Annotated in this window: 119 protein-coding genes, 1 tRNA gene and 1 pseudogene (2 of these 121 only partly in view); 54 read left to right on the plus strand and 67 right to left on the minus strand. The window is 68.5% G+C overall.

What is annotated here, in order from left to right; all coding sequences use genetic code 11:
* On the minus strand, window positions 1-717 hold the 5' end (the start) of the coding sequence (locus QC180_RS22375) for an alpha/beta hydrolase (RefSeq protein ID WP_278264748.1). The gene continues 1,080 nt to the left of window position 1, outside the view; only the first 717 of its 1,797 coding nucleotides appear in the window; its start codon is at window positions 715-717; its stop codon lies beyond the left edge, outside the window.
* A 23-nt stretch (window positions 718-740) separates the two neighbouring features.
* Entirely contained in the window at window positions 741-3,053 is a 2,313-nt protein-coding gene (purL, locus tag QC180_RS22380; protein ID WP_278264749.1) for a phosphoribosylformylglycinamidine synthase subunit PurL, read from the minus strand.
* 164 nt (window positions 3,054-3,217) lie between these two features.
* On the opposite strand from purL, the gene QC180_RS22385 reads away from it, so the two are divergent.
* Window positions 3,218-4,504 (plus strand): glycosyltransferase 87 family protein, encoded by a 1,287-nt coding sequence (locus QC180_RS22385; RefSeq protein ID WP_278264750.1) that lies wholly within the window; start codon window positions 3,218-3,220, stop codon window positions 4,502-4,504.
* Here the strand turns inward: QC180_RS22385 and QC180_RS22390 are convergent, their stop codons facing one another.
* On the minus strand, window positions 4,505-5,797 hold the full coding sequence (locus QC180_RS22390) for a M18 family aminopeptidase (RefSeq protein WP_278264751.1): 1,293 nt from the start codon (window positions 5,795-5,797) through the stop codon (window positions 4,505-4,507).
* Between the two features lie 17 nt (window positions 5,798-5,814).
* The gene (locus tag QC180_RS22395; RefSeq protein WP_278264752.1) at window positions 5,815-6,237 is read right to left on the minus strand and encodes a MarR family winged helix-turn-helix transcriptional regulator; all 423 of its coding nucleotides are present in this window, start codon (window positions 6,235-6,237) and stop codon (window positions 5,815-5,817) included.
* Between the two features lie 68 nt (window positions 6,238-6,305).
* On the opposite strand from QC180_RS22395, the gene QC180_RS22400 reads away from it, so the two are divergent.
* Window positions 6,306-7,382 carry a substrate-binding domain-containing protein gene (locus QC180_RS22400; protein ID WP_278264753.1) on the plus strand — a complete coding sequence of 359 codons (1,077 nt, stop codon included), beginning with the start codon at window positions 6,306-6,308 and terminating at the stop codon, window positions 7,380-7,382.
* Window positions 7,383-7,552: 170 nt separating this feature from the next.
* Here the strand turns inward: QC180_RS22400 and purQ are convergent, their stop codons facing one another.
* Both purQ and purS read right to left on the minus strand, forming a co-directional pair.
* A complete protein-coding gene (gene purQ / locus QC180_RS22405) occupies window positions 7,553-8,230 on the minus strand; it encodes a phosphoribosylformylglycinamidine synthase subunit PurQ (RefSeq protein ID WP_278264754.1) in 678 nt (225 codons plus the stop codon).
* Window positions 8,227-8,463 (minus strand): phosphoribosylformylglycinamidine synthase subunit PurS, encoded by a 237-nt coding sequence (gene purS, locus QC180_RS22410; protein ID WP_022565847.1) that lies wholly within the window; start codon window positions 8,461-8,463, stop codon window positions 8,227-8,229. The genes purQ and purS overlap by 4 nt, the downstream gene beginning before the upstream one ends.
* Before the next feature lie 100 nt (window positions 8,464-8,563).
* Between purS and QC180_RS22415 the strand changes: the two genes are divergently transcribed.
* Window positions 8,564-9,208 (plus strand): MBL fold metallo-hydrolase, encoded by a 645-nt coding sequence (locus QC180_RS22415; protein ID WP_278264755.1) that lies wholly within the window; start codon window positions 8,564-8,566, stop codon window positions 9,206-9,208.
* 3 nt (window positions 9,209-9,211) lie between these two features.
* Here the strand turns inward: QC180_RS22415 and QC180_RS22420 are convergent, their stop codons facing one another.
* From QC180_RS22420 to gadC, 3 genes are read right to left on the minus strand one after another with little or no spacing between them, the layout of a single operon-like run.
* Window positions 9,212-10,555: a dipeptidase gene (locus QC180_RS22420; protein ID WP_278264756.1), complete on the minus strand. Its 1,344-nt coding sequence runs from the start codon at window positions 10,553-10,555 to the stop codon at window positions 9,212-9,214.
* Window positions 10,556-10,565: 10 nt separating this feature from the next.
* Window positions 10,566-11,003, minus strand: a complete 438-nt coding sequence (locus tag QC180_RS22425; RefSeq protein ID WP_278264757.1) for a hypothetical protein — start codon at window positions 11,001-11,003, stop codon at window positions 10,566-10,568.
* Entirely contained in the window at window positions 11,000-12,424 is a 1,425-nt protein-coding gene (gadC, locus tag QC180_RS22430) for a glutamate/gamma-aminobutyrate antiporter GadC (RefSeq protein ID WP_278264758.1), read from the minus strand. Before gadC ends, QC180_RS22425 begins: the two co-directional genes overlap by 4 nt.
* 170 nt (window positions 12,425-12,594) lie before the next feature.
* On the opposite strand from gadC, the gene gad reads away from it, so the two are divergent.
* Window positions 12,595-13,971: a glutamate decarboxylase gene (gene gad / locus QC180_RS22435; RefSeq protein ID WP_278264759.1), complete on the plus strand. Its 1,377-nt coding sequence runs from the start codon at window positions 12,595-12,597 to the stop codon at window positions 13,969-13,971.
* A gap of 46 nt (window positions 13,972-14,017) precedes the next feature.
* Here the strand turns inward: gad and QC180_RS22440 are convergent, their stop codons facing one another.
* Complete coding sequence (locus QC180_RS22440) at window positions 14,018-14,719, minus strand: DUF2334 domain-containing protein (RefSeq protein ID WP_278264760.1); 702 nt, start codon at window positions 14,717-14,719, stop codon at window positions 14,018-14,020.
* A 64-nt stretch (window positions 14,720-14,783) separates the two neighbouring features.
* Window positions 14,784-15,431: a nitroreductase family protein gene (locus tag QC180_RS22445; RefSeq protein ID WP_278264761.1), complete on the minus strand. Its 648-nt coding sequence runs from the start codon at window positions 15,429-15,431 to the stop codon at window positions 14,784-14,786.
* 140 nt (window positions 15,432-15,571) lie between these two features.
* Here QC180_RS22445 and QC180_RS22450 point away from each other — a divergent pair, with 140 nt between their 5' ends.
* Window positions 15,572-16,015, plus strand: a complete 444-nt coding sequence (locus QC180_RS22450) for a MarR family winged helix-turn-helix transcriptional regulator (protein ID WP_278264762.1) — start codon at window positions 15,572-15,574, stop codon at window positions 16,013-16,015.
* A 20-nt stretch (window positions 16,016-16,035) separates the two neighbouring features.
* Here QC180_RS22450 and QC180_RS22455 read toward each other — a convergent pair whose 3' ends face one another.
* The gene (locus tag QC180_RS22455) at window positions 16,036-17,028 is read right to left on the minus strand and encodes an Lrp/AsnC family transcriptional regulator (protein WP_278264763.1); all 993 of its coding nucleotides are present in this window, start codon (window positions 17,026-17,028) and stop codon (window positions 16,036-16,038) included.
* 112 nt (window positions 17,029-17,140) lie between these two features.
* Between QC180_RS22455 and QC180_RS22460 the strand changes: the two genes are divergently transcribed.
* On the plus strand, window positions 17,141-17,521 hold the full coding sequence (locus QC180_RS22460) for a VOC family protein (protein ID WP_278264764.1): 381 nt from the start codon (window positions 17,141-17,143) through the stop codon (window positions 17,519-17,521).
* A 9-nt stretch (window positions 17,522-17,530) separates the two neighbouring features.
* Here the strand turns inward: QC180_RS22460 and QC180_RS22465 are convergent, their stop codons facing one another.
* The 7 genes from QC180_RS22465 to QC180_RS22495 all read right to left on the minus strand — a co-directional run bounded on the left by QC180_RS22465 (window position 17,531) and on the right by QC180_RS22495 (window position 25,940).
* The gene (locus QC180_RS22465) at window positions 17,531-19,681 is read right to left on the minus strand and encodes a S9 family peptidase (RefSeq protein ID WP_278264765.1); all 2,151 of its coding nucleotides are present in this window, start codon (window positions 19,679-19,681) and stop codon (window positions 17,531-17,533) included.
* Between the two features lie 67 nt (window positions 19,682-19,748).
* Complete coding sequence (locus QC180_RS22470) at window positions 19,749-20,834, minus strand: Gfo/Idh/MocA family protein (protein ID WP_278264766.1); 1,086 nt, start codon at window positions 20,832-20,834, stop codon at window positions 19,749-19,751.
* A 102-nt stretch (window positions 20,835-20,936) separates the two neighbouring features.
* Complete coding sequence (locus QC180_RS22475; RefSeq protein WP_278264767.1) at window positions 20,937-21,869, minus strand: alpha/beta hydrolase; 933 nt, start codon at window positions 21,867-21,869, stop codon at window positions 20,937-20,939.
* A gap of 164 nt (window positions 21,870-22,033) precedes the next feature.
* Window positions 22,034-22,456: an HIT family protein gene (locus QC180_RS22480; RefSeq protein ID WP_278264768.1), complete on the minus strand. Its 423-nt coding sequence runs from the start codon at window positions 22,454-22,456 to the stop codon at window positions 22,034-22,036.
* Window positions 22,457-22,540: 84 nt separating this feature from the next.
* Window positions 22,541-23,962: an adenylosuccinate lyase gene (gene purB, locus QC180_RS22485; RefSeq protein ID WP_278264769.1), complete on the minus strand. Its 1,422-nt coding sequence runs from the start codon at window positions 23,960-23,962 to the stop codon at window positions 22,541-22,543.
* A gap of 6 nt (window positions 23,963-23,968) precedes the next feature.
* On the minus strand, window positions 23,969-24,622 hold the full coding sequence (locus QC180_RS22490; RefSeq protein ID WP_278264770.1) for a TetR/AcrR family transcriptional regulator: 654 nt from the start codon (window positions 24,620-24,622) through the stop codon (window positions 23,969-23,971).
* Between the two features lie 157 nt (window positions 24,623-24,779).
* Window positions 24,780-25,940, minus strand: a complete 1,161-nt coding sequence (locus tag QC180_RS22495) for a pyridoxal phosphate-dependent aminotransferase (protein WP_278264771.1) — start codon at window positions 25,938-25,940, stop codon at window positions 24,780-24,782.
* Between the two features lie 175 nt (window positions 25,941-26,115).
* Between QC180_RS22495 and QC180_RS22500 the strand changes: the two genes are divergently transcribed.
* Window positions 26,116-27,234 (plus strand): M23 family metallopeptidase, encoded by a 1,119-nt coding sequence (locus QC180_RS22500; RefSeq protein WP_278264772.1) that lies wholly within the window; start codon window positions 26,116-26,118, stop codon window positions 27,232-27,234.
* 17 nt (window positions 27,235-27,251) lie between these two features.
* Here the strand turns inward: QC180_RS22500 and purD are convergent, their stop codons facing one another.
* Window positions 27,252-28,526 carry a phosphoribosylamine--glycine ligase gene (purD, locus tag QC180_RS22505; RefSeq protein WP_278264773.1) on the minus strand — a complete coding sequence of 425 codons (1,275 nt, stop codon included), beginning with the start codon at window positions 28,524-28,526 and terminating at the stop codon, window positions 27,252-27,254.
* 60 nt (window positions 28,527-28,586) lie between these two features.
* Here purD and QC180_RS22510 point away from each other — a divergent pair, with 60 nt between their 5' ends.
* On the plus strand, window positions 28,587-28,964 hold the full coding sequence (locus QC180_RS22510) for a PH domain-containing protein (protein WP_278264774.1): 378 nt from the start codon (window positions 28,587-28,589) through the stop codon (window positions 28,962-28,964).
* Between the two features lie 2 nt (window positions 28,965-28,966).
* On the opposite strand, the gene QC180_RS22515 is transcribed toward QC180_RS22510, so the two are convergent.
* Window positions 28,967-29,392 carry a hypothetical protein gene (locus QC180_RS22515; RefSeq protein WP_278264775.1) on the minus strand — a complete coding sequence of 142 codons (426 nt, stop codon included), beginning with the start codon at window positions 29,390-29,392 and terminating at the stop codon, window positions 28,967-28,969.
* A 42-nt stretch (window positions 29,393-29,434) separates the two neighbouring features.
* On the opposite strand from QC180_RS22515, the gene QC180_RS22520 reads away from it, so the two are divergent.
* The 8 genes from QC180_RS22520 to QC180_RS22550 all read left to right on the plus strand — a co-directional run bounded on the left by QC180_RS22520 (window position 29,435) and on the right by QC180_RS22550 (window position 34,558).
* A complete protein-coding gene (locus tag QC180_RS22520) occupies window positions 29,435-29,860 on the plus strand; it encodes an HIT family protein (RefSeq protein ID WP_278264776.1) in 426 nt (141 codons plus the stop codon).
* A gap of 82 nt (window positions 29,861-29,942) precedes the next feature.
* Complete coding sequence (locus QC180_RS22525; RefSeq protein WP_278264777.1) at window positions 29,943-30,467, plus strand: DUF3558 domain-containing protein; 525 nt, start codon at window positions 29,943-29,945, stop codon at window positions 30,465-30,467.
* A gap of 31 nt (window positions 30,468-30,498) precedes the next feature.
* On the plus strand, window positions 30,499-30,888 hold the full coding sequence (locus QC180_RS22530; RefSeq protein ID WP_278264778.1) for a hypothetical protein: 390 nt from the start codon (window positions 30,499-30,501) through the stop codon (window positions 30,886-30,888).
* Between the two features lie 314 nt (window positions 30,889-31,202).
* On the plus strand, window positions 31,203-32,252 hold the full coding sequence (locus tag QC180_RS22535) for a hypothetical protein (protein ID WP_278264779.1): 1,050 nt from the start codon (window positions 31,203-31,205) through the stop codon (window positions 32,250-32,252).
* On the plus strand, window positions 32,249-33,007 hold the full coding sequence (locus tag QC180_RS22540; RefSeq protein WP_278264780.1) for an ESX secretion-associated protein EspG: 759 nt from the start codon (window positions 32,249-32,251) through the stop codon (window positions 33,005-33,007). Before QC180_RS22535 ends, QC180_RS22540 begins: the two co-directional genes overlap by 4 nt.
* Before the next feature lie 217 nt (window positions 33,008-33,224).
* Window positions 33,225-33,650, plus strand: coding sequence for a hypothetical protein (locus tag QC180_RS22545; protein ID WP_278264781.1), 426 nt, complete (start codon window positions 33,225-33,227; stop codon window positions 33,648-33,650).
* Window positions 33,651-33,688: 38 nt separating this feature from the next.
* Complete coding sequence (locus QC180_RS30390) at window positions 33,689-34,222, plus strand: polymorphic toxin type 37 domain-containing protein (protein WP_474646513.1); 534 nt, start codon at window positions 33,689-33,691, stop codon at window positions 34,220-34,222.
* 21 nt (window positions 34,223-34,243) lie between these two features.
* Window positions 34,244-34,558 (plus strand): hypothetical protein, encoded by a 315-nt coding sequence (locus QC180_RS22550; protein ID WP_278264782.1) that lies wholly within the window; start codon window positions 34,244-34,246, stop codon window positions 34,556-34,558.
* A 353-nt stretch (window positions 34,559-34,911) separates the two neighbouring features.
* Here the strand turns inward: QC180_RS22550 and QC180_RS22555 are convergent, their stop codons facing one another.
* The 3 genes from QC180_RS22555 to acpM all read right to left on the minus strand — a co-directional run bounded on the left by QC180_RS22555 (window position 34,912) and on the right by acpM (window position 37,386).
* Window positions 34,912-36,171: an ATP-binding protein gene (locus QC180_RS22555; protein WP_278264783.1), complete on the minus strand. Its 1,260-nt coding sequence runs from the start codon at window positions 36,169-36,171 to the stop codon at window positions 34,912-34,914.
* A gap of 469 nt (window positions 36,172-36,640) precedes the next feature.
* Complete coding sequence (locus QC180_RS22560) at window positions 36,641-37,084, minus strand: SRPBCC family protein (protein WP_278264784.1); 444 nt, start codon at window positions 37,082-37,084, stop codon at window positions 36,641-36,643.
* Complete coding sequence (gene acpM, locus QC180_RS22565) at window positions 37,081-37,386, minus strand: meromycolate extension acyl carrier protein AcpM (protein WP_278264785.1); 306 nt, start codon at window positions 37,384-37,386, stop codon at window positions 37,081-37,083. Before acpM ends, QC180_RS22560 begins: the two co-directional genes overlap by 4 nt.
* On the opposite strand from acpM, the gene QC180_RS22570 reads away from it, so the two are divergent.
* Together QC180_RS22570 and QC180_RS22575 are read left to right on the plus strand one after the other, a co-directional pair.
* A complete protein-coding gene (locus QC180_RS22570) occupies window positions 37,385-37,702 on the plus strand; it encodes a MerR family transcriptional regulator (RefSeq protein ID WP_278264786.1) in 318 nt (105 codons plus the stop codon). The two genes, acpM and QC180_RS22570, sit on opposite strands and share 2 nt — an antisense overlap.
* A gap of 19 nt (window positions 37,703-37,721) precedes the next feature.
* Window positions 37,722-38,048: a hypothetical protein gene (locus QC180_RS22575; protein ID WP_278264787.1), complete on the plus strand. Its 327-nt coding sequence runs from the start codon at window positions 37,722-37,724 to the stop codon at window positions 38,046-38,048.
* Here QC180_RS22575 and QC180_RS22580 read toward each other — a convergent pair.
* Window positions 38,023-38,490: a DUF4383 domain-containing protein gene (locus QC180_RS22580; RefSeq protein WP_278264788.1), complete on the minus strand. Its 468-nt coding sequence runs from the start codon at window positions 38,488-38,490 to the stop codon at window positions 38,023-38,025. The two genes, QC180_RS22575 and QC180_RS22580, sit on opposite strands and share 26 nt — an antisense overlap.
* Before the next feature lie 96 nt (window positions 38,491-38,586).
* Between QC180_RS22580 and QC180_RS22585 the strand changes: the two genes are divergently transcribed.
* Window positions 38,587-39,168 carry a TetR/AcrR family transcriptional regulator gene (locus QC180_RS22585; RefSeq protein ID WP_278264789.1) on the plus strand — a complete coding sequence of 194 codons (582 nt, stop codon included), beginning with the start codon at window positions 38,587-38,589 and terminating at the stop codon, window positions 39,166-39,168.
* On the opposite strand, the gene QC180_RS22590 is transcribed toward QC180_RS22585, so the two are convergent.
* From QC180_RS22590 to QC180_RS22620, 7 genes are all read right to left on the minus strand, one after another.
* Entirely contained in the window at window positions 39,157-39,744 is a 588-nt protein-coding gene (locus tag QC180_RS22590) for a GNAT family N-acetyltransferase (RefSeq protein ID WP_278264790.1), read from the minus strand. The two genes, QC180_RS22585 and QC180_RS22590, sit on opposite strands and share 12 nt — an antisense overlap.
* 40 nt (window positions 39,745-39,784) lie before the next feature.
* Window positions 39,785-40,225 carry an HIT domain-containing protein gene (locus QC180_RS22595; protein WP_278264791.1) on the minus strand — a complete coding sequence of 147 codons (441 nt, stop codon included), beginning with the start codon at window positions 40,223-40,225 and terminating at the stop codon, window positions 39,785-39,787.
* A gap of 74 nt (window positions 40,226-40,299) precedes the next feature.
* The gene (locus QC180_RS22600; protein WP_278264792.1) at window positions 40,300-40,722 is read right to left on the minus strand and encodes a MerR family transcriptional regulator; all 423 of its coding nucleotides are present in this window, start codon (window positions 40,720-40,722) and stop codon (window positions 40,300-40,302) included.
* Window positions 40,719-41,045, minus strand: a complete 327-nt coding sequence (locus QC180_RS22605) for a hypothetical protein (protein WP_278264793.1) — start codon at window positions 41,043-41,045, stop codon at window positions 40,719-40,721. The genes QC180_RS22600 and QC180_RS22605 overlap by 4 nt, the downstream gene beginning before the upstream one ends.
* Before the next feature lie 95 nt (window positions 41,046-41,140).
* A tRNA-Thr gene (locus QC180_RS22610) sits at window positions 41,141-41,212 on the minus strand.
* A 130-nt stretch (window positions 41,213-41,342) separates the two neighbouring features.
* Window positions 41,343-41,579 (minus strand): MbtH family protein, encoded by a 237-nt coding sequence (locus QC180_RS22615; RefSeq protein ID WP_022565839.1) that lies wholly within the window; start codon window positions 41,577-41,579, stop codon window positions 41,343-41,345.
* Window positions 41,580-41,719: 140 nt separating this feature from the next.
* Window positions 41,720-42,553, minus strand: coding sequence for an alpha/beta fold hydrolase (locus tag QC180_RS22620; RefSeq protein ID WP_278264794.1), 834 nt, complete (start codon window positions 42,551-42,553; stop codon window positions 41,720-41,722).
* A 172-nt stretch (window positions 42,554-42,725) separates the two neighbouring features.
* Between QC180_RS22620 and QC180_RS22625 the strand changes: the two genes are divergently transcribed.
* The 4 genes from QC180_RS22625 to QC180_RS22640 all read left to right on the plus strand — a co-directional run bounded on the left by QC180_RS22625 (window position 42,726) and on the right by QC180_RS22640 (window position 46,701).
* On the plus strand, window positions 42,726-42,884 hold the full coding sequence (locus QC180_RS22625) for a hypothetical protein (RefSeq protein WP_278264795.1): 159 nt from the start codon (window positions 42,726-42,728) through the stop codon (window positions 42,882-42,884).
* A 71-nt stretch (window positions 42,885-42,955) separates the two neighbouring features.
* Window positions 42,956-44,488: an alpha,alpha-trehalose-phosphate synthase (UDP-forming) gene (locus QC180_RS22630; protein ID WP_474646517.1), complete on the plus strand. Its 1,533-nt coding sequence runs from the start codon at window positions 42,956-42,958 to the stop codon at window positions 44,486-44,488.
* A 66-nt stretch (window positions 44,489-44,554) separates the two neighbouring features.
* The gene (locus tag QC180_RS22635; protein WP_278264796.1) at window positions 44,555-45,262 is read left to right on the plus strand and encodes a response regulator transcription factor; all 708 of its coding nucleotides are present in this window, start codon (window positions 44,555-44,557) and stop codon (window positions 45,260-45,262) included.
* Window positions 45,263-45,318: 56 nt separating this feature from the next.
* A complete protein-coding gene (locus QC180_RS22640; protein ID WP_278264873.1) occupies window positions 45,319-46,701 on the plus strand; it encodes a sensor histidine kinase in 1,383 nt (460 codons plus the stop codon).
* A gap of 42 nt (window positions 46,702-46,743) precedes the next feature.
* On the opposite strand, the gene QC180_RS22645 is transcribed toward QC180_RS22640, so the two are convergent.
* The 13 genes from QC180_RS22645 to QC180_RS22705 all read right to left on the minus strand — a co-directional run bounded on the left by QC180_RS22645 (window position 46,744) and on the right by QC180_RS22705 (window position 59,598).
* Entirely contained in the window at window positions 46,744-47,229 is a 486-nt protein-coding gene (locus tag QC180_RS22645) for a h domain protein (RefSeq protein ID WP_278264797.1), read from the minus strand.
* Window positions 47,226-48,044, minus strand: a complete 819-nt coding sequence (locus tag QC180_RS22650) for a hypothetical protein (protein ID WP_278264798.1) — start codon at window positions 48,042-48,044, stop codon at window positions 47,226-47,228. The genes QC180_RS22645 and QC180_RS22650 overlap by 4 nt, the downstream gene beginning before the upstream one ends.
* Window positions 48,041-49,444: an MCE family protein gene (locus QC180_RS22655; protein WP_278264799.1), complete on the minus strand. Its 1,404-nt coding sequence runs from the start codon at window positions 49,442-49,444 to the stop codon at window positions 48,041-48,043. The genes QC180_RS22650 and QC180_RS22655 overlap by 4 nt, the downstream gene beginning before the upstream one ends.
* Window positions 49,441-50,661: an MCE family protein gene (locus QC180_RS22660; protein ID WP_278264800.1), complete on the minus strand. Its 1,221-nt coding sequence runs from the start codon at window positions 50,659-50,661 to the stop codon at window positions 49,441-49,443. Before QC180_RS22660 ends, QC180_RS22655 begins: the two co-directional genes overlap by 4 nt.
* Window positions 50,658-51,920, minus strand: coding sequence for an MCE family protein (locus tag QC180_RS22665; protein ID WP_278264801.1), 1,263 nt, complete (start codon window positions 51,918-51,920; stop codon window positions 50,658-50,660). Before QC180_RS22665 ends, QC180_RS22660 begins: the two co-directional genes overlap by 4 nt.
* Entirely contained in the window at window positions 51,917-52,984 is a 1,068-nt protein-coding gene (locus QC180_RS22670; protein ID WP_278264802.1) for an MCE family protein, read from the minus strand. The genes QC180_RS22665 and QC180_RS22670 overlap by 4 nt, the downstream gene beginning before the upstream one ends.
* Window positions 52,977-54,005: an MCE family protein gene (locus QC180_RS22675; RefSeq protein WP_278264803.1), complete on the minus strand. Its 1,029-nt coding sequence runs from the start codon at window positions 54,003-54,005 to the stop codon at window positions 52,977-52,979. The genes QC180_RS22670 and QC180_RS22675 overlap by 8 nt, the downstream gene beginning before the upstream one ends.
* Window positions 54,002-55,201: an MCE family protein gene (locus QC180_RS22680; RefSeq protein WP_278264804.1), complete on the minus strand. Its 1,200-nt coding sequence runs from the start codon at window positions 55,199-55,201 to the stop codon at window positions 54,002-54,004. Before QC180_RS22680 ends, QC180_RS22675 begins: the two co-directional genes overlap by 4 nt.
* Window positions 55,202-55,205: 4 nt before the next feature.
* Window positions 55,206-56,057, minus strand: coding sequence for an MlaE family ABC transporter permease (locus QC180_RS22685; RefSeq protein ID WP_278264805.1), 852 nt, complete (start codon window positions 56,055-56,057; stop codon window positions 55,206-55,208).
* A gap of 6 nt (window positions 56,058-56,063) precedes the next feature.
* The gene (locus QC180_RS22690; RefSeq protein WP_278264806.1) at window positions 56,064-56,828 is read right to left on the minus strand and encodes an MlaE family ABC transporter permease; all 765 of its coding nucleotides are present in this window, start codon (window positions 56,826-56,828) and stop codon (window positions 56,064-56,066) included.
* A gap of 324 nt (window positions 56,829-57,152) precedes the next feature.
* The gene (locus QC180_RS22695; protein WP_278264807.1) at window positions 57,153-58,088 is read right to left on the minus strand and encodes a 3-oxoacyl-ACP reductase; all 936 of its coding nucleotides are present in this window, start codon (window positions 58,086-58,088) and stop codon (window positions 57,153-57,155) included.
* Between the two features lie 40 nt (window positions 58,089-58,128).
* Window positions 58,129-59,256, minus strand: coding sequence for an RNA-guided endonuclease InsQ/TnpB family protein (locus QC180_RS22700; RefSeq protein WP_474646518.1), 1,128 nt, complete (start codon window positions 59,254-59,256; stop codon window positions 58,129-58,131).
* 153 nt (window positions 59,257-59,409) lie between these two features.
* Window positions 59,410-59,598, minus strand: coding sequence for a ferredoxin (locus QC180_RS22705; protein ID WP_019044780.1), 189 nt, complete (start codon window positions 59,596-59,598; stop codon window positions 59,410-59,412).
* A gap of 188 nt (window positions 59,599-59,786) precedes the next feature.
* On the opposite strand from QC180_RS22705, the gene QC180_RS22710 reads away from it, so the two are divergent.
* Together QC180_RS22710 and QC180_RS22715 are read left to right on the plus strand one after the other, a co-directional pair.
* Window positions 59,787-60,980 carry an acyl-CoA dehydrogenase family protein gene (locus tag QC180_RS22710; protein ID WP_278264809.1) on the plus strand — a complete coding sequence of 398 codons (1,194 nt, stop codon included), beginning with the start codon at window positions 59,787-59,789 and terminating at the stop codon, window positions 60,978-60,980.
* A gap of 22 nt (window positions 60,981-61,002) precedes the next feature.
* Entirely contained in the window at window positions 61,003-62,097 is a 1,095-nt protein-coding gene (locus QC180_RS22715) for an acyl-CoA dehydrogenase family protein (RefSeq protein WP_278264810.1), read from the plus strand.
* Between the two features lie 31 nt (window positions 62,098-62,128).
* On the opposite strand, the gene QC180_RS22720 is transcribed toward QC180_RS22715, so the two are convergent.
* From QC180_RS22720 to QC180_RS22730, 3 genes are read right to left on the minus strand one after another with little or no spacing between them, the layout of a single operon-like run.
* On the minus strand, window positions 62,129-62,497 hold the full coding sequence (locus tag QC180_RS22720; RefSeq protein ID WP_474646514.1) for a type II toxin-antitoxin system death-on-curing family toxin: 369 nt from the start codon (window positions 62,495-62,497) through the stop codon (window positions 62,129-62,131).
* Entirely contained in the window at window positions 62,497-62,694 is a 198-nt protein-coding gene (locus tag QC180_RS22725) for an antitoxin Phd (protein ID WP_278264811.1), read from the minus strand. The genes QC180_RS22720 and QC180_RS22725 overlap by 1 nt, the downstream gene beginning before the upstream one ends.
* 45 nt (window positions 62,695-62,739) lie before the next feature.
* Window positions 62,740-63,321, minus strand: a complete 582-nt coding sequence (locus QC180_RS22730; RefSeq protein ID WP_278264812.1) for a TetR/AcrR family transcriptional regulator — start codon at window positions 63,319-63,321, stop codon at window positions 62,740-62,742.
* A 100-nt stretch (window positions 63,322-63,421) separates the two neighbouring features.
* Between QC180_RS22730 and QC180_RS22735 the strand changes: the two genes are divergently transcribed.
* A complete protein-coding gene (locus QC180_RS22735) occupies window positions 63,422-64,597 on the plus strand; it encodes an FAD-dependent oxidoreductase (RefSeq protein ID WP_278264813.1) in 1,176 nt (391 codons plus the stop codon).
* Window positions 64,598-64,676: 79 nt separating this feature from the next.
* Here the strand turns inward: QC180_RS22735 and QC180_RS22740 are convergent, their stop codons facing one another.
* Window positions 64,677-66,320 (minus strand): acyl-CoA synthetase, encoded by a 1,644-nt coding sequence (locus tag QC180_RS22740; protein ID WP_278264814.1) that lies wholly within the window; start codon window positions 66,318-66,320, stop codon window positions 64,677-64,679.
* A gap of 84 nt (window positions 66,321-66,404) precedes the next feature.
* Between QC180_RS22740 and QC180_RS22745 the strand changes: the two genes are divergently transcribed.
* A complete protein-coding gene (locus QC180_RS22745) occupies window positions 66,405-67,187 on the plus strand; it encodes a crotonase/enoyl-CoA hydratase family protein (protein WP_278264815.1) in 783 nt (260 codons plus the stop codon).
* 54 nt (window positions 67,188-67,241) lie between these two features.
* Here QC180_RS22745 and QC180_RS22750 read toward each other — a convergent pair whose 3' ends face one another.
* Complete coding sequence (locus QC180_RS22750; protein WP_278264816.1) at window positions 67,242-67,655, minus strand: VOC family protein; 414 nt, start codon at window positions 67,653-67,655, stop codon at window positions 67,242-67,244.
* A 153-nt stretch (window positions 67,656-67,808) separates the two neighbouring features.
* Here QC180_RS22750 and QC180_RS22755 point away from each other — a divergent pair, with 153 nt between their 5' ends.
* A complete protein-coding gene (locus QC180_RS22755) occupies window positions 67,809-68,807 on the plus strand; it encodes a sigma-70 family RNA polymerase sigma factor (RefSeq protein WP_278264817.1) in 999 nt (332 codons plus the stop codon).
* A gap of 7 nt (window positions 68,808-68,814) precedes the next feature.
* Here the strand turns inward: QC180_RS22755 and QC180_RS22760 are convergent, their stop codons facing one another.
* A complete protein-coding gene (locus QC180_RS22760) occupies window positions 68,815-70,350 on the minus strand; it encodes an acyl-CoA synthetase (RefSeq protein ID WP_278264818.1) in 1,536 nt (511 codons plus the stop codon).
* A gap of 22 nt (window positions 70,351-70,372) precedes the next feature.
* Window positions 70,373-71,410, minus strand: a complete 1,038-nt coding sequence (locus QC180_RS22765) for an LLM class F420-dependent oxidoreductase (protein WP_278264819.1) — start codon at window positions 71,408-71,410, stop codon at window positions 70,373-70,375.
* A gap of 59 nt (window positions 71,411-71,469) precedes the next feature.
* Here QC180_RS22765 and QC180_RS22770 point away from each other — a divergent pair, with 59 nt between their 5' ends.
* The 5 genes from QC180_RS22770 to QC180_RS22790 are packed head-to-tail and all read left to right on the plus strand — an operon-like array spanning window position 71,470 to window position 76,022.
* Window positions 71,470-72,522: a Zn-ribbon domain-containing OB-fold protein gene (locus QC180_RS22770; protein ID WP_278264820.1), complete on the plus strand. Its 1,053-nt coding sequence runs from the start codon at window positions 71,470-71,472 to the stop codon at window positions 72,520-72,522.
* An 8-nt stretch (window positions 72,523-72,530) separates the two neighbouring features.
* Window positions 72,531-73,550: a thiolase domain-containing protein gene (locus QC180_RS22775; protein ID WP_278264821.1), complete on the plus strand. Its 1,020-nt coding sequence runs from the start codon at window positions 72,531-72,533 to the stop codon at window positions 73,548-73,550.
* Complete coding sequence (locus QC180_RS22780; protein WP_278264822.1) at window positions 73,547-74,716, plus strand: thiolase domain-containing protein; 1,170 nt, start codon at window positions 73,547-73,549, stop codon at window positions 74,714-74,716. Before QC180_RS22775 ends, QC180_RS22780 begins: the two co-directional genes overlap by 4 nt.
* Window positions 74,713-75,603: a TIGR03619 family F420-dependent LLM class oxidoreductase gene (locus QC180_RS22785; RefSeq protein WP_278264823.1), complete on the plus strand. Its 891-nt coding sequence runs from the start codon at window positions 74,713-74,715 to the stop codon at window positions 75,601-75,603. Before QC180_RS22780 ends, QC180_RS22785 begins: the two co-directional genes overlap by 4 nt.
* Entirely contained in the window at window positions 75,600-76,022 is a 423-nt protein-coding gene (locus QC180_RS22790) for a nuclear transport factor 2 family protein (RefSeq protein ID WP_278264824.1), read from the plus strand. Before QC180_RS22785 ends, QC180_RS22790 begins: the two co-directional genes overlap by 4 nt.
* Before the next feature lie 63 nt (window positions 76,023-76,085).
* Here QC180_RS22790 and QC180_RS22795 read toward each other — a convergent pair whose 3' ends face one another.
* The gene (locus tag QC180_RS22795) at window positions 76,086-77,366 is read right to left on the minus strand and encodes a cytochrome P450 (protein WP_278264825.1); all 1,281 of its coding nucleotides are present in this window, start codon (window positions 77,364-77,366) and stop codon (window positions 76,086-76,088) included.
* A gap of 132 nt (window positions 77,367-77,498) precedes the next feature.
* On the opposite strand from QC180_RS22795, the gene QC180_RS22800 reads away from it, so the two are divergent.
* Window positions 77,499-78,662: a steroid 3-ketoacyl-CoA thiolase gene (locus tag QC180_RS22800; RefSeq protein WP_278264826.1), complete on the plus strand. Its 1,164-nt coding sequence runs from the start codon at window positions 77,499-77,501 to the stop codon at window positions 78,660-78,662.
* 364 nt (window positions 78,663-79,026) lie between these two features.
* The gene (locus QC180_RS22805; RefSeq protein WP_019044759.1) at window positions 79,027-79,443 is read left to right on the plus strand and encodes a helix-turn-helix domain-containing protein; all 417 of its coding nucleotides are present in this window, start codon (window positions 79,027-79,029) and stop codon (window positions 79,441-79,443) included.
* 153 nt (window positions 79,444-79,596) lie between these two features.
* Here QC180_RS22805 and QC180_RS22810 read toward each other — a convergent pair whose 3' ends face one another.
* From QC180_RS22810 to QC180_RS22830, 5 genes are all read right to left on the minus strand, one after another.
* Window positions 79,597-80,631, minus strand: a complete 1,035-nt coding sequence (locus QC180_RS22810; protein WP_278264827.1) for a hypothetical protein — start codon at window positions 80,629-80,631, stop codon at window positions 79,597-79,599.
* On the minus strand, window positions 80,628-81,143 hold the full coding sequence (locus tag QC180_RS22815) for a M78 family metallopeptidase domain-containing protein (protein WP_278264828.1): 516 nt from the start codon (window positions 81,141-81,143) through the stop codon (window positions 80,628-80,630). The genes QC180_RS22810 and QC180_RS22815 overlap by 4 nt, the downstream gene beginning before the upstream one ends.
* Before the next feature lie 11 nt (window positions 81,144-81,154).
* Window positions 81,155-82,489 carry a hypothetical protein gene (locus QC180_RS22820; protein ID WP_278264829.1) on the minus strand — a complete coding sequence of 445 codons (1,335 nt, stop codon included), beginning with the start codon at window positions 82,487-82,489 and terminating at the stop codon, window positions 81,155-81,157.
* Window positions 82,490-82,704: 215 nt separating this feature from the next.
* A complete protein-coding gene (locus QC180_RS22825; protein WP_278264830.1) occupies window positions 82,705-83,616 on the minus strand; it encodes an SDR family oxidoreductase in 912 nt (303 codons plus the stop codon).
* 28 nt (window positions 83,617-83,644) lie between these two features.
* A complete protein-coding gene (locus tag QC180_RS22830; protein WP_278264831.1) occupies window positions 83,645-84,409 on the minus strand; it encodes an SDR family oxidoreductase in 765 nt (254 codons plus the stop codon).
* 71 nt (window positions 84,410-84,480) lie between these two features.
* Here QC180_RS22830 and QC180_RS22835 point away from each other — a divergent pair, with 71 nt between their 5' ends.
* The 4 genes from QC180_RS22835 to QC180_RS22850 are packed head-to-tail and all read left to right on the plus strand — an operon-like array spanning window position 84,481 to window position 87,951.
* Window positions 84,481-85,245 carry an enoyl-CoA hydratase family protein gene (locus QC180_RS22835; protein ID WP_278264832.1) on the plus strand — a complete coding sequence of 255 codons (765 nt, stop codon included), beginning with the start codon at window positions 84,481-84,483 and terminating at the stop codon, window positions 85,243-85,245.
* A gap of 5 nt (window positions 85,246-85,250) precedes the next feature.
* Window positions 85,251-86,129, plus strand: a complete 879-nt coding sequence (locus QC180_RS22840; RefSeq protein ID WP_278264833.1) for a CoA transferase subunit A — start codon at window positions 85,251-85,253, stop codon at window positions 86,127-86,129.
* The gene (locus tag QC180_RS22845; protein WP_278264834.1) at window positions 86,126-86,872 is read left to right on the plus strand and encodes a CoA-transferase subunit beta; all 747 of its coding nucleotides are present in this window, start codon (window positions 86,126-86,128) and stop codon (window positions 86,870-86,872) included. Before QC180_RS22840 ends, QC180_RS22845 begins: the two co-directional genes overlap by 4 nt.
* Entirely contained in the window at window positions 86,869-87,951 is a 1,083-nt protein-coding gene (locus tag QC180_RS22850) for an NAD(P)H-dependent flavin oxidoreductase (RefSeq protein WP_278264835.1), read from the plus strand. The genes QC180_RS22845 and QC180_RS22850 overlap by 4 nt, the downstream gene beginning before the upstream one ends.
* Window positions 87,952-88,239: 288 nt before the next feature.
* On the opposite strand, the gene QC180_RS22855 is transcribed toward QC180_RS22850, so the two are convergent.
* The 5 genes from QC180_RS22855 to QC180_RS22875 form a co-directional block, all read right to left on the minus strand.
* Window positions 88,240-90,201, minus strand: a complete 1,962-nt coding sequence (locus QC180_RS22855; RefSeq protein ID WP_278264836.1) for a molybdopterin-containing oxidoreductase family protein — start codon at window positions 90,199-90,201, stop codon at window positions 88,240-88,242.
* Window positions 90,202-90,259: 58 nt separating this feature from the next.
* Complete coding sequence (locus tag QC180_RS22860; protein WP_474646515.1) at window positions 90,260-91,450, minus strand: acetyl-CoA C-acetyltransferase; 1,191 nt, start codon at window positions 91,448-91,450, stop codon at window positions 90,260-90,262.
* 10 nt (window positions 91,451-91,460) lie between these two features.
* Window positions 91,461-92,081, minus strand: coding sequence for a TetR/AcrR family transcriptional regulator (locus tag QC180_RS22865; RefSeq protein ID WP_278264837.1), 621 nt, complete (start codon window positions 92,079-92,081; stop codon window positions 91,461-91,463).
* Window positions 92,082-92,142: 61 nt separating this feature from the next.
* Window positions 92,143-92,940 carry an SDR family oxidoreductase gene (locus QC180_RS22870; RefSeq protein ID WP_278264838.1) on the minus strand — a complete coding sequence of 266 codons (798 nt, stop codon included), beginning with the start codon at window positions 92,938-92,940 and terminating at the stop codon, window positions 92,143-92,145.
* Window positions 92,937-94,124, minus strand: coding sequence for an acyl-CoA dehydrogenase family protein (locus tag QC180_RS22875; RefSeq protein ID WP_278264839.1), 1,188 nt, complete (start codon window positions 94,122-94,124; stop codon window positions 92,937-92,939). Before QC180_RS22875 ends, QC180_RS22870 begins: the two co-directional genes overlap by 4 nt.
* Window positions 94,125-94,203: 79 nt before the next feature.
* Here QC180_RS22875 and QC180_RS22880 point away from each other — a divergent pair, with 79 nt between their 5' ends.
* From QC180_RS22880 to QC180_RS22920, 9 genes and pseudogenes are all read left to right on the plus strand, one after another.
* Window positions 94,204-95,766: a FadD3 family acyl-CoA ligase gene (locus QC180_RS22880; RefSeq protein WP_278264840.1), complete on the plus strand. Its 1,563-nt coding sequence runs from the start codon at window positions 94,204-94,206 to the stop codon at window positions 95,764-95,766.
* Window positions 95,763-96,611: an enoyl-CoA hydratase gene (locus QC180_RS22885; RefSeq protein WP_278264841.1), complete on the plus strand. Its 849-nt coding sequence runs from the start codon at window positions 95,763-95,765 to the stop codon at window positions 96,609-96,611. The genes QC180_RS22880 and QC180_RS22885 overlap by 4 nt, the downstream gene beginning before the upstream one ends.
* Window positions 96,608-97,750, plus strand: coding sequence for an acyl-CoA dehydrogenase family protein (locus QC180_RS22890; protein ID WP_278264842.1), 1,143 nt, complete (start codon window positions 96,608-96,610; stop codon window positions 97,748-97,750). The genes QC180_RS22885 and QC180_RS22890 overlap by 4 nt, the downstream gene beginning before the upstream one ends.
* A gap of 49 nt (window positions 97,751-97,799) precedes the next feature.
* Window positions 97,800-98,837, plus strand: a complete 1,038-nt coding sequence (locus QC180_RS22895) for an acyl-CoA dehydrogenase family protein (protein WP_278264843.1) — start codon at window positions 97,800-97,802, stop codon at window positions 98,835-98,837.
* A gap of 16 nt (window positions 98,838-98,853) precedes the next feature.
* Entirely contained in the window at window positions 98,854-99,903 is a 1,050-nt protein-coding gene (locus QC180_RS22900) for an acyl-CoA dehydrogenase family protein (protein ID WP_278264844.1), read from the plus strand.
* 117 nt (window positions 99,904-100,020) lie between these two features.
* Window positions 100,021-100,473, plus strand: coding sequence for a MarR family winged helix-turn-helix transcriptional regulator (locus QC180_RS22905; protein ID WP_278264845.1), 453 nt, complete (start codon window positions 100,021-100,023; stop codon window positions 100,471-100,473).
* 17 nt (window positions 100,474-100,490) lie between these two features.
* Window positions 100,491-101,744, plus strand: a complete 1,254-nt coding sequence (locus QC180_RS22910) for an MFS transporter (protein ID WP_278264846.1) — start codon at window positions 100,491-100,493, stop codon at window positions 101,742-101,744.
* Between the two features lie 87 nt (window positions 101,745-101,831).
* Window positions 101,832-101,954: pseudogene (locus QC180_RS22915) on the plus strand (DUF427 domain-containing protein); the annotation flags it as partial.
* Between the two features lie 55 nt (window positions 101,955-102,009).
* The gene (locus tag QC180_RS22920) at window positions 102,010-102,576 is read left to right on the plus strand and encodes a DUF427 domain-containing protein (protein ID WP_278264847.1); all 567 of its coding nucleotides are present in this window, start codon (window positions 102,010-102,012) and stop codon (window positions 102,574-102,576) included.
* On the opposite strand, the gene QC180_RS22925 is transcribed toward QC180_RS22920, so the two are convergent.
* Window positions 102,577-102,909: a hypothetical protein gene (locus QC180_RS22925; RefSeq protein ID WP_278264848.1), complete on the minus strand. Its 333-nt coding sequence runs from the start codon at window positions 102,907-102,909 to the stop codon at window positions 102,577-102,579.
* 2 nt (window positions 102,910-102,911) lie between these two features.
* The gene (locus QC180_RS22930; RefSeq protein WP_278264849.1) at window positions 102,912-104,093 is read right to left on the minus strand and encodes a 3-ketosteroid-9-alpha-monooxygenase, oxygenase component; all 1,182 of its coding nucleotides are present in this window, start codon (window positions 104,091-104,093) and stop codon (window positions 102,912-102,914) included.
* 195 nt (window positions 104,094-104,288) lie between these two features.
* Here QC180_RS22930 and hsaA point away from each other — a divergent pair, with 195 nt between their 5' ends.
* From hsaA to hsaB, 4 genes are read left to right on the plus strand one after another with little or no spacing between them, the layout of a single operon-like run.
* On the plus strand, window positions 104,289-105,452 hold the full coding sequence (hsaA, locus tag QC180_RS22935; RefSeq protein ID WP_278264850.1) for a 3-hydroxy-9,10-secoandrosta-1,3,5(10)-triene-9,17-dione monooxygenase oxygenase subunit: 1,164 nt from the start codon (window positions 104,289-104,291) through the stop codon (window positions 105,450-105,452).
* 3 nt (window positions 105,453-105,455) lie between these two features.
* On the plus strand, window positions 105,456-106,325 hold the full coding sequence (hsaD, locus tag QC180_RS22940; protein WP_278264851.1) for a 4,5:9,10-diseco-3-hydroxy-5,9,17-trioxoandrosta-1(10),2-diene-4-oate hydrolase: 870 nt from the start codon (window positions 105,456-105,458) through the stop codon (window positions 106,323-106,325).
* Entirely contained in the window at window positions 106,322-107,227 is a 906-nt protein-coding gene (gene hsaC / locus QC180_RS22945) for an iron-dependent extradiol dioxygenase HsaC (RefSeq protein WP_278264852.1), read from the plus strand. The genes hsaD and hsaC overlap by 4 nt, the downstream gene beginning before the upstream one ends.
* A complete protein-coding gene (gene hsaB, locus QC180_RS22950; protein WP_278264853.1) occupies window positions 107,224-107,799 on the plus strand; it encodes a 3-hydroxy-9,10-secoandrosta-1,3,5(10)-triene-9,17-dione monooxygenase reductase subunit in 576 nt (191 codons plus the stop codon). Before hsaC ends, hsaB begins: the two co-directional genes overlap by 4 nt.
* Window positions 107,800-107,853: 54 nt before the next feature.
* Here hsaB and QC180_RS22955 read toward each other — a convergent pair whose 3' ends face one another.
* Window positions 107,854-109,056, minus strand: coding sequence for a saccharopine dehydrogenase family protein (locus QC180_RS22955; RefSeq protein ID WP_278264854.1), 1,203 nt, complete (start codon window positions 109,054-109,056; stop codon window positions 107,854-107,856).
* A gap of 31 nt (window positions 109,057-109,087) precedes the next feature.
* Between QC180_RS22955 and QC180_RS22960 the strand changes: the two genes are divergently transcribed.
* Both QC180_RS22960 and QC180_RS22965 read left to right on the plus strand, forming a co-directional pair.
* Window positions 109,088-109,687: a TetR/AcrR family transcriptional regulator gene (locus tag QC180_RS22960; protein ID WP_278264855.1), complete on the plus strand. Its 600-nt coding sequence runs from the start codon at window positions 109,088-109,090 to the stop codon at window positions 109,685-109,687.
* A 109-nt stretch (window positions 109,688-109,796) separates the two neighbouring features.
* A complete protein-coding gene (locus QC180_RS22965) occupies window positions 109,797-110,465 on the plus strand; it encodes a YdeI/OmpD-associated family protein (RefSeq protein WP_278264856.1) in 669 nt (222 codons plus the stop codon).
* On the opposite strand, the gene QC180_RS22970 is transcribed toward QC180_RS22965, so the two are convergent.
* On the minus strand, window positions 110,432-110,787 hold the 3' end of the coding sequence (locus QC180_RS22970; RefSeq protein ID WP_278264857.1) for a GNAT family N-acetyltransferase. It continues 487 nt past the right edge of the window; 356 of the gene's 843 nt are visible here — the last part of the coding sequence; the start codon falls outside the window, past its right edge — the gene reads right to left on this strand; it ends in the stop codon at window positions 110,432-110,434. The two genes, QC180_RS22965 and QC180_RS22970, sit on opposite strands and share 34 nt — an antisense overlap.

The raw sequence follows: 110,787 nt of genomic DNA on the forward strand, positions 1-110,787 counted from the left end.
GTTGCGGGCGCCGAACGCCGAATTGGCCACGGTGAAAAAGGCTTTGGCCAGCACGCCGTTGAACAGCAGCACCGCGGCGACGCCGACGATGAGGATGCCGAGCGGGCGGGCGAAGGAGGCGGGGATGCGCACCCACTGGTTGAGCCCGCGGCTCACCGCGCGGACCAGGCGCACGACACCGCGCGAGATCCAGATCAAGAGTCCGACCACCACCGCGCCCAGCAGCGTGGTGCGCAGGTAACCGGCCAGCGATTCCGAGACCGGTTCCATGCCCATGAGATCGGTGATCTCGCGTTGCCAGCGCGCCGATTGCAGCGTGATCAGGATCGCGAACACCAGGCAGACGAGCACGATCGCGGTCTTCACCGCGAGCCCGGTCCAGCTCGGCCGTTTCGCCCAGGCCGCCCTGGCGTTGTCGGGCCAGGGGATTCGGGGTTGCACCCAGCGGCGCCAGGCCCAGGCCAGCGCGCAGCCGAGGCCGTAGCCGATGGTGGCGTTGATGCCGCTGACCAGGCCCTGGAAGAACCAGCCGCGCGGCAGCAGCGAGGGCGTCATCGACCAGCCGTAGAACATGGTGGCCACGACCAGGCCGGTGTAGTTCGGATGGAAGAACCGCTCCACCAGGTGGATCACGCGCAGCTTGCCGGACTCAGGTCGCGTCGGGGCGGGTGCGACGGCCGCCGGAGCGGGAGCCGAGCTCGCATCATCGATGGTCAAGCTCGGCTCCTCAGCTCTTCGACTTACGTGTGCGCTCCGAACAGCTTAGGCAGCGTGCCCTCGAACGCCTCGCGCAATTCGGCGAGTGTCACCGAGAACTGGCCCTGCACCTCGACCGAATCCGAGCCCTGGTCCACCACGCCGATGCGCACCCACGGCAGCTGCCGCGCGTCGCACATCTTGGTGAACCGGGTCTCCTCCGAGCGCGGCACCGCGACGAGCACGCGCCCGGCCGACTCGGAGAACAGCTGCACGAACGGGTCGGTGCCCTCGGGAAGCACGATGCGGCAACCGGTCTCGCCCGCCAGTGCGGCCTCGACGACGGTCTGCGCGAGACCACCCTCGGACAGGTCGTGCGCGGCGGAGATCATGCCGTCGCGCGAACCCGATGTGAGCACCTCCGAGAGCAGCTGCTCGCGGGCGAAGTCGACCTTGGGCGGCACGCCACCGAGGTGATCGTGCACGACCTGCGACCAGATCGAGCCGTCGAGCTCGTCGTGGGTCTCGCCGAGCAGGATCAGCGACTCACCCGGTTCGAGGCCGAGGCCGGTGGGGATGCGACGGTGGACGTCGTCGATCACACCGAGCACGCCGACCACCGGGGTGGGCAGGATGGCGTCCTTGCCGGTCTGGTTGTAGAAGCTGACGTTGCCGCCGGTCACCGGAATGCCCAGCGCCGCACAGCCGTCCGCCAGACCGCGCACGGCCTGCTGGAACTGCCACATCACGCCCGGGTCCTCCGGCGAACCGAAGTTCAGGCAGTTGGTGACGGCCTTCGGGGTGGCGCCGGTGGTGGCGACATTGCGGAAGGCCTCGGCCAGCGCCAGCTGCGCGCCGGTGTAGGGGTCGAGCTTGGTGTAGCGGCCCGAGGCGTCGGTGGCCAGGGCGATGCCGCGGCCGGACTCCTCGTCGATGCGCACGACACCGGCGTCGGCGTGCTCGGCCAGCACGGTGTTGCCACGCACGTAGCGGTCGTACTGCTCGGTGATCCACTTGCGGCTGCACAGCTGCGGGCTGGCGATCATCGTCAGCAGGGTTTCGCGCAGCTCGTCGGCCGTCTCGGGCCGGGTGAGGTCGGCGGTGGTGTCGGCGATCAGCGCGTCCTGGGTGTCGGGACGCTGGACCGGGCGCTCGTAGACCGGGCCCTCGTGGGCGACGGTGCGCGGCGGCACGTCCACCACGGTCTCACCGTGCCAGGAGATGACGAGGTGGTCGCCGTCGGTGACCTCACCGATGACGGTGGCCAGCACGTCGTGGCGCTTGCAGACAGCCATGAAGGCGTCCACGTTCTCGGGGGTGACCACCGCGCACATGCGTTCCTGCGATTCGCTCGACAGGATCTCGGCGGGGGTCATGTGCTTGGCGCGCAGCGGGACCTTGGTCAGGTCGATGTGCATGCCGCCGTCTCCGGCCGCGGCCAGTTCGGACGTGGCGCAGGACAGTCCGGCACCGCCGAGGTCCTGGATGCCGACGACCAGTCCGGCCTTGTACAGGTCCAGGCAGCACTCGATGAGCACCTTCTCGGTGAACGGGTCACCGACCTGCACGGCGGGCAGCTTCTTGCGGCCGGTGCCGCCGCCACCAGGCGCAGTGTGATTGTCCTCGCCGGAGAAGGTGTCCGAGGCGAGCACCGACACGCCACCGATGCCGTCGAGGCCGGTGCGCGCGCCGAACAGGATGATCTTGTTGCCCGCGCCGGAGGCGAAGGCCAGGTGCAGGTCTTCCACGCGCATCGCGCCCGCGCACAGCGCGTTCACGAGCGGGTTGCCCTGGTAGGAGGCGTCGAAGACGGTCTCGCCGCCGACATTCGGCAGGCCGAGGGAGTTGCCGTAGCCGCCCACACCGCGGACCACGCCGTCGACCACGCGCCGGGTGTCGGCCGCGTCGGCCGCGCCGAAGCGCAGCTGGTCCATCACCGCGATCGGGCGCGCGCCCATCGCCATGATGTCGCGCACGATGCCGCCGACGCCGGTGGCCGCGCCCTGGTACGGCTCGACGTAGGACGGGTGGTTGTGGCTCTCGACCTTGAACGTGACGGCCCAGCCGTCACCGATGTCGACCACACCGGCGTTCTCGCCGATCCCGGCCAGCATGGAGGCTTTCATCTCGTCGGTGGTCGTCTGGCCGAAGTAGCGCAGATGAACCTTGGACGACTTGTACGAGCAGTGCTCGCTCCACATCACCGAGTACATCGCCAGTTCGGCGTCGGTGGGCCGACGGCCCAGAATCTCCTTGATGCGGGCGTACTCGTCGTCTTTGAGACCGAGTTCCTTGTACGGCTGCGGAGCATCCGGGGTGGCTGCGGCGGTGGCGACGGTGTCGACCTGCAGTGTCACGGGAGACCAGGGTCCTTTCGGCCGGGGGGAACTTACCTGCAGAGTCTAATCGGCCCCGGCCGGGCTCCCGCGCCGCCCCGTACCTGCCGCTGCCGAAGGGCCCGACGGATTCGAGCTGATCACACCCGCGCTTCGACCAGGCGCTGACCCGTTAGTCTGACGCCGTGAACGAAAGTCCGGGGGTTGCCGAGCAGGTCGAGCCGCCTGTTCCCGCGCGCGGGGCGGAATCGAGCGCCACTTCTTCCGGTCAGGACCGTCCGCCCGAGCCGCTGGATCCGGACCGTCAGCGTCGCTGGCTGGCCGCGGCCGTGGGGCTTTTCGTCTTCTCCGCGGCCGTCGCGCTGCTGGCGCACTGGTGGCACGGCTTCATCGATCTGCAGGTCTACCGCAACGGCGCGCGCGTGTGGCTCGACGGCGGCGATCTCTACGGCCCGATGCCCCCGGTCTACGGCCTCGGCCTGCCCTTCACCTACCCGCCGCTGGCGGCCATGTTCTTCGTGCCGCTGGCGTTGATGCCGCTGGTGGTGGCCGAGATCGTGGTGCTGGTGACCTCGCTGGTGAGCCTGGGCATCGCGCTGTGGCTGGCGCTGGTGCGGGTGCGTCCCGAACTCGACCGGATCTCGGTGCTGACCGTGGTGATCGCCGGTCTCGGGCTGGCGCAGTTCCTCGAACCGGTGCGTCAGACCTTCAACTTCGGTCAGATCAACCTGGTGCTGATGGCCGTGGTCGCCGTCGACGCGCTGATCCGCAAGCCGTTCTGGCCGCGCGGCATGCTCATCGGCGTCGCCGTGTCGATCAAGCTCATCCCCGCCGGATACCTGCTCTACTTCCTGCTGCGCCGCGACTGGAAGGCCGCGGCCACCCTGGTGGTCTCGGCGGCGGGCGCGGTGGGCATCGGGTTCCTGCTGTTCCCCAACGACTCGGTGCAGTACTGGTTCCACACCGTCACCGACACCGGCCGCATCGGCACCCCGTACTTCGCGGGCAACCAGTCGATCAAGGGCACGCTGTTCCGGCTCGGCCTCGACGAGACGGTGACCACCGGGCTGTGGATCGCGCTGTCGGTGCTGACCGTCGGCCTGGCCGCGATCTGGATGGTGCGGCTCATCGAGGCGGGCTCGGAGGTGTCGGCGCTGCTGGTGAACGCGGCCGCGATCCTGCTGGTCTCGCCGGTGTCGTGGTCGCACCACTGGGTGTGGGCGGCGCCCGCGCTGGTCGTGGCGGTGGATCAGGCCACCCGCCGCCGTTCGCGCGGCTTCACCGCCGTGGTCGCCCTGTTCACGCTGATGTTCATCGTCGGCCCGCAGTGGGTGCTACCGCATTCCGAGGACAAGGAACTGGCCTGGAGCTGGTGGCAGCAGATCATCGGCAGCAGCTATGTGTGGGCCACCTTCGCGGTGATCGTCTACGCGGTGTGCACCTACCGACCGGCCAAGCCCGCCGTCGCCTGATCAGTCCAGTTCGACCGGGGTCAGGAAGGCTGCCAGCGCGGCGGCGTAGGCGGGCACGTCGGCGGCGGCCATGAGTTCGCGGCAGGAGTGCATGGCGAGCTGGGGGGCGCCGATGTCGACGGTGGAGATGCCCGTGCGCGCCGCCGTCATCGGGCCGATGGTCGACCCGCACGGCAGATCCGCCCGGTGCACATACCGCTGCAACGGCACCCCGGCCTGCGCGCAGGCCAGCGCGAACGCACCCGCGCCCGCCGCGTCGGTGGCATAGCGCAGGTTCTGGTTGACCTTGAGCACCGGCCCGCCGCCGACCTCGATACGGTGCGCGGGCTCGTGCCGCTCCGGGTAGTTGGGGTGGGTGGCGTGCGCCATGTCACCGGAGGCCACGATCGAACCGGCCAGGGCGGCGAGGTAATCCGCGCGGCCACCACCGCGGGAGAGCACGATCCGTTCCAGCACCGCGGGCAGCAGATCCGACTGGGCGCCCCGATCGGACTGGCTGCCGACCTCCTCGTGGTCGAACATCACCAGCACCGCAGTGGCGCCGCCCGGTTCGTCGACGGCGGCGAGGAACGCCTGCAATCCGGCGTAGCAGGTGCCCTGGTTGTCCAGCCGGGGCGCGCTGACCAGGTCGTGCTCGCGGCCGACCAGGGTGCTGGGCGCCAGATCGTGGGTCATCAGTTCCCAGCCGAGCACATCGGCACCGGCCACCCCGGCCCGCTCGGCGACGAAGTCGAGGAAGGCGGTGTTCGCCTCGCCGATCCCCCAGATGGCGTTGACGTGGCGCTGCGGGTCCAGGGTGACCCCGCGCCGGTCCTCGGACAGGTGGATGGCCAGCTGCGGCACCCGCAGGATGGGCTCGTCGATGCGCACCAGCAGATCGCGCATCCGGTCACCCTCGCGCACGCTCAGTCGTCCCGAGATGCCGAGTTCGCGATCGAGCCACGAGTTCAGCCAGGCCCCGCCGTAGGGCTCGAGCCCGACCAGCTGCCAGCCCGCCGACGCCAGGTCCGGATGCTGCTTGACCCGCAGATTCGGGCTGTCGGTGTGCGCGCCGACCACCCGGAACGGGTCGGTGGGCGCGGCGTCGAAATCGGCCCAGGCGATCAGCGAACCCCCGCGCACCACATAGTGTTTGCCGCCCGCCGATTCCCAGGGCTGGGCCTCCGGCAGCGGCGTGAAGCCGTTCGCGTCCAGCTCGGCGGCCACCGTCGCGCACACGTGGAACGGCGAGGGCGAGGCATCGATGAAGGCACACAGTCCGCTGGCAGTGGCCGCTGTCAGAGATACAGGCATGCGCCCGATACTAGGGGCTAACGCTCGGCGATGACCCCGAGCGCGGTGACCAGATCGCCGTAGCGGCGGGCACCGAGGCGGGCGCGCAGTTCCTCTTCGGCGGCCTGTTCCTCGGCCCGGATCTTGGCGACCAGTTTGGCGCCGAGGCTGCTCAGGCCGATGAGGATGCGCCTGCGGTCGTCGGTGGCGGCGACGCGGAAGATGAGCCCGCGTTCGGCGAGGTTGTCGGCGTGCCGGGTCGCCGAGGACGGCGCCAGGCGCGCCTGGGTGGCCAGTTCCGACATGGTGATGCCCTCGTCGGTGGACAGCTGCGACAGGATCGCCCAGTGGTCGGCCGAGAGATTGTCGGCGGTGAGCGCGGATTCCAGCCGCCGCACCCAGTTCCGCTCGGCGCGACGCAGCGCGGCATGCAATGTGGAATACCCACTTATGATGGACACCGAATGCTTTCCCACCTGCCGAAATATCCGTCGAACGACGCCGTTCGCACCAGTGGATAGAGTACCGAATGCCCACGTTCCACGAGAGCCGGGAGGAGACGATCGAGATACTCTCGATCGTTCCGACTCAGGGGCCGGGTGGCATCATCGCCCCCTCGTGTACCGCCGCGATCTCCCTCGCGGTCGACGAGATCAACAGCGGCGCGGGCATTCTCGGCCGGGAGATCCGGCTCACCACCATCGACGGCGGCCGCCCGCCCTACGAGGTCGCCACCGAGGTGGAGGCGTTCCTGGCCACCGGGATGGTCGGCGCGATCACCGGCTGGCACACCTCGGCCGTGCGCCGCGCGGTCGCCCAGGCCACGGCCGGGCGGGTGCCCTACCTCTACGCGACCGATCACGAGGGCCTGCCCGACGAACGCCCCGGCGTGCTGCTGGTGGGCGAGCATCCCGATCATCAGACCGTGCCCGCCGCCGCCTGGATGGCCAGGGAACTCGGGGTGCGGCGCTGGGCGGTGATCGGCAACGACTACATCTGGCCCCGCCAGACCGCGCACGCGCTGCGCCGCGCCCTGCCCTCCCCCGCCGACATCGTGCTCGAGCGCTACGTGCCCCTGGGCACCACCGATTTCCACGCCTTCCTCGACGAACCGGCGCTGCTGTTCGCCGACGCGGTCCTGGTCCTGATGGTCGGCGCCGACACGGCCCGCTTCAACCGGCAGTTCACCGCCACCGGCCTGCCCGCCGTGATGCCGCGCCTGAGCCCCGCCGTGGACGAGAACGTGCTGCTCAGCGCGGGCCCGAAGGCCAATGACAACCTCTACGTGGCCTCGGGCTTCTTCCTCGACGACCACTCCGCCCACGGCCGCGACCGCCGCGCCCGCTACCGCAGGCACCAGGGCTCCTTCGCCCCCGCCCTGACCACCTTCAGCAATTCCGCCTACGAAGCGGTGCACCTGCTCGGCGCCCTCGCCGACACGGTCGGCACCCTGGATGTGGACACCCTGCGGTCCCGGTTGGCCGACGGCATCACCCTCGACGGCCCGACCACCCGGCACGGCTTCACGGGCAATCAGGCTGTCGGCCCCGCATACCTCGCCAAGGCCGACGGTGTCGACTTCGACATCATCGACAGACTGCCATGACCACCACCCCGCCCCGACCTCGAGGAGGGGCAGGCCGCGAAGCGGCCGTCGCGGCCGTCCCGCCGGTCAGGCGCCGTTGCGTACGCGACGAAGGAGCAAGCAACGGCGCCTGACCGGCGGGACCCAAGGGGCCGCGACCTCGAGCGCGCCAGCGCTCCAAAAAACACAGCTCAAGCGTTGATCAGGGAATCCAGGACCGAGTAGAACATCCCCAGGCCGTCGTCACTCGGACCGGTGAGGGCCTCGGTGGCGTGCTCGGGGTGCGGCATCAGGCCGACGACCCGGCCGTTGGCCGAGGAGATGCCCGCGATCCCGCGCTGCGAACCGTTCGGGTTCTCGCCCGCGTAGCGGAACACCACGCGACCCTCGCCCTCGAGCTCGTCGAGCACGGCCTGCGAGGCCTGGTAGCGACCCTCGCCCGACTTCAGCGGGATGAGGATCTGCGCGCCCTGCTCGTAGCGCGAGGTCCAGGCGGTGTTGTTCGCCTCGACCTGCAGCCACTCGTCGCGGCAGATGAAGTGCAGGCCCTCGTTGCGGGTGAGCGCGCCCGGCAGCAGCCCGGCCTCGCACAGCACCTGGAAGCCGTTGCAGATGCCCAGCACCGGCAGGCCCTGACCGGCCGCGCGCACGACCTCGCCCATCACCGGCGCGAACCGGGCGATGGCGCCGCAGCGCAGGTAGTCGCCGTAGGAGAAGCCGCCGGGCACGATCACCGCGTCGACACCCTTGATGTCGGCGTCGGCGTGCCACAGGCTCACCGCCTCGCCACCGGCCAGGCGCACCGCGCGGGCCGCGTCGACATCGTCGAGCGTGCCAGGAAAGGTAATGACGCCGATACGCGCGCTCACGAGACCCGAACGACCTTCCAGTCCTCGATCACCGTGTTGGCCAGCAGCGCCTCGGCGATCTGCTCGAGCTCGGCGTCGGAGACACTCTCGTCCACCTCGAGCTCGAATCGCTTGCCCTGCCGCACATCCGAGATTCCGGCGAATCCCAGACGCGGGAGCGCGCCGACCACGGCCTGTCCCTGGGGGTCCAGGATCTCGGCCTTCGGCATGACCTCGACCACGACTCGTGCCACGCGTTGCTCCTCATGTGGTGTGGGGGTTTACTCCAGAAATCCTAGTTGACCCGGCCGTCGTGCCCGCGTTCCGGGGTCTGGGCGGCTTAGCATCGGCTGTATGCGCATCGCCCACTTCGGTCATTCCTGCATCCTCGTGGAACTGCACGGTGTGAAAGTGCTGTTCGATCCCGGCACCTTCGCGCACGGTTTCGAGGGCATCACCGGACTGGACGCGATCGCGGTGACCCACCAGCATCCCGACCACATCGACCCGCACCGCATCGAAGCCCTGATCGAGGCCAACCCCACCGCCCGCCTGCTCTCGGACCCGCAGACCGCCCAGCAGCGCGGCGAGGGCTGGGAGCCGGTCTCGGCGGGCCAGGTGCTCGAGTTCGGCGAGCTGCAGATCACCGGCGGTGGCGGACGTCACGCGGTGATCCACCCCGACATCCCCGTGATCGACAACACCGTCTTCCAGCTCGGCACCGCCGCCGACCCGGCCCAGCTCGTGCACCCCGGCGATTCGCTGTGGGTGCCGCCGGTGCCGGTCGGCGTGCTCGCCATCCCGGCCGTCGCCCCGTGGATGCGGATCTGGGACACCGTCGACTACCTGCGCGCGGTGAATCCCCGTACCGCCGTCCCCATCCATCACGGCATCATCGACCAGAGCGCCCACGGCATCTACTTCGGCCGACTCAGCGAGATGGCCCCGGCGGGCACCGAGTTCCGCGCCATCGCCCCGGAGGACCAGGCCCAGTTCTGAGCCTCAGCGATAGGTGCTCAGGAACAGGGCCTCGGCCAGGGCCATGTGCTCGATCTCGCTCGGGTCGACGCTCTCGTTGGGCGCGTGGATCAGGCACCTGGGCTCTTCCACACCGATCAGCATGATCTCGGCCTTCGGATAGGTGTCGGCGAAGACATTGCACAGCGGGATCGAGCCGCCCTGCCCCTCGGTGGTGACCGCGCGACCGTAGGCGGTGGCCATCGCCTGTTCCAGCGCGGCGCGGGCGGGGCCCTGTTCCGCGGCGACGAACGGCTCCCCGAGCGCCTCGAGTTCGATGTCGAGCTGGGCGTTCCACGGCAGATGCGCGCGCAGGTGCTTTTCCAGCAGGTCGTAGGCGTGGCGGGGTTCGGTGCCGGGCGGGATGCGCAGGTTCAGCCGGGCCCGCGTGCTCGGCTGGATGGCCGCCGAGGACCCGACGACGGCGGGCACGTCCATGCCCAGCACGGTCAGCGCGGGCCGAGCCCACACCATCTCCGAGACCGAGCCGCTGCCCAGCAGGTCCACACCGTCGAGAACGCCCGCGTCGGAACGGAAATCGGCCTCCGGGTACTGCGCGCCGGTCCACCGCTGATCGTTGGTGAGCCCGTCGATGGTGGTGTTGCCGTGTTCGTCGCGCAGCGAGGACAGCAGCCGGATCATCGCGGCCAGCGCGTCCGGCGCGGGACCGCCGAACATGCCCGAATGCATCGGCCCCGCCAGGGTTTTCACGGTGATGACGACATTGACATTGCCGCGCAGGGTCTGGGTGAACGTCGGCACCCCCACTGCGAAATTGCCGCAGTCGGCGACCAGGATGGCGTCGGCGGCGAGCAGCTCGGGATTGGCGACGACGAACTTCTCCAGCCCGCCGGTCCCCTGCTCCTCGGACCCCTCGGCCACCACCTTGACGCCGATCGGGAAGTCGGGGCCGATGGCGCGCAGGGCCGTCAGATGGGTGACGATATTGCCCTTGCAGTCGGCCGCGCCGCGGCCGTACCAGCGGCCGTCCTTCTCCGTCAGCGTCCAGACCGGGGTGTGCCAGGCGTCGTCACCGAGCGGCGGTTGCACGTCGTAGTGGCAGTACAGCAGCACCGTCGGGGTGCCCGCCGGGCCCGGCCGGTGCCCGATCACGGCCTTGCTGCCGTCGGGCGTCTCGTGCAGACCGATGTCGGTGAGGCCCGCCGCCTCGAACGCGTCGGCCACCCACTGGGCCGTCCGCTCGCAGCCCTCCGCCGGGAACTGGCGCGGATCGGCGACGGACTTGAACGAAACCAGCTGGGCGAGATCGTCTTTCGCCTGGGCCATCAGCCCGGATATCTTGCTGCGCAGCTCTGCGTCGGTGGTCATCGATCACGCCTCACTTGGTGGTGTCGTCCAGTTTCAGGGTGTCCAGATGAGAAAGGTAGTCCGGCAGGCGATCCGGGCAGTAGACGGCGATGGTGAGCGCGACGGCCTGAGCGGTGTCGTTGGGACCGATCACCGGACGCTGCCCCGGGCCCGCCGCGCCGTTGGTGATCGAGGCCTGGTATTTCGCCTTGATCAGCGGCGAACTCGGGTCCTGGCAGACCGAGCCGCCGTCCTCACCGAGCGCGTCCGCGATCACTCGCGTCTCCGGAGCGGGCAGACCCGCCGCCACCAGATTGTTGTGCAGCTGTTCGGCTTTGGCGGTGGCCTGGGTGCTCTCCCGGATGCCGCGGAAGGTGAGCAGGCCGATCAGCGCGAACACCACGAGCAGCGCACCGGCGGTGATATAGATCCAGCGGCGCTTGTGGTCGGGGGCGTCTCCGGTGGTCATGCCTTCTCCCCTTCCGGGACGGCGCGTTTCCAGCTCTCGCTGCGGTTTCGGTAGAACAGGTACGGGATGAGCAGGCCGACGATGCCCATGCCACCGCCGACGATCAGCACATAGATCCACGGACTGCCCGCGCCGAACTGCGAGGGCGGCACGAAGCCGATGGCGAAGGCCGCGATCGAGGACACCGCGCCGAGCCCACACAGCGCGAACAGCATCGGCGCCCGGTAGCCGCGTGGATGGTCGGGGTCGTCGCGGCGCAGTTTGGCGGCCGCGGCGAACATCAGCACGTACATGATCAGATACACCTGCGTGGTGATCACCGACAGAATCCAGTACGCGCTGGAGACATTGGGGATGAACGCGTAGAGCAGCGCGATGAATGTCGTGAACACACCCTGCGCTACCAGCATGTTCTGCTGCACGCCGTGCTTGTTCAGCTTGGTCAGGATCGGCGGCAGATAGCCCTCGCTGCGGCCGATCAGCAGCAGCCCCTTGGACGGTCCGGCCAGCCAGGTGAGCATGCCGCCCAGCGCCGCCGCCACCAGCGCGATGCCGACGATCGGGGTGAGGAAACCGATGCCGAAGTGGCTGAAGAAGCCGTCGAAGGCCTGCATCACGCCCGCGGTGAGACTCAGGCTCGCCGAGGGCACCACCCAGCTGATCGCCAGCGCGGGCAGGATGAAGATCACCAGCACCAGCCCCATCGCCAGGAACATCGCCTTGGGGAATTCCTTGGCGGGGTTGCGCAGCGAGGAGACGTGCACCGCGTTCATCTCCATGCCCGCGTAGGACAGGAAGTTGTTCACGATCAGCACCAGACTCGCCAGGCCGGTCCACGCGGGCAGCAGATGACTCGAATCCATCGGCGCCGCGGACGGATTGCCCTGCGCGAGGAACACCAGACCGAGCACCACCAGGACCGTGCCCGGAATGAGCGTGCCGATCACCAGGCCCATACTCGACAATCCGGCCACCGTCTTGGTGCCCTGCGAGGACACATACACCCCGGCCCAATAGACGGTGATGATCACGATCGCCACATACAACCCGTTGGACGCCAGCGAGGGATGGATGATGTAGGCGAAAGTGCTTGCCACATAGGCGAGCAGGCTCGGATAGTAGAAGATCGTCATGGCGAACTGGCACCAGACCGCGAGAAAGCCGAGCGGCTTGTTCAGCCCGTCCCCGACCCATTTGTAGACCCCACCCTCCCAGCCCGAGGCCAATTCCGCGGCGACCAGCGAGGTCGGCATGAGGAACAGGATCGCGGGAATCACGTAGAGGAATACACAGGCGAGGCCGTAGACCGCCATGGTGGGCGCCGAGCGGAGGCTGGCCACCGAACTCGTGGTCATCAGCGCCAGGGTGACCCAGGACAGATATTTCGTCGTCGTCGCGGCTTTCGTCGCGGTGCCCGTCATCAGCGCTGCCTCCTGCTGTGTACCGCACAACCCAAGGGAAACTCGCCCATGCATAGTAACCGCCGAGCATCCCGCCGGTAAGCTCGAAACGAGCACTGATGCTGTGAAATCGTTACCCGATCACCTCAGAGCAAACACCCGGCAGTGCACCCTCTCCCTGGAGGCAGACAGTGGCCGAGACTCCGGACCGCCATGACCTTTTCAGTCTTCCCGGCTTCACCCGTCCCGCCCCGCAGGGCGATTTCCCCACCCTGGAACTCACCCCCGACGTCGCCTACGAGATCGTGCACGACGAATTGATCCTCGACGGCGTCGCGCGCATGAACCTGGCGACCTTCTGCACCACCTGGATCGACGATCAGGCACATCGACTGATGGCCGAATCGGTGGACAAGAACATCGTCGACAAGGACGAATACCCGCAGACCGCCGAATTGGAGAAGCGCTGCGTGCGCATGCTCGCCGACCTGTGGCACGCCCCCGATCCGACCACCACGCTGGGCACCTCCACCACGGGTTCGAGTGAGGCCGCTATTCTGGGCGGGCTCGCCGCGAAATTCCGCTGGCGGGCCGAAGGCGGAACCGGAATGCCCAATCTGGTCAGCGGGCCGGTCCAGGTCTGTTGGGAAAAGTTCGCGCGCTATTTCGATGTGGAATTACGCCAGGTTCCGTTGCGCGCCGACAATTACACCCTGCATCCCGACGACCTGTCGAAATACTGCGACGACAACACCATCGCGGTGGTCCCCACCTTCGGCCAGACCTTCACCGGCCTGTTCGAGGACGTCGCCGCCATCAGCGCGGCCCTGGATCAGCTGCACGCCGGTGGCGGCCCCGACATCCCGATCCACGTCGACGCGGCCAGCGGCGGTTTCCTCGGCCCGTTCACCGCACCGGACCTGGTGTGGGACTTCCGGATACCGCGCGTGAAGTCCATCAACGCCTCCGGCCACAAGACCGGGCTCGCGCCGCTCGGGGTGGGCTGGGCGATCTGGCGGGAAGCCGAGGATCTGCCGCGTGAACTGGTCTTCGATGTCGACTATCTGGGTGGCAACATGCCCACCTTCAATCTGAATTTCTCGCGGCCCGGCGGGCAGGTCATCACGCAGTACTACGACTTCATCCGACTCGGCCGCACCGGATACACCCGCGTGCAGTCGGCGATCTACCTCGTCGCCCAGCATTTCGCGCGCCGCCTGGCCGAACTCGGCCCGTTCGAGTTGATCCACGCGGCCGACGCCGACCGGGGCATCACGGCAGTGGCCTGGAAACTCACCGACGGCGCGGACTACAACCTCTACGACCTGTCCGACCGGTTGCGCGCCCGTGGCTGGCTCATCGCCGCCTACCCGCTGCCCGCCGACCGGCAGGACGAGACCATCATGCGGGCGGTCTTCCGGCACGGCTTCACCGTCGACATGGCCGAATTGCTGCTGGCCGACATCGGCCGCGGCCTGCGTCAGCTGGCCGACAACCCGTGGCGCACCCCGCTCACCAAGGCACAGGCGGGCGGCTTCACCCACGACGCCGCCCCCGAAGTGCCGTGAAGGCCACCGCCGCGCTCGATCGCCCGCGCGCGCGGCGGTGGCGGTCTCAGGCGGCCCGCACCGCCGGGAACGGGTCCCAGCGGTAGACCTCGCTGCGCGCACCGTGATACAGCGCCAGGTCGACCGCGTCGAGCATCGCCTGGCGCGGACCCGGCCGCTGCAACTGCGCGGCCGAGATCGCCAGCCGCAGCACTCCGCCGCGCCGGGCGGTGCGCGCCGCGCCCATCACCAGCGCCCGGCACCACCACGGCTCGGCCCGGAAACCCTCACCGATCCCGTAGACCCGCGCGCGCTGGGTGGTGTCGCGTTCCAGATCGAGAATGCCGAACAGCCCCAGCGCGAGCCGGAAACCCACGTCCGGCAGCGCGTCCAGCGCACCGGAGGACGCGTCCCAGCGCGGCGCCGCGAACAGCCGGGTGCGCAACCGCACCTGTTCCATCACCCGATCCGCCGCCGTGAGCCGCAGCCCGGCCTCGTGCCGGGGCAGACTCGCGAACTCCGCGCGCCGCGACTTGGTGGCCGCCTGGTCGTAGCCGTGCAGCACGATCGCGTCGCCGTCGTGGCGCCTGCCCCGCAGCCAGGACTGCGTCGCCGGATCGTCGACCAGCCGGTACTTGCCCTTCAACCGGGGCGCCACCAGCAGCGACAACCGCACCGCCCGCCGATCCATCTCCGCCGCGAACTCGATCGCGGTATCCCGGGTGGTATCCCGGATCCCCGACACCGAAACGATCAGCTCAGCGTTCATGACCTGACGATGTCAGCCCGAGATGACACCCACGTGCTGCCCCGATGACGCGCCGACGAACGTCTCACCATCTCTGCCAGTGCAGCACCTCCTCGCGGGGCACCCGGACCGCGGGCTTGAAATCCGTGCCGCGCGTGAAGGCCAGCGGCAGGAAGGCCGCCAGCATCACCTTCTCGTACGGGACGCCGAGGATCGCGGCGAGTTCACGTTCCAGCGGCGCTTGCGCGGTGGTCCACACCGTGCCGAGCCCGCGCGCCCGCGCGGCCAGCATGAAGCTCCACACCGCGGGCAGGATCGAGCCCCACGTCCCCGCCTGGACCTCCACCGAGGCGCGGTCGGTGCGCCCCTCGACCGCCGGGATCACGAACGCGGGTACCCGGTGGATATTGTCGGCCAGGTAGCGCAAACCGTCGAAGACCCGGTCGGTGGAGCCGGGATCGACGCGCATCCGCTCGTGGTCCCTGGCCGTCAGCGGTGCGGCTTCGCCCAGCGTCAGTGCCCGCCGGAAGAGGTCGGCGAGCTCGCGTCGGCGCCGATCGTCGGTGACCACCAGGAAATGCCAGCGCTGCCGATTGCGCCCGGTCGGCGCCTGGGTGGCCAGGTCGACGCACTGCTCGATCAGTTCGCGAGGCACCGGACGGTCGAAGTCGAGCCGCTTGCGCACCGCCCTGGTGGTGGACAACAGCTGGTCAGGGGTCAGATCGAGGGTCATGCGCTCTCCTGGTGGACGAACTTGATCGTCTGTGGCCAAACTATCTGCGCTCAGATGATCTGACCGTAGAGCCCAGATCGTCTACCGTCAAACAATCTGCGCACAGATGATTTAATGGACGCACCCGATCGAGGAGCGCCATGTCGACCTACTTCCCCCGCCTCGCCGCCGAACGCCCCGACATCGCCCTGTGCCGGGCCTCGACCGCCGTGGCTCGCGCGGGCGAAGCGCACGCGAACGCGCAGGGGCTCGGCGTCGGCCAGCACCTGGTGCTCAAGATGCTCGCCGAGGTCGGTGCCTGCTCACAGCAGCAGCTCGCGGTCGAACTGCGCATCGACCGCAGTGTGATGGTGAACGTCTGCGACGACCTCGAACAGTCGGGATACGTTCGGCGCGAACGCAATCCACAGGACCGCCGCTCCTACGCCGTCACCCTGACCGACGCGGGCCGTGCGCGGCTCGCCGAAGCGGAACAGTCCACGCCCGACTTCCTGGACGAGGCTTTCGCCGCACTCACCCCCACCGAACGCCGCACGCTCACCGCGCTGCTCGGCAAACTACTCTCCCCGGAAACCCCTGCCTGACAACGAGAAAGGGCCCGACATCACCGCCCCCGACCCGCTCGTGCGGTGGCGGCGACGAGCAGCGGCCCGGCCCGTTTGGTGCGCCGCCGGATCAGCGCGGTCTCGACCCGCGTAATGGCGGGCAGCGCGGCCAGATCGACGGTGAGGAAGTCGTGCAGCCTTGTCGCGCTGGGCAGTTCGAGGATCACGAACACCGACCAGGACCCCGTGACGGTCGCCGCGAAAGCGACGCCGGGATGGGCTCGCAGGGTGTCGAGCACCTCACGCAGGCCCGCCGGGGCCACCGCCAGCCACACCAGAGCCTCCTCGGCATGACCGAACAGCGCGGGATCGATCTCGACCTCGAACGCCAGGACGCCCGCGGCCCGCCACCCCGCGAGCCTGCGCCGGACTGTCGGCTCCGACCACCCGGTCCTGGCGGCCAGTCGATGCAGGTCGGCCCGCCCGTCGAGGGCCAGTTCGTCGGCGAGAACCACATCGCGGTCTGTCCATTCAGCCTGTGCCACTTCCGGTTCCACTTCGCTGTCGGGCGGAGCGAGCGCGACCTGCTCGGCGCGGGTCAGCGCGTTCGTCCGCCCCGACCAACCCTCCGTACCCGCGACATAGCGAAGGACAGTGTGGGCCGAGAAGGCGCGGATATCGGGCAGCCTGGACAGCGCGCCGGTCAGATCGGTGCCGACCGGAGTGGCGAAGATGCCGGTGAGCTCTTGCCCGCCCGCCATCAGCGCGACCCACGAGGTATCGGGACGGCGCGAGAGCGCGGCGGCCAACTGCTCGTCGGCACCCGGGGCGCAGCGGATCAGCACCACCGTGTCGACCAGCCCGGCCCTGGCACTGTCCACCCGCCCGACGACGCGCAGTACCAGACGCGAACGCAACCGCTGATAGCGCCGCGCGATCGTGCGCTCGGAGACACCGAGCACGTCGGCGATGCGACGGAAGGGCGCGCGACCGTCGATCTGCAGGGCATGGATCAACCGGCGATCCAGGTCGTCGAGGTTGACGGATTCCATGATGTTCGGCCCATCGGATGTCGGATTCGGAAAACCTCATCCGATCTTAGTGTCCGATCCCGCACCGGAGCGCCGATGCTGAGGTCAGTCCCCGATCCGAAGGAGCCAGGAAATGCTGACCGTTCTCCCCATTCGCTACGTCGCCGATGTCGAGGCGACCCGCGCGTTCTACGCGGGTCTCGGCCTGACCTTCCGGCCGGACCTCAGCGTGCCGGTGTGGGCGCAGCTCGAGGCGGGCGCGGGCGCGCTCGGCATCCACGACGCGGCGGTGTCGAAGGGCAAGCCGCCCGGCACCACCGAACTGAACCTGGCCACCGACGAACCGCTCGAGGACGTGGCCGCCCGGCTCACCGGCGACGGGTACGCCGTCACCCTGCACGACGAGGACTTCGGGCGCAGCCTGCGCGTCACCGATCCGGACGGCGTCGTGGTGCAGATCCAGCAGCTGGTCATCGAGACCATGATCGAGTCGGCCGAGGCCGTGCGCTCCTGAACGGGCCGATCAGGCGTCGGCCAGGCCGACCCGGTCCAGCACCCAGGCGTACTCGAAGCCGACTTCCTTCCACTTCTCGTAGCGCCCGCTCACCCCGCCGTGGCCCGCGGTCATCTCCGTCTTGAGCAGCAGTTCGCTGTCACCGGTCTTGGTGGCGCGCAGCTTGGCGACCCACTTGGCCGGTTCCACATAGAGCACGCGGGTGTCGTTGAGGCTGGTGATGGCGAGGATGGCCGGGTAGTCCTTGGCCTCGACGTTCTCGTAGGGCGAGTACGACTTCATGTACTCGTAGACGTCCTTGTCCGCCAACGGGTTTCCCCACTCGTCCCATTCGATCACCGTCAGTGGCAGCGACGGGTCCAGGATCGAGGTGAGCGGGTCGACGAAGGGCACATTGGCCAGGATGCCGGTGAACAGCTCCGGCGCCAGGTTGGCCACCGCGCCCATCAGCAGGCCGCCCGCGCTGCCGCCGTCGGCGATGAGCCGGTCGGCGGCGGTGGCGCCGGTGTCGATGAGATGCTGTGCGCAGGAGACGAAGTCGGTGAAGGTGTTCTTCTTCTGCAGCGTCTTGCCGTGCTCGTACCAGAGCCTGCCCATCTCACCGCCACCGCGCACATGCGCCACCGCGAACACCATGCCGCGATCGAGCAGCGACAGCCGCGACACCGAGAACGACGGGTCGATGCTGGCCTCGTAGGACCCGTAGCCGTAGAGCAGCATCGGCTTCGGCCCCTCGGGCAGCCCGCGGCGCTTGATGATCGAGATCGGGATGCGGGTGCCGTCGTGCGCCACCGCCCAATCACGGTGCTGTTCATAGTCGTTCGCGTCGTAGCCGCCGAGCACCGGCTGTTCCTTGCGCAGCAGCAGCTCGCCGGTGGCGGGCACGTAGTCGAACACCTGCATCGGGGTGATGAACGAGGTGACGCCCACGCGCAGCGTCGGCTGCTCCCACTCCGGGCTCGAACCCGCACCGGCGGCGAACAATTCGAGGCCGAAGTCGAGTTCGGTGAGTTCGCCGTAGCCGTCGGCGGTGAGCGGCCAGACCGAGATGCGCGGCAGCGCGTCGCGCCGGTAGCCGAGCACCAGGTGGTCGGCGAAGGCGTCGATGTCCTCGAGTCGGACGTCCTCGCGGTGCCCGATCAGGATGGTCATGTCCGAGGGGTCGGTGGCGGGTGCCTCGGCGAGGACGAAGTTCTCCGCCTTCACACCGTCGACCACGTCGTTGTGCAGGATCAGGAAGCGGTCCTGGCCGCCGATCACCGCGTGCTCGGCCGAGTACTCCACACCCTCGCGGCGCTCGAGCAGCACCCGGAACTCGCCCTCGGGGTTGTCGGACTCGAGCACCCAGCCCTCGGTGGTGATCTTGGAACCGAGCCAGATCATCAGGTACTTCTCGGAGCGGGTGGCGCCCACGCTGACCCAGTAGCGCTCGTCGGGCTCGTGGAAGACCGTCACATCGGCGTCGGAGCCGGTGCCGATGCGGTGGCGCCACACGGTGTCGGGCCGCCACGACTCGTCGACGGTCTGATAGAAGATGTGCGTGCCGTCCAGCGACCAGGTGGCCCCCGGCGCCGCGCCCGCGATCTCGTCGGGCAGCAGTTCGCCGGTGGTCAGGTCCTTGATCCGCAGGGTGTAGCGCTCGTCACCGGTGCTGTCGACGGAGTACGCCAGCAGTTTGCCGTCGTGGCTGAGCGAGAACGCGCCGAGCGCGAAGAAGTCCAGACCCTCGGCGAGCACATTGCTGTCGAGCAGCATTTCCTCGCCCTCGATCACGGTGTCGACCTCGAGCTGCGGCGGGGTCCACGCGTCGATGCCCTCGGCGTCGGCGTCGATCGGACAGCGGCAATGCACGCCGTACTGCTTGCCCTCGAAGCTGCGCGAGTAGTACCAGTACTCGCCCAGTCGGGTCGGCACCGACAGGTCGGTCTCCTGGGTGCGCGCCTTGATCTCGTCGAAGATCTTGTCCCGCAGCGGCTGCAACTGCCCGGTCCGCGCCTCGGTGTAGGCGTTCTCGGCCTCCAGGTACGTGATGACCTCGGGGGATTCCTTGTCCCGCAGCCACTCGTACTCGTCGACGAAGGTATCGCCGTGATGCACCCGTTCGGTGGGTACTTTCTTCGCGATCGGCGCCGACACCGACTCAACATTCTCGCCAGCCATGCGCTCCACCGTAGCCGCCGCACTCCCGCGCGGCCCGCCAACTCACCCGGTCACCGCCCGTCCCGGTTCAGCCGGGCACCGGCTCGAAGCGCAGAGGTGGCATCGGCACCGGACGCGAACCCTCCCGCAGCGAGCGCGCCCCCGCGACGCCGACCAGCGACGCCGCGACCGCCGGACCCACCGGCACCAGCGGTGCCGCACCGCGCTCGATACTCGCGCGGAACCCCTCGAGGATCCGCACGGTGCCGACAGCCTCCGGGTCGATCGGGGTTCCGTCCGGCAGCGTCGAACGCGGCGGTTCGCGCTCCTCGTCCCTGGCGTCGCCGGTCCAGTCCTCCCGACGGACCCGCACCGACCAGGCGCGCGCACCCGGCGCCCGCACCGATTCGGCCAACCCCTCGCTGCCACGCACCGACACCCAACTCCAATGACTGTCCGGCTCACCCTGGAGGAAGCCGTGCCGGGAGATCGCCAGCCCGCCGCCGCTGAGCCGGACCAGCATGACCACGGCGGACCTGGCATCGGCGGTGTCTACCGGGAAGGCGGTCACCTCGACCGGCAGTTCGCCGGTCAGGGCGAGGATCGGAGACAGGGTGTGGGTGCAGTACGCGGTGGACGCGATGCGGCCGCGCCAGTGGCCGGGGTCGCCGATCAGGGCGGTGACGTCGTCGGGGGACATGCCGTGCAGGTAGTCGGCCTCGATCGAGGTCACCCGGCCGACCTCACCCGCCGCCACCGCCTGCCGGATCAGCTCGACATGCGGGTGGAAGACGTAGTTCTCGGCGAACGAATAGCTCGCCGGGGAACGTCGCTCGGCCGCCAGCAGCGCCGCCGCCTGCCACTCGTCGGCGCAGGCCGCGGCTTCGGAGAGCACGTGGACACCGCGATCGAGGAAGGTGATGGCCAGGGGCGCGTGTTCGTCGAAGTCGTTGGCGAGGACGACGCCGTCGAGGTCGAGCCCCAGCAGGGCCTCCCACTCGTCGACCAGGGCGACACCCGGCAGGTGCTCGGCCGCCTCGGCGCGCCGGATGGGGTCACGGTCGCAGGCGGCCACCACGTCCATCCCGAGACGGCGACACCAGGTGCCCAGGAAGGCGCCCATCCCCAGCCCGACCACGCCGAGGCGCACGGGGCCTTCTTCTCTGTTCAGCACGGGCGGCAGCATAGGAAACCACCAGTTTCGATATCAAGGGAATTTCCGCCCCGAACAGACGACGGCCCGGCTCCGCGGGGGAACCGGGCCGTTCGAGCGGTCTCAGGCGCCCAGCGCCCCGCCGATGACCGGCCAGGAGGCGTGCAGCGCGTCCTGCCAGTAGGACCAGGAGTGGGTGCCGACCGGGTGGTAGTCGATCTTGGCGCCGATCCCCGCGGCCCGCAGCCGCTGATCGAAGGCGACCATGCAGGTGTTCACGCCCAGTTCGATCGGACCACCGAGGAAGATGTTCTCCGCCAGCTGCGGCTTGATCTCGGCCTCGTGCGGGCCGGGGATGCCGGTGCCGGTCGACAGGTACAGCGCCTTGCCGCGCAGCCCCTCGACCATCAGCGCCGGATCGTGGGCGGCCCAGTCCGGGCTGCCGGGCGCGCCCCACATGTTCACCGGATTGCCGCCGCGATTGGCGATCGAGAACATGATCGCCGCCGCCGCCATCGCACTGTCGGGACACGCGCTGTATCCGGCGACCGCGCGGTAGAGACCGGGGTGCCGGGCGGCCAGGATGTAGGCGGCGTTGCCGCCCATCGACAGGCCGCCGATGCCGTTGACGCCGTTGCCGTTGAACTGGCCGTCGATCAGGCCGGGCAGTTCCTGGGTGAGGAAGGTTTCCCACTTGTACCGGCCGAAACGCGGGTCGTCGGCGATCCAGTCGGTGTAGTAACTGGCCTGACCGCCCATCGGCAGCACCACATTGACGTTCTTGCCACGGAAGAACGCCTCGGCGTCGGTGGCATTGGTCCAGGTGCTCTGACCGATACCCGGGTCGAGCCCGTCGAGCAGGTAGTACGTGCCGCGCGAACCGCCACCGGCCGGATGCAGAACCTGGAGATCGACATTGCGCCCCATCGCGGGCGAGGTCACCGTGATGGCCGTGCGGGTGGGGCTGAGCTCGTTCACCCCGACGATCTGCGCCGCACCGGCGGGTGCGGGGTGCACCACCGCCGGTCCGATCAACGCGATGGCGAAAGCCAGCACTGAAGCAGCAACACCTGTACGACGCACGTCCCACCCTCCATTACCGCATGCCAATGACAGTCCAAGGTAACCCATGAGTGGGGGAAGTCACAGCATTCGGCGTTTCGGGCGTTTCTTCAGCAAACTTCGCGGTTTGTAATGACCGGTTCGCCCGAAATCGCAGGTCAGCGGGCGAGTGCGCCGCGAATCGAGCCAGCGAGATAGTCGAGATCGGCGCGGGCGGGCGAACTCGGGCGCGCGCGCAACCCGAAGCCGTCACCGGGGCGGCGTGGGATCACGTGCAGGTGCACGTGGAAGATCTCCTGCCCGGCCGTGACGCCGTCGGCGAGAAAGAAATTCACGCCGTCGGCGGCGACTTCGCTGTCACGCAGGGCAGCCGCGATCCGCTGGCCGACCTGGAACAGCTTGCCGCCCAGGGCCGGATCGAGATCGGCCAGACTCGGCGCGACCGCCTTGGGCACCACGAGCACATGGCCGGGTGTCACAGGGCGAATGTCCATGAACGCCAACACCTCATCGTCCTCGTAGACGTTCGAGGACGGCGCGCGACCGGCGATGATGTCAGCGAAAATCGTGTACGGATTCACGCCGGTACGGTACCGAAACCCGCGCACGAACCCCCGCCACCGACGCCTCAGCGGCGACAGCGGCGGGCTCGTCCGCACGACGGCTCAGAGAATCGGCGACGGCGTGTAGCGCGCGGCCTCGGGGTTGGCCTCGACCAGCTTCTGCACCTGCGCGACCACCTCGGACACCTGGTCCGCGGCCGCGCCGATGAACGCCGACTTGTCGGCCAGCGCGGCGTCGAGTCCGGCGCGATCCAGCGGCATCCGGTCGTCGGCGGCCAGGCGATCCAGCAGGTCAGGCTCGCGGCCCTGCTCGCGCATGGCCAGCGCCACCGCCACGGCGTGCTCCTTGATGACCTCGTGCGCGGTCTCGCGCCCGACGCCCGCGCGCACCGCCGCCATGAGGATGCGGGTGGTGGCCAGGAACGGCAGGTAGCGGTCGAGCTCGCGCGCGACCACCGCCGGGTAGGCACCGAATTCGGCGAGCACGGTCAGGAAGGTCTCCATCATGCCGTCGATGGCGAAGAAGGCGTCCGGCAGTGCGACGCGGCGCACCACCGAGCAGAACACGTCACCCTCGTTCCACTGCGCGCCCGAGAGCTCGGCCGCCATCGAGGCGTAGCCGCGCAGCACCACCTGCAGGCCGTTGACGCGCTCGCAGGAGCGGGTGTTCATCTTGTGCGGCATGGCCGAGGAGCCCACCTGACCCGGCTGGAAACCCTCGGTGACCAGCTCGTGCCCGGCCATCAGCCGAATCGTGTGCGCGAACGACGACGGGCCCGCGCCCAGCTGCACCAGCGCCGAGAGCACATCGAAGTCCAGCGAGCGCGGATACACCTGGCCGACGCTGGTGAACACCGACGCGAACCCGAGATGGGTCGCCACCTGGCGCTCGAGCGCGGCGAGTTTGCCCGCGTCACCGTCGAGCAGGTCGAGCATGTCCTGGGCGGTGCCCATCGGGCCCTTGATCCCGCGCAGCGGGTAGCGCTCGATCAGCTCGCGCAGCCGGGTCAGCGCGACGAGCACCTCGTCGGCGGCGGAGGCGAAGCGCTTGCCCAGCGTGGTGGCCTGCGCGGCGACATTGTGCGAGCGCCCGGCCATCACCAGCGTCTGGTACTCGGCGGCCCGCTCGCCCAGCCGCGCCGCGATGGCGACGCCGTGCTTGTAGACGTGCTCGAGCGACAGGCGCACCTGCAGCTGCTCGACGTTCTCGGTGAGGTCGCGGCTGGTCATGCCCTTGTGCACGTGCTCGTGCCCGGCCAGCGCGTTGAACTCCTCGATGCGCGCCTTCACGTCGTGGCGGGTCACCCGCTCGCGCTCGGCGATAGACGCGAGATCCACGTGGTCGATGACCCGCTCGTAGTCCTCGATCACCCCCGCCGGAACCTCGATCCCCAGCTCACTCTGGGCCCGCAACACCTCCAGCCACAGCCTGCGCTCGAGCACGATCTTGTTCTCGGGCGACCAGAGCGCGACGAGCTCCGGGCTGGCGTATCGGGTGGCGAGGACATTCGGGACGAGGGTCACGAACGCTCAGTCTAGTTGCCGCACCCGCTCGGGCTGCTGGGGCATCAGGTTCGGGACCACGGGCGGGGCGACGATGTCGATCATCTCCAGCAGACCGGCCCTGGCGGGGCGGCGGGGCTCGGATTGTCCTTCGATCAGCGCGCCGACGACCGCGCTGTCGACCACGGCGACGAGTCTGCGCAACTGCTCGGGGCGCACCACTCGGTCGGAGCGGCGCAGCACGTCGGCGAGCAGTTCTTCGAGCTGGGTGCGTAGTCGGAGCTGGACCTCGCGTAATTCGGGGTGCCGGGCGGAGGCGACGGAGCGTTCGTAGCGGGCGATCAGCTGACCGCGCGCGTCGAGATCGCTGTCGTCGGGCCCGACGAGGAGGTCGAGCACCAGGTCGACGGTCGCCTCGGCGCCGCGCCTGCGGTGACTCACCTCGCCGACGCGACGGCGCATCGCGTCCAGCTCGATCGCGCCGCTGAACTCGACGGCGCGGGCGATCAGATCTTCCAGGGACTCGAAGTAGTAGGTGGTCGAGGCGAGCGGAAGATCGGCCCGCGACGCCACCGACCGATGTCGCACCGCATCGAAGCCACCTTCGAGCAGGAGTTCAGCCGCCGCCGCCACCAGTGCCTGGCGACGTCGTTCGCCTTTGGGGGTCGTTGCGGTGGTCACCGTGCCATCGTGCCAGTCATCATCAGTTCAACCGTGCGCAATCGTCATCGGGGAAACGCTGGGAAATCGGGATAACTGATTTTTACCGCATCCTGGCACCGAAGTGTTCGTACTAGGGAAAGTTGTTGTCGCACATCACTGTTGACAGACGAACTGGTCAGTACTTCAGGAAGCGTCCCAACCGGTCCAGCGCTGCGGCGATGTCGTCGGTGGCACCGGCGAAGGAGAACCGGACTGTTCGGTCGCCGTGCACGGTGTCGAAATCGAGTCCGGGCGCCAGTGCGACGCCGGTCTCGGCCAGCACCTCGGCGCACCAGGCGCGCGAGTCGTCGGTCAGGTGGGTGATGTCGGCGTAGGCGTAGAAGGCGCCGTCGGCGGGGGCCAGGTCGGTGATGCCGAGCGCGGGCAAACCTTCGAGCAGCAGCGCGCGGTTGGTGGCGTAGCGGCGCACGTGTCCGTCGAGTTCGTCCTTGGCCTCCGGGCCGAAGGCGTGCACCGCCGCGTACTGGGAGATGGCGGGCGGGCACACGGTCATATTGGAGGCCAGGCGTTGCAGCGCCGGGCGCAGGTCGGCCGGGGCCAGCATCCAGCCGAGTCGCCAGCCGGTCATCGAGAAGTACTTCGACACCGAGCCGATCACCACCGCGTCGCGGGAGAACTCCCAGGCCGAGGCGGTCGGCGTGCTCGCGCCGTAGGTGATGCCGTGATAGATCTCGTCGGAGATCAGCAGCGTGCCGTGCCGCTCGCACCAGCGTGCCAGCGCGGCGAGTTCGGCCGGGTCGATCATGGTGCCGGTGGGGTTGGCCGGGCTCGCGACCACCAGACCGGCGGGCGGTTCCGGCAGCGCCTCGAGCATGGCGACGGTCGGCTGGAAACGGGTCTGCGGGCCGCAGTCGAGTTCGACGACACGGCAGCCCAGCGCCGTCAGCGTGTTGCGGTAAGCGGGATAGCCCGGGCGGGCCACCACCACCGTGTCGCCCGCGTCGAAGGCCGCCAGGAAGATCAGCGTGAACGCACCGGAGGAGCCGGTGGTCACCACGACCTCGTCCGGATGCACGTCGTAGCCGTAGGTCTCGCTGTGATGGCCCGCGATGGCCTCGCGCAACGGCAGGATGCCGAAGGTCTCGGTGTAGCCCAGCAACTCGTGATCGATCGCGGCCCTGGTGGCGCGCAACACCGGCGCCGGTGCCTGGGTGGAGGGCTGCCCCGCCGCCAGGACCAGCACATCTCCGTGCGACCGGGCGCGTTCGGCTGCCGCTTTCCACACATCCATCACGTAGAAAGGGGGAATGGTCGACCGGCGCGATTCTCTGGACACTCGACAGACGGTAGAGCACCCGATTGCGCGCGTTCACAGATATGGTCGGCACAATGGCTTCGACAGCGAATACGCAGCCACCGGCACGGCCCCTGGGGGCCGTGTCGGGAGCGGGGCGCGGGGGCGATATGCGGACATCGACGGTGAGTGCGTGCGGGCCGGGCGGTGATGTGCGATGAGGTCGTTGCTCAGAGCCGGGCGGCGAGGCGCGGAGGACCCGTCCCCGCGCGCCGACATCGCCGAGGACGAACCGACGGTGTCCGCCGACCTGTCCACGTCCGACGATGCCGCGCGACCGTCGTCCGAGAGCCGGAGGACATCACGTCCCGCCCTGGTCAACGGCCGTCTCCTCCCCGCGAACTGGCGCACCGAGCAGCCCGCGAAAGCCGGTGTGACGGAGCGCTTCTCCACCTGGGCGGCCCGATACCCCGTCACGGGCGAACTGCGCCGCGGCGAGGTGGGCAAGGTGTTCTGGCAGCGCCCCAAGGCGCGCGTCGAGGCGCTGTGGGCACAGCGACCCACCCCGGACCGGTTGCGTCACGTGCTGATCGAGCGTCGGGTACTGATCGCCGGAATGGCGGCGGTCGCCCTGTTCGCCGCGGCCGACGGCCACCTCGGTGACGCACTCACCCAGTACCCACCCTCACCGGGCGAGGCCCAGCGCGTGGCGATCGCCTATCCCCCGCAGGTCCCACCCAACCCGCAGTCGGCGGCCCGCATGCTCGCCGCCATCGCCAAGGGCGAGAAGCGCCGCGAGGCGGGCGTCGTCGCCGCGGCCACCCTGGCCACCCTCGAACGCGCCAAGGCCGAAGCGGCCGCCGCGGCCTCCGGTGAGTGGCAGCCGTGGATGGGCGAGCGCGCACCGGTGGTCCCGGGCGTGCTCGTGCCCGGCTCGACCCCCTCGACCGGCGGTTTCAGCCTCCCCGCCAAGGGCGCGTTCACCTCGGGTTTCGGCTCACGCTGGGGCACCATGCACCGCGGCATCGACATCGCCGCCCCCATCGGCAGCCCGATCTACGCCGTCGCCGACGGCACCGTCATCGAGGCGGGCCCCGCCCAGGGCTTCGGCCTGTGGGTCCGCATCAAACACGACGACGGCACCATCAGCATCTACGGCCACATGTACGACTTCATCGTCTCCCCCGGCGAACGCGTCCCCGCGGGCATGCAGATCGCGCGCATCGGCAACCGCGGCGACTCCACCGGCCCCCACCTGCACTTCGAGATCGTCCAGAACGGCCAGCACGTCGACCCCCAGGCCTGGCTCGCCCTGCACGGACTCAGCCTGACCTGACCGTGGTCGATGTCGACCTACTTCGCGCGCTCCGGCACGACCACCTCGGTGGCGCCGATATCGGTGCGGAAGTGGCTGCCCGGCAGCTTGATCTGGGACAGGCGGGCGTAGGCGCGTTCGCGGGCTTCGGCCAGATCGGCGCCGACACCGACCACGTTCAGCACCCGGCCCCCCGCCGAGACCAGCGACTTGTCCTCGCGCAGGGCGGTACCCGCGTGCATGACCAAGGTCTCGCCCTCGAGCGCGCTGTCCTCGGCACCGCTGATGACGTCACCGGTGCGCGGCCGCGCCGGATAGTTCTCGGCGGCCAGCACCACGGTGATCGCGGCGCCGTCCTTCCAGCGCGGCGCCTCGACCTCGGCCAGCCGACCGGTCGCGGTGGCGTGCAGCAGTTCGGCGAACGGGCTGTCGAGCAGCGCCAGCACGGCCTGGGTCTCGGGATCACCGAAGCGGCAGTTGAATTCGACCACGGCCGGACCGTTGGTCCCGATCGCCAGCCCCGCGTACAGCAGTCCGGAGAACGCGCTACCCCGGCGGACCAGCTCGGCCGCAACGGGTTTCACCACGTCCTCGACGATCTCGGTGAGCGTCTCGGCGGGCAGCCACGGCAGCGGCGTGTAGGCGCCCATGCCACCGGTGTTGGGTCCGGAATCACCGTCGCCGACGCGCTTGTGGTCCTGCGCGGGCAGCAGCGGCACCACCGTCTCCCCGTCGACCAGGCAGAACAGCGACACCTCCGGCCCGTCCAGGAACGACTCCAGCAGCACCGGATGTCCCTGCTCGAGCAGCTCGGCACCGTGCTCGCGCGCGGCCGCGCGGTCGGCGGTCACCACCACGCCCTTGCCCGCGGCCAGACCGTCGTCCTTGACCACCCAGGTCGGGCCGAAGCGGTCCAGCGCGGCGTCGAGCTCGGCCGGGTTGTCCACGATCTCGCTGTGCGCGGTCCGCACGCCCGCGGCCGCCATCACGTCCTTGGCGAACGCCTTGGACCCTTCGATCCGCGCCGCGTCGGCCGACGGGCCGAACACCGGAAACCCGGCCGCGCGCACCGCGTCGGCGATCCCGAGCACCAGCGGCACCTCGGGCCCGATCACCACCAGGTCGGCGGCCACGTCGGTGGCGAGCGCCACCACGGCCTCGGCCGAGCACGGATCGACCGCGCGCAGTTCGGCGTGCTGGCCGATCCCCGGGTTGCCGGGGGCCGCGATCACCGCCGTCACCGAGGGATCCCGGCGCAGCGCCAGGACGAGGGCATGTTCACGGGCTCCGGAACCGATGACGAGTACGCGCACGCAGACAGATTAATCGAGCACAATGGAGCCAAGAGTCATCGGGGCGAAGGGGACACCATCATGGGACTGCTCGACGGAATGATGGGCAACGCGGGTCGCGTCGACCCCGCTGCCGCACAACAGGAGTACGCGAAGCTCTTCGGCCAAGGCGAGCAAGTGTATTCGGCGTTCCTGCTGGTCCGCGACGCGATGCTGTTCACCAACCGCCGCCTGATCATGGTCGACAAGCAGGGCGTCACCGGTCGCAAGGTGAGCTACCACAGCATCCCGTACCGCTCCATCACCCGCTTCGCGGTGGAGACCGCGGGCACCTTCGACCTCGACGCCGAGCTCTACATCTGGGTCGGCAGCAGCCAGGAACCGCTCAAACAGCGCTTCAACCGCCAGGTCGACATCTACGAGGTGCAGGGCATCCTGTCCCACTTCGTCGCCATCTGAGCTCAGCGCCGCGCCGCCCGCATCGCCGCCACGGCGAGCAGCACGGCCAGCAGCCAGAGCACCGCACCCATCGGCACCGCCGGAAACCACGGCCCGACGCCGTCCGGGAACTCCGCCGCGCGCGGAACGAGCAGCCCGAGCACCACCTGGGCGAACACACTCGCCGCGGCGACCACCGGCCACCACCGCGGCCGCCGCCCGCCCGACCCGCGCACCCACAGCGCCGCCCCGAGCGCGGGCACGGCCATCAGCGCCGCCGTCAACGGCACCACCCACACCAACTGCCCGACGACCGGCAGCGTCACGGTGGTCAACTGCACCACCCACACCACGACGACCAGCACCGGAATCACCACGAACCCCAGCCAGAGCCACCCGCGAATCCACCGTGCGCTGACCGGGTCCAGCCCCGTACCCACCTGCACCACAGCCGGTTCCTCCCTGCCTGGGCAAGAGCTAGGCTCGCCCGTATGGCATCCGTTTTCAGCGCGATCATCGCAGGCCAGCTGCCCGGGCGGTTCGTCTGGTCCGACGACGAGTTCGTCGGCTTCCTCACCATCGCCCCCGTCACGCAGGGCCACACCCTCATCGTCCCCCGCGCGGAACTCGACCAGTGGCAGGACATCGACCCCGAGGTCATGGCCCGCATGACCGGCGTCGCCCAGAAAGTCGGCCAGGCCGTCCGCGCCGCCTTCGACGCCCCCCGCGCGGGCCTGCTCATCGCGGGCCTGGAAGTCCCCCACCTGCACACCCACGTCTTCCCCGCCTACACCATGGGCGACTTCGACATCTCCGGCGCCGACCCCTCCCCCACCCCCGAATCCCTCGACGAAGCCCAATCCAAGATCAAAACCGCCCTCCGCGACCTGGGCTACGGAACCAACGTCCCCGACTGACCCTCGAACCCGAGGGAACCGAATCGTCAGCGGATGCGTCTATAGAGATCGAGTGGGTGTCGTGCGGAACAAGGAGACAAAGATGCGACTGGTCGGCTTGGCCGCCGCGGGGTGCGCGGTCCTCGCGCTCGTGGGGTGCTCGAAGGAGGTCGATGGGCAGCCGGAAGCGAGTGGGGCGCCGTTGACCAAGGAGCAGTTGTTCGATCCGTGCGCTACGCCGGACAGTGTGCTGTTGGCGGCGGGGCTCGATCCAGCAAAGAAGGACGACAACGTGTTCTCAGTCCCGCGAGCCGAATGGAAAGCATGCGCCTGGCGAGGTGACGGATACTTCATCACCTTCGAGTCAACCATCTACACGATGGAAGAGATTCGGTCGAATACTTATTTCCACGACTTCAAGGACGTAACTGTCGGCGACCGTCAAGCCGTTCAATACACCCCCGGCGAAAGAACACCACCGAACCAGTGCGAGATCGCATTCGATACGGCCAACCAAGGACGGGCGATCGTGGTTGCAACCAAGTTCGTCGACAATAAGTCGACCGTCGACCCGTGTGCAATTGTCCACGCGGCCGCTCCCCATTTTCTGGAAGAAATTCCCCGATAGAAATAACTGAGCTTCTGAGGAGACCTGGGCGATGGCAGAGAACAAGGTGGCCGACCAGTTCAAGTCACTGGCCGGAAAAGCCGAGTCAGGCGAACTGATCATCGAGCAAGGGGCGGCAGCGCGCTGCGCGGCGAGATGCGAAGCATACATCGCGGACCTTCAGGCCTTGTCCTTCCGCACACAGCGGATGGTCAACGCCGATTCGTTCGGAGATCTCGACTCCGCTGAGAAGCTCGCAGCGAAGTTCGCCACGCTGGCGGAAGGCGGCCCAGGAACCGGCTCGTACCTGGACGCCGCCACCACGCACATCGAGATCCTGACCCAGATGGCCGAGATGTACCGTAAAGCTGGCGCCGCCTACGAGGCCTGCGACGAGGCAACACAACTCGCTATCAAGCAGCAGACCAACCAGCTCGACTGATTTTCGGGGGAAGAATCACAATGTCATTCGCAAGTTTCATCACTGGCCTGAGCAATCCGAGCACGTTTGTCCCCACACTGGCCGATCGTGTCGGTTCACTGTTCGATTCGGATGTCGAACAGACCGATACGGAGCGGAAGGCTCAAGAGGACGGGAACAACGAACGTACCCGGATCTATGCCGACAACAAGACTCTGGCGAACGGCTTCACGGGCGACTACGCCGACCAGGTTGTCCCACCCGCGATGGAAGACTTCACCGACATGTCGCATTCGCGGATCATGACGTTCGTCAATTCGATCAGCATGGAAAAGATGGGCACAGCCATCAACGGCTGGACCACGCTCGCCTCAGACACCGCCACCAAAGGTCAAAGCTTCCACGACGACATCGCGAAAGAACTGGAGCGCGGCTGGTCGGGCAGCGCAGCCAGCCAGGCCCTGGCCAGCACCAAGAGCTACCTCGCCGAGGTCAACAAGGTGGAGCAGGCCGCCCAGCTGATCGCGAACAAGATGGAAGAGGCCCGTTCCGGACTCCAGCAGGTCAAATACTCCGTACCGCACCCATCTGATGATCAGAGCAAATCCAAGCTGGGCATCGTCGCCTCCGTCCTCTCCCCGGGCACCGGGCTCATCATCGACGCGGCCAGCAACGCCCGCTCGGAGGCCGCCCAGGACGCCGCCCGCGAGGTCATGAAGACCGTCTACAAACCGGTCGCCGAACAATCCGACACCCAGGTCCCCAAGGTCCCGCTCCCGGCCGACCCATCCACCGACAAGGACAAGCCGGACGACGGCACCAAGAACAAGCCCACCGGCAACCAGAACAACAACAACCAGAACAGCACCAAACCCACCACGACGAACCCCACGACCGAGGACCCCACCACGGAGGACCCCACCACCGAGGACCCCTCGACCGACGACCCGAGCGACGACGACACCACCGACGACGACACGAACCCGTCGACCACCCAGCCCGCCACCACCACCCCCGAAACCCCCACCACCACCAACCCGGGCACCGTCCCCGCAGGCACCACCCCGAGCGGCCTGACCCCCGGCGGTGGCAGCCCGGGCGGCGGCAGCCCCGGTGGCGGCACTCCCGGCGGCACCCCCGGCACCCCGACCGCGGGCACCCCCGGCTCCCCGAACGCGGGCGGCACGGCTGGCACCGCAGGCGGCGCGGCTGGCGGCCGCAACGGCATGACCGGTATGGGTGGCATGGGCGCCCCCGGCGGGCGCGGCGGCGGCAAGGACGACGAGAACGAGCACTCGGCCCCCGACTACCTGCGCGGCATCCACGAGGAACTCCTCGGCCCCGACCGCCTCCACGTCCCGCCGGTGATCGGCGGCGACGCATGACCGACTCCTGGGAGCTGACCCCGTTCGAATTCTGGGTCGCCTGGGAAACGCTCGGCCGCGACCGCATGCCGTGGCCGCTGGTGTTCACCTCCGGCGTGGAAACCCAGGTCGAATTCGACCAGCAGTGCCGTCGAGCCGCCGATTCCCTGATCGCCAAGATCGGCACCGACGAGTCGCTCTATCACGCCCTGCACGCCCTGGCCCATCCCGACCTGCGCGTGGAACTGTTCGGCCACCGCTTCGACGGCCGCACCCGCATGATCCGCGCGTGCGGCGCCACCGAGTCCAACACCGGTGTCGTCGCCGCGCAGATCCCCGGCGAGGAATACGGCAAGGGCGGCAACATCCTCATCTACCTGCGCCCCGCGACCGCCGTCGTCAACCGCCTGATCGCCATCCTCCCCAAGGTCCCACCTGGCACCACCGGCGGCTTCAACGTCCACCGCGACGAACTCACCGCCACCCCCGACCCCTACGCCCGCCACCGCTCCCCCGGCGAGCAAGCCAAATCCTTCCTCACCCGCCCCTTCCGCACCTACGCCGAATTCCGCGTAGACACCGGCCCCGCCCTCGACGGCTGGAAGGAAGGCGGCACCCGCCTCCAGATCATCGACTACACCGACGACGGCCGCTACCTCATCCACGAGGAAGAACGAGTCCGAGCCACCCCCACCACCCCCGACCACCTGGCCGCCGAACTCCAATCCCTCATAGACCAAGCCACCCGCCCCGCCACCCAATCAACCTGGTACTGAACAGATCCGAGGCCATTACCGTCAAGGCGGTGTCGAGATCGCACCACTCGACACCGCAGTCCTTGGTGGCCAATCGCGGGCAGGCTCTCAGCCACCTACCTGGCCGATCTGCCGCAGGATCGTTGGTTGATTTGCCGCACTGGGCGCTCACCTGCCGAGGGACATTCCGACGAGATGCGGTTACCCCGCAACTCCGGAAAGCTGGGGACGACGCGGGATGGCCGGTAGCTATCAAGCAGCGAAGGCATGGTCGACCAACTATGACGAACGTGCGGGCGCCCTGACCACAGCGGCAACAGCGTTCGCCAGAGCGCTCCAACACTTCGCGGACATTCTCGTAGCCTCTGGATACAATTGGGAATGCTCAAACTATGCAGCGAACAGGGACCCAAATAAGGGAACCGGACCGGCGTGTCCGTACACCATTCCCAGCGAATTACCCTACGGCGCCGGGATAGTTACCGGCGTAGCATCGTCGCGCGATAATGGAAACGGCCTGGAGTCGGAATTTCCTGAACTATACGAGAAAATAACCAACAAAGTGGCTGGCGGAGAGATCCCCGACGCCGACACGAGCAAACTCGAACGTGCAGCACAGGCGTGGAAGGCGTTCAGCGAGAACCGCACAGTGTTTGCGATCTAACGAAGTCGACGACAAGCCATCACGCTGCCGTAGTTCAAATGCGCTCGGACATAAATACTCAGGTAGCCGCAACACTGGTTGTCGCTTCGGTTGTTATCGCAACAACTCTTGTATGGATTCGCAACCCGCGCGCGGCGAGCGTCGAGGGGCCCGCCCTTGAGAGCGCAGCCACATCTATCGCAGGTGTAATCGGGACATTCCTCGGAGCGCTTGCGGGGATAGGGTTCAGCACCACCGCAGTCGCCACTGGTACGCTCGCTACCATAACTGGGCTCACAATCCTCTCCATAGCGGGAGATGCGACGTTCAACTCGAACTACAAGCCTCCCGCCAACGCCTATGACCCGGATGGACCCAAAGCCCCAGGTAGACCAGGAGACGCAGAAGGGTTTGTGGCCCCCAAGGGAGGTGACAGATGGGTGCCGAATCCAAATGGCCGCGGTCACGGCTGGGAAGATGCAGACGGAAATGTTTGGGTCCCGACCGGAAAGGGAGGTGGGGCACACGGCGGACCCCACTGGGATGTACAGTTTCCAAAAGGAGGATACCGCAATGTCAGGCCGGCGCAGTAACAGAGAGGGTATCGGACTTAAATGAACGATTTGGATACGGTAATTTTGAAGGCTATCGACGTCTGGTATCACTCTCCTGGCGACGAAGCGGCGTTTTTCGACTGGCTGGGTAAGATCCGAGCAGTTCACTCCGTAGGCGGCCAACTCCGCACGTTGGACATAGCGGTTAAAACACCTGTTGACGATGACTCGTTACGCGAGATTTTGGCCCTCTTTCGCCGGTATGACATAGAGATGGCGCAGCTACGAAAACTCGACAATGCCCAAGTCAGCGAGTGGTTCCACGACCCACAAAAGTATTGGCACGAGCCAGTCTTCGGCCGCGTTGATAGTTAAGAAGCAGGGTACCCGCCAGCTACTGTCCGGAGCTCGGCTGCTTCGGCAGTTTCCCACATCAGCCCGGCCAACCTGTTGATGACTTGAGCCACTTCAGCGGCAGTTTTGCGGTATATCGTCGTGGGCCTTCTTCTGATCGCGACGAGACTGGGCGCCGGGGCTCAGCGCCACAGCAATGGCGCCTGTGCTGCCAACAGCGTGGTCGTTTCCTCGACGTAGCACCAAGCGGCGCGACACGCAGTCACGCTGCAGGACAACAGAACTCAGCTATGGTCTAAAGGCCCGATGAGGGCATCACTCGGAGGCATCGCCGACCTGAACTTGGTGAATTCCACTATCGCAATCTAACGGCTTCACGGTGCCGGGGTTTGCCACAGCGCACTGACCGGCACGGCGAGCATTTTCGGACCGAAGGAAAACGTCTGTTTGCCGGTGTGCAGCACGATGCCGACGCGGAAGTCGTCGCCGAGCCGGTCGGACAGATGTTTCAGCCCGCGGAAATCGCCCGCTGAGACCGTGGACGCGGCTTTGACTTCGATGCCCACCACTTCGCCTCTGCGGTTCTCCAGCACGGCGTCGACTTCGATCTGGTCGCGGGTGCGGTAGTGGAACAATTCGACCTCTTCGTCCGACCAGCTCAGCTGCCGGGCGATCTCCATCAGGACGAAGCCCTCGAGGAGACCGCCGAGCTGTCCCGATGGCCGTTGCAAACTCCGTGCGTCTGCGCCGATCTGGTGTGCCGCGACGCCGGAATCGACGAAGGCGAGTTTGGGCGTGCTCGTCGCACGACTGCTGATATTCCGGGACCAAGCCGGGATCCGCTTGATGAGGTAGACCTCCTCGAGCAGCGCCAGGTAGCGCTTCACTGTCGACGCACCGATTCCGAGCTCGTTGCTCAGCGTGGCAGCAGACAACAACTGACCCGATCGTGCGGCGAGCATCTGCAGAAGTGCACGCATCTCGGCGGTCCGCTCGATCTCGGAGATCTGCTGGACATCGCGGGTGATCAGATCGTTCACGTAGGAGTTGAAGAAGACGCGCCGTCGGCGGTCGGCGGTTCGCGCGATTGCCTCCGGAAATCCGCCCCGGACGAGACGGCCGATGTACTCACCGCGCTCGACGGTGGATTCGTGGCGGAACTCCGCCCCGAGCGCGAAGACCACGTCGACGAATCGATCCGGCGTGCCATCGATCTCGCCTTGCGAGAACGGCCACAGCTCGACGGTCTCGAGCCGTCCGACCAGGGTGTCGGGCAACGACCGTAGCCCCAGTACTCGCGCCGACCCTGTCAGCAGGTATCTGCCGGGTCGGGGATCGGCATCGACCCGCGCTTTGATCGACAACAACAACTCGGGGGCGCGCTGGATTTCGTCGATGACCATGGGCTCCGCGACATCGACGAAACCGTCCGGGTCGGTCAGCGCCGCCTGGCGGGTCAGGGCGGTGTCGAGATCGCGCCACTCGACGTCTCTGTCCTTGGCGACCAACCGCACGAGCGTGCTCTTTCCACATTGCCTCGCACCGTTGACCAGGACCACGCGTGTATCGGCCAATGCCGCGCTGACGACAGCTTCGGCATGCCGCGGAAGTGCTGGTCCGAGCAGGGTCTGCATCTACGCCTCCGAGATAGAGAGCTGCCGACGTGGTTGATCTGCCGCTATCCTACTGGTTGATCTGCCGCTCTAGTGGTGGTCGAATTGCCGCACTTGCTACGCACCGGCCGTGCAGGCGGCGGTCACCGAAGGGTCCTCGCGTTGGCACCATCCGCGAATCCTGCTCCTACCCTGCAACGCCTCGGCGCCTTCTCCGGCCGAGCCCTCGCCCTGACGTCAGGAGCCGTGACGCTCCCGAGCGTCGTACGCCTCGCACGTACGCACCGTGTCGGCCCGGGAGTGCACACCTTCGACACGGTCCAACCCAGCCACGCGTCGATTCCGACGCGCGGCCAGAAGTGTTGGCCGAGAGGGTCTATCGGGGCATGGCGATCGGGAGTCCGGGGCAGGGGGTTACGACACCGGCACCCCTGGGTGCGCCGAGCGTGAGCACCCGCTGCCCGTGAACGCCGGTCACGGGCAGCGCCGCTCAGTGGTGGATGACCCCACCCAACCGTGGCAGCAGCGAACGCTTCCAGCCTCGCTCCATCGCGTTGCGCAGCATCTTCTGTCTGCGGTTGGTGATGTCGAAGCCGGTTTGGGTGAGGAGCAGGCGGGTCCCATGGCCTTGTGGGAGTAGCACCCAGTCGACGGTCCAGCGCTCCGGGTGGTCGGTGCGAAGGTAGCGCCAGGTGTAGGTGAGCTGGTGGAGCGGGCGCACGGCCAAGACTTCGCAGTGGATCTCCTGGCTGGGCTCCTCCGGAATCGTGAAGTGGAAGCGGGCGCCGACGGTGGCGACGAAACCGATCGGGCGGAAAAGCCAGCGCGCCAGCAGGTCGGGGTCGGTCAATGCGCGCCAGACAGTCTCCGGTGGCTGGGGGAAGAAGCCGCCGAGTTCGATCGCGGCGGGGTTCAACTGTGCGTCAGCGATCAATTGTCGTGTCCTTCCCGGTATTTCGCCTCCATCTCGGCGGCGAGTCGAGGCTGTTCGGCTTCCATCTTCTGCACGTAGACGACCGCGTCACCGACAGTGCGCAATGCCGACAGGTCCTCGTCGGGGATCTTCACGCTGTATTTGTCCTCGAGTTGCACGGCGATCTCCACCAGCGACAGCGAGTCGATGTCGAGGTCCTCGATGAAGGACTTCTCGACCGTCACCTCGTCGGCTTCGATACCCGTCACTTCCTCGACGATCTCAGCGATGCCCGCGACGATCTGTTCCTCTGTAGTTGCCATGGGTCAGTACGCTAGAAGCTCCACCGGGGTGGAGGTGCAAGGAATTGTGACGGACAACACAGATATAACCATCGGTGAGCTGGCCCGGCGCACTGGGCTTTCCGTGCGCACGATCCGGTTCTACTGCGACGAGGGAATCCTGGAATCACGCCGCAGCGCGGGCGACCACCTCGTGCGCTGCTGGCGGCGGATCCTCGCCCCTATTCCGGAGCACGAGATCGACAGGTACGTCAGCTGGAACGTCCCCCGAGCCGCCGCTCGATCCCTCCGTCGAAGACGTCGTCGCCTATGCCGAATTGATCGCTCTCACCGGTGATTCCACGCTCCCGGCCGCGATGAAACGGCATGTGTGGCGGGCGCGACCGGACCTCGTTCGCGATCCACGCGGGCTCTACGTCGACATCGGCGACATCATGGACGACGTGGTGGCCCGGATCACCGAAGAGGCGCGCCCTTGTCGCGGAAGTGAACTCGACCGATTCGCCGCCGCGCACGCCGATGCCCGTGGCTTCGCGGATTCACCGGAATTCCGTCGACGGATCACCGACGACGGAGACCCGCGCGTGCACCGATATTGGTCACTGACAACACAATTGCTCGGATCGCGGATCACGGTCGGACGTGCGCTCCAGTGGATCAACGGCGCGCTGACCGCCCCCTGATCACCGCCGTCGCGCCGAGGATCACCATCACCGCGCCCTCGATGGCGTGGACGACACTGCCGAAAGTGTCCACCGCCATCACGCGCAGCACATTGTCGCCGCCGACGAATCCGAGCAGCGCGATCAGCAGATAGAACGGGCCGTTCGCGAGCAGATAGCGCGTCGCGCGGGTGCGGGCGGGCGCGAGTACCAGCCCGAGAAGGCCGGTGACCAGGTGGAACAGCGCGTGCCAGCCGTTCACGGTGACGGGAATGAAGCCCAGGAATTGGATGGTGCACGCGTGCATGCTGTGGCCGAAGGCCATATCGGGATAGACGCCGAAGGCGATCACGCCGTTCAGCGTGAACCACACGCCGAAGAGGAAGACGGCGAATTGCAGCGGCGAATCCAGAACCGCCGAGACATAACGCAGCGCGGCCGCCCGGAAACGAGCGAATGACATAGGGGCCTCCTCCGACCGTTCCCAAGCTAAGTCGATCGACTTAGCCGTGGCCGGAGTATGCTCTAAGCCGATCGACTTAGTCAACTAGGAGGTCGGGTGGCCAAGGAGACCCGCAAGCAGATGATCGAGCACGCCGCACTGCTGTTCCGCAGCCGCGGTTACGGCGCGACCGGCATCCGCCAGATCGCCACGAAGGCGGGCGCGCACCGCGGCGTGATCTACCACCACTTCCCACGCGGGAAGACCGAAGTCGCCGAGGAAGTCGTCACGGCCACCGACAACCTGGTCGGCGCCTACATCGAAGCCTGTTGCGGCGCACACGAACCCGTCGCGGCGATGCGGGCGATCACCGGCGGGCTCGAAGCGGTGATGGGCAGCGGCGAATACCCGCCGGGCTGTCCCGTCGCCGCGGTGACCATCGGCGCCGACCCCGGCGACGAGACCCTGCACGAGATGACGAGCAGGGCCTTCGCCCGCTGGCAACACGCCTTCCGCGACTGCCTGCTCCGCGACGGCACCCCCGACCCCACCGCCACCACGACGGCCACCCTGTTCATCGCCGCGATCGAGGGCGCCCTCGTCCTGTGTCGCGCCGAATCCAGCACCGCCCCGCTCAGCCGGATCGCCGACGCCATGGAACCCCTCCTGCACGCGGTCCGGCCGTCGTCAGGAGGGTGAGGTGAGCGACCAGGGTTCGCAGGGCTGACGTGGGTCGTCGCGGCGCAGTGAGGCGGTCCAGCCGTCCGTCGACTCGCCGCGTTGGACGATGACCCGGCGGGCGATGCCGTCGAAGCGGAAACCCTGGTGCCAGATCGTTTTACGGCTGGCCCAGTTGCCGACGACCGCGCGCCAGTACATGGTCTCGACGCCCTCGGCGAAAGCGTGGTCGAGCACCAGGGCGACCGCGCGGGACATCAGGCCCGCGCCACGGGCGGCGGGATGCAGGCCGAAGCCGAGGGACGCGGTGCCCGCGCCGTCCGGGCGGTAGTCGACGGACCCACAGAAGGCGAGGTCGTCCGTGCTGATCGCCCAGGTGCGGAGCGCGGTCGGCTCGTCCGATTCCCAGAACTGGGCGGTGCGCCGCAGGAAGTCCTCGGCGTCGGCGCGGGTGTAGTGGGCCGGGACGGTGGTGTAGCGCAGCATGTCGGGGTCGCGGCATTGTTCGACCATGGCGTCGAGGTCTGACGGTCGGTGGGCGCGGAGGGTGACCACGCCGTCAGTGCGGACGGGCACGTCGTGCGGGAAGTGGGCCATCGGGATATGCCAGCAGCAACCATGCCCGGCGGCAAGGCAATTAACGGTGGAAGTGCCGGGACAGGCGGGCGACCAGCTCGGCCAGGCGCGGTTCGTCGACGCGGGGGCCGTCGGACCAGGAGTCCACATCGAACCAGTGCGTGTCGGGCGGGGTTCCCGTCGGGCGGGCGAGCACGTGCTGATGGAAATGGTCGACGCTGCGGCCCGTGATCGCGGAGAAGACGAACTCCGGCGCGAGTTCGGCACGCAGCGCGGCCGCCGCCCGCCGGGCCGCCCAGCCGACGGCCGCGGCCTCGTCGTCGGTGAGGTCGGCGAGGGTGGGGGCGTGCCGGATGGTCTCGACGAACAGGTAGCCCGGGACGGGGGCGCGCTGGTCCAGCGGACGGTGGGTGACGGCCACGAGGTCATCGGCGAAGATCACCGGTCCGACGAGGGGACCGAGGCCACGATGTTTGTCGCAGATGGGGCAGGGACTGCTCACGCGGTGCGACGCTAATGCATGTGTCGAGGGGCCGGAGTCCGACCAGGCGGCCCCAGCGCGATCGGGCGCTCGATTCAGCAGGGGCGATCCTTGCCGGTACTCGAGGGCGGATCGAACGGGACCGGACAGTTCGGGGAGTCGCTGCAGGTCAGGAGGTCTTCGCAGCCGCTGGTGAGGGTGGCGTGGAGACTGTCGCGCAGGGCGGTGAGTTCGGCCAGTCCGGCGTCGACTTCGGCCAGCTTGGTGGTCACGCGAGTACGGAGTCCCGCTGCCGGACGGTGGGATGTGAGCAGGTCGGAGACCTCGTCGAGGGTGAAGCCGAGGCGCTGGGCGGCCTTGATGACGCGCAGGGTCGTCACCGTGTCCGCGGGATAGAGGCGGTGGCCGCCGAGGGTGCGGCGGGGTTCGGCGAGCAGGCCGCGACGTTCGTAGTAGCGCAGCGTCTGGATGTTCACCCCGGCCGCGGCCGCGAGTTCACCGGTGCACAGGCCGGTCATCGCGGTGCTCGCGCGGCGAAGGCGTCGAGCACGTCGACCGATGACGACGGGACGCCGACACCCATGACCAGACCTTCCCTGGCCTGCGCGAAATCGAAGGCGAAGAACGAGCAGCAGCTGGTCTCGCGCGTCGCGAGGTCACGCGCTCTCGCCTCGGCACCTGGGTCGAGCACCAGCTCGAGCCGCGTGGGGCTCGGGCGGCGCGATCCGAGGAGCGCGGCCGCGAACAACTGATCGAACTCGGCGACCCGGACCGGCCGCGCCACGGTCGGCAGCGTGCAAGCTTCGGGCACCCAGTCACCCTGACCTGGTGAAATCCTCATACATCCACGGTAAGCCTGTACCCGGGTACCGGTTGCAACCGAAAACACCCGAAGCCGCTGAACTGCGGACACAGTTCAGCGGCTTCGGGGTGAAGAGCCCCCTGTCAGGATTGAACTGACGACCTTCGCTTTACAAGAGCGGTGCTCTACCACTGAGCTAAGGAGGCGGGTTCCAACTGGGGCCCCGGAGGGCAGCGACCATCATAACCGGGCGCGGCGGCCGCGGGCATCGGTAGTGCCACGCGGCCGACGCGCTCGGCAAGTGCGGTCCCGGCGCAGTATCGGAAAAGCTACTGCTCAGGACTGGGCGCGGGCCGCATCGTCGGCGGCCATCGCGTCGCGCAGGCTCTTGGGACGCATATCGGTCCAGTTCTTCTCGACGTACTCGACGCACGCGGCCCGGCTCTCTTCGCCGAACACGACACGCCAACCCGCCGGGACCTCCGCGAACGCGGGCCACAGGGAGTGCTGCTCTTCATCGTTGACCAGAACGAAGAAGCGGCCGTCCTCGTCGTCGAAGGGGTTGGTGCTCAATTTCACCTCACTGGATACTGGCGCTGTGTACGGGATCGCACCGGGTGCGAACCCCCGGGCGTTGTGTCGACCCTAGCAAGGGAGACGTTACGTCTGGGCGGTTACCTCGGGCAGTGTCCGTTTCCGCCCGGCCGCCGGGCTCAGCCCGCGAAGAAGTCGAGGAGGATCTTGTTGACCGCCTCGGGCCGCTCCAGGTAGCCGTAGTGCCCCGTGTCGGGGATCTCCTGGTACCTGGCGCCGGGGATGGCCTCGGCCACCTCGCGCGACAGGTACGGCGGGATCATCCTGTCATCGGCGAAGCCGATTGCCAAGCACGGCACCGTGATCGCGCGGTAGGCGGCCACCCGGTCGAACTCGTGGTCCATGGCCCGCTGCGCCCGGATTCCGGGGGTGGCGGGACCGCCGGTGAACTCGAACAGGTCCAGCCAGTCGCGGGCGGCGTTGGTGTCGGCCATGGTCGCGGGCGACAGGTTCATCACCGCGGTGAGGGCGGCCTCGAACTTGGCGGGCAGCTGCACACCGGCGGCGTCGAGGTCCTGCTCACCGGCCGAGAGGGTCTTCTGGAACTGGTCGAGGCGGCCGTGTCCGGCCATGAACACGGCCTTGCGGACCAGGTCGGGACGGGCCAGGGCCAGTTCCTGGGCCACCCGCGCGCCCATCGAGGTGCCCGCGACCAGGGCGGGACCCTCGCCGAGCAGTTCGATAAGCGCGGCGGTGTCGGCGACCAGCTCCTCGATGCGGATTCCGGCGCCGCCCTCGTAGGAGGGCGCGATGCCACGGTTGTCGAAGGTGCACACGCGATACCCGGCGGCGACCAGCGCGGGCACCTGGTGCAGTTCCCACACCCGACCGGGCGAACCGGTGCCCATGATCAACACCACCAGCGGACCACCACCTGCGACATCGGTGCCCTTGGTACGGTCGCCCTTGACCTGATAGTTCAGTGCGACGCCGTTCACCGTGGCCAGTGGCATGAAACAAACCTCTCTGGGGAGTTGAGCTGTCCGGCACCACGGTAACGGGACAACGACGACACGGCACCGGGGCGGGGTGATCGGGCCGGGAGTTCATCGGCCGTCCACGCGCGCCCGATAGTATTGACTACTCGCACGCGAAGGCGTTTGGAAACCGGGAGGACGAACCATTATGGCCGCGAAGAGCAGCGCCAACGACATCGCCGACGACGAGCTCGAGCCGCTGGCCGACGAGACCGCTCGCCAAGCGCAGCGCGTCGTCGCGGCATACGCCGACGACGCCGACGAGTGCCGCATGCTGCTGTCGATGCTCGGCATCGGCCCCAGCTGACCCGATCCCGGCGACCACAACCTCAAAGCGGGACCCTGCGACGCGCAAAGGATGCGTGAGTGGACAAGATGATCGACGACCAGTCCAACAACCGTCCGTCCGAGAACAGCGAATCCGTCGCGCCCGCCCCGAGCGGGTCGGGTTCGGGATTCGTGGTCGTCGCCAACCGGCTGCCGGTCGACCTCGAGCGCCTGCCCGACGGGACGACCAGGTGGAAGCGCAGCCCCGGCGGCCTGGTGACCGCGCTGGAGCCGGTCTTGCGCAGCAACAAGGGGGCCTGGGTCGGCTGGGCGGGGGTGCCTGACGTCGAGGTCGAGCCGATCATCGAGGACGGGCTGGAACTGCATCCGGTGCCGCTGTCGGCGCAGGAGGTCGAGGACTACTACGAGGGGTTCTCCAACGGCACGCTGTGGCCGCTGTATCACGACGTGATCGTCCGCCCGGTCTACGATCGGGCCTGGTGGGCGGCCTATGTGGAGGTCAACCGCCGGTTCGCCGAGGAGACGGCGAAGGTGGCCGCCGAGGGGGCCACGGTCTGGGTGCAGGACTACCAGTTGCAGCTGGTGCCCAAGATGCTGCGGATGCTGCGCCCCGATCTGACCATCGGTTTCTTCCTGCACATCCCGTTCCCGCCGGTCGAGCTGTTCATGCAGATGCCGTGGCGCACCGAGATCATCGAGGGGCTGCTCGGCGCGGATCTGATCGGTTTCCATCTGCCCGGCGGCGCGCAGAACTTCCTCTATCTGGCCCGCAGACTGGCCGGTCAGCCCACTTCGCGCGGCAATGTGGGTGTGCGGTCCAAGCTGGGTGTGGTGCAGGTCGGTTTCCGGACGGTGCGGGTGGGCGCGTTCCCGATCTCCATCGACTCCGCCGATCTGGACGAACTGTCACGTCGGCGTTCGGTGCGCGAGCGGGCCGCCAAGATCCGCGCCGAGCTGGGCAATCCGAAGAACATCATGCTCGGCGTCGACCGGCTCGACTACACCAAGGGCATCGACATCCGGCTCAACGCGCTGCAGGAGCTGCTGGAGGAGGGCCGGGTCGATCCGGCCGACACGGTGATGGTCCAGTTGGCCACGCCCAGCCGCGAGCGCGTGCAGAGCTACATCAAGATGCGCGGTGACATCGAACGCCAGGTGGGCCGGATCAACGGCGAGTTCGCCCGGGTCGGCTACCCGGTGGTGCACTACCTGCACCGGCCGATCCCCCGCGACGAGCTCATCGCGTTCTTCGTCGCCGCCGACGTCATGCTGGTGACCCCGCTGCGCGACGGCATGAACCTGGTGGCCAAGGAATACGTGGCCTGCCACAGCGACCTCAACGGCGCGCTGGTGCTCAGCGAGTTCACCGGCGCGGCGGCCGAGCTGCGCCAGTCCTACCTGTGCAATCCGCACGACCTCGACAGCGTGAAGGACGCCATCATCGGCGCCCTCGACGACGAGCGCGACACCCGCCGCCGTCGGATGCGCTCGATGCGCCGCCAGGTGCTCACCCATGATGTCGAGCGCTGGGCACGGGCCTTCCTCGACGCGCTGTCGCAGGGCAATGTGGCCGGTGCCGCGCTGCTCAGCGACGAGGACGTGTATCCCGACTCGCGCAACTGAGCGGCACACAGCGACCTCACAGCGTCGGTCCAGCCACTTCCCAGCGTGGTGGTGGAGCATGAAGCCATGACTGGTGTGCCGCAGGTGCCCGAGGCCCGGGTGCTCGTCGTCGACGACGAACCGATGATCGTGGAACTGCTGTCGGTGAGTCTGCGGTTCCAGGGCTTCGAGGTGGCCACGGCCGCCGACGGCGCCGAGGCGCTGGACCGGGCGCGCACCTTCCGTCCGCAGGCACTGATCGTGGACGTGATGATGCCCGGCATGGACGGCTTCGGCCTGTTGCGCAGGCTGCGTAGCGACGGCGTCGACGCGCCGGTGCTGTTCCTGACCGCGCGCGACGACGTGGACGACAAGATCACCGGGCTGACCCTGGGCGCCGACGACTACGTCACCAAGCCGTTCAGCCTCGAGGAGGTGGTCGCGCGGCTGCGAGTGATCCTGCGCCGCGCGGGCCAGACGAAACCCGAGCAGGCCAGCACCCGGCTGCGCTTCGCCGACATCGAACTCGACGATGACACCCACGAGGTGTGGAAAGCGGGCGAGCCGGTGGCCCTGTCCCCCACCGAGTTCACGCTGCTGCGCTATTTCATGGTCAACGCGGGCAGCGTGCTGAGCAAGCCGCGCATCCTGGATCACGTGTGGCGCTACGACTTCGGCGGCGAGGTGGGCGTGGTGGAGACCTATGTGTCGTATCTGCGCAAGAAGGTCGACACCGGCGAGCAGCGCCTGATCCACACCCTGCGCGGGGTCGGCTATGTGATGCGGGAGAAGTGAATACCGGGCTGCGCGCCCGCCTCTCGGCGATTCCGCTGCGGGTGACGCTGGTGCTGATGCTGGTGGTGCTGGCCGGATTCGGTTTGGTGGCTTCGGGTTTCGTCGTCACCACCGCGACGGAGAACTCCCTGCGCAACCGCACCGACCAGCAACTGGCCGACGCGGCGATCGAATGGGAGCGCCGCATGAGCGCCCCCGCACCGCCGACGCCCCCGCAGAACTCCACCGGTCAGCCACCGAGCCGGTACTACCTGAGCGCCGAAAAACTGGACGGCTCCAAGACATTGGTGCTGAGCCATGTCTTCGGCACCGACGCCGAACCCGACCTGCCCGATCCCCCGGTGACGAAACCGGTGACCGTGGGCTCGACCGGCGATTCCACCGAGCAGTGGCGGGTACTGACCGTGCGTGGCCGCACCGCCCAGGCCACGGTCGCGCTGCCGCTCACCGAGAACATCGACACCGTGCGCGATCTCGTCGTCGTGCAACTGATCGTGGGCGCGCTGGTGCTCACCGCGCTGGCCGTGGCCGCCTACTTCGTGGTGCGCGGCAGCCTGCGCCCGTTGCGACGCGTCGAGGCGACCGCGGCCGCCATCGCCGAGGGCGAATTGCATCGCCGGGTTCCCGTGCGCAACAACGATACCGAGGTCGACCGACTCTCCCGCTCGCTCAACAGCATGCTCACCCAGATCCAACAGGCTTTCGCCGCGACCGAGGCATCCGAGGCCGCCGCACGCGAATCCGAGTCGCGCATGCGCCGATTCGTCGCCGACGCGAGCCACGAACTGCGCACCCCGCTGACCACCATCCGCGGCTTCGCCGAGCTCTACCGCCAGGGCGCGACCGGCGACCCGGCCACCTTCATGAACCGCATCGAACACGAGGCCCAGCGAATGGGCCTGCTGGTGGAGGACCTGCTCATGCTCGCCCGCCTGGACGCGCAACGCCCCGTCGACCTGCGTCCGGTCGACCTGCTCGCCCTCGCCGGAGACGCGGTGCACAGCGCGCGTGCCGTGGAAGCCGCCGAGGGCGGGCACCGACCGATCACCCTCGACATCGCCGAGGGCACCGGCACCCTGGAGATCCTGGGCGACGAACACCGCCTGCGCCAGATCCTGACGAACCTGCTCGGCAACGCCAGGACACACACCCCCGACCGCACCACGATCACCGTCCGCCTGACCCCGGCTGCGGACGAGGTGCGACTCGAGGTGGCCGACACCGGCCCCGGCCTGGCCCCCGAGGACGCCGCCCGGATCTTCGAACGCTTCTACCGCACCGACGCCTCCCGCACCCGCACCAGCGGCGGCACCGGCCTGGGCCTGTCCATCGTGGCCGCGTTGGTGGCCGCACACGGGGGCACCGTGCGGGTCGAGCAGACGCCGGGCGGCGGCGCGACCTTCGTGGTGCTGTTCCCGCGTGGCGGGCAGACCACCTGACCTCCCGGCGACGAGAGAACCGGCGGACGCCTGCGCCCGCCGTCAGACCGGGGTGACCTGGGCGACCAGCCAGCGGTCACCGGACTTGTCCAGCGAGACCCGCACGCGACTGCCCGAGGTGGTGCCGTCGGGGGTGTCCTTGCTGGTGGTGAGCTGGTTCAGGTAGAGCAGCACCACGGCGTGCTCGGGGTCGGCGGAGACCACGCCCTCGGCCTGGGTGGTGGCTTTGACGGTGAGCTGCTTCTCCTTGGCGCCCGGCGCGATGGCTTCGGTGATCAGCTTCAGGTAGTCGCTGCGGAAGGACTCGGTCAGGCCGTCGGCCGCCTTGGGCAGCTCGGTGTCGACGGTCGCTGGCTCGTAGGTGAACATCGCGCTGACCGTGCGGCTGGCCGTGGTCATCGCGTCGGTCCGAGCCTGCTCGGTCCGGTCGTGCTGCCAGAGCCGATAGCCGCTCGCCCCGAGCACGACCGCGGCGATCAAGCCGAGGGCAGCGAGAGCACCGAAGACGATCTTCACACGCAGGCTCATCCGACGAACTCCACCTTCGAGACGGTCATTCCGGTATCGGCGTTCGAGACGGTGATCCGAAACCGGTACTGACGCGACTGCGGCTCGGGCGAGCCGTTGTTGCTCACCGTCTGCTTGGCGGCCACGAGCACCTGCGCCGATTCGCCGTCCGCGGTGACGATGCCCGATTCCACGACCTCGCCGGTGGAGACCACATTGGCCTGCTTGACGATGTCCAGGAACGGGTCGACGCGACCGTCGAACTCGGTCTTGAAGTCGCCGGAGGCCACCGAGAGGATGCGGTCGATGTCCTCCTTGGCCGACCCGGCGCGGATGGTGGTCAGGTTGAGCACGGCCTGGCGGGCGGTCTCGGTGTACTGGGCGCGCAGATCCTCGTCGGTGCTCAGCGAGTAGGCCTTGACAGCGGCGAAACCGGCGCCGACGACCAGGGCCAGCACGAGCACGACAGCGGCGGCCAAGGCCATGACGCGGCCGGTCGAGTCGGAGAAAGCGGCGCTGTCGGATGCCGGAACGATCTCGGTGTCGGCGGAGTCGGAATCGGCGAGCTTGGTGAGTCGCACCGTCTCGGCGGCGGGCGGCACCGAGACCGCGGCGATCTTCGCCGTGGCGCCCTGGGTCGTCGCCGGAGCGTCGGCGGGCTTGTCGGTGTTGTCGACCACCGCTGTCGACGCGACCTCGACGGTGTCGACCACCTCGGTCGGTGATGCGGTTTCGCTCTTACCGATGGTGACCGTGGCGGCCACCGCCTCCTCGACCGGTGGTCCGGCCGAGCGCGCGGCCCGCCTGCGGGGGCGGCGGTTGTCGTTGTCGTTCATCGTTGCTGCTCCTCCAACATCGCCTGCCAGCTGGCCGGTACGGTGCCCGAGCCGTCGGTGGCGATGTCGCCTTGGCGGTACGTGCGCCCGTCTGTTCCCAGATAGGTGCCCGTTGACGGATCATAGGGGCGCGCTGCGGCGGGGGTCACACCACCCGTCGATGCGCCTGCCGGTGCGGAGGCCGGAGCGACCGGCTGGACCGGCCCGAACGGCGGGTTGTTGCCCTCCGGCACGAACCCCGTGCGGCACAGTTCCGGAGTGGGGGCCCGGACACCGGGAACCTCCATACAGGGCGTGTTACGGATGCCGCGCACGGCGATGTTCGAATCCTGTGGCACCTTGCAGTACAGCCCCGGCGGGGTGTCCATCGGTGTCAGCTCGCTGGGCTGACGCCACTGGTCGGCGGGCAGGAAGCCGGTGGTGCAGGCGGGCGGGTCGTTGAGCACGGTCATGAAGTCGACCATGACGCCGTACTGGATCGGACCGCGAATGGCCGTGCGCAGCGCGGCGATCAGCGGCGGGAAAACGACCAGCAGCTGTTCCACGCTGGCGTGATACGTCACGCCGACCTGGCCGAGGCTCACCAGGTTGCGGGCCAGAATCGGCAGCGTCGGACGCAGGTCCTGGAACTGCTCGTTCACGGTTTCCATCGCGGAAGGGCTGTTGTTCAACAGATTTCGCAAGGTGGGGTCGTGTTCGCGGAGTTGATCGGTGACGGTAGCCAGATCCGCTGTCCAGGAACGGATGTCGTCGGCCGAGCGGGTCTGGGTATCGAGCAGCGGGCCTATCTGGTCGAGCAGCTTCTTGGTCGGCTCGATGTCGTCTTCGGCCTGCTGGATCAGCAGCGCCGCGGAGTCGATGAATCGTTGCAGGTCGGGCCCGGCGCCGTTGAAGGCGTGGAAGGCCTCGTCGATGACCTGCTTGAGGCGGGTGTCGGCGACGGTGGCCAGCAGCTTGTCGGCCTGGTCGAGCATCGCGCCGACGTCCTGGGGCAGGTGGGTGCGCTGTTCGGGGATCACCGAGCCGTCGCGCAGGTGGCTGTCGGAGGGTTGCTCGCTGGGCACCAGGTCGACGTACTGTTCGCCGATCGCCGACACGCTGCGCACCCACGCGCTCGAATCGGCGGGCACCTTGTAGTCGCTGTCGATCGACAGGTCCGCCTCGACACCGACGGGCGTGAGCCGCACCGCCTCGACCTTGCCGATGTTCTGTCCGCGATAGGACACATTGGCGGTGGGATAGAGCCCACCGGTCGCGGCCAACTGCACGGTGACCGCGTACCGGCCGATACCGAACATGGCGGGCACCTGCAGGTAGCTGCCGCTCATCACGACCAGACCGACCACGGTAAGCACCGCGAAGATCGCGAGCTGAACTCGCACGAACCGGGTGAGTTTCATCGACCCGCCCCTTCCTGGCCGGGCAGCGGCGCGGTGATACCGGGAATGGCGGGCAGACCGGGAATCGGTCCGATCCCGGGCACATTCAGCGTGGGTGCCGGGGCGGGCGGTGCCGCGAAGGGCGCGGTGGCCGGATCACCCGCGTCGGTCGCGGTCGACGGCGCGAACGAACCGACCACGCCCTCGACACCGCCGAAGCGCCCGCCGAGCGGCGTACCCGTGAGCCAGTTGCTGTCGAGGCGGCTGGCGGTCAGGTCGAAGGTGATGAACAGGTTCATGTAGTCGCCCATGATGGCGTTGTCGATGTTCTTGATCGGGAACGGGAAGGTGGGCAGGATGCCCATCGCCTGGATCAGGTTGTTGCCCGTGTCGGCCAGGGTCTTCAGCACCGGACCGAGACTGCGCAGGTTGGCGACCAGATCGTCACCGCTGGTCTTGATGAGCCGCTCGCTGACGTCACCGAGCTCGCCCAGGGCGGTGATCGCGTTGGTGATGGTGGCCGACCGATCGGCCAGCGCGGTCAGGGCCGGATGGATCTGCTCGATCGCCTGGGCGATCACGTCCTTCTGCCCGGCGAGCTTGCCCGCGAGCTGGTCCAGGCCCTCCATCGCGGCGATGATGCTTCCGGTCTGGCGTTGCAGGCCGGTGGTGAGTTCGTTGAGTTGCGGGAGCAGGTCAGCGATCTCGTCCTCGCGGCCACCGAGCATCGCGTTCAGTTCCGTGGTGATGGTCTCGAGCTGGGCGATCCCGCCGCCGTTGAGCACCACCGACAGCGACGACAGGACCTGCTCGGTGGTGGGGTAGGCCCCGGCCCGATCGAGCGGGATGACGTCCCCGCCGCGCAACTGCCCCACCGGCTCGACCGTGGTCGGCGCGGACAGCTCGAGGTGGTTGCTGCCCAGCAGACTGGTCTGGCCGATCTTGGCGACCGCGTTGGCGGGCAGATGGACCTCGGGATTGAGCGAGACCGTCACCAGCGCGTGCCAGCCCTCGACCTCGATCCCGGTGACATTGCCGACCTCGACGTCGTCCACCCGCACCGGCGAATTCCGGGTCAGGGTGGTGACATTGGGCATCTGGATCCGCACGGTGTACGAACCTGGGCCGCGCCCTTCGGAGCCGGGCATGGGCAGGGAGTTCAGTCCGTCGAACTGACAGCCGGTGGTTCCCAGCGTCACGGCGACGCCGAGGGCGAGCCCGGCGAATGCGCGCCTCATCGCTGTCCTCCTGGAACGGCAAGCCCGGCAAGACCTTCGGGCACGGTGATCGGAGCCGCGGCGGGCGCCTGGTTCTGCGGGACCTGCCCGGCCAGGCTGGGCGGGCTGTACTGCAACTGCTCGGGGAATGCCGTGACACCGCTGGCCGGGTTGGTCATGATCGGCACGTAGTTCATCGCCAACGAACTGATCACCGGTGCCAGGAACTCCGCGCACAGATCCGCGGACCGGTCCGAGTTGTTGTTCTCGAGCGCCCGGATGGAACCGCACAGGAAGCTCAGCGGGTTGGCCGTGTTGTTCAGCGCGACCGCGCCGGTGAGCGAGCCCTGGGCGGGCTTGTAGAGCTGGTAGAAGTTCACCATCGCGGTCGGGCCGGAGTGCAGCACGCGTTCGATCTCGGGCCGCTTGTCCACCAGCGTCTGGGTGACATCGGCGAGCCGCTCGACGCCCTCGGTCAGTTCACCTCCGGACCCGTCGAGGAACCGCTTCACATCGGCCAACGCCACGTCCAGACTGTCCAGGCCGTTGCCGAGTTCTTCCGACGCACCGGCCAGCACCGAGGACACCGATGCCAACCGCCCACTGAACTGCACGATCTGCTCGTTGCTCGCCGAGAGCACCTCGACGAAATGCTGCAGGTTGCGGATGGTGCCGAACAGGTCGGTACGGCCGTCGGAGAGCGTGGTGACCGTGGCCGAGAGTTCACGCAGGGTGTCGCGGAACCTCTGGCCGTTGCCGTCGAGGTTGTCGGCGGCGGTGTCGACGAAGCGGCCGAAGGAGCCCTTCTCGTCGTCCCCGACCGGGCCGAGCGCGGTGGAGAGTTTGGTCAGTTCGGCCTTGATCTCGTCCCACTCGACCGGCACCGCGGTGCGCTCGAGCGGAATCTGCGCGCCGTCGGCCAGTTTCGGGCCGCCGGAGTAGGCGGGGGCGAGTTGCACGAACCGGGCCGAGACCAGCGACGGCGCGATGATCACCGCCCGCGCGTCGGCGGGCAGGTCGACCGCGCTGTCGATGCTCATGCGCACCTTCACCTGGCCCTGCCCCGGCTCGATGGAGTCGATGCTGCCGACGGTGACACCGAGGACACGCACCTCGTCGCCCTGGTAGAGGCCGGTCGTCGAGGTGAACGCGGCGGTCACGGTGTTCTTGCCGCCGCCGGTGGCGAGGTAGACACCGAGCGCGACCAGCGCCACGATCACCACCACGGCCACCGCGATCGTCCAGCGCGGCAGTCCGCGCACCTGCTGGGTGAAGCTCATCGCGGCGGATCCTCCTCGGCGGGAGCGATGTAGGGCGTCCTCGGGTTGGTGAAGATGTCGATCAGGTCCTGGGGCACCTGTTCCGGCCAGACCAGCGCGTCGACGAGCGGACGCAGCTCGGTACTGGTCGCGTTCACCACGTAGGCGTTGAACCAGGGACCGTTGCCGACCTGCTCACCGAGCGCGGCGGCATAGGGGCCGAGTCCGTCGAGGGCGTCGGTGAGGTTCTGCTTGTTGCGCTGGAGCAGGGCGAGCACCGAATTGAGCCGGTCCAGCACCGGCCGCATCTGTGGTTCGTTGTCGGCGACCAGGCCGGAGAGCTGCTTGGCCACGTCGTCGACGTAGACGACGAGCTGGTTGATCGCGGCGCGGCGCCGGTCGAGTTCGCCGAGCAGTTCGTTGCCGTCGAGCAGCAGCGTGTTGAGCTGGGTGCTGCGGTCGGCCAGGATCTTGGTGACGTTCTGCGCCCTGGCCAGCAGATCGGTGAGCGCCTGGTCGCGGGTGTTGATACTGCGCGAGAGCGCGGTGACACCGTCGAGGGCGTTGCGCAGCGGGCCCGGGGTGTCGGCGAAGGCGGCCGAGAGCGTGTCGAGGGTCTGGTCCACCTGGTCCAGATCCAGGTCGCGCACGGTCCCGCCGAGATCGCTGAGCGCCTCGTTGAGCGAGTACGGCGAGGTGGTGCGCTCGACCGGGATGGTGTCCTGGGTGCCGATGGCACCGGGCCCGGCGGGCACCACGTCCAGCGACTTGCGCCCGAGCACCGTGTTGGTCTTGATCGCGGCGGTCGTCTTCTCGCCGAGCACGATCGACTCGTCGAGGTCGAACTTCACCAGCACCTTGTCCCCGTCGAGGGAGACCTGGCGCACCTCGCCCGAGCGCACACCGGCCACGTGCACCGGGTCGCCAGGCACCAACCCGCCCGCGTCGACGAAGTTCGCGGTGAAGGTCGCGCCGGAGCGGATGAACGGCAGCTCGGTGAACTGCAGAGTGGCCAGCGAGATCGTCACGGCCATGACGATGCCGACCACGCCGATGGTCGCCGCCGAGGATTTGTTCTCATTCATTGGGCGTGCACCTTCCGGTCGCCTGCAGACCCGGCATGTGCACTTCCATCGGCTGACCATCGGGGCCGCTGACCAGGATGTTGGTACCGCAGATGTACAACTGCAGGAACGAGCCGTAGGCGCCGATCCGGATGAGTTTCTTGTAGGTCTCGGGGAGTTTGCCGAGGACCCATTCGAGATGGTCGGAGCCGTCGTCGAGGTTGGTGGCCAGGCGGCCGGTCTGCTCGATGGTGTTGCGCAGATCCGGGCGCGCGGTGACCAGCAGGTCGTTGAGTTCCTGGGTCGCACCGGCGATGCGCGGAATCGCGGCGCCGATCGGGTCGCGCTGGGCGGACAGGTCGCTGACCAGGCGCTGCAATTCGTCGATGGTGGTGGCGAACTGGTCGCCCCGGTCGTCGATGGTGGCCAGCACGGTGTTCAGGTTGTCGATCACGCTGCCGATCAGGGCGTCGCGGTCCGACAGTGTCTTGGCGAAATCGCCGCCGCTGTTGAGCAGCGAGACCAGCGTGCCGCCCTGGCCCTGGAAGATCTGCAGCAGCGCCCCGGTGAGGTCGTTGACCTGGTCCGGGTCGAGCCCGCGCAGCAGCGGTTTGAAGCCGCCGAGCAGCAGATCCAGATCGAGGGCGGGCGAGGTCTGCTCGACGCCGATGGTGTCACCGTCGGACAGGCGCCGGGCCGAACCGGGGCCCTCCAGCAACTCCAGGTAGCGGTCGCCGACGAGATTCTCGTACTTGATCGCGGCGCGGGTGCTGGCCAGCACGGCGTACTTGCTGTCGACATCGAACTCGACGTGCGCGCGATTGTCGTCGCCGACCTTCACCGAACTCACCGACCCCACCGGCACCCCGGCGATGCGCACCTTCGCGCCGGGCAGCATGCCCGAGGAACTGGTGAACACCGCCTGGTACCCGGTCTCGCGGGAGAAGCGCGCCTGACTCAGCACGATCGCCAGACCGGCGAACACCAGCGTCATCACCACGGTGAAGATCCCCAGCTTGATGGTCGTCCCCGTGTTCCTCACCGCGTCACTCCCGGCATTCCGTCCAGCAGGAGCTGGAAAACCCTTGGTAGACCGTTGAATTCATGCGAGGTGTTCGGCGTGTACGGCGCGCCCTGGTTGGTGTCGGTCACCACGTAGTTCGAATGGCTGTTCGGCACCCGATCGACGACACCCTCGCAGTGCGGGCCGCCGGTGGCGTTCACCTTCGGCAGGTCGTCGGGGTAGGAGTACGGCTTGGCACCGAGCATGAAGCTGGCGTTCATGCCGACACCCGGCAGTCGCCCGCCCATCATCTCCTCGGCGATCGGCATCAGCGGGCCGAGACCGTCGATGATGCAGCCCAGTGCGGGCGCGTAGTCGAACAGCAGCGCGGTCGTCGGGCGCAGCAGGTCCAGCGCGGTCACCAGATCGTTCTCGTTCTCCCGCAGCACCGAGCCGACGGTGTCGGACAGGCCGATCACGTTCACCAGCACATTGTCGAGCTGACCCTGCATCTCGGCGATGGTCTGCGAGGTGACCGTCGCGTTGTCGACGGTGCGCAGCAGCGGATCGGTCACCTCGGCGTACAGCCCCGTCACCGCCGCGGTCTTGTCCAGATCCGACTGCAACGTCGGCAGATACGGATTCAGTTCGCGCAGATAGTGATCCGAGCGCACCAGCAGATCACCCATCTTGTCGCCACGTCCCTCGAGCGCGGTGCCGAGCGCGGTCAGCGTCGCGTTGAGCTTCTCCGGCTCGACCTGGGCGAGCACATCGGACAGGTGCTGGAACAGCGTGTTGAACTCGACCGTCACCGAACTGGCCGCGACGGTGGTGCCGGGCGCGAGCGAGGTCTTGGCGGGCTGCTCCGGGACGATGAAGTTCACGTATTTGGCGCCGAAGACCGTGGTCGAGCGGATGTCGACACCGGCATTGGCGGGCACCAGCTTCAGCTGGTCGGGGTCGACCTCGAGGCGCAGTTGGGCGCCGTCGTCGCGCAGGGAGATCTCGGCGACGCGGCCGATCTCGACGCCGCGCACCTTCACCTTGGCGTCGGGGTCCAGGACCAGGCCCGTGCGGGGCGTGTCGATCAGGACGGTGGCGGTGTTGGTGAAGGCGCCCTGGAACAGCGCGAGCGCGAGGGCCGCGCCCGCGGCGAGCAGGCCGACCAGTGCGAGCGCGGCGAGCTTGCGCCCGAGCCCGCCCTGCAGTGCGGCAACGATCCGTGAGGTGTTCATCGCGCTATCCCGAGAGGTGGAAGTTGCCGGAGGTGCCGTAGATGGCCAGCGAGATCAGCAGCGTCACCGTGACCACCGCGACCAGCGAGGCCCGCACCGCGTTGCCGACCGCGATACCGACGCCGACCGGTCCACCCGCGGCGGTGAAGCCGAAGTAGGTGTGGATCAGCATGACCGCCAGTGCCATGACGATGGCCTGCGCGAACGACCACAGGATGTCGCTCGGTATGAGGAACGTCGAGAAATAGTGGTCGTAGACGCCCGCGGACTGGCCGTAGATGACGACGGTGGCGAAGCGGCTGGCGATGAAGGAGGCGATCACCGCGAGCGCGTAGAGCGGCACGATCGCGATCAGCCCGGCCAGCACCCTGGTGCCGACCAGGAACGGCACCGGCCGGATGGCCATGGATTCCAGCGCGTCGATCTCCTCGGCCACCCGCATGGCGCCGAGTTGGGCGGTCGCGCCCGCGCCGATGGTGGCGGCCAGGCCGATTCCGGAGATGACCGGCGCCGCGATGCGGACATTGATGAAGGCGGCGAAGAAGCCGGTCAGCGCCTCGACACCGATATTGCCCAGCGAGCTGTAGCCCTGGACGGCGATGGTGCCACCGGCCATCAGGGTCAGGAAGCCGACGATGACGACGGTGCCGCCGATCACCGCCAAGGCGCCACTGCCCATGCTGATCTCGGCGATCAGGCGGATGGTCTCGGTGCGGTAGTGCACCAGGGCGCGGGGCACCGAGCCGAGCGCCTTGACGAAGAAGATCGCCTTCTCACCCAGGGAATCCACGGATTTCGAGGCGCGGTCGAAACGACGGACCGTGCGCGGGAACTTGCTGCGAACAATGAATGCCATTTCGCCTCACCGCACCGTGAATTTCAGGCCGATCGCGGTGACGACCACATTCACCACGAACAGCGCCATGAAGGCGAATACCACCGTTTGGTTCACCGCGTCGCCGACACTCTTGGGACCGCCCTTCACCTGCAGACCGAGATAGCAGGCGACCATTCCGGCGATCAAACCGAACAGGCCCGCCTTGATCTCGGAGATGATCAGTTCGGGCAGATTCGTCAGCAGCGGAATGCCGTTGACGAACGCGCCGGGATTCACGCCCTGCAGAAAGACCGAGAAGGCGAAACCGCCGACGATGCCGACCGTGCACACCAGGCTGTTGAGCATCAGCGCCACGAACATCGAGGCGAGCACGCGCGGTACGACGAGCCGGGCGACCGGGTCGATGCCGAGCACCTTCATCGCGTCGATCTCCTCGCGGATGGTGCGTGCGCCCAGGTCGGCGCAGATCGCGGTGGCGCCCGCACCGGCCACGATCAGCACCGTGACGATCGGGCCCACCTGGGTGACAGCACCGAACGCGGCCGCCGCGCCGCTGAGGTCGGCGGCGCCGATCTCGCGCAACAGGATGTTGAGCGTGAAAACGACCAGCACCGTGAACGGAATCGCGACCAGCAGGGTCGGCACGATGGAGACGCGGGCGACGAACCAGGACTGGTCGACGAATTCACGCCATTGGAAGGGGCGTCGGAAGGTGGCCCGAGCCACTTCCGCGCCGAGTTCGAAGAATCCGCCGACCGCCCGCAACGGGACAGCAAGGAGGTCGTTCATGCGGATTCCTCCTTGTTCGACGGGCGGGCCGAGAGGCCCGCGTACCCGTACTTCACCGCCACCCCGATCTGAAGACTGCCCAAAGACTAGAACACGTTCCCGCTAATGTCTGCCGTTTCAGGACACTTAGAGCAGGACTTTTTCTCGCATATCGGGACCAAAACTGAAACGAATGCTTATCGAACTCAACCGGCCTCCTGTGACTCGCCACACACCCCGACGCTCATGTCTACCAACAGCTGGACCGGCGTACAACTGCACGCGGGTCAATGTTTCGTCGCGGTGCGCGGCGAGCCAACTTCGGGCAAATCGCCGGTGCGGGGATCAGCCCAGATCGCGCAGGGCGCGGGCCGAGAAGGTGTGGTCGGCGGGGCGCTCTGCGAAGTAGCCACCCAGGGTGGCGGCCAGATCGGCCTCGGACCACTCGACGCCCTCGGCGTCGAAGCGCTGCTCGACGGTCGGAGCGGCCATCAGGGCCACCATCGGGCCGTAGACCACGAAGACCTGCCCGTTGACCGCGTCGGCCGCGGGCGAGGCGAGGTAGGCGACGAGCTTGGCCACGTGTTCCGGCGCCAGCGGGTCGACCGCGCCCTCGGGCGCGGACTCGAAGACCGCTTCGGTCATCGCCGTCCTGGCCCGGGGGCAGATGGCATTGGCGCGCACGCCGTAGCGCGCGAGACCGCGCGCCGCGGTGAGCGTGAGCGCGGTGATGCCCGCCTTGGCCGCGCCATAGTTGGCCTGCCCCTCCGGACCGAGCAGACCCGCCTCGGAGGAGGTGTTGACCAGCCGACCGTAGACCGGGGCGCCCGCCGCCTTGGAGGCCGCGCGCCAGTAGGCACCGGCATTGCGCGAGAGCAGGAAGTGGCCGCGTAGATGCACCGCGATCACCGCGTCCCAGTCCTCGTCGGACATGTTGAACAGCATGCGGTCGCGGGTGATGCCCGCGTTGTTCACCACGATGTCGATGCCGCCCAGGGATTCCTGCGCGGTCGCGATCAGCGCGTCGGCCGTGGACCGCTCGGCGATCGAGCCGCCGACGAACTCGGCCTTGCCGCCGAGCTCGCGGATCGTGGCGATGGTCTCGGCGGCGGCGTCCTCGGTGAGGTCGTTGACGACCACCGCCGCGCCCGCCGCGGCCAGCGCGAGGGCTTCGGCCCGGCCGAGACCGGCCCCGGCCCCGGTCACGATGGCGACCCGGCCCTCCAGTGAAGTCTGCTTGGCCTGCTCCGGGACCTGAAAGTCCGAGATTCCCTGCCTCACGGCAGAGGGTTCCTGTTTCATCGACAGCTGCCTTCCCGCATCAACTGCGGGACGGTCTCACACCATCTCCGCAGGCTAAGACCGCCAGCCCGGCGGCCTGTATGTTCTTGGCGGCGTTCACATCCCGATCGTGGGACACGCCGCACAGACAGGTCCATTCCCGAACCTGCAACGGCATCGAATCGTTGATCCGACCGCACGCCGAGCACGTCTTGCTCGACGGATAGAACCGGTCGACCGCCACTACGGTGCGCCCGTACCAGCCAGCCTTGTACTCCAGCATCGACCGGAACTCCGACCACGACGCGTCCGAGATCGCCCTCGCCAGGCTGTGGTTGCGGACCATGTTCCGCACGCTCAAGTCCTCGATGGCGATCACTTGGTTCTCGCGTACCAACCGAGTCGAGAGCTTGTGCAGATGATCGCGACGACGATCCGCGATCCGCGCATGAATGTGGGCGACCTTCGCTCGAGCCTTCGCCCGATTCGCCGAGCCCTTTTGCTTCTTCGCCAACACCCGCTGAGCCTTGGCGAGGCGGGCTCGATCCTTCTTCTCGAACCGAGGATTGGATACCTTCTCCCCTGTCGAGAATGCGTACAGCGACGTGATTCCCGCGTCCAGACCCAGCGTCGCATTCGACTTCGCGAGCTCGGGAATCGCCTCCTCCACGAGGATGGTGATGTGGTACCGGTTTGCCGAGTCCTTCGACACTGTCACCTGAGACGGCACCGCGCCCAAGGGCAGCGGACGCGACCAGCGAATATCCAACGATTCGGCCTGTTTGGCTAGCTTGATCCGGCCGCCCCGGAACGTGAAACAGTTCGAGAAATAGGTCGCCGAGTCTTTCGACCTGCCCTTCTTCTTGAACTTTGGGTACCCGGCCCGCTTGCGCCAGAAGTTGTCGTAGGCGCCTTGCAGATTCTGCAGCGCCACCTGCAGTGGCCCCTTCGATGGCTCGGTGAGCCACGCGGTGTCGGGGTCTTGCTTCCATCCAGTGAGCATCTTGCTCGTATCGGCGTAGTTGACGCGTCGTTGCTCCTGCGTCCACGCGCGAGAGCGTTCCGCGAGCGCTCGGTTGTAGACGTAGCGGACGCAGCCGAAGGTGCGAGCGAGCTGCTCCGCTTGCTCGCTCGTTGGATAGAAGCGGTACTTGTACGCCCGCTTCACCACCTTCGATGGCACGAGTGAGATAATAGCCCATTACTATTTCACCCACGTGATGCCGTCCCCGCCGTGAACAGCCGCGGCTGCTGACGACGATCTTCGATCACTCCCACCGGGCCGACTTTAGAACGTGTTTCACTATCCGACAAGAGGTGATCACGCCAGCCTCAGCGCAGCTTTGGGGCACTGCGCCACCGCCTCCTCCACGTCGGCGACGCGATCGTCGGCGACATCGCCCTCGAGCACGTGCAGGTTGTCGTCGTCATCGAGTTCAAACATGTCAGGGGCGATTCCGACGCAGACGCCGTTCGCTTCGCACCGGTCGAAATCGACGATGATCTTCATGAGAGCTTCCTTCCACGCGGTCTCGGCGACACTAACCCAGACAGTGGGCCCCGCGGAGCGGAACGGCCGCCGAATCACTGTCAATACTGGAACATGTTCCAGTTGGTATGCAATGATCGGTTTCGGCGGGGCTCATCCCCTGCGTCCCGCCACCCACTGTTTGGCCGCGAGAGACCGAGGTAGCAAGCATGCGCGTCGCGTATACGCCGCAGCAGGAAGAACTCCGCGCCGAGCTGCGCGAGTATTTCGGCACGCTGATGACGCCCGAACGCCGCAAGGCGCTGAGCTCACAGACCGGCGAATACGGCGAGGGCGATGTCTACCGCGAGGTCGTACGGCAGATGGGCCGCGACGGCTGGCTCACGCTGAGCTGGCCCGAGGAGTACGGCGGCCAGGACCGCACCACGATGGATCAGCTGATCTTCGTCGAGGAAGCCGCCATCGCCGGTGCCCCGGTCCCGTTCCTCACCCTGAACTCGGTCGCGCCGACGATCATGCAGTACGGCACCGAGGAGCAGAAGAAGTTCTTCCTGCCCAAGATCGCCTCGGGTGAGCTGCATTTCGCCATCGGCTACTCCGAGCCGGGCGCGGGCACCGACCTGGCCTCGCTGCGCACCTCGGCCGTGCGCGACGGCGACGACTTCGTGATCAACGGCCAGAAGATGTGGACCAGCCTCATCGCCTACGCCGACTACATCTGGCTGGCCGTGCGCACCGACCCCTCGGCCAAGAAGCACAAGGGCATCACGATGTTCATCGTGCCCACCGACACCGAGGGCTTCTCCTGGACCCCCGTGCACACCATGGCCGGGCCCGACACCTCCGCCACCTACTACCAGGACGTGCGGGTGCCCGCCTCGGCGATGGTCGGCCCGGAGAACGGCGGCTGGTCGCTGATCACCAACCAGCTCAACCACGAGCGCGTGGCGCTCACCTCGGCCGGACCGCTCTCGCTGGCGGTGAACCAGACCGTGGACTGGGCCAAGCAGACCACCCTGGCCGACGGCACGCGCGTCATCGACCAGGAATGGGTGCGGCTGAACCTGGCCCGCGTCTACGCCAAGGTCGAATACCTCAAGCTGCTGAACTGGGAGATCGCCAGCCGTGCCGACCAGGGCGGCGAGGCGGCCCCCAAGCCGTGGGACGCCTCGGCCTGCAAGATCTACGGCACCGAGCTGTCCACCGAGGCCTACCGCCTGCTCATGGAGGTCGTCGGCGCGCACGGCTATCTGCGTCAGGACTCCCCCGGCGCGGCGATGCTGGGCAGGCTCGAGCGGATGCACCGGGCCGCGCTGATCCTCACCTTCGGCGGCGGCACCAACGAGGTGCAACGCGACATCATCGCCATGACCGCCCTGCGCCAGCCCGCCGCCGCCCGCTGATCTCGAAAGCCGGTACCCCCTCATGGATTTCACCCCCACCGAAGCCCAGCTCGACCTCGCCCGGCTGACCGGCGAGATCTGCGCCAAGCTCGTCACCGCCGACCGCCTGCGCGAACTCGACACCGCGGGCCGCTTCGACGATCAACTGTGGAAGGCACTCGCCGACGCGGGCGTGCTGGCCGCCGCCCTGCCGGAAGACCTGGGCGGCAGCGATTTCGGCGCGCTGGAACAGACCGCGATCCTGCGCGAACTCGGCAAGTCCGTGGCCGCCGTGCCGGTGCTGTGGTCGGTCGTGGTGGCCGCCGACGCGCTGGCCCGCTTCGGTGACGAGGACCAGCGCGCGCTGGCCGCCCGCGCGGGCACCGGCGAGATCGTCCTCACCGCCGCGCTCGCCGAACCGCTGCGCGCCGCCACCGACGCGCCCGGCCTCGTCGCCACCGAGTCCGACGGCTGGACCGTCACCGGGACCGCGACCACCGTCGCCTTCGCCGACCGCGCCGAACGAATCCTGGTGCCCGCCACCGTGTCCGGCCGCCCGGCCGTCTTCGTGGTCGATCCCGCGCACGCCTCGGTGACCCGCACCGCCCAGCAGGTCGTCGACCTCGCGCCGGAATTCCTCGTCGAATTCTCCGAGACCCCCGCCGAACTCCTCGGCACCCTCGACACCGGCGCCGAGATCCTGACCCGACTGCGCGAGCAGGCCTGGCTCGGCCTGGCCGCCCTGCAACTCGGCACCCTCGAACGGGCACTCGAGCTGACCGCCGAACACACCCGCACCCGCGAACAGTTCGGCAAGCCGCTCGGCGCGTTCCAGGCTGTCGCCCAGCGTCTTTCCGACGCCTACATCGACATCAACGGCCTGCGTCTGGCCGTCACCCAGGCCGCCTGGCGCGTCACCGAGGGTCTCCCGGCCACCGAGTCCGTCCACATCGCCAAGTTCTGGGCCGCCGAAGCGGGCCACAAGGTCGCCCACACCGTCATCCACATCCACGGCGGCCTCGGCATCGACCGCGACCACATCGTCCACAACTACTTCACCGCCGCCAAACACCACGAATTCGCCCTCGGTGGCGCCACACCCCACCTCCTCGCCCTGGGCGCGGAACTGGCGCGCTGAGCCGGAGCGCGCCGCAGACGGAGCCGCTCTGTCACCGCGCGAAGCGGACGAGTTCCTTCGCGATCGACGGGACGTCGAGATTTCCCTGACAGACACCGAGGACGAACGCCTCCGCCGAGTCGACATCAAACGTCTCGTCGAGTGGGGCACCATTGAGGTGCAGGAACACCCACGTCGCATACCAGGCCAGTCGCTTGTTGCCGTCGATCAGACCGTGATTACGTGCGAGCGATTCCATCAGCGCGGCGGCCTTCTGCCACAGATCCGGGTAGGCGTCCTGGCCGAACACACTCGACTGCGGCCGCGCCAGCGCCGAATCGAGCAGACCGTAGTCACGAACATCCGGGGTACCGAGCCGCCCGGCCAGGCTCAGCAGCTCCGACAATGTCAGATACTGCATCAGGCAAGCCGTCTGTTCAGCTCTTCGCTGACCTTCAGGACGTGGTCGGCGGCCTCGTTGAACAGCCGGGCGCGCTCGTTGATCGCCGCGACGACCGCATCGTGCGCGAACTGCTGCATACTCCGCCCTTCAGCCTCGGCGCGCTGCCGGAGCGCGTCCAACTCGTCGTCGGTGAATCGAACATTCAGACCAGCCATGGACACGATGGTACCGCGCGGTACCACGCACAACCAGCGAATTTTCTATTCGAGGGTCGAGGTCAGGTATCGCTGGACGGTCGGGGCGATGTCGGCGATCAGGTCGTCGGGACGCATCTCGACGACCGGGGGTAGGCGCAGGATGTAGCGGCACAGGGCGATGCCGAGGAGTTGGGTGGCGATGAGGCCCGCTCGGCGGGGGGCGTCGGTGGGGTCGCCGACGCGCAGGACGGCGGGTAGGACCTGGTCGGCGAAGATGGCGCGGACGCGATCGGCGACGGCCTCGTCGGTGATGGCCGAGCGCAGCAGGATCAGCAGGACGATGTTGTCGCCGCCCTCCCAGATGGCGAGGAAGCGGCGGACCAGGCGTTCGCCCAGGGTGTCCGGTGGCGCGGTGGCGAGGTCGGGCAGGTCCAGGTCGATCTGGACGGCCGCGGCGAACAGGCCGTCCTTGCTGCCGAAATAGCGCATCACCATGGAGGGATCGATCTCGGCGTCGGCGGCGATGGCGCGGATGGTCGCCTTGGCGTAGCCGTCGGCGGCGAAGCGCGCGCGGGCCGCGTCGAGGATGACGGCCTTGGTGGCCTCAGAGCGGCGGACCGGGGATTTCGACGCGGCGGACTTCATGCCAACAAGTGTAGGCCAACAACCGTTGACTTACGCCGTCCCGCACGGTTACCGTTATGCCTACAAGCGTTGGCAAACAAGCGTTGACCAGGAGTCGCAGATGTCCGCCACCCAGCTGCCCGCCCACACCTCCGTTGTCGTCGTCGGGGCCGGTCCCGCCGGACTCACCGCCGCGATCGTGCTCGCGGAGGCGGGGGTCGACCACGTCCTGATCGATCGGCTGGGTGAAGGCGCGAACACCTCGCGTGCCGCCGTGGTGCACGCCCGGACGCTCGAGGTTCTCGCGGAGCTGGGACTCGCGGACGAACTCGTCGCGCGGGGTATCGAGGTGCCCACCTTCAAGGTGCACGACGGTCCGAAGACCTTGGCCACCATCGGTTTCGGGAACATCGCGTCGGAGTTCCCGTACACGTTGATGATTCCGCAGGACGTCACCGAAGAGGTTCTGCTCGACCGGCTCCACCGCGCGGGCGGCACGGTCCACCGCCCGGTCACCGTCACCGGACTCACCGAGGAAAACGACCGCGCCACTGTCGAATACACCGCGAGTGGGCACACCGGCACGGTCAGCGCCGACTACGTGATCGGCGCCGACGGTATGCACAGCGTGGTCCGGGAGCAGGCGGGCATCGGCTTCACCGGCGACACCTACCCCGCCTCGTTCGTGCTGGCCGATGTGCGCATGAGCTGGCCGACCCCGCGCACCGAAGTCTCCCTGCATCTTTCGCCCGAAGGCGTCACGGTGGTCGCCCCGCTGCCCGACCCGGCGGGGGAACGCTACCGCGTCGTGGCCACGGTGGACGACGCGCCGGAACACCCGCCGCTCGCCCAGATCCAGACCTTGCTCGACGCGCGCGGTCCCGGCGGGGAGATCCGCGTCGACGAGGTGCTGTGGAGCTCGCGCTTCCGCGTGCACCACCGCGTCGCCGAGCGTTACCGCGCGGGCCGCGTCCTGCTCGCCGGAGACGCCGCGCACGTGCACAGCCCGGCGGGCGGCCAGGGCATGAACACCGGCATCCAGGACGCCGCGATGCTCGCCGGTCTGCTCACGAAAGTGGTCGCGGGAGAACCGGATTCGCTGCTCGACACCTACGAGACCGTCCGCAGGCCGATCGCCCTGGACGTGGTCGCCTTCACCGACCGCATGACCCGTATGGCCACCCTCCGCTCGGCCCCGGCCCGCACCGCCCGCAACACCGCCCTGCGTCTGCTCACCCGCATCCCCGCCGTCCGCACCACCCTCGCCACCCGCCTCGCCGAACTCCCCACCCGCTAGCCGGGCCACCAGAGGGTGTCCACCTCAGGAACGCGACTCGGCCCGCCCGGGAGTGCCGGGCGGGCCGAGGGGTGGGGAACTACGCGGAGCCCGCTTCGGCGTGCTCGTCGGCGGGGCGCTCGTCGGTCTGTGCCTTGGCCCAGCGGTAGTCGGGCTTGCCCGCGGGCGAGCGCTTGATCTCGTCGACGAACCACAGGCTGCGGGGCTGCTTGTAGGAGGCGATCTCCTGGGTGAGCACCGGCTTGAGGTCGGCCAGGGTGGGGCGCTTGCCGTCGCGACACTGCACCACCGCGACCACACGCTGACCCCAGCGCGCGTCCTCGACACCGATGACGAGCGCGTCGAAGACGTCCGGATGCGCCTTGAGCGCGCCCTCGACCTCCTCGGGGTAGATCTTCTCGCCGCCGCTGTTGATGCTCACCGAACCACGGCCGAGCATGGTGACGGTGCCGTCCTCCTCGACGCGCGCGTAGTCGCCGGGGATCGCATAGCGGACCCCGTGGAACTCCTTGAACGTCGCGGCCGACTTCACCTCGTCCTTGTAGTAGCCCAGCGGGATGTGGCCGCTGCGGGCGAGCAGACCGATCACGCCCGAACCGGGCTCGACCGGGTTGCCCTGCTCGTCGAGCACCTGGGTGGCCGCGTCGATCTTCACGCGGGGCCCGCCGGTGTGGGTGGCGCCCTTGGCGACCAGCGACAGACCACCGAAACCGGTCTCCGAGGAACCGATGGAATCGGAGATCATCCGGTTCGGCAGCAGTTCCAGGAACTTGTCCTTGAGCGGCGGCGAGAACAGCGCGGCGCTGCTGGCCAGCACATAGAGCGTCGACAGATCGTAGGGCTCACCGGTTTCCGGGTTGCCCTGCTCGAGTGCGTCGAGCATCGGCTGGGCCATGGCGTCGCCGGTGATGAAGATCAGGTTGATGCCGTGCTTGTCGACGGCCTGCCAGACCCCGTGCCCGCTGAACTCGGGAATCATCACGGCCTTGCCGCCACCGAAGAGGCTGTGGAAGGTGGCCCACTGCGAACCGCCGTGGATCATCGGCGGGATCGGGAAGCGCACCATCTGCGGGTTGGCCGCGCCGACCTTGGCCAGCTCCCACTCGTCCTTGACGTACTCGCCGGTGACGAAGTTGATGCCAGCGCCGAGCACCCGCCACACGTCCTCGTGCCGCCACATCACGCCCTTGGGCAGGCCGGTGGTGCCGCCGGTGTAGAGCATGTAGATGTCGTCGGGTGAGCGTTCGCCGAAATCGCGCTCACCGGAGGAGGCCGCCAGCGCGGCTTCGTATTCGACGGTGTTCGGCGGGGTCGGGCCGTCGGTGCCGTCATCGACCACGACCAGCGTCTTCAAGCCGGGCACCTTGGCCCGCACGGCTTCGACCCGGTCGGCGTAGCGGCGCTCGTAGATCAGCGCGGCCATGTCCGAGTTCTCGAAGATGTGCAGTAACTCGTTCTCGACGTAGCGGTAGTTGACGTTGATCATCACCGCCCGCGCCTTGAAGATGGCGACCATCGCTTCGACGGCCTCGACGGTGTTACGGGAGTAGATACCGACTTTGTCGCCGGGACGCACGCCCTGTTCTTGCAGGTAGTGGGCCAGCTTGTTGGCCCGCTCCTCCAGTTCGGCATAGGTCGACTCACGATGTTCGCCGACCAGCACGATCCGGTCGGGCATCAGGTCGACGGCGTGTTCGACGAGATCGGCTATGTTGTAGCTCACAGTGTCAAAAATAGAACGTGTTACTGTTTCTGACAAGGTTTCGGCGAGACTCGCTCGCGAGTCTCGGACGTCAGGAGAATTCGGATGGCCCACTGCCTGGTCGAGAAGCGCGACCATGTCCTCATCGTGACCATGAACCGCCCGGAGGCGCGCAACGCCCTCTCCGGCGAGATGATGGCGATCATGCGCGACGCCTGGGACCAGGTCGACAGCGATCCCGAGATCCGCGTCGCCATCCTGACCGGCGCCGGTGGCGCGTTCTGCGCGGGCGCCGACCTCAAGGCGATGACCGCCCAGCACCCCGGCGACTCCTTCAAGGGCGGCGGCTGGGACCTCTCGCGCATCGACGCGCTGCTCAAGGGCCGCAGGCTCACCAAGCCACTGATCGCCGCCGTCGAGGGCCCCGCCATCGCGGGCGGCACCGAGATCCTGCAGGCCACCGACATCCGGGTGGCGGGCGAGAGCGCGAAATTCGGTGTCTCCGAACCGCGCTGGGGCCTGTTCCCGCTGGGCGGCTCCGCGGTCCGGCTCCCCCGCCAGATCCCCGCCACCGTCGCCGCCGACCTGCTGCTGACCGGCCGCCACATCAAGGCCGCCGAGGCCAAGGAAATCGGCCTGATCGGCCACGTCGTCCCCGACGGCACCGCCCTGGACAAGGCCCTCGAACTCGCCGAGATGATCTCCGCCAACGGCCCGCTGGCCGTCCAGGCGATCCTCAAGACCATCCGCGACACCGAGGGCATGCACGAGAACGACGCCTTCAAGGTCGACGCCGAACTCGGCGCCGCCGTCTTCAAGTCGGCCGACGCGAAAGAGGGCCCCAAAGCCTTCGCCGAAAAGCGCAAGCCCACTTTCACCGGCGAGTGAAACGCCGCGAGAGCGCCGGGCTGTTCGCCCTGCGCCCTCGCCGATCGGGGTCGATCAGCCCGGGTAGTTCATGAAGAACGGCTCCCACTGGTGGCCGTCGGGGTCGAGGAAGGTGCGGCCGTGCATGCCGACCTCGGCTTCCTGGGCGCGCTTGTCCTCGTTGGTCTGTTCGGTGGCGCCCGCGGCGACGGCGGCGTCGGTGAGGGTGTCGACTTCCTCGGCGCTGGCCAGGGACAGGGCGTACCCGGCGGCGGCGGTGTTGACGGTGTCGGCGATGGGGCGCGTGCTGAAGGTCGAGAAGAAGGGCTTGGTCAGCAGCATGAGGCAGATGTTGTCGTCGATGACGATGCACGACGCGTTCTGGTCGGTGAAATCCTCGTTGACCTTCCAGCCGAGGGCCTCGTAGAAGCTCTTGGAGCGGTCGAGGTCGGCGACGGGGAGGTTGATGAAGATCATCTTGCTGCTCATGGGTATCGGCCTTTCGGGGCGTCGTTGCGGTCTCGAACATGTAGACGCGGCGCCCGTGGCGGAATCATCGGTCGGCGGCGAAATCGGTGGAATTCGCCGGGCCGCGCTTTCGCCCCTGTTCGCTGTCGTACCCCTGTGGCATCGTGAGGAACTATGAGCGACGCCACAACCACCACCACCGGCCCCGACCCCGCTGTCCTGGCCGAATTCGAATCCCACCGGCGCGAGTTGTGCGCGTACGCCTACCGCATGCTCGGCTCCTCGTTCGAGGCCGAGGACGCGGTGCAGGAGACATTCACCCGCGCCTGGCGCTCCTACGACTCCTTCGAGGGCCGCGCGAGTCTGCGCTCGTGGCTCTACAAGATCGCCACCAATATCTGTCTGGACATGCTCGACCGGCCACAGAGCCGCGCCAGACCGATGGATCTCAACGGGCCGGGGCGCCCCGATTCCCCCCTGCCCGCCCCGCAGCCCGACTACGTGTGGATCGAGCCCATCCCCAACGCTCTGGCCTTCGGCGCCGATCCGGCCGAGCACGCCTCCACCAAGGACACGCTGCGCCTGGCGTTCGTGGCGGCCTGCCAGCACCTGCCCGCCACCCAGCGCGCGATCCTGATCATGCGCGAGGTGCTGCGCTTCTCGGCGAGCGAGACCGCCGAGGCGCTGATGATGTCGCCCGCGTCGGTGAACAGCGCGCTGCAACGCGCGCGGGCGACCATGTCGAAGGTGCAGCCCACGGTCGGTGACGGGTTCGACGAGTCCGATCCCGGTCAGCGCAAGCTCATCGACGATTTCGTGCAGGCGTTCGAGGCCTACGACATGGACGCGCTCACCACCCTGCTCAAAGCCGATGTGGCGCTGTCGATGCCGCCGTTCGAGCTGTGGATCTCCGGGCCGGAGAACGTGGCCGCGTTCATGCTCGGCACCGGCAGTGCCTGCCGCGATTCCCGGATGGTGCCGCTGGCCGGTGCCAACGGGCTGCCCGCCTTCGGCCACTACAAGCCCAGCGAGGAGCCGGGTGTGTGGGTGCCGTGGTCGATCACCGTGCTCGAACTCGACGGCGACACCATCGCCGGGCTGAACTTCTTCCTCGACACCGAGCGGCTGTTCCCGCTGTTCGGCCTCGCACCGGAGTGGCGCGAGGCCGTCTAGCGGCGGTTCAGAGCAGGCGGCGCTTGTAGAGCTTGCCGTTGGGGTCGCGCGGCAGCTCCGCCCGGTATTCCACCGTGCGGGGCAGCTTGTACTTGGCGAGTTGGCCCGCGGCGAACTCGATGAGTTCGGTGGTGAGCGCGTCGTCGCCGTCGGTGCCCTCCACCGGCTGGACGAACGCCTTCACCTGCTGACCCCAATCCGGGTCGGGCACACCGAGAACCGCCACGTCGGCCACCTTCGGGTGACTCATCAGCACGCCCTCGATCTCGGCCGGATAGATGTTGACGCCACCGGACAGGATCAGGTCCGAGCGCCGGTCGCACAGGTAGAGGTAGCCGTCCTCGTCGAGGTAGCCGATGTCGCCGACGGTGAACAGGTCACCGACGCGCGCCTCCTCGGTCTTCTCCTTGGCGTGGTGGTACTCGAAGCTGGAGGCGCCCATCTTCATGTAGACCAGGCCCTCCTTGCCCGCGGGCAGCTCGGAGCCGTCGGTCTCGTCGAGGATCTTGATCACCGACCACGGCCACGCCTTGCCCACCGAACCGGGCTTGCGCAGCCAGTCGGCGCCGTTGATGACGGTGCCGCCGCCCTCGGTGGCGGCGTAGTACTCGGTGACGACCGGCCCCCACCACTCGAGCATCTGCCGCTTGGTCTGCTGCGGGCACGGCGCGGCGCCGTGCACCATGCTGCGCAGCGAGGACACGTCGTAGCGGGCGCGCACGTCCTCGGGCAGGGCGAGCAGGCGGTGGAACTGGGTGGGCACCATGTGGCTGTGGGTCACCTTGTGGCGCTCGATCAGGGCGAGCATGTCCTCGGCGGTCCAGCGGTCCATCAGCACCAGCTTGTGGCCGAGCTGGATGGAGATGGTCGAGAAGTTGAGTACGGCGGTGTGGTAGAGCGGCGAGCCGCAGATGTGCACGTGATCGTCGTAGGGCGCCAGCTCGAACAGGCTGAAGAACGACTTGTTCGGCGCCGGAACCACATCCGGGTCGGCCCCGGTGAGTGGACGACGCACGCCCTTGGGTCGTCCGGTGGTACCCGAGGTGTAGAGCATCGGGGCGCCCACCGAGCGCTCGTCGGGGCGGCCGGTGTCGGCGGCGCCGAGCCAGGAGACCGGCCGGAAACCGGGGACGGTGCCGACGGCGAAGCGCGCGTCGGCGGGCAGCTCGGCCAGGTCGGCGGCCTCGGCGGCGGTCGCGGCGAAGCGTTCGCTGGCCAGGAACGCCGAGGCCTCGCTGTCACCGAGGATGTAGGCGATCTCCGGCGCGGTCAGATGCCAGTTCACCGCGACGATGTAGAGCCCGGCCTGGTAGGCGGCGAAGTACGCGGCGATGGCCTCGACGCCGTTGTGCAGCATGCTGACGACGACGTCCCCGGTCCGCAAGCCGATCCCGCGTAGCCCGTTGGCGTAGCGGTTGGCCAGGGTGGCCAATTCTCGATAGCTGATCTCGGTGCCGTCCGGGTCGACGACGGCGATCCGCTCGGGATCGGCCGCGGCGATATTCCACAGTCCGAGGACTTCCGTTGTCTGCTGGCTGCTCATCTCATCGAATTTAGAACGTGTTCTACCGTTCTACAAGGGGTGCGACGCGGCGCAGTTGGTCGGCGTCGGAAACCGAGATCAGCATCATCGTCACCCCGGCGTCCTCCCATTCCTTCAGCCGGGCCCGCACGTGGGCCTCGTCGCCGAAGATCGCGGTGTCGGTGATCAGCTCGTCGGGCACCGCGGCGGCGGCCTCGGCCTTGCGGCCCGCCTGGAACAGCGCCGAGATCTCGTCGACCTCGGCGGCGTAGCCCATCCGCTTGTAGACCTGCGCGTGGAAGTTCAGCTCGGGAGCACCCATGCCGCCGATGTAGAGCGAGGTGACCCAGCGCATCCGCTCGATCTCGCCCGCCGGGTCATCGGTGACGACCACCTGCGCGCTCGCGGCGATCTCGAAATCGGCCCGGCCGCGCCGCGCGCCCGGCCGCGCGAAGCCCTCGTCGAGCCACTCGTTGTACATCCCGGCCAGGCGCGGGGCGTAGTAGATCGCGAGCCAGCCGTCGGCGATCTCGGCGGTCTGCGCGACGTTCTTCGGTCCCTCCGCACCCAGCCAGATCGGCAGATCCGCACGCAGCGGGTGCACGATCGGCTTGAGCGGTTTGCCCAGGCCGGTGGCGCCGGGGCCGGTGTAGGGCAGCCCGTAGTGCTTGCCGTCGGAGGTCACCGGGGCCTCGCGGGCGAGGATCTTGCGCACGATGTCGACGTACTCCCTGGTGCGCCGCAGCGGCTGCGCGAAGGGCTGGCCGTACCAGCCCTCCACCACCTGCGGGCCCGAGACACCGAGGCCGAGGATGGCCCGGCCGCCGCTGAGATGGTCCAGTGTCAGCGCGTGCATGGCGGTCGCCGCCGGGGTGCGCGCCGACATCTGCGCCACCGAGGTGCCCAGTCGCACCCGATCGGTGCGCGAGCCCCACCAGGCCAGCGGCGCGAACGCGTCCGAGCCCCACGACTCGGCCGCGAACACCGCGTCGAAGCCCGTTTCCTCGGCGGCGACCACCAGCTCGCCGACGTTGGCGGGCGGCTGCGCACCCCAGTAACCGAGTTGCAGTCCGAATTTCATGACGGCGCCCTTTCGGCGAATCCTTGCGAGCAGAATAAGAACCTGTTCTACTCGACATTGTGACCCAGGGGAATACCGCAGTGGAAGTACTGGATGCACCCCTGAGGGTGCGATTCGACTACACCAGGTCCGTCGGACCCATCATCGGCGCGTTTCTGACCGGACTGCGCGAACGCCGCATACTCGGCGTCCGCGGCAGTGACGGCCGCGTGCTGGTGCCGCCCGCCGAATACGACCCGGTGACCTCGGCCCCGCTGGCCGAGCTGGTCGACGTGGCGGCGATCGGCACCGTCACCTCGTGGACGTGGGTGGCCGAGCCCTTGCCGGGCCAGCCGTTCGACCGGCCCTTCGCGTGGGCGCTGATCCAGCTCGACGGTGCCGACACCGCCCTGCTGCACGCGCTCGACGTGACCGATCCGAGCCAGGTGCGCACCGGCCTGCGGGTCCGCGCCCACTGGGCCGACGAACCCACCGGCACCATCCACGACATCGCCTACTTCGAACCCGACACCACCACGGATTCCGGCCGCCTCGCGTCCGAGGAGCGAGACGTAACGCCGCAGGCGGAGTATCGCTCCTCGGACGCGAGGCCCAAGGGGCCGGAATCCACGCGGCACCAGCCGCCGACAGACACAGTCACCATGCTGACCACCCCGGTGGATCTGAACTACAAGCACACCGCCTCCCCGCAGGAGACCATCTACCTGCGCGGACTCGCCGAGGGCAAGCTCATCGGCGGCCGGTCCGAGGCGGGCGGACGGGTCTACTTCCCGCCGCGCGGGGCCAACCCGACCGACGGCACGCCCACCAACGATCTGGTCGAACTGCCGGACAAGGGCACCGTCACCACCTTCTGCATCGTGAACGTGCCGTTCCTCGGACAGCGGATCAAGCCGCCGTACGTGGCGGCCTATGTGCTGCTCGACGGCGCCGACATCCCGTTCCTGCACCTGGTCCTCGGGTGCGACGCGAGCGAGGTGCGCATGGGCATGCGGGTGGAGGCGGTGTGGAAGCCGCGTGAGGAATGGGGCCACGCGCTGGCCAATATCGACCACTTCCGACCCAGCGGCGAGCCCGACGCGCCGTACGAGTCCTACCAGCACCACCTCTGAGAGGCGACGTGACTACTCCCGAAATCGCGGTGGTGGGATTCGCCCACGCACCGCACGTGCCGGAGACCTTCGGCACCACCAACGGCGTCGAGATGCTCGTGCCGTGTTTCCAGCAGCTCTACGCCGACCTCGGCATCACCAAGTCCGATATCGACTTCTGGTGCTCGGGTTCCTCGGATTTCCTGGCGGGGCGGGCGTTCTCGTTCATCTCCGCCGTCGACGCGATCGGCGCGGTGCCGCCGATCAACGAGTCGCACGTGGAGATGGACGCCGCGTGGGCGCTCTACGAGGCGTGGGTGAAACTGCGGTCCGGCCAGGCCGAGACCGCGCTGGTCTACGGCTTCGGCAAGGCCTCGGCGGGCACGCTGCGGCAGGTGCTGACCATGCAGCTCGACCCGTATCTCGTCGGCCCGCTGTGGCCCGACGCCGTCTCGGTCGCCGGTCTGCAGGCGCGCGCCGGACTGGACGCGGGCCGCTGGACCGAGCAGGAGATGGCCGCCGTCGCCGGGGGTGATATCGAATCCCTGCTCGCCGCACCGTATGTGGCCGATCCGCTACGCGCCCACGACATCGCGCCCGTCACCGACGGCGCCGCGGCCATCGTGCTCGCGGTCGGCGACCGGGCCCGCGCACTGTGCGAGCGCCCGGCCTGGATCACCGGAATCGCGCACAACATCGACGCCCAGGCGCTCGGCAGCCGCGACCTGACCCGCTCCCCCTCGACCACCGCGGCCGCCGCGGCGGCGATCAACGGCGACACCAGCTTCGACCTCGCCGAACTGCACGCGCCGTTCAGCCATCAGCAGCTGATCCTCGCCGAGGCGATCGGCCTGTCCCCCGAGACGCCGGTCAACCCGTCCGGTGGCGCGCTCGCGGGCAACCCGATGTTCGCGGCCGGTCTGGAACGGATCGGCAATGCCGCCACGGCCATCATGACCGGTTCGGCGAACCGGACTCTCGCTCACGCGACCAGCGGCCCCGCGCTGCAACAGAACCTGGTCGCCGTTCTGGAATCGGAGGCACGATGAGCTTCCCCGCCGCGGTGCTCGGCACCGGCCAAACTCATCACGTGACAAAACGTTCGGACGTGTCCATGGCGGGCATGTGCCGGGAGGCGATCGATCGCGCGCTCGATGACGCGGGTCTGACGATCGCCGAGATCGACGCCGTCGTCGTCGGCAAGGCCCCCGACTACTTCGAGGGTGTCATGATGCCGGAGCTGTATCTGGCCGAGGCACTCGGCGCGGTCGGCAAGCCGCTGCTGCGCGTGCACACCGCCGGTTCGGTGGGCGGTTCGACCGGTGTGGTCGCGGCCAATCTCGTGCAGGCGGGCGTGCACGGCAAGGTCCTGGCGATCGCCTGGGAGAAGCAGTCGGAGTCGAATGCCATGTGGGCGTTGTCGATTCCGGTGCCGTTCACCATGCCGGTCGGCGCGGGCGCTGGCGGCTACTTCGCCCCGCACGTGCGCTCCTACATCCGCCGCTCCAACGCGCCCATGCACATCGGTGCCATGGTGGCGGTGAAGGACCGGCGCAATGGCGCGAAGAACCCACTCGCGCACCTGCACCAGCCCGACATCACCGTCGAATCGGTGCTGGCCTCCCAGATGCTGTGGGACCCCATCCGTTTCGACGAGACCTGCCCGTCCTCCGACGGCGCCTGCGCGCTGGTGATCGGCAACGCGGAGGCCGCCGAGGCGGTCGAGGCGCAGGGCAAGAAGGTCGCCTGGGTGCACGGCACGGCCATGCGCACCGAGCCCACCACCTTCTCCGGGCGCGACCAGGTGAATCCGCGGGCCGGTCGCGACGCGGCCGCCGCGCTGTGGAAGGCCGCCGGGATCACCGATCCCCTCGAGGAGATCGACGTGGCCGAGATCTACGTGCCGTTCTCCTGGTTCGAGCCGATGTGGCTGGAGAACCTGGGCTTCGCCGCCGAGGGCGAGGGCTGGAAACTCACCGACAAGGGCGAGACCGAGATCAGCGGGCGCATCCCGGTGAACCCGTCGGGCGGTGTGCTCTCCTCCAACCCGATCGGCGCGTCCGGCCTGATCCGCTTCGCCGAGGCCGCCAAACAGGTGATGGACCGGGCGGGTGACTACCAGGTCGAGAACGCCAAGAAGGCGATGGGGCACGCGTACGGCGGTGGCTCCCAGTACTTCTCGATGTGGGTTGTCGGCAGCGAGCGTCCGTCATGAAGTTCACCGTCGGCGTCGCGCTGAGCCCGCTGGACCAGCTCACCGAACTGGCCAAGACGGCCGAAGAATGCGGATTCACCTCGATCGGCCTGCCCGACTCGCTGTTCTACATGAAGTCGCAGGCCGCCGACTATCCCTACACCCCCGACGGCAGCCGCTTCTGGGGCCCGGAGACCCCGTGGGTCGACCCGCTGATCGCCGCCGCCAGCATGGCCGCGGTGACCACTGACCTGCGCTTCTACACCAATGTCCTCAAGCTGGGCTCGCGCAATCCGCTGCTGCTGGCCCGCCAGGTGGGCTCGATCGCCAATATGTCGAACAACCGCTTCGGCTTCGGCGTCGGGATCGGCTGGGCACCCGAGGAATTCGAATGGTGCGGGGTGCCCTACGAGCGGCGCGGCGCGCGGGTGGACGAGATGATCGAGATCATCAAGCTCGTCCTCGACGGCGGCATGGTCGAATTCCACGGCGAGTTCTACGATTTCGACTCGCTCCAGATGAGTCCGGCGCCCAGTCAGCCGGTGCCGTTCTACGTCGGCGGACACACCGGCCCGGCGCTGCGCCGCGCGGCCCGCATCGGTGACGGCTGGACCTCGGCCATGATGAAGTTCGAGCAGTTGCAGACCACCATCACCAAGCTCACCGAGTTGCGCGCCGAATACGGCCGCTCGGAGGTGCCCTTCGAGATCCAGGCCGTCTGCATCGACCGCTACGGCCGCGACGGCTACCAGGACCTGGCCGACGCGGGGGTCACCGACACCATCGTCGTCCCCTGGCTGATGGACGGCATCGGCTTCGACGGCGAACTGGCCGCCAAGCAGGACTCTATGCGCCGCTTCGCCGAGAAGTACATCGCCGATCCGATCGTGGCGGAGGTGGCGCGATGAGCCAGACCTCCGTCGATCGTTCCGCGCGTGCCGCCGGTCTGGCCTCCCAGGCCGCGGTGCGCGCCAAGGACAGGGCGGCCTGGGTCGCGCTGTTCGCCGAGGACGGTATCGTCGAAGATCCCGTCGGCCCTTCGGGTTTCGATCCGGAGGGTGTCGGTCATCGCGGCCACGCGGCGATCGGCGCGTTCTGGGACAAGGCCATCGCGCTGACCGACTCGATCGAGTTCCTGTTCGAGGACTCCTTCGCCTGCGGCGACGAGATCGCCTTCACCGGCCTGATCCGCACCACCATGGCGGGCCATGTCATCGACGCCGAGGGCGTGTTCACCTACAAGGTCGACGCCGACGGCAAGATCGCCGCGCTGCGCGCGTTCTGGGAAGTCGAACGCGCGATGGGCACCACCCGCGCCGTGTCCTGAGCCGCGGACGCGAATCGGCCCCGATACCTTCCGGAAGGTATCGGGGCCGATTGCGTCGAACGGTCAGTGCGCGACCGGGCAGCCCTTGGTCTGGTAGTCGACCGGCAGTTCCTTGATGCCATTGAGCCAGCCCGAACGCAGGCGCTTGGGCGCACCGATCTTGCTGATGTCGGGCAGATGGTCGGCGATGGCGTTGAAGATCAGGTCGACCTCGAGGCGGGCCAGGTTCGCGCCGACGCAGAAGTGGGCGCCGGTGCCGCCGAAGGCCAGGTGCTGGTTGTCCTTGCGGGTGATGTCGAACTTCTCCGGGTGCTCGAAGACGTCCTCGTCGAAGTTGGCCGAGCGGTACAGCATCACCAGCCGCTGGCCCTTCTTGATCTGCACGCCGCCGAGTTCGGTGTCCTCGAGCGCGGTGCGCTGGAAGGAGGTCACCGGGGTGGCCCAGCGGATGATCTCGTCGACCGCGGTGGCCGGGCGTTCCTTCTTGAAGAGTTCCCACTGGTCGGGGTTCTCCATGAAGGCGATCATGCCGTGGCTGATGGCGTTGCGGGTGGTCTCGTTGCCCGCGACCGCCAGCAGGATGACGAAGAAGCCGAACTCCTCGGGGGTGAGCGCCTCACCGTCGACGTCGGCCTCGATCAGCGTGGTCACCAGATCGTCGGCGGGACACGCCTTGCGGGCCTCGGCCATCTGGTACGAGTAGCCCAGCAGTTCCATCGACGCCTTGACCGGGTCGATGTCGACATTGTCGGGGTCGTCGTAGCCGGTCATGTCGTTGGACCACTCGAAGACCTTCATCCGGTCCTCCTGCGGCACACCGATCAACTCGGCGATCGCCTGTAGCGGCAACTCGCAGGCCACCTGGGTGACGAAGTCGCCCGTGCCCGCCTCGGCCGCGGCCTTGACGATGCGCTCGGCGCGCGCCGACAGCTCGGCGCGCAGGCCGTTGACCGCGCGCGGGGTGAAGCCCTTGGCGATCAGCTTGCGCAGTTTGGTGTGCTCGGGGGCGTCCTTGTTGAGGATGACGAAGCGCTGCAGTTCGATCTGCTCGCGCTGGATGTCGTCGTTGAAGCGCGGGATCGCGGTGTTCTCGTAGGTGGAGAACACATCGCTGCGCCGCGACACCTCTTTGACGTCGGCGTGCTTGCTCACGACCCAGAAGCCGTCGTCGTGGAAGCCACCGACCTCCGGCGACTGCGCGTTCCACCAGATCGGCGCCGAGCGGCGCAGCTCGGCGAATTCCTCCACCGGGACACGCTCGGCGTAGATGTCCGGGTCGGTGACGTCGAACCCGTCGGGCAGGTTCGGCAGGGTACCCGTGGCTTCGTTGCGCGGATCTACCACCAGATGTCTCCTTCGACAAACTGAAACACGTTCTACAATCATTCAAGCACAGGGGTTGCCGGTACGGAAGAACCTCGCGGTTTTACTCTGGGCTACAGAACAGAACTTGTTGCAGTTACGAGGGAGAATCAGATGGGCACACCCGTGATCGTGGAGGCCGTTCGCACCCCGATCGGCAAGCGTCGGGGGCAGCTTTCGGGACTGCACGCGGTGGAACTGCTCGGCCTGGCCCAGCGCGGACTGCTCGATCGGGCGGGTCTGGACCCGGCCGAGGTCGAGCAGGTGATCGGCGGCTGCGTCACCCAGGTCGGCGAGCAGGGCAACAACGTCACCCGCACGGCCTGGCTGCACGCGGGCCTGCCCTGGCAGACCGGCGCAACCACCGTCGACGCCCAGTGCGGCTCGGCGCAGCAGGCCAATCACCTCATCGCGGGCCTGATCGCCACCGGCGCCATCGACGTCGGCGTGGCCTGCGGCGTGGAGGCGATGAGCCGGGTGCCACTGGGCGCCAATGTGCCGAAGGACGGTGGCGCGCGTCGTCCGGCCAGCTGGTCGATCGACATGCCCGACCAGTTCGGCGCGGCCGAACGGATCGCCCGCAGGCGCGGCATCACCCGCGCCGATGTGGACCAGTTCGGTTTGCGCTCACAGCAATTGGCGGCACGGGCCTGGTCCGAGGGTCGCTTCGATCGCGAGGTGCTGCCGGTCTCGGCACCCGTGCTGGATTCCGAAGGACAGCCCACCGGCGAGAAGGTGGAGGTCACCCGCGACGGGGGCCTGCGCGCGACCACTCTGGAGGGCCTGTCGGCGCTGAAGCCGGTGGTCGAGGACGGCATCCACACCGCCGGTACCTCCTCGCAGATCTCCGATGGCGCCGCGGCCGTGCTGCTGATGGACGAGGCCGTCGCGCGGCGCCGGGGTCTGCGCCCGCGTGCCCGCATCCACACCCAGGTGCTCGTCGGCGCCGAGCCGGAGTTCCACCTCGACGGACCGGTGCAGGCGTGCACCCGGCTGCTCGAACGCTCCGGAATGTCGATTTCGGATATCGATGTTTTCGAGATCAACGAAGCATTCGCTTCGGTGGCCCTTTCGTGGGCCGCTGTACACCAACCGGACATGGATCGGGTAAATGCCAACGGCGGTGCGATCGCAATCGGGCATCCGGTCGGCTCCACCGGTTCGCGTCTGATCACGACCGCGCTACACGAGCTCGAGCGGACCGGCGCGGGGACCGCCATGGTGCTCATGTGCGCAGGCGGGGCCCTGTCCACCGGCACGATCATCGAGCGCCTGTAGACTGCTCTCACCGAAACCGGGCGCCCAGGTTGAACATTCATCCCAGGGCGCCCGGAACGTGTCGTACGCCACACAATCAAGGGGGCCGGGGGGACGATGACGTATCAGCTATCTTTGAGCTACCATGAGTCCATGGTGGAAGACCCCCGCGACGGGCACGAACTCGGACACCCTCCGGCTCCACAAGAGTCGTTGGCGTGGCCCGCAAACGCGACCGCCGCCGCCCCTGCACGCAGGTGAGCGCCGGAAATCGCAGAGAAATCCCGAATCAGGCGTAGGTTTTCAGTTACTGAGCCGCTAATATCAATGATACGTATCCGAGATAACGACTGTTAGTACAGTGAAGGGAATTGGGCGGCTCACAATGGCTGATTTCGCGGCGCGGCTGAACAAGCTGTTCGAAACCGTGCATCCCCCGGGGCGCAAGCCGCATACCAACGCAGAGGTTGCGGCTGCGCTGACTGCCTCCGGGCATCCGATCTCGAAGCCGTATCTCTCGCAGTTGCGGTCGGGACAACGAACCAACCCGTCCGACGAGACGGTGGCCGCCCTGGCGAAGTTCTTCAAGGTCAAGCCTGACTACTTCTTCAACGACATCTACGCGGCCAAGATCGACCACGACCTGGAGCTGCTCGCGCAGTTGCAGGGCTACGGGCTGCGTCGACTGTCCAGCAGAGCATTCGACCTCTCCGAAGAATCACAGAATCTGCTCACCTCCATGGCGGAGAAGCTTCGGGCAAGCGAAGGTTTGCCCGAAATTCCGCCGGATGGAACGGAATAGGATCCACACGGCGGTCGGCCTGACGCACCTGATGGTGTCCTGGGACCGGCCGGAGAAGATCGGATACGCACAGAGAACGGGCCTGAGCCGGTGGGCAACCCACCACCTCAGGCCCGTTCTCTGTGACATTGGCGGCTGGCGCCGTATCCGAGTTCAGCCTCGGGAGGCGGTGGCTTTCGGGGCCGGGCCCGCGGCGGCGGCGACTTCCTGGTACTTGGTCGCCAGCGCGAGGACCCAGCCGCGGGGGCTCACGCCGGGGGGTGGGGCGATCCAGCGGGCGTCGACGAACAGGTCGCCGAGGGGGTCGCGGGTCCATTCGGCGACCACGGCGGCTCGTTCGGGGACGGAGTTCGGGGGCTCGCCCGCGGCCGGGATGACGATGCCGCTGCCGGAGAGCAGATACAGCGCGTCCATCACCTGGGCGACGTGGTCGGAGGCCTTGAGCTGGGCCGAGGTGGCGTTCTGCTCGGGGGCGACCACCTCGGGGAAACGGCCGACCATGAGCTTGTGCAGCGGACGGATGCGACGCAGCAGCACCCGCGCCCGCCACCACAGCTCGATGACGATCGAGACCGCGCCCAGCGAGATCAGCAGGCTCGCGATCTCCCACCCGGCCCAGCCCCACAACGGCTCACCGGGCGGCGGCGGGACAGCGCCCTGCAGGGCCCGGCCCGCGTTGGCCACGGCCAGCACGGCGACCAAAGCCGTTCCGGCGGTGTAGATCGCGATGCCGCGACCCAGCGTGGTCCAGTCCAGGTTGCGCAGACCGGTGGTGACGATGAAGACCGCGCCGAGTGCGACCACGATCCAGCCGAAGGTGAACGACCACGCCAGCGTGATCACGATCGCCAGCGCGCCGATGCCGTAGACGATCATCGCCACCTGGCGCAGATTGCGCCGCGACACCACCGGCCAGGCCGCCGAGGCGACCACCGAGGTAGCGGTGGTGAACAGGATCCACGCCGAGACGACGACGCCGGTGGACAACCAACCGTTGTGCACGCCACCGGGCAGCAGATTGTCGACGGCGACCGCGATATCGGGAATGGCGACGGTCGCGGCGAGCGCCACCGCGGCCACCGCGACGACGATGGCGACGCGGGCGGTCGTGGCTGGCTTGACCAGCACGCGACCCACTCGCGCACCCGCGGCAACCCAGACCAGCAGGGCTGTCAACCAGAGTGTCATCCGAGTGCCTCATCGAATCGAAGGACCGAGACGCCTGCGCCCCGGTTGTTGAACACGCGCAGGCGGGTCATCAACATGGCCGCGAAGGTCTCGGCCTCCCATTCGGCGAGGTCGTCGGCGCCGTCCTCGACGATCTGCGCGTGCGCGCGCTGGCTGAGCATGTAGGCGATGAGGTCGTCGCTGACCTCCAGCGTGGTCTCCACCGCCGGGGCGCCCTCGTGGTCGAACACGATGTGGCCGAGTTCGTGGGCGAGGGTGTGGTCGCGACTGGGCAGGGCGTCGGCGAGCACGATGATGTCGCGTTCGGGATAGAACCGGCGCTGCCCGCACACTCCCGGACCCAGCTGCGCGCTGGTGATCTCGATCTCGCGGTCACGTTCCAGCGAGACCGCCGCCACCACCTCGTCGAGAGTGGTCGCGTCGGAGTCGGCGGCCACCGCGCAGACCGCGTCGACGGCGGCGGCCACGCGACGGTAGGACCGGGAGGTGCTCTGGGTCTTGCTCCTGCTCATCGAAGATCCCCTCACGACCTCGGTCCGAAGAACTCGGCACGCGCCGCGTTCACCCGCGCCTGGGCGGCCGCGGCACCTTGGAAACTCACCGCGCCCGAACCGGTTCCGGCCAGGGTGAGCGCGATCAGGCCACCGATCACCGACAGCAGCTTCGGCGCGGGCAGGCCACTGTTGTCACTGGTCGGGACGAACTCGTGATTGGGCTTGGCGGCCGGAGCCGGGGCGGCGGCGGGTGGCGCGGCGGGCGCGGGCGCCTCCGGTGCGGGCGGTGCCGCCGCCGGAACCGGTGCTGCCACAGCGATATTCGGCACCGCGACCGAAGGCGCGTCCGGTGCGGGTGGGATGGCGATCGACGGTAACGCGGGGGCGGCCGGGGCCGTCGGGAGCGGGATCAGCAGCAGGAGCAGCGGACTGGCGGAGCCGACCGCCGCCGAGCCGACGGCGGCGGAACCCGTCGCGGCCGAACCGGCACCGGCCGAACCTACCGCGGCCGAGCCGATTCCGGCGGAACCGACTGCGGCCGAACCGGTTCCGAGGACCGCCGAGCCGAGTCCGAGTGCCGCGGAGCCGGTGCCAGCGGCCGCCGAGCCGACAGCTGCCGACCCGGTACCGAGTACCGCGGCGGCGCCCGCCGAACCGGTCGCGAGGACACCGGCCGAACCGGCCGAACCGGTGGCCAGGACCGCGCCGACTCCGGCCGAACCCGTCCCGAGGACGGCGGCGACGCCCGCCGAGCCGGTCCCGAGGATCGCGCCGACTCCGGCCGAACCGGTGCCGAGCAGCAGGCCGAGGCCCGCCGAACCCGTGCCGAGGGCCAGTCCCGCCGCGGCGGAACCGGCACCCGCCGCGGAACCCACGGCGGCCGAGCCGGAGGCGGAACCGGAGCCCGCCACTTCCTTGGTGGGAACGTCCTGGCTGACCTGGCCCGGGATGGCGAGCGGCTGCCACTCGTCTTCGGCGACCGGGGCACCCGCGGGCTGCCCGCCGCCGGAACCACTGGGCACGCCGAGCTGTCCCGGATCGCTGTTGTCCTGGCTGTCCCCCGCGCCTTGGCCGCTCTGGTCCTGGCCGGGAGCCTGCTCACCGACCGGGCACTTGGTGGCCTGGGCACCGGAGCCGCAGCTGTCACGCTGACGCTCCCCCGGCGCACCGGGCAGCGTCAGTTCGGGATGCTGGCCGAGGTCCTGACCGTTGTCGTCCTGACCGCTGCTCCCGGCGCCGCTACTGCCGCTGCCGGGCGCCTGCTCGACGGGCGTGGACGGCGTACCGGGTGCGGCGACAGCGACCGCGGGCCCGAGTAGCGCACATCCCGCCAGCACACTCGCGGCGGCAAATACGCGCAACATGCGACCTACGGCCATGCGCTTGTCATCCCCTTCGTTCCCGGCGCAGCATTACCCCCGGTCGCGATTCATGCCGGGATCGACGAACAGTAGCCCATAGTAAACCCACCGCCGATCCCTCGCAGGGGAGAGCACAAGTCGTACAGCCCCCTGGACGCGCGTGAAATGGCAAAAGCACAGGTCCCGGGAGATTCCCGGGACCTGTGCCACAAAGTTTGCTATGCGCCGTAAACCGGCTCGGGCGCGACGCTCTTCTCGATCAATTCGGCTACCACCGGACCCAGCTCGGCGGGGTTCCAGCGGGCGCCGCGGTCGACCGGCGCACCGTGGCGCCAGCCCTGCGCCAGCGCCACCTTGCCGCCCTCGACCTCGAACATCCGGCCGGTCACCCCGGCAGACTCGGTGCTGCCGAGCCAGACCACCAGCGGGGAGACGTTCTCCGGAGCCATGGCGTCGAAGCCGGAGTCCGGGGCGGCCATGGTGTCGGCGAAGACGGTCTCGGTCATCCGGGTGCGGGCGGCGGGCGCGATCGCGTTGACGGTCACGCCGTAGCGGCCGAACTCCGCCGACGCGGTGAGCGTGAGCCCGGCGATGCCCGCCTTGGCGGCGCCGTAGTTGCCCTGACCGACGCTGCCCTGCAGACCGGCACCCGAGCTGGTGTTGATGACGCGGGCGTCGACAGGTCGACCGGCCTTCGACTCGGCGCGCCAGTACTCCGCCGCGTGACGCATGGTGGCGAAGTGGCCCTTGAGGTGCACGCGCACCACCGCGTCCCACTCGTCCTCGCCGAGGTTCACCAGCATGCGGTCGCGCACGAAGCCCGCGTTGTTGACCAGCACGTCGAGCCCACCGAAGGTGTCCACGGCCTGGCGGATCAGCCTGCGCGCGCCCTCCCAGTCGGCCACGTCGTCGTAGTTGGCCACCGCCTCGCCACCGGCCGCGGCGATCTCGTCGACGACCTGCTGGGCGGGCGTCTCGGCGGTCTCGGCGCCGTCGAGCGCGGTGCCGACATCGTTGACCACCACCCGGGCGCCCGCCGCGGCGAAGGCCAGCGCGTGCGCGCGACCGATCCCCCGGCCCGCGCCGGTGACGATGACCGTGCGGCCCGCGCAGATCTGCTGGTCGTCCATCTGAAGCTCCTGTGTTCGTTCTCGTGACTCAGTGGTTGGTGGTGGCGGCGTCCAGGAAGGCCGGGCGTTCGCCGCCGCCGTGGACGAGCAGGGTGGCGCCGCTGATGTGCGTGGCCAGCGGGGAGGCCAGGAACAGGGCGGCGTTGCCGACGTCGGCCGGGGCGGCCAGCCTGCCCAGCGGGACGGTGCGCGCGACCGCGGCCACGCCGTCGGCGTCGCCGTAGTGCAGGTGGCTGAGTTCGGTCTCCACCGGGCCCACCACCACGGAGTTCACCCGCACCTCCGGCGCCCATTCGACGGCCAGCGAGCCGGTGAGGTTGTCCAGCCCGGCCTTGGCGGCGCCGTAGGCGGCCGTGCCCGGCGAGGGCCGGTGCCCGCTGACGCTGGTGATCATGACGATCGAACCGCCCGCGTCCTGCTTGCGCATGACGGCATGGGCGTGCTGGGCGATGAGCAGCGGCGCGAGCAGATTCAGCTCGACGATCTTGGCGTGGAACTTCGGGCTCGCGTCCTCGGCCAGGGCGAAGGGCGCGCCGCCCGCGTTGTTCACGACGTGGTCGATCCGGCCGTGGGTGGCCACGATCCGGTCGAACATCGCGGCGACGGCCTCGGGATCGCGCACATCGCAGGTGTGGTGTTCGGTTCCGGCGATCGGGTCGTCGGCGGGCCTGCGCGCGCAGGTCAGCACGGTCGCGCCCGCGGCGAGGAAGGCCCGGCTGATGCCAGCGCCGACGCCACGAACCCCGCCCGTCACCAGAACGATCTGCTCGGAAAGGTCGATTTCTACAGCCACCGTGTTAACCTACCAAGCAATTGCTTGCTTTGTCTCGGGTTCGCCGGGGCGCGCACGATGGGACAACCGCGATGGGGATCAACCGTCACACCGAGACCGAGGGCGTCGACGTCGTCACAGTCGACTACCCGCCGGTCAACGCCCTGCCCTCGGACGGCTGGTTCGCGCTGGCCGAGGCCGTCCGGGCGGCCGGGCGCAATCCCGCGACCCGGGTGGTCGTGCTGCGGGCGGAGGGGCGCGGCTTCAATGCCGGGGTCGACATCAAGGAGATGAACGCCGACACCGGCCACACCGCGCTGATCCGCGCCAACCACGGCTGCTTCGACGCCTTCGCCGCCGTCTACGACTGCGAGGTGCCGGTGGTCACCGCGGTCAACGGCTTCTGCCTCGGCGGCGGCATCGGCCTGGTGGGCAACTCCGATGTGATCGTGGCCTCCGACGACGCCACCTTCGGCCTGCCCGAGGTGGACCGGGGCGCGCTTGGCGCCGCCACCCACCTGGCCCGGCTGGTCCCCCAGCACCTGATGCGGACCATGTTCTACACCGCGGGCAAGCTCACCGCCCAGCAACTGCACCACTACGGGTCGGTGTATCAGGTGGTGCCGCGCGCCGAGCTCGACGCCGCGGCCATGGAGGTCGCCAAGAACATCGCGAACAAGGACGGCCGCGTCATCCGGGCCGCCAAACGCGCGCTCAACGGCATCGACGTGCAGGACGTGCACCGGTCCTACCGCTACGAGCAGGGTTTCACGATGGAGTTGAACCTCGCCGGGGTCGCCGACGAGATCCGGGCGCGTTTCGACGACGATCTCGCCGCGCAGAAGAAGGAGAAGTAATCGCCATGCGCGACAAGAGAATGACGCTCGACGAGGTGGTCGGCGAGCTGCGCAGCGGCATGACCATCGGCATCGGCGGCTGGGGTTCCCGGCGCAAGCCGATGGCGCTGGTGCGCGCGCTGCTGCGCTCCGATATCACCGATCTGACGGTGGTGACCTACGGCGGCCCGGATCTGGGGCTGCTGTGTTCGGCGGGCAAGGTCCGCAAGGCGTACTACGGTTTCGTCTCGCTGGACTCGGCGCCGTTCTACGACCCGTGGTTCGCCAAGGCGCGCACCACCGGCGCGATCACCGTGCGCGAGATGGACGAGGGCATGGTCAAGTGCGGCCTGCAGGCGGCCGCGGCCCGGCTGCCGTTCCTGCCGATCCGCGCTGGTCTCGGGTCCGCGGTGCTCGATTTCTGGGAGGGCGAGCTGAAGACCGTCGCCTCGCCCTATCCCGCCGCCGACGGCCGGACCGAGACGCTGGTCGCCATGCCAGCGCTGAACCTCGACGCCGCCTTCGTGCACCTGGACCTGGCCGACAAGCACGGCAACGCCGCCTACACCGGCGTCGACCCGTACTTCGACGATCTCTACTGCCTGGCCGCCGAGCGCCGCTACGTCACCGCCGACCGCCTGGTGGAGACCGAGGAACTGGTGAAAGCCGTTCCGCAACAGGCGATCATCCTCAACCGCATGCTCGTGGACGGGGTGGTGGAATCCCCGGGAGGCGCGCACTTCACCTTCTCCGGCAGCTACGGGCGCGACGAGAAGTTCCAGAAGCACTACGTCGCCGCCGCGGCCTCCGACGAATCGTGGGCCGAGTTCAAGGCGCGCTATCTCGACGTCTCCGAGGCCGAATACCAGTCCGCCGTCCACACTTTCGCCGAGGAGCAGAAATGAACGCGACCCGCGCTGACGTCTGTGTCGTCGCCGCCGCGGAGATCTTCCGTGGGGCGGGCGAGATCATGGCCAGCCCCATGTCGACGGTCACCACCATCGGCGCGCGCCTGGCCCGGCTCACCTTCGAGCCCGACCTGCTGCTGTCCGACGGCGAGGCGCTGTTCTTCGCCGAGGTCCCCGCGATCGGCGCGAAAGCCCCGGTGGAGGGCTGGATTCCGTTCTCCAAGGTGTTCGACGTGGTCGCCTCCGGCCGTCGCCACGTGGTGATGGGCGCCAATCAGCTCGACCGCTTCGGCAACCAGAACCTGTCGGCCTTCGGTCCGCTCCAGCAGCCGACCCGGCAGATGTTCGGTGTGCGCGGCGCGCCGGGCAACACCATCAACCACGCGACCAGCTACTTCGTGCCCCGGCACAGCAAGCGGGTCTTCGTCGACCAGGTCGACATCGTCTCCGGAATCGGTTACGACCGTATCGATCCCGAGAATCCCGCCTACCGGTTCCACCACCTGCACCGCGTGGTGACCAACCTGGGCGTCTTCGATTTCGGCGGCCCCGACCAGACCCTGCGCGCCCTGTCGCTGCATCCGGGCGTGCGCGCCGAGGAGGTCGCCGAGAACACCTCCTTCGAGGTGGCCGAGCTGGACACCGCGGGCGAGACCCGGCTGCCCACCGAGGAGGAGCTGCGGATCATCGCGACCGTGCTCGACCCCAGGGGTTTCCGGGAGAAGGAAGTGGCGGCGTGAGCAGGTTGCGCACTCCGCTCACCGAGCTGGTGGGCATCGAGCACCCGGTCGTGCAGACCGGCATGGGCTGGGTGGCCGGTCCGCGCCTGGTCGCGGCCACCGCCAACGCGGGCGGCCTCGGCATCCTGGCCTCGGCCACGATGACCTTCGAGGAACTCGAGGCGGCCATCGCCAAGACCAAGTCGCTCACCGACAAGCCGTTCGGGGTGAACATCCGCGCCGACGCGACCGACGCCGTCGAGCGCATCGACCTGCTCATCCGCGAGCGGGTCAAGGTCGCCTCCTTCGCGCTGGCCCCGAAGCAGGACCTCATCGCCAAGCTCAAAGACGCTGGCGTGGTGGTGATTCCGTCGATCGGCGCGGCCAAGCACGCGGTGAAGGTGGCCTCCTGGGGTGCCGACGCGGTGATCGTGCAGGGCGGCGAGGGCGGTGGGCACACCGGCCCGGTCGCCACCACGCTGTTGCTGCCCTCGGTGCTCGACGCCGTCGACATCCCGGTGATCGCGGCGGGTGGCTTCTTCGACGGACGCGGCCTGGCGGCGGCACTGAGCTACGGCGCGGCCGGGGTCGCCATGGGCACTCGCTTCCTGCTCACCCAGGAGAGCACCGTGCCCGACGCCGTGAAACAGGAGTATCTCGCGCGCGGGCTGCAGGACACGGTGGTGTCGGTGAAGGTCGACGGCATGCCGCACCGGATGCTCAACACCGAACTGGTCGACAGGCTGGAGCACTCCGGCGGTTGGCGCGGTCTGTCGGCGGCGGTCGGCAACGCGGCCAGATTCAAGTCCATGACCGGCATGAAGTGGTCGACACTCGTGCGCGACGGGCTGGCCATGCGCAAGACCAAGGACCTCAGCTGGTCGCAGGTGGTGATGGCGGCCAACTCCGCCATGCTCACCAAGGCCGGGCTGGTCGAGGGCCGCACCGACGCGGGCGTACTGCCCGCGGGCCAGGTCACCGGCATCATCGACAGCCTGCCGACCGTGGCCGAACTGGTGGAGCGGATCGTCGCCGAGGCGGTGGCGCGCATCGACGCCGTCGCCGCGCTCACCAGCGAACCGGCCGTCGACCAGGCCTGAAAGACGGGGCGGCCCTGTCCGCCCGCCCAGGCGACCCGACATCGCCTGGGCACCCGACCTGCCGTTGATCCGGCGAACCGACGCCACCCCGCACCGACGGACGAGCCACCGTCAGCGGGAGTCGGCCGAGCACCGGGCCGGGGCGCACCCACGAAGTGCGCCCCGGCCCGGTGTTTCTCGTTCGGGGCGGTAACGACGACCAGGCCCAGTCCCCCACGCTGATGGGAAGTTGTGGTGAGGGCGCTCGTCAGACAGGGCGTGTCGCGAGTGCGGCACGCCCTGCGCGAGTCAGCGCGGGTGGACCTCGACGCGGTTGTCGTGGAAGACCGCGCCGCCGCCGTAGTCGGCGTCGCGTTCGGCGATGGTGGCGTTGACGGTCGCGCCGTTGGTGAACTTGGCCCAGCGGCCCTTGGTGGTCGCGGCGACACCGGCACGGACGCGGTCGGAGAGCTCGGCGACGGCCTCGAAGGAACCACGGGCGTTGGTGACCACCACCGGTGTGCCGTCGGCGATTCCGCGTACCGCGGCGTCGTCGGGATGCAGGGTGATGCGGGATTCGCCCGCGCGGCGGCGTAATTCGGGATTGGCACCGAAGGTGGTGTTGAGGAAGTAGTGGGAGGCGGCCGAGATCAGGACCAGCCCGGAGCCGGTGTCGCCGGGTGGGGTGTAGTCGGGCAGCGGATCGTGACCCGCGAGTTCGGCTCGGGTGGAGACGAATTGGAGCTTGCCCGCCGGGACGGGGCCCGGCTCGATCTTGAGATAGCCGTCGGCGCGCAGGCGATCGAGGTCGTGGCCCTTCAGCAGCTGCCGCATCAGCTCTTCGTCGGAGTCGTAGAGCGCGGGCTCGGTGAGACCCAGCCGCCGCGACAGCCGACGGAAAGTCTCTGTGGTGGAGAGGCATTCGCCCGGCGGCTCGACGGCGGGCTCGTTCCAGACCAGATACAGGTGGCCGTATCCGGCGATCACGTCGAGGTGTTCAGGCTGCATGGTGGCGGGCAGCACGATGTCGGCGTAGTCGACGGTGTCGGTCGAGAAGTGTTCCAGGACGACGGTGAACAGGTCGTCGCGGGACAGCCCCTCGATCACCCGACGCTGGTCGGGATTGGAGCCGACGGGGTTGGCGGCGATCACGAACAGCGCCTTGACCGGTGGGTCCTCGGCTTCGAGCAGGGCCTCGCCGAGCCTGGTCATCGACAGGGTGCGCACAGGGTGCGGGAGCAGGTCGTCGCGGATCATCGCGTCGAGATCGACCCGGAAGTGTCCGCTGGTCGAATAGTGCAGTCCCCCACCGCGAATCGCCCAGTCGCCGGTGACGCCGGGGAGGCAGGCGAGCAGCCGCAACGCCATTCCGCCGCCCGCGTGGCGCTGCATGCCCTGGGAGGCGCGGATGGCGGTCGGGCGGGTGCGGGCGATGCGTTCGCCGAGGCCGACGATCTGATCCTCGGTGAGTCCGGTGATCGCGGCGACGCGGGCGGGCGGGTATTCGGCGACGCGTTCGCGGAACTCGGGCCAGCCCTCGGTGTATTCGGCCAGGTAGGCGTCGTCCTGGGCGTCCAGCGACACGATGACGTGCAGCAGGCCCAGCGCCAGCGCCGCGTCGGTGCCGGGCAGCGGCGCGAGGTGCTCGTCGCAGCGTTCGGCGGTCTTGGTGCGCACCGGGTCGATGGCGACCAGGTGCGCGCCGCTGTCCTGGATGAACTTCCAGACGTGATGGCCGGAGCTGAGCGGGTTGGTGCCCCAGAGCAGAATCAGTTCCGCGTGCGCGAGGTCCTCGGGGTCCATGCCACCGGCGGTGCCGAGGGTGTAGCGCACGCCCGCGCTGCCCGCGACCGAGCAGATGGTGGGCCGGTGGTGCGAGGCGCCGAGCACATTGAACATCCGGCGACCGGGATAACCCTCCATCCCCTGCAGGTAACCGAGGCTGCCGGTGCCGTGGAACGGCCAGATCGCCTCGGCGCCGAATTCATCGATGATGCCGGTGAGCCGCGTCGCGATCTCGTCCAGCGCGGTCTCCCAGCTGATCCGCTCGAACCGCCCCGACCCCTTCGGCCCGGTCCGGCGCAGCGGATACCGCAGCCGATCCGGCGCCCCGACCTGCTCGAGATAGCGGTTCACCTTCACGCACAGCGCACCGCGGGTCACCGGATGTTCCTTGTTCCCGCGCAGGTCGATCGCCACGCCGTCCTCGACGGTGACCACCCAGGAGCACGCGTCGGGGCAGTCCAGCGGGCACGCGCCGAGCACCTTCACGCCGTCCATCGTAGGCAGCCACCGCTGGACTCCCGGTCCAGCGGTGGTCGAGGTGGGCCTACGCGGCGGGGTCGAGGCGCTCGATGATGGTGACGTTGGCCGTGCCGCCGCCCTCGCAGATGGTGAGCAGGCCGTAGCGGCCGTTGACGCGCTCCAGTTCGTGCAGGAGCGTGGCGAAGAGTTTGGCGCCGGTGGCGCCGAGGGGGTGACCCAGGGCGATGGCGCCACCGTTGACGTTCACCTTCTCCGGATCGGCGCCGATCTCCTTGATCCAGGCCAGGACCACGGGGGCGAAGGCCTCGTTGATCTCGATGACGTCGATGTCGCCGATGGTCAGACCGGCCTTGTCCAGCGCCCACTGGGTCGCGGGGATGGGGGCGCTGAGCATGAAGATGGGGTCGGCGCCGCGCGCGCTGACGTGGTGGATGCGGGCGCGCGGGGTGAGGCCGTATTCCTGGACCGCCCACTCGGAGGCGAGCAGGGTGGCCGAGGCGCCGTCGGAGATCTGGCTGGCGACGGCGGCGGTGAGCGGGCTGCCCTCGCTCAGCGGCTGCAACGACGCCATCTTCTCCAGGCTGGTCTCGCGCGGGCCCTGGTCGACGGTGAACTCACCGACCGGCACGATCTCGGCCTCGAACCTGCCCGCGGCGATGGCGGCGCGGGCGCGCTCGTGGCTGCGCAGCGCCCAGCGCTCCATGTCCTCGCGGGTGATGCCCCACTTCTCGGCGATCAGTTCTGCGCCGCGGAACTGCGAGACCTCACCGGTGCCGTAGCGGGTGTCCCAACCGGTGGCGCCCACGAACGGCGAGTCGAAGCCGTACTCCTTGCCCGCGAGCATGGCCGCCGAGATCGGAATGGCGCTCATGTTCTGCACACCGGCGGCCACGATGACCTCGGCGGTGCCGGACATGATGGCCTGCGCGCCGAAGTTCACGGCCTGCTGGCTCGAGCCGCACTGCCGGTCGACGGTGACGCCGGGAACCTCTTCGGGGTACCCGGCCGCCAGCCACATGGTGCGGCCGATATTGCCCGCCTGCGGGCCGATGTTGTCGACACAGCCGACGATCACGTCGTCGACCACGGCCGGATCGATCCCGGTGCGCTCGACCAGCCCGCGCAGGGCGGCGGCGCCCAGATCGGCGGGATGCACACCGGCCAGCGCGCCACCGCGCTTGCCGACCGCGGTACGCACCGCGTCGATCACGTAGGCCTGTCGCAGCGGGGTGTAGGGGCGGCGCTCGGCGGTCATGGGGAAACTCCTAGGTGGGACTGCTCCCGGGCACGGTGAGCCCGTCGAGCACGATGGTGAGGTATTGCTGGGCGAGGTTCTGCACGGTGATCGGGCCACCGGGGGTGTACCAGCGCACCGCCACCCACACGGTGTCGCGCAGGAAGCGGAAGGCCAGTTCCACGTCGAGTTCGGGGCGGAAGCTGCCGTCGGCCACACCGGCGGTGAGCACCCGGTGCCACAGCTCGCGGAACTCGATGTTGAATTCGCGGATGTAGCCGAAGCGTTCGGCGTCACGCAGGTTCTTGGCCTCGGCCTGGTAGATGGCCACGGCCGCGTGGTGCCGGTCGAAGGCCTCGTAGGAGGCCAGGACCAGCGCCTCCAGGGTTTCGCGGGAGCTCAGCCCGGCCGCCGCGATCTCGCGGTAGCGGCCGAACAGGTCATCGAGGAAGCCGCGCAGGATCTCGTCGACCATCGACTCCTTGGAGTCGAAATGGTGATAGAGACTGCCCGAGAGGATGCCCGCCGAGTCCGCGATGTCGCGCACGGTGGTGGCGCGCAGTCCGCGTTCGGCGAACAGGTCGGCGGCGAGGTCGAGGAGTTCGGCGCGGCGCGTGCGTTTCACGGTATCGGGTGCGGTCACACCTGACATCGTACAACCAAGCAATTGCTTGGTTCCCTGAATCGGGAACCCCCGTGCCGCGCCGAGACGATCATGCGCGCTGACTGCTCACCGAGACCACCTCACCGGTCAGGTATGAGGTGTAGTCACTGGCCAGCATGGCGATGGTTGCCGCCACTTCCCAGGGTTCGGCGGCCCGGCCGAACGCCTCGCGCTCGCTCAGCGTGTCGAGCAACTCGGTCGAACTCACCTTGTCCAGGAACGGATGACGCGCGATGCTCGGCGCCACGGCGTTGATCCGCACCCCGAACTCGGCCGCCTCGACCGCGCTGCACCGGGTCAGCGCCATCACACCGGCCTTGGCGGCGGCGTAATGGGCCTGACCGTGCTGGGCGCGCCAGCCGAGCACGCTGGCATTGTTGACCAGCACGCCGCCGTGACCGGCCGCGCGGAAGTAACCGAGTGCGGCCCTGGTGCAGCGGAAGGTGCCGGTGAGAGTGATGTCGAGGACCTGGTCCCACTGCTCGTCGGTCATGTCGACCACCGGCGTCTCGCCACCGAGCCCGGCGTTGTTGACCATGATGTCGATGCGCCCGAGCGCGGCGGCGGCCTCGGTGAGCAGCCGGTTCACCTGCTCGGTGTCGCGCACATCGCACACCACCGCGGCGACCTGACGCTCCGGGAACTCCTTGGCCAGCAGTTCGGCGGTCTCGGTGAGCCGACGCTCGTGCCAGTCGGAGACGACGACGTCGGCGCCCTCCTCCAGCAGCCTGCGCGCGGTGGCCGAGCCGATGCCGGTGCCCGCGGCGGCGGTGATCACGGCCTTACGGCCGGTCAGCAGGCCGTGGCCGGGAATGGACGGCGGCGGAATGGACAGTGGGCCGGTCACGGGCGGGCCTCCCGCGGCAGACCGAGCACCCGCTCGGCGATGATGTTGCGCTGCACTTCGTTCGAACCTCCGTAGATGGTGTCGGCGCGGCTGAACAGGTACAGCCGCTGCCATGCGGTCATGTCGTCGTCCCCGGTGACCAGCCCGGCGGCACCCTGCACCGCCATGGCGAGTTCGCCGAGTCCGCGATGCCAGTTGGCCCACAACAACTTCGAGACCGAGGCGCCGCCCGCGTCGTCGTGGTCTTCGCTCATGGTGCGCAGCGCGTGCGCGCGCAGCACCCGCAGACCCACCCAGGCGCGGTCGAGGCGGTCGGCGACGAGCGGGTCGTCGGCGGCGCCGGTGCGCCGGGCCAGCGCCTCGATGTCAGAGAGTTCACGGGCGAAGCGGATCTGCTGACCGAGCGTGGAGATACCGCGCTCGAAGGTCAACGTGCCCATGGCGATACGCCAGCCGTCACCGGGCTCGCCGACGACCAGGTCGGCATCGGTGACGGCGTCGTCGAAGAACACCTCGTTGAATTCCGAAGTGCCGGTGAGCTGTTCGATCGGGCGCACCTCGATGCCCGGCTGGTCCATCGGCACCAGCAGATACGACAGCCCCTTGTGCCTGCTCGAACCGCGCTCCGTGCGCGCGATGACGAAGCACCAGTCGGCCACGTGGGCGAGCGAGGTCCAGATCTTCTGACCGTTGATCACCCACTTGCCGTCCTCGAGCCGCGCGGTCGTGCTCACGGCGGCCAGATCGGACCCGGCGCCCGGCTCGGAATAGCCCTGGCACCACAGCTCGCCGACCGAGCGCACGCCCGGCAGGAAGCGGCGCTTCTGCTCCTCGGTGCCGAAGGCCAGCACGGTCGGGCCCAGCAGTTCCTCGCCCACGTGCGAGACCCGCGCGGGCGCGTCGGCCTTCGCGTACTCCTCATGGAAGATCACCTGCTGGCGCACGCTGGCACCCCGGCCGCCGTATTCGACCGGCCAGCCCAGGCAGGTCCAGCCGGAGGCGGCCAGGTGCCGGTCCCAGGCGAGGCGCTCGTCGAAGAATTCGTGCTCGCGGCCGGGTCCGCCGGTGCCGCGCAGGTCAGCGAACTCGCCGGACAGGTTCTCGGCCAGCCAATCGCGTATTTCCGCGCGAAACTCCGCGTCGGAGGTCGCGGTATCGGATTCTGAGGTCTGGATCACACCCACGCCGATAGGATAACCTACCAAGCACTTGCTTTGTTAGCTGCTTCGTGGAGAACAGCAACCGCACAACGGTGAGGACCCCGTGACACCCCCTGCTCAGACCACCCCGCAGGCGCTGCGAGACATCGCCGCGGCGCATCCACACGAGCCCGCCCTTATCGACGGCGCGATCCGCCTGACCTGGGCGGATCTGCTCGATCAGGTCCGCGTCGCCGCGCGCGCGCTGATCGCGCGTGGCATCGTCACCGGCGATCGGGTCGCCATGTGGGCGCCCAATACCCACCACTGGGTCGTCGCCGCGCTGGCCGCGCATTCGGTCGGCGCCGCGCTGGTTCCGCTCAACACCCGCTATGTCGCGGCCGAGGCCGCCGATGTGCTCGCCCGCGTCGACGCGAAGGCGCTGTTCGTCGCCGGGCCGTTCCTCGGGCGGGATCGAGCGGCGGAACTGCGGGCCGAGGCGCCGGAGCTGGGCATCGGGACCGTCGTCGTCATCCCGGTCGAGGCGGACGCGCAGGCCACCGAACGCGCGGACGCCGCGACGCTGAGCTGGGACGACCTGCTCGCGCTGGCCGAGACCGTGCCCGAGGCGGTCGGCGAACAGCGGGCGGGCCAGGTCTCCCCCGACGACATCGCCGACATCCTGTTCACCTCCGGTACCACCGGCCGCAGCAAGGGCACGCTCGTCGCGCATCGCCAGGCCCTCGGCGTGGTGCGCGGCTGGGTCGAGTGCTCCACCCTGCGCGCCGACGACCGCTACCTGATCATCCCGCCGTTCTTCCACAACTTCGGCTACAAGGCGGGCATTCTCGCCTGCCTGGTCACCGGCGCGACCATCGTGCCCCAGGCCACCTTCGACGTGCCCGCCGCGCTCGCACTCATCGAGTCCGCGCGGATCACCGTGCTCACCGGCCCGCCGACCATCTACCAGACCATCCTCGAGCATCCCCAACGCGCCGAGCGCGACCTGAGCTCGCTGCGCGTGGCGGTGACCGGCGCGGCGACCGTGCCGGTGGTGCTGATCGAGCGGATGCGCGACGACCTGGAGTTCGAGGTGGTCATCACCGCCTACGGCCTGTCCGAATCGGCCGGTTTCGGCACCATGTGCCGCCCCGACGACGACGCGAAGACCATCGCCAACACCTGCGGCGGCCCCATCGCCGACTTCGAACTGCGCCTGTCCGACGCGGGCGAGGTACTGCTGCGCGGACCCAATGTCATGCTCGGCTACCTCGACGATCCCGAGGCCACCGCCGAGGCGATCGACGCCGAGGGCTGGCTGCACACCGGCGATATCGGCGTCGTGGACGAACGCGGCTATCTCAAGATCACCGACCGGCTCAAGGACATGTACATCACCGGCGGATTCAACGTCTATCCCGCAGAGGTCGAGCAGACCCTGGCGCGGCTCGACGGGGTCGCCGAATCCGCGGTGATCGGCGTGCCCGACGAGCGGATGGGCGAGGTCGGCAAGGCCGTGGTCGTCCGCAAGGCCGGATCGAGCCTGACCGAAGCCGACGTGATCGCCTTCGCCACCGGCGAATTGGCCAATTTCAAGGTGCCCCGGCTCGTGGAGTTCCGCGACCAGCTGCCCTACAGCGCGGCGGGCAAGGTGCTCAAGCGTGAGCTACGTGAGGAGAAGTCGTGAGTCCCGAATCCGAAACCGACGTCGTCACCTATGAGGTGCGCGGACCCGTCGCCGTGGTCACCATGAACCGGCCCGATTTCCGCAACGCGCAGAACTCGAAGATGACCTACGCCCTCGACGCGGCCTTCGTGCGCGCGGTCGAGGACCCCGAGGTCAAGGTGATCGTGCTGGCGGGCAACGGGAAACACTTCAGCGCCGGTCACGACATCGGCACGCCGGGGCGCGACCACCACGTGCACTACGAGAACAAGGCCGCGCTGTGGTGGGACCATGTCGACCGCCCCGGCGGCGATCAGCGTTTCGCCCGCGAGACCGAGGTCTACCTGGGCATGTGCCGTCGCTGGCGGGAGATCCCCAAGCCCACCATCGCGATGGTGCAGGGCGCCTGTATCGCCGGTGGGTTGATGCTGGCCTGGATCTGCGATCTGATCGTCTGCTCCGACGACGCGTTCTTCTCCGATCCCGTTGTGCGGATGGGTATTCCGGGTGTCGAGTATTTCGCGCATCCGTGGGTGATGGGTCCGCGCGCGGCCAAGGAATTCCTGTTCACCGGTGATCGTTTCGGGGCCGCGCAGGCCAAGGAATGGGGCATGGTCAACCGGGTCGTCCCGCGCGACGAGCTCGAGTCCGAGGTCATGACGCTGGCCGAAAAGATCTCCGCCATGCCTCAATTCGGGCTCGCCCTCACCAAGAAGGCCGTCAATCAGGCCGAAGACCTGATGGGCATGCGCACCGGCATGGATTCGGTCTTCGGGCTGCACCATTTCGCGCACGCCCACAATGCCGAAGTCGGCGCCGATTCGCTGGGCGGAATGAACGCTCGCTCGATGAAGGAAAAAGCGTGAATCTCGAGATCGACCCGGCGGCACAGGCTTTCCAGCTGGAGGTGCGCGAATTCCTCGCCGCCAATGTTCCCCAGAAGCCGCTGCCGTCCATGGACACCGCCGAGGGTTTCGAGGCGCACCGCGAATGGGAGGCGACCCTGGCGGGCGCGCGCCTGTCGGCGGTCTCGTGGCCGCGCGAATACGGCGGCCGCGACGCCTCCATCCTGGAATGGGTGCTGTTCGAGCAGGAGTACTACGCGGCGGGCGCGCCCGGCCGCGTCGCCCAGAACGGCATCTTCCTGCTCGCGCCCACCCTGTTCGAGCACGGCACCGAAGAACAGCTCGCGCGTATCCTGCCGCGCATGGCGCGCGGTGCCGACATCTGGGCACAGGCCTGGTCGGAACCCGAGTCCGGCAGCGATCTGGCGAGCCTGCGCTCGACCGCGCGACGCACCGAGGGCGGCTGGATCCTCAACGGCCAGAAGACCTGGAGCTCGCGCGCGTCCTTCGCCGACTGGGCCTTCGGCCTGTTCCGCAGCGACCCCGACGCCCAGCGTCACCACGGCCTCACCTACGTGATGTTCCCGCTCACCGCCGAGGGCGTGAGCGTGCGCCCGATCCCCCAGCTCGACGGCGAGCCCGGCTTCGCCGAGATCTTCCTCGACGACGTCTTCGTGCCCGACGCCGACGTGATCGGCGCGCCCAACGAGGGCTGGCGGGTGGCCATGGCGACCTCGAGCAACGAGCGCGGCCTGTCGCTGCGCAGCCCCGGCCGTTTCAGCGCGACCGCCCAGCGCCTGATCGACCTGTGGCAGGAGTCCACCGACCCGGCCGACACCGCCGCGCGCAATGCCGTGGTCGACGCCTGGCTCGGCGCCGAGGCGTATCGCCTGCACACCTTCGGCACCGTCACCCGACTCACCGACGGCGGCCAACTCGGTGCCGAATCCTCGATCACCAAGGTGTTCTGGTCCGAACTCGACATCGCCATGCACGAAACCGCCCTCGACCTGCTCGGGTCCGCCGCCGAGCAGCAGAGCAAGTGGACCGACGGCTACCTGTTCTCGCTGTCGGGCCCGATCTACGCCGGTACCAACGAGATCCAGCGCAACATCATCGCCGAACGCATCCTCGGCCTGCCCAGGGAGAGCAAGCGATGACCGTCGCCGTTCCGGGCGGACCCGCCCATCCGAGCACAGGAGGTCCGCGATGAAGTTCGCCCTCAGCACCGAACAACTGGACTTCGCCGCCGAGCTGCGCAAGATCCTCGACGCCGGTCAGGTACCCGCCGCCGTGCGCGCCTGGTCCGACGGCGACACCACCCCGGGGCGGGCGCTGCTGCGGCAGCTGGCCGAGATGGGCGTGTTCGGCCTGATCGTCGACGAGCAGTACGACGGGGCTGAAGCGACACCGGTCGACCTGGTGGTCGCGCTGATCGAGATCGGGCGGGCGGCGCTGCCCGGCCCGGTGAACGAGTCGGCGGCGGTGATTCCGGCACTGCTGCAACGTCTTCCGGACGACAACGCGGCACGCGAGTGGCTGCCCGGGCTCGCCTCGGGCGAACTGCTCGGCACCGTCACCTTCGACACCCCACAGCGGGGGATCGCGCTCGACGCCGACAGTGCCGAGCTGGCGCTGCTCGCGGCCGGGGACCGGGTCACCGCCCGCGGACCGGGCGCCGACGCCGCTGCGGTCCAGGCCCGGGGTGATGTCGGTCCAGCTTCGGTCGACCCCGCACGCAAGCTTTCCCGGGTCGCCGCTGACGAGCTGATCGCGGCGGGACCGGAGGTGGCGGGCGCCGTCTCCTACGCTTTCGACGTCGGCGTCCTCGCCTGCGCCGCACAGCTTCTCGGCGCCGGTCGCGCGATTCTCGAGCAGACCACTGGTTATGCCAAGCAGCGCAAGCAGTTCGGGCGCGCGATCGGCGAATTCCAGGCGGTGAAGCAGCAACTCGCCGATGTCCTGATCGCCTTGGATCTGGCCGAACCGCTGCTCTACCGCGCAGCACTCACCCTGGACACCGAGGACCGTGCGCGCGATGTGTCGGCGGCCCTGGTCACCTGCGCCGAGGCCGCGCACCGTGCTGCCCGTGCCGGTCTCCAGGTGCACGGCGCCATCGGTTACACCGCCGAATGCGATCTGTCGCTGTGGCTCACCAAAGTGACCGCGCTGCGCACCGCCTGGGGCACCGCCGATTTCCACCGCGCCCGCATCGCCGCCGCGCTGCGCACCGCCGAGGCGGTCTGAGATGGACGGAACTGACATGTCATCGAATGAACTGCTCGAATTCCGCGACTCGGTGCGCGCGCTGCTGGACAAGCACGCGAACTCCGCCGCCCTGCGCACCGCGATGGACACCGACCTCGGCTACGACCCGAAGCTGTGGGCGATGCTGTGCGAGCAGGTCGGTGTCGCCGCGCTGGCCGTCCCGGAAGAGTGGGGCGGCGCCGGTGCCGGGCTGGTCGAATCACTCATGGTGGTGGGCGAAGTGGGCCGGGTGCTCGGCTCGGTGCCGATGCTCGGGTCGGCCGTGCTGGGTGTGCAGGCCGTCCTGCTCGCCGAGGACGACCAGGCGAGCGCGCGCCTGCTCCCCGATCTGGCCGACGGCTCCCGCACGGCGGCGCTGTGCTGGGCCGACGCGGACGGCTGGGACCGGGCGGGTGTCACCGCTACCGACGGAAAGCTCGACGGCACAGCGCATTACGTGCTCCACGGCGCCCAGGCCAACCTCCTGCTTGTCCTCACCGACGCGGGCCTGTTCGAGACCACCGCCGACGCGCCCGGCGTCACCGTCACCCCGACGCCCGCCCTCGACCCCACCCGCAAGCTCGCCACCCTCACCTTCGCTGACACTCCCGCCACCCGGCTCGGCACCGGCGACCCGGCCGCGCTGCGCACCCGCCTGCGTGAGATCGCCTGGGCCGCACTGGCCGCCGAGCAGGTCGGCGCCGCCCGCCGATGCCTGGAACTGACCGTCGACTACACCGCCTCCCGCGTGCAGTTCGGTCGCCCGATCGGCAGTTTCCAGGCGCTCAAGCACCGCATGGCCGATATGTACGTGCTGGTCGAGTCGGCCGACTCGGCCGCGCAGGCCGCCGCGCACGCGGTCGCCGAGAACTCGCCCTCGGCCGCCGAGGACGTCTGGGTGGCCCGTAAGCACTGCACCGAGGCGTTCTCCGCCGTCGCCGCCGAGACCATCCAGCTCCACGGCGGCATCGCCATCACCTGGGAGCACGACGCGCACCTCTACTTCAAGCGCGCCCACGCCACCGGCGAACTCTTCGGCACCGGCCGCCGCCCGGTGGCCGCCTGACCGATACCCCGCGAAAGCCCTGGTCACATTCCTGTGGTCGGGGCTTTCGCATGCCGTGCGGTATCTCACGGCCCGCTCGCTCGATTTAGATAGTTAGCTTATGTAATAATAGTGACCGTGCAGCAGAACGAGCAGCCCTCCGCAGACGACATCGTGGTCGACCTGTTGGTCACTGCCGGTCGGCTCACCCGGTTGGCCGGGGCGATCAGCGAGGACGAGGTCCCCCGGGCGGTCCTGCGGGCCCTGGCCGTGCTCGACGAGCACGGGGGCATCCGCGTGAGCGAGTTCGCGCGGATCGATCGATGTTCGCAACCGGCGGCAACGGCGCTGCTGGGACGACTCGTCACCGACGGACTCGCCACCCGCACCAAGGACCCCAGGGATTCCCGGGCCGCGCTCGTGGAACTCACCCCGGCTGGCCGGACCCGCCTCGCCACCGCGCGGCGCGCCTTCGCCGCCGCCATGGCACCCGGACTCGCCGACTTCCCGCTGGATCGGCTGATCCGGCTCGACACCGATATGAACGACCTGCTGACAGCCCTGCGTGCGGTTGCCCGAGGTCGACAGTGAAGCAACCAGGAGCGCCGATGACCAGCAGTTCCGTGTTGACTCGCGACGACAAAGCCGCAGCCACCACCCCTTCGACCGGACAGCCCAAGGCCGTCTGGGCCGTCGCCTTCGCGAGCGTGATCGCGTTCATGGGCATCGGCCTGGTCGATCCCATCCTCAAACCGATCGGCGAACAGCTGCACGCGAGCCCCTCGCAGGTCTCGCTGCTGTTCACCAGCTATATGGCCGTCACCGGCGTCGCCATGCTGATCACCGGTGTCATCTCCAGCCGCTTCGGCGCGAAGAAGACGCTGCTGTCGGGTCTGGCGATCATCGTGGTGTTCGCGGCGCTGGCGGGGATGTCGTCCACGATCGGCGAGATCATCGGGTTCCGCGCGGGTTGGGGTCTGGGCAACGCGCTGTTCATCGCGACGGCGCTGGCCACCATCGTCGGCGCCGCGACCGGCGGTGTCGCCAAGGCGATCATCCTCTACGAGGCCGCGCTCGGTATCGGCATCGCGACCGGCCCGCTGCTGGGCGGCCTGCTCGGCGGCATCAGCTGGCGCGGACCGTTCTTCGGCGTCTCGGTCCTGATGGCCATCGCCTTCATCGCGATCGTCGTGCTGCTGCCCGAAATGCCCAAACCCGCCAAGCCGACCTCCATCACCGCGCCCTTCAAGGCACTGCGCCACCGCGGCCTGCTGACCGTGAGCATCACCGCGCTGCTCTACAACTTCGGCTTCTTCACCCTGCTCGCCTACACCCCGTTCCCGCTGGACATGGGCACCTACGCGATCGGCTTCATCTTCTGCGGCTGGGGCATCCTGCTCGCGCTGGCCTCGGTGTTCCTCGCACCGAAACTCCAGGCCCGCTTCGGCACCCTGCCGATGATGGCCCTGTCGCTCGGCCTGTTCGCCGCCGACCTCGCCGTCATGGGCCTGTTCGCCGAACACAAGATCGTCCTGATCGTCGGCGTCGTCATCGCCGGTCTGTTCCTCGGCGTGAACAACACCCTCATCACCGAAGCCGTCATGATCTCGGCCCCCGTCGAACGCTCCACCGCCTCCGCGGCCTACAGCTTCGTCCGCTTCGCCGGAGGCGCCGCCGCCCCCTGGGTCGCGGGCAAACTCGGCGAACACAGCATCTCCCTCCCCTTCTGGCTCGGCGCCGCCTTCACCGCCGCGGCCGTAGCCGTCCTCCTCCTCGGCCGCTCGGCCCTGTCCCACATCGACGACCACGACCCCGCACCCCACAGCGTGGAGGAAGCCCAAGCCATCACCGTCGGCGACTGACCCGTCCACGTCGGTGCACCCCGGCGCCCCCGCTGCCACGAGCAGCGGGGGCGTTCGTCTGTCGGTACCCGGGCGTAGCGTCGAGTCATGACCGAAGGCGAGCGGGTGCGGGTCGAGGCGGCGGCGAAGCGGGTGCGGGCTTATCTGCGGGGGCGGTTGGTGGCCGATACGGTGCGGCCGTTGCTTGTCTGGGAGGTGCCGTATTACCCGACCTACTATGTGCCGCTGGTCGATATCAGTGCTGATCTGGAACCGAACGGGGTCGATGAGTACCACAGTGGGCGGGGGTACCGCGACGGGATACGACGTGGTCATCGACGGTCTGCGTGCCGACGACGGCGCCGTCCGGTATTCCGACAGCCCGATTCCGGAGCTGAAAGACGCTGTGCGGCTGGATTTCGCCGCGTTCGACTGGTTCGAGGAGGACGAGCCGATCTTCGTTCATCCGCGCGATCCGTATTCGCGGGTGGATATCCTCGGCAGCTCCCGCACTGTGCGGGTGGAGGTCGACGGGGTGATCGTGGCCGATTCCTCGTCGCCGCGGATTCTGTTCGAGACCGGGCTGCCGCCACGGTATTACCTGCCGCTGCCCGATGTGCGGATGGATCTGCTGACACCCTCCGACACGCACAGCAGTTGCCCGTACAAGGGGACGGCCGACTACTGGCATGTGGACGTCGACGGCACCGAACACCGCGACATCGTGTGGATCTATCGCACGCCGCTGCCGGAGAGCCAGAAGATCGCGGGCCTGGCCTGCTTCTACAACGAGAAGGTCGACATCTACCTCGACGGCGTCTTACAGGACCGCCCACAGACCCCGTTCAGCTGATCACTCGGGAATCTCGAGCACACCCTCGTCGACCGCCCACTTGATGGACTTCTCCAGTGACGGGCACGATTCCGGTCTGCCGGGGCGGGCGCCGTGGGCACTGAGCTGGGCGAAGACGGGGCAGTGGGTGTCGGGGCGCTCGGTCCACTGCACCGAGGTCTGGTGCGCGCTGGACTTGCGCACCAGCACCTCGGCCTGGCAGGCCTGACACCGCAGCGGTGTCAGGCCGTTGTCCAGGTAATGCTGTTTGTCGACCGTGGTCTGGGCACGCACCGCCGCTTGCCGCGCGGGCTGATCGGCGAAGTCGGGCGCTTTGGCCCAGGTCGCGGACATGATCAAACGCCCGCTTCGGCTTCTTCGGACGCGGCCTTGCGGCGCAGGTTCTCCGCCACCTCGGCCTCCCAGGCCTGGTTGGCCTTGGTGGTGTCGACCTCGAACTCGAAACGCTGGGTCATCTTCTCGGTGACGTCGGCGGCATCGACATAGAACTGCTCGTACCAGCGGCGCAGCTGGTAGACCGGGCCGTCCTCCTCGCACAGCAGCGGGTTCTCGACCTTGGACTTGTGCTTCCAGATCTCCACGTCCTGCAGGAAACCGTCACCGAAGAACTCCGTCATGGAGGCGGCCAGCTTCTCGGCGGTGGCGTCGTCGATGCCCTTGGGCTTCTCCACGGCCAGGCCGTACTGCAGCACGAAGGAATCCTGGCTGACCGGGTAGTGGCAGTTGATCAGCACGACCTTGATCTCGTACCCGCCGTAGATGTTGATCAGCGGGTTGACCATATACGAGGGCCCGAAGTACGAGGCTTCCGACTTCAGCAGCGTCTCGCCGCCGTACTTGGCGGCCATGCCGATGTCGGGGCGGCCCTTGGTCTCGAGGAACTGGGTGGCCACATGCCCTTCGAAGACGTTCTTGAAGTACGTCGGGAAGGCATAGTGGATGTAGAAGAAGTGCGCCATGTCCACGACGTTGTCGATGATCTCGCGGCAGTTGGAGCCCTCGATGTGCATCGTGTTCCAGGTCCACGGCGTCCAGCCGCTGTCATGAACCTCGCTGGGGTTGCCCTCCGTGTCGGTGTAGGGGCCCTCGATGTGCGGGATCGTGACGTCCTCGGGCGGCTCGTTGCCCTCGTGGTCATGCCAGATGAACAGCTGACCGTTGCGCTCGAGCGTGGTCCACTTCCTGGTGCGGGCCAGCGGCGGAACGCGGCGCGCGTACGGAATCGAGGTGCACTTGCCGCTGGCGCCCCAGCGCCAGTCGTGGAACGGGCAGGCGATGTCGTCGCCCTTGACCGTGCCCATGCTCAGGTCGCCGCCCATGTGCCTGCAGTAGGCGTCGAGCACGCGGATCTCGTCGTTGGTGTCGGTCCACACCACGAGCTTGGTGCCGAAGATCTCGATCGCGTGCGGCTTGCCGTCACGGAAGGTCTTCGCCAGGCCGACACAGTGCCAGCCACGCGCAAACCTGGTCGGCGTGGTGCCGACGTCGAGTTCCCTCACCTTGGGGTTGACTGCCATCCCGAACCCTCCTTGTTCACTAGAACACGTTACAAAATGAGGGCGCTTCACGCCAGTTGTCCAGCGAACTTCGCTCCACGCCCCTGTTATATCCGAGGTAGGGCCGTCTTCTCGACAGAAATGAGAACCTGTTCTAATCTCAGAGTCGAACGAGAACCGGTTGTCGATCCGACAAGGCAGGAGCGTGCTGGAGAAATGACGCAAGAAGTGACCGAACGGGTCGAGGCTCTGCTGCCGACACTGCGTGAACGCGCGCAGGAGGCCGAGGACCTGCGCCGCATTCCCGAGGAATCCATGAAGGCGCTGCAGGAGACCGGCTTCTTCCGGCTGCTCCAGCCCACCCAGTGGGGCGGGCACGCCGCCGACCCGGTCGTCTTCTACGACACCGTGCGCCGCATCGCCAGCGCCTGCGGGTCCACCGGCTGGGTCGCGGGCATCATCGGCGTGCACAACTGGCACCTCGCGCTGTTCGATCAGCAGGCCCAGCAGGACGTCTGGGGCGAGGACACCGACGTGCGGATCTCCTCCTCCTACGCCCCCATGGGCGTAGGTCAGGCGGTCGAGGGCGGCTACATCGTGCGCGGTTCGTGGGCCTGGTCCTCGGGCTCGGATCACGCCACCTGGGCGGTGCTGGGCGGTCCGGTGATCAAGAACGGCAAGCCGGTCGACTTCGGCTCCTTCCTGATCCCGCGCTCGGACTACCGCATCGACGACGTCTGGAACGTGGTCGGCCTGCGCGGCACCGGCTCCAACACCGTGGTCGTCGAGGACATCTTCGTCCCCACCCACCGTTTCCTGAGCTTCCGCGCGATGAGCGAGGGCCGCGCGCCCGGGCTCGAGCAGAACTCCGACGCGGTCTACAAGATGCCGTGGGGCACCATCCACCCCACCACCATCTCCGCGCCGATCGTCGGCATGGGCTACGGCGCCTACGAGGCGCACGTCGAGCACCAGGGCAAGCGCGTGCGCGCGGCCTACGCGGGCGAGAACGCCAAGGACGACCCGTTCGCCAAGGTGCGTGTGGCCGAGGCGGCCAGCGATATCGACGCCGCCTGGCGGCAGCTCTCGGGCAATGTCGCCGAGGAGTACGCGCTGTTGCAGGCGGGTCAGGAAGTGCCGTTCGACCTGCGCGTGCGCGCCCGCCGCGACCAGGTGCGCGCCACCGGCCGGGTGATCGCCTCGATCGACAAGCTCTTCGAGTCCTCCGGCGCCACCGCCCTGGCCAACGGCACCCCGCTGCAGCGCTTCTGGCGTGACGCGCACGCCGGGCGCGTGCACGCGGCCAACGATCCCGAGCGCGCCTACGTCATGTACGGCACGCACGAGTTCGGCCTGCCCGTCACCGACGCCATGGTGTAGCCGATGACCCAGACCGCTGAACTCACCTACGCGTCGACCTCCCGGTTCGCCCAGGTCACCCCCGACCTGAAGCTGCACTACCACGAGGCGGGCGTCGGCAACGGCCCCACGATCGTGCTGCTGCACGGCGGCGGACCGGGCGCCTCGGCGTGGTCGAACTTCGCCCGCAACATCCCCGTGCTGGCCGAGCGCTATCACGTGATCGCGCCCGATCAGCCCGGCTACGGCAAGTCCGACAAGCCGGTCGACCACCCGCAGTACTTCGTGCACAGCTCCAATGCGCTGCTGGCCCTGCTCGACCACCTCGAGATCACCGAGCGCGTGCACCTGCTCGGCAACTCCCTCGGCGGCGGCGCCTCGGTGCGCTTCGCCCTCGATCACCCCACCCGCGCGGGCAAACTCGTGCTGATGGGTCCGGGTGGGCTGAGCACCAACCTGTTCGCGCCCGACCCGACCGAGGGCGTCAAGCTGCTCTCGAAGTTCACCTACGAACCGACCAGGGACAATCTGGAGAAGTTCCTGCGGATCATGGTCTTCGACCAGTCGCTGGTCACCGACGAACTGATCGACGAGCGGTTCGCCCTGGCCAACACCCCCGAGTCGCTGGCGGCCATGCGGGCGATGGGCAAGTCCTTCGCCAGCGCCGACTTCGAGAAGGGCATGCTCTGGCGTGACGCGTACAAGCTGCGTCAGCCGGTGCTGCTCATCTGGGGCCGCGAGGACCGGGTGAACCCGCTCGACGGCGCGCTGGTGGCCACCAAGGTCATCCCGCGCGTGCAGTTGCACGTGTTCGGCGGCTGCGGCCACTGGGCGCAGCTGGAGAAGTTCGACGAGTTCAACCGACTCACCATCGATTTCCTCGGAGACAAGTGATGAGCATTCGCGCACTGGGCTACATGCGCATCGAGGCCACCGACATGGCGGCCTGGCGCGAATACGGCCTCAAGGTCCTGGGCATGATGGCGGGCACCGGGCCGAATCCCGACGCGCTCTACCTGCGCATGGACGATTTCGCCGCCCGCCTGGTGATCGTCCCTGGCGAGAAGGACCGGCTGCTCGTCTCGGGCTGGGAGGTCGCCGACGCCCGCGGTCTCCAGCAGCTGCGCGAGACCCTGGACAAGGCCGGAGTCACCTTCACCGAGGGCACCAAGGAGGAGCTGGACGAGCGCCGCGTCGAGGGCATGATCCGGTTCCAGGACCCCTCCGACAACACCCTCGAGGCGTTCTACGGCGCGCAGTACCTGGGCCGCCGCTTCGTCAGCCCCTACGGCCACAAGTTCGTCACCGCCGAACAGGGCCTGGGACACGTGGTGCTCACCTGCACCGACGACGCCGCCGCGCAGGCGTTCTACCAGGACATTCTCGGCTTCCGCCTGCGCGACTCCATGCGACTGCCCCCGCAGATGGTCGGGCGCCCCGCCGACGGCGACCCCGCCTGGCTGCGCTTCTACGGCTGCAACCCGCGTCACCACGCGCTGGCGTTCCTGCCGCTGCCCAACCCCACCGGCATCGTGCACCTCATGGTCGAGGTGGAGAACTCCGACGACGTCGGCCTCTGCCTGGACCGCGCCCTGCGCAAGAAGGTGAAGATGTCGGCCACCCTCGGACGTCACATCAACGACAAGATGCTGTCGTTCTACATGAAGACGCCGGGCGGATTCGACATCGAATTCGGCTGCGAGGGACTGGAAGTCGACGACCACGAGTGGATCGCCCGCGAGTCCACCGCGGTCAGCCTGTGGGGGCACGACTTCAGCGTCGGGTTCCGGCCATGACCGCGCAGACCCCGCCGATCGACGGCAGGCAATTCCGTAATGTGCTGGGGCAGTTCTGCACCGGCATCACCGTGATCACCGCGCTCGACCCCGACGGCGCGCCGATCGGCTTCGCCTGCCAGTCCTTCGCCGCCCTCTCCCTCGACCCGCCACTGGTGCTGTTCTGCCCCACCAAGGGCTCGCGCTCCTGGGCGGCGATCGAGACGGCGGGCCGGTTCTGCGTCAACGTGCTCGCCGAAGAACAGCAGCCGACGTGCGCGCGTTTCGGCTCCCACGAGACCGACAAGTTCGCCGGAGTCGACTGGCACACTTCCGAATTCGGCGTCCCGGTGCTGGCCGATTCGCTGGCTACGATCGAGTGCACGGTCGATTCGGTCGTCGACGGTGGGGACCACTACATCGTCATCGGGCGGGTCCACGCGCTGTCGGAATCGGAGACCACCGGTGGACGGCCGCTGCTGTTCTATCGCGGTCAGTACACCGGGATCGAGCCGGACAAGACCACACCCGCGCCATGGCGTGCGGATCTGGATCACTTCCTCACGACGACGAGTCTCGATACCTGGCTGTGAGTTTCGGCCCCGCGCACCTGCTGGTGTGCGGGGCTTTCTCGATTCCGCCGAGACTCAGCGGGCTGTCAGCAGGGCCGTGAGCAGTGCGGATGACAGTGCCGCCGTGTTGGTTTCGGGGGTGGACCAGCTGCGCGTGGTGATCGTCATCGCGGTCGGGTCCGGATTGCCGATGCAGTGCGGGGCGAAGGCGGTGAAGAAGCGGTCCGGATCGAGGAGGGTTTCCGGCGCGTGCACGCCGGGGCGGGGGTTCTCGGCCAGGAGCAGGGCGCCGATCGCCAAAGGGACGCCGGTGTTCTCGGCCATCGACAAGCCGGGGACCTGGGCGAGGGCCGTGGCGGCGGTCGCGGGCCTGCCGTCGTGTAGGCCGGTCGCGAGCGCGAACAGCGGTGGGAGTCCACCGGCCGCGATGAGGTTCGCCGGGTCGGCGGGGAGTAGGCGTTCGACGCGGGCGGCGAGACGGGCCGCGCGATCGAGGGTGAGCAGGCGGCGGTCGATGGTCCAGCGCAGGGCGTGCAGGGCGGACGTGGTCGTCCGGTCGCCGACGACCACCGAGGTCGCGGCCCGGAGTCCGGGGAAAGCCAGCGGCAAGGTGACCGCTTCCGGGTGACCGAAGCTGCGGCCCTCGCCGGTGCCGATGCCGGGGTATTCGAGCCGAAGGCGTTCCAGCGCAGAGCGTTCGGTGCGGAGTCCATTGCGCGTGACCGGGATGTCTCCGCTGATCTGGCGCATGCCGTGCACGATGGCGGCGGTCGGGCCGGTGGTGGCGGGTTCGGTGTGCGCGGAGTGGATGTTCCAGCCGGTGACCAGCTCGTCGACCCGGTCGAGTTCGGCGCCTGCGCGGACCGCGAGCAGGTTGGCGACGCCGGGACTCGCGCCCATCCCGAGCAACGCGGTGACGCCCGCGGCTTTGGCTCGCGCGTCCAGTTCGAGCATCTCGATGGTCGGCTGCGGGTCGTCGCAGATATCGATGTAGTCGCAGCGCGCGTCGATGGCGGCGGCCAGGATCGGTGGGCCGAAGCGGAAGTACGGGCCGACGGTGTTCACGACGAGATCGGCTTCGCGCAGCGCCGCGGCCAGCGCCGGTCCGTCGGTGACGTCGAGACCGCGCGCCTCGACCCCCAGTTCGGCCGCGAACGCGCGAGCCGCCTTCTCGTCCCGATCAGCGATCGTCAGCGCGCTCACCCCGCTGTCTGCGCGCAGCACCCGCGCCGCCACCCGCCCCATCTCCCCTGCCCCACCCAGTGCCAGAACTCGCATGTCAGCCTCCCCATCGAATATATTGACTATCATGACAGTAAATAAAGTCGGCCGCCCGAGCAAGGCCAAGGAGCGCATCGCCCAGATCCTGCGCGCGGCCCGCTCGGTGGTGGCCGAGGAGGGTTTCTCGGCCACCACGCTGTCCCGGGTGGCCACCGCGGCCGGGGTCCAGCGCACCCTGGTCCTGCACTATTTCGGCAATCGAGACGGCCTCATGCAGGCCTTCATCACCGACGCGGTCGCGGCCTACGGCGACGCGATGCTGCGCCTGGGCGCCGACGAACCCATCGACCGTCGGGTGGCGCTGATGTTCGAGCCCGGCGCCTATGAGAGCCGCGACGATCTGGTGGTGTGGTGCGAGTTGGTCGCGCTCTCGGCCAGGGAATCGCTGGTCCGGCAACGTCTTCGTGAGCTGTGGACCGAACGGTGGTTGCCCGGGCTCGAGCGTCAGCTCGCTCTGGCCTATCCCGCCGCGTCATCCGATCAGGTGGCGACCACGGCCTACGCCCTCGCCTGCCTGTTCGAGGCCCATTGGGCGTTTCACCTGCAGGGTGTGGACAGTCCTGAACGGGCAGTCCAGGCGCAGGAGGCCGCTCGAGTCCTGCTCGCCGCTCTGTCCGCGAGTTCGTAGAGTTCTGCTCGCCGGTCGAAGACGTCGCCCAGGACTCGCCTGCCTACCCGTGGTCGCTATCTGGAAAACAGCTCATTCGGTGAGCACTTTGTGGTGGAGCATGGTTCGTATGAGCGAGATCGAATTCATCACCTGCGCCGACGCCACCGAATGGCATGCGTGGCTGTCGGCGCACCATGCGGATGCCGCCGAGGTCTGGGTTCGCATCGCCAAGAAGGGTGCCCCCGGCCCCTCCGTGACGATCACCGAAACCCTCGACGGCGCCCTCTGCTACGGATGGATCGACAGTCATCGCCGCCGTCTCGACGCCCACCACTACCTTCAGCGCTACTCGCCGCGCCGCCCCCGCAGCCCGTGGTCCCAGGTCAACGTCGCCAAGGCCGAGGCGCTCATCGCCGCAGGCCGCATGCGGCCCGCCGGATTCGCCGCCATCGACGAAGCCATCGCCGACGGGCGCTGGTCCACCGCCTACGAGCGCCAACGCACCGCCGAAACCCCCGCCGACCTGCTCACCGCACTCGACGCGCACCCCGCGGCCCACACCGCGTACAACGACCTCGGCCGCTCCGACCAGTACCGCCTCTTCCTGCCGATCCTCAAGGCCGCGAACCCTGCCACTCGCGCTGCCCGGGTCGCCCAGGTCATCGACTCGCTCGACGAAACCCGGCGCAGTCTCGCTGAGTCAGCGCGCCATCTGCGGCAATCCGCTCGGCCCGCACCAGACGCCGTGAGGCAGGGCGCCGATCACACCTCCTTGACCAGGACCGCCCGCGTATAGAGCAGCGAGAACCCCCGGCCCTGCGCGTTCTGCTGCGACTTCGACCCGGGCTGGGTGGTGATCACCGCCAGTTCGGCGCCCGCGGCTTGCGCCTCCGCCAGCCGCGCCGACAGAAGTGCCGTCTGCACTCCGCGCCGCCGATGCTCGGGCAATGTCGCCGCACCAGCGAGCGCCGCCACACCCTCGGCAACCCGCATGCTCGCCGCACCGGCGGGCACGCCGTCACGGAAGGCGAGATAGCGGCGAGTGTTGTTGGTGGAAGCCATATCCCGCATCACCGCGGCGATCGCCTCACGCGGAAACTCCTCGTGCGACTCCACCC

The organism is Nocardia anocheti (assembly GCF_029675105.1).
Taxonomy (GTDB): domain Bacteria; phylum Actinomycetota; class Actinomycetes; order Mycobacteriales; family Mycobacteriaceae; genus Nocardia.

What these genes read in the sequence shown, in the direction of transcription:
- QC180_RS22720 (WP_474646514.1), bottom strand. Translation starts at nt 62,497, where the DNA reads ATGCAGTATCTGACATTGTCGGAGCTGCTGAGCCTGGCCGGGCGGCTC.
- hsaB (WP_278264853.1), top strand. Translation starts at nt 107,224, where the DNA reads ATGACCGCGCAGACCCCGCCGATCGACGGCAGGCAATTCCGTAATGTG.
- QC180_RS22860 (WP_474646515.1), bottom strand. Translation starts at nt 91,450, where the DNA reads ATGACCGCCGAGCGCCGCCCCTACACCCCGCTGCGACAGGCCTACGTG.
- QC180_RS22605 (WP_278264793.1), bottom strand. Translation starts at nt 41,045, where the DNA reads ATGAGGATTTCACCAGGTCAGGGTGACTGGGTGCCCGAAGCTTGCACG.
- QC180_RS22820 (WP_278264829.1), bottom strand. Translation starts at nt 82,489, where the DNA reads ATGTTGCGCGTATTTGCCGCCGCGAGTGTGCTGGCGGGATGTGCGCTA.
- QC180_RS22440 (WP_278264760.1), bottom strand. Translation starts at nt 14,719, where the DNA reads ATGAACGCTGAGCTGATCGTTTCGGTGTCGGGGATCCGGGATACCACC.
- QC180_RS22450 (WP_278264762.1), top strand. Translation starts at nt 15,572, where the DNA reads ATGTCGACCTACTTCCCCCGCCTCGCCGCCGAACGCCCCGACATCGCC.
- QC180_RS22650 (WP_278264798.1), bottom strand. Translation starts at nt 48,044, where the DNA reads ATGAACGACAACGACAACCGCCGCCCCCGCAGGCGGGCCGCGCGCTCG.
- QC180_RS22900 (WP_278264844.1), top strand. Translation starts at nt 98,854, where the DNA reads ATGTCATCGAATGAACTGCTCGAATTCCGCGACTCGGTGCGCGCGCTG.
- QC180_RS22925 (WP_278264848.1), bottom strand. Translation starts at nt 102,909, where the DNA reads ATGTCCGCGACCTGGGCCAAAGCGCCCGACTTCGCCGATCAGCCCGCG.
- QC180_RS22750 (WP_278264816.1), bottom strand. Translation starts at nt 67,655, where the DNA reads ATGAGCAGCAAGATGATCTTCATCAACCTCCCCGTCGCCGACCTCGAC.
- QC180_RS22810 (WP_278264827.1), bottom strand. Translation starts at nt 80,631, where the DNA reads ATGACACTCTGGTTGACAGCCCTGCTGGTCTGGGTTGCCGCGGGTGCG.
- QC180_RS22765 (WP_278264819.1), bottom strand. Translation starts at nt 71,410, where the DNA reads ATGAAATTCGGACTGCAACTCGGTTACTGGGGTGCGCAGCCGCCCGCC.
- QC180_RS22790 (WP_278264824.1), top strand. Translation starts at nt 75,600, where the DNA reads ATGAGCCAGACCTCCGTCGATCGTTCCGCGCGTGCCGCCGGTCTGGCC.
- QC180_RS22735 (WP_278264813.1), top strand. Translation starts at nt 63,422, where the DNA reads ATGTCCGCCACCCAGCTGCCCGCCCACACCTCCGTTGTCGTCGTCGGG.
- QC180_RS22545 (WP_278264781.1), top strand. Translation starts at nt 33,225, where the DNA reads ATGGCCGGTAGCTATCAAGCAGCGAAGGCATGGTCGACCAACTATGAC.
- QC180_RS22840 (WP_278264833.1), top strand. Translation starts at nt 85,251, where the DNA reads ATGCGCGACAAGAGAATGACGCTCGACGAGGTGGTCGGCGAGCTGCGC.
- hsaA (WP_278264850.1), top strand. Translation starts at nt 104,289, where the DNA reads ATGACGCAAGAAGTGACCGAACGGGTCGAGGCTCTGCTGCCGACACTG.
- QC180_RS22660 (WP_278264800.1), bottom strand. Translation starts at nt 50,661, where the DNA reads ATGAGGCGCGCATTCGCCGGGCTCGCCCTCGGCGTCGCCGTGACGCTG.
- QC180_RS22535 (WP_278264779.1), top strand. Translation starts at nt 31,203, where the DNA reads ATGGGCACAGCCATCAACGGCTGGACCACGCTCGCCTCAGACACCGCC.
- QC180_RS22570 (WP_278264786.1), top strand. Translation starts at nt 37,385, where the DNA reads ATGGGTCAGTACGCTAGAAGCTCCACCGGGGTGGAGGTGCAAGGAATT.
- QC180_RS22690 (WP_278264806.1), bottom strand. Translation starts at nt 56,828, where the DNA reads ATGAACGACCTCCTTGCTGTCCCGTTGCGGGCGGTCGGCGGATTCTTC.
- QC180_RS22715 (WP_278264810.1), top strand. Translation starts at nt 61,003, where the DNA reads ATGGATTTCACCCCCACCGAAGCCCAGCTCGACCTCGCCCGGCTGACC.
- QC180_RS22540 (WP_278264780.1), top strand. Translation starts at nt 32,249, where the DNA reads ATGACCGACTCCTGGGAGCTGACCCCGTTCGAATTCTGGGTCGCCTGG.
- QC180_RS22655 (WP_278264799.1), bottom strand. Translation starts at nt 49,444, where the DNA reads ATGAAACTCACCCGGTTCGTGCGAGTTCAGCTCGCGATCTTCGCGGTG.
- acpM (WP_278264785.1), bottom strand. Translation starts at nt 37,386, where the DNA reads ATGGCAACTACAGAGGAACAGATCGTCGCGGGCATCGCTGAGATCGTC.
- QC180_RS22460 (WP_278264764.1), top strand. Translation starts at nt 17,141, where the DNA reads ATGCTGACCGTTCTCCCCATTCGCTACGTCGCCGATGTCGAGGCGACC.
- QC180_RS22575 (WP_278264787.1), top strand. Translation starts at nt 37,722, where the DNA reads ATGAAACGGCATGTGTGGCGGGCGCGACCGGACCTCGTTCGCGATCCA.
- QC180_RS22910 (WP_278264846.1), top strand. Translation starts at nt 100,491, where the DNA reads ATGACCAGCAGTTCCGTGTTGACTCGCGACGACAAAGCCGCAGCCACC.
- QC180_RS22520 (WP_278264776.1), top strand. Translation starts at nt 29,435, where the DNA reads ATGGCATCCGTTTTCAGCGCGATCATCGCAGGCCAGCTGCCCGGGCGG.
- QC180_RS22845 (WP_278264834.1), top strand. Translation starts at nt 86,126, where the DNA reads ATGAACGCGACCCGCGCTGACGTCTGTGTCGTCGCCGCCGCGGAGATC.
- QC180_RS22425 (WP_278264757.1), bottom strand. Translation starts at nt 11,003, where the DNA reads ATGACCACCGGAGACGCCCCCGACCACAAGCGCCGCTGGATCTATATC.
- QC180_RS22835 (WP_278264832.1), top strand. Translation starts at nt 84,481, where the DNA reads ATGGGGATCAACCGTCACACCGAGACCGAGGGCGTCGACGTCGTCACA.
- QC180_RS22825 (WP_278264830.1), bottom strand. Translation starts at nt 83,616, where the DNA reads ATGGACGACCAGCAGATCTGCGCGGGCCGCACGGTCATCGTCACCGGC.
- QC180_RS22680 (WP_278264804.1), bottom strand. Translation starts at nt 55,201, where the DNA reads ATGAACACCTCACGGATCGTTGCCGCACTGCAGGGCGGGCTCGGGCGC.
- QC180_RS22815 (WP_278264828.1), bottom strand. Translation starts at nt 81,143, where the DNA reads ATGAGCAGGAGCAAGACCCAGAGCACCTCCCGGTCCTACCGTCGCGTG.
- QC180_RS22635 (WP_278264796.1), top strand. Translation starts at nt 44,555, where the DNA reads ATGACTGGTGTGCCGCAGGTGCCCGAGGCCCGGGTGCTCGTCGTCGAC.
- QC180_RS22530 (WP_278264778.1), top strand. Translation starts at nt 30,499, where the DNA reads ATGGCAGAGAACAAGGTGGCCGACCAGTTCAAGTCACTGGCCGGAAAA.
- QC180_RS22415 (WP_278264755.1), top strand. Translation starts at nt 8,564, where the DNA reads ATGCGCATCGCCCACTTCGGTCATTCCTGCATCCTCGTGGAACTGCAC.
- QC180_RS22730 (WP_278264812.1), bottom strand. Translation starts at nt 63,321, where the DNA reads ATGAAGTCCGCCGCGTCGAAATCCCCGGTCCGCCGCTCTGAGGCCACC.
- QC180_RS22400 (WP_278264753.1), top strand. Translation starts at nt 6,306, where the DNA reads ATGCCCACGTTCCACGAGAGCCGGGAGGAGACGATCGAGATACTCTCG.
- QC180_RS22645 (WP_278264797.1), bottom strand. Translation starts at nt 47,229, where the DNA reads ATGAGCCTGCGTGTGAAGATCGTCTTCGGTGCTCTCGCTGCCCTCGGC.
- QC180_RS22510 (WP_278264774.1), top strand. Translation starts at nt 28,587, where the DNA reads ATGGGACTGCTCGACGGAATGATGGGCAACGCGGGTCGCGTCGACCCC.
- QC180_RS22600 (WP_278264792.1), bottom strand. Translation starts at nt 40,722, where the DNA reads ATGACCGGCCTGTGCACCGGTGAACTCGCGGCCGCGGCCGGGGTGAAC.
- gadC (WP_278264758.1), bottom strand. Translation starts at nt 12,424, where the DNA reads ATGACGGGCACCGCGACGAAAGCCGCGACGACGACGAAATATCTGTCC.
- QC180_RS22755 (WP_278264817.1), top strand. Translation starts at nt 67,809, where the DNA reads ATGAGCGACGCCACAACCACCACCACCGGCCCCGACCCCGCTGTCCTG.
- QC180_RS22590 (WP_278264790.1), bottom strand. Translation starts at nt 39,744, where the DNA reads ATGGCCCACTTCCCGCACGACGTGCCCGTCCGCACTGACGGCGTGGTC.
- QC180_RS22625 (WP_278264795.1), top strand. Translation starts at nt 42,726, where the DNA reads ATGGCCGCGAAGAGCAGCGCCAACGACATCGCCGACGACGAGCTCGAG.
- QC180_RS22965 (WP_278264856.1), top strand. Translation starts at nt 109,797, where the DNA reads ATGAGCGAGATCGAATTCATCACCTGCGCCGACGCCACCGAATGGCAT.
- QC180_RS22955 (WP_278264854.1), bottom strand. Translation starts at nt 109,056, where the DNA reads ATGCGAGTTCTGGCACTGGGTGGGGCAGGGGAGATGGGGCGGGTGGCG.
- QC180_RS22685 (WP_278264805.1), bottom strand. Translation starts at nt 56,057, where the DNA reads ATGGCATTCATTGTTCGCAGCAAGTTCCCGCGCACGGTCCGTCGTTTC.
- QC180_RS22805 (WP_019044759.1), top strand. Translation starts at nt 79,027, where the DNA reads ATGGCTGATTTCGCGGCGCGGCTGAACAAGCTGTTCGAAACCGTGCAT.
- QC180_RS22390 (WP_278264751.1), bottom strand. Translation starts at nt 5,797, where the DNA reads ATGCCTGTATCTCTGACAGCGGCCACTGCCAGCGGACTGTGTGCCTTC.
- QC180_RS22710 (WP_278264809.1), top strand. Translation starts at nt 59,787, where the DNA reads ATGCGCGTCGCGTATACGCCGCAGCAGGAAGAACTCCGCGCCGAGCTG.
- QC180_RS22930 (WP_278264849.1), bottom strand. Translation starts at nt 104,093, where the DNA reads ATGGCAGTCAACCCCAAGGTGAGGGAACTCGACGTCGGCACCACGCCG.
- QC180_RS22665 (WP_278264801.1), bottom strand. Translation starts at nt 51,920, where the DNA reads ATGAGCTTCACCCAGCAGGTGCGCGGACTGCCGCGCTGGACGATCGCG.
- QC180_RS22525 (WP_278264777.1), top strand. Translation starts at nt 29,943, where the DNA reads ATGCGACTGGTCGGCTTGGCCGCCGCGGGGTGCGCGGTCCTCGCGCTC.
- QC180_RS22455 (WP_278264763.1), bottom strand. Translation starts at nt 17,028, where the DNA reads ATGGAATCCGTCAACCTCGACGACCTGGATCGCCGGTTGATCCATGCC.
- QC180_RS22550 (WP_278264782.1), top strand. Translation starts at nt 34,244, where the DNA reads ATGAACGATTTGGATACGGTAATTTTGAAGGCTATCGACGTCTGGTAT.
- QC180_RS22465 (WP_278264765.1), bottom strand. Translation starts at nt 19,681, where the DNA reads ATGGCTGGCGAGAATGTTGAGTCGGTGTCGGCGCCGATCGCGAAGAAA.
- hsaD (WP_278264851.1), top strand. Translation starts at nt 105,456, where the DNA reads ATGACCCAGACCGCTGAACTCACCTACGCGTCGACCTCCCGGTTCGCC.
- QC180_RS22745 (WP_278264815.1), top strand. Translation starts at nt 66,405, where the DNA reads ATGGCCCACTGCCTGGTCGAGAAGCGCGACCATGTCCTCATCGTGACC.
- QC180_RS22555 (WP_278264783.1), bottom strand. Translation starts at nt 36,171, where the DNA reads ATGCAGACCCTGCTCGGACCAGCACTTCCGCGGCATGCCGAAGCTGTC.
- QC180_RS22760 (WP_278264818.1), bottom strand. Translation starts at nt 70,350, where the DNA reads ATGAGCAGCCAGCAGACAACGGAAGTCCTCGGACTGTGGAATATCGCC.
- QC180_RS22920 (WP_278264847.1), top strand. Translation starts at nt 102,010, where the DNA reads ATGAGTACCACAGTGGGCGGGGGTACCGCGACGGGATACGACGTGGTC.
- QC180_RS22420 (WP_278264756.1), bottom strand. Translation starts at nt 10,555, where the DNA reads ATGACCACCGACGCAGAGCTGCGCAGCAAGATATCCGGGCTGATGGCC.
- QC180_RS22785 (WP_278264823.1), top strand. Translation starts at nt 74,713, where the DNA reads ATGAAGTTCACCGTCGGCGTCGCGCTGAGCCCGCTGGACCAGCTCACC.
- QC180_RS22640 (WP_278264873.1), top strand. Translation starts at nt 45,319, where the DNA reads ATGCTGGTGGTGCTGGCCGGATTCGGTTTGGTGGCTTCGGGTTTCGTC.
- QC180_RS22705 (WP_019044780.1), bottom strand. Translation starts at nt 59,598, where the DNA reads ATGAAGATCATCGTCGATTTCGACCGGTGCGAAGCGAACGGCGTCTGC.
- QC180_RS22670 (WP_278264802.1), bottom strand. Translation starts at nt 52,984, where the DNA reads ATGAATGAGAACAAATCCTCGGCGGCGACCATCGGCGTGGTCGGCATC.
- QC180_RS22580 (WP_278264788.1), bottom strand. Translation starts at nt 38,490, where the DNA reads ATGTCATTCGCTCGTTTCCGGGCGGCCGCGCTGCGTTATGTCTCGGCG.
- QC180_RS22895 (WP_278264843.1), top strand. Translation starts at nt 97,800, where the DNA reads ATGAAGTTCGCCCTCAGCACCGAACAACTGGACTTCGCCGCCGAGCTG.
- QC180_RS22865 (WP_278264837.1), bottom strand. Translation starts at nt 92,081, where the DNA reads ATGTCAGGTGTGACCGCACCCGATACCGTGAAACGCACGCGCCGCGCC.
- QC180_RS22500 (WP_278264772.1), top strand. Translation starts at nt 26,116, where the DNA reads ATGAGGTCGTTGCTCAGAGCCGGGCGGCGAGGCGCGGAGGACCCGTCC.
- QC180_RS22780 (WP_278264822.1), top strand. Translation starts at nt 73,547, where the DNA reads ATGAGCTTCCCCGCCGCGGTGCTCGGCACCGGCCAAACTCATCACGTG.
- QC180_RS22445 (WP_278264761.1), bottom strand. Translation starts at nt 15,431, where the DNA reads ATGACCCTCGATCTGACCCCTGACCAGCTGTTGTCCACCACCAGGGCG.
- QC180_RS22725 (WP_278264811.1), bottom strand. Translation starts at nt 62,694, where the DNA reads ATGGCTGGTCTGAATGTTCGATTCACCGACGACGAGTTGGACGCGCTC.
- QC180_RS22620 (WP_278264794.1), bottom strand. Translation starts at nt 42,553, where the DNA reads ATGCCACTGGCCACGGTGAACGGCGTCGCACTGAACTATCAGGTCAAG.
- QC180_RS30390 (WP_474646513.1), top strand. Translation starts at nt 33,689, where the DNA reads ATGCGCTCGGACATAAATACTCAGGTAGCCGCAACACTGGTTGTCGCT.
- QC180_RS22960 (WP_278264855.1), top strand. Translation starts at nt 109,088, where the DNA reads ATGACAGTAAATAAAGTCGGCCGCCCGAGCAAGGCCAAGGAGCGCATC.
- QC180_RS22800 (WP_278264826.1), top strand. Translation starts at nt 77,499, where the DNA reads ATGGGCACACCCGTGATCGTGGAGGCCGTTCGCACCCCGATCGGCAAG.